We start from the raw sequence: 112,653 nt of genomic DNA, 5'->3' as shown, positions 1-112,653 counted from the left end.
GAATGAAGATCGGAACACCAAAAGAGATATTTGAGGGAGAGCGCCGCGTTGCCATGACGCCGGACAGCGCTGCCGCCCTGCAAAAGCTGGGCCATGAGTGTGTGGTCGAGGCTGGCGCGGGTACGCAGGCGGGCTTTGCCGATGCTGATTACAAGGCGGCGGGCGTAGAGGTGGTCAAGACGGCCGCGGCCCTGTGGAAGGCGGCTGATGTGGTGGCCAAGGTGCGTGTCCCTGACGCGACAGAGATGAAGCGGTTGCGCGAGGATCAGACGCTGATCTCGTTCTTCAGCCCGGTTGCGGATGAGGACAAGATGCAGGCGGCCGCCAAGAAGGGTGCCACCGTCATCGCGATGGAGATGATCCCGCGGATCAGCCGCGCCCAGAAGATGGATGCGCTGTCGTCGATGGCGAACATCGCGGGCTACCGGGCCGTGATCGAGGCAGGCAACAACTTTGGCCGCTTCTTTACCGGTCAGATCACCGCTGCGGGCAAGGTCCCGCCCGCCAAGGTTCTGGTTGTGGGCGCGGGTGTGGCCGGTTTGGCCGCCATCGGGACATCGACGTCCCTGGGTGCGATCACATACGCCTTTGACGTGCGCCCGGAAGTGGCGGAGCAGGTTGAATCGATGGGGGCCGAGTTCGTCTATCTGGACTTCGAAGAAGAACAGCAGGATGGGTCGTCGTCGGGCGGATATGCGTCGGTGTCGAGCCCTGAGTTCCGCGAGGCGCAGTTGGCCAAGTTCCGCGAGCTGGCGCCGGAGATGGATATCGTTATCACCACTGCTCTGATCCCGAACCGTGAGGCACCTGAACTGTGGACCGAGGACATGGTGAAGGCCATGAAGCCCGGTTCGGTTATCGTCGACCTGGCCGCGGAAAAGGGCGGCAACTGCAAACTGACCGTGGCCGATGAGAAGATTGTGACCGACAATGGCGTGACCATCATCGGTTACACCGACTTCCCCAGCCGCATGGCGACGCAATCGTCCAGCCTGTATGCCACGAACATCCGTCACCTGATGACGGACCTGACGCCGGAAAAAGACGGCGTTATCAACCACGATATGGAAGATGACGTGATCCGCGGGGCGACCATCGCCCACGGGCAAGAGGTCACCTTCCCGCCACCGCCGCCCAAGGTGGCCGCCATTGCGGCGGCGCCGAAAAAGGAAGCGCCCAAGGAGCTGACAGCGGAAGAGAAGCGGGCGGCAGAAACGGCCGCTTTCAAGGCGCAGACCAAGAGCCAAGTCACGCTTTTGGCCATTGGTGGCGCGCTGATCCTGCTGGCGGGGCTTTATACTCCGGCGAGCTTTATGCAGCATTTTATCGTGTTCGTGCTGTCCGTCTTCATCGGCTTCCAGGTGATCTGGGGCGTGGCGCACAGCCTGCACACACCGCTGATGGCCGTGACGAACGCCATCTCGTCCATCGTGATCCTTGGCGCACTCATCCAGATCGGATCGACATCCGGGATCATCACGTTCCTGTCGATATTCGGGGTCTTCATGGCGGCCATCAACATTTTCGGCGGCTTCCTCGTGACACGGCGCATGCTCGCCATGTTCCAGAAATCGTAATTAGGGACAGGACTTATGGAACTCGGATTTACCACTGCCGCCTATGTCGTTGCGGCTGTTCTTTTCATCCTGTCGCTGGGCGGTCTGTCTGGTCAGGAAAGCGCCAAGCGGGCCGTCTGGTACGGCATCGTGGGTATGTTCATCGCCGTTGTGGCCACGTTGATCGGGCCAGGTTCTGGCCTGTGGCTGTTGTCGCTGGTGCTGATCGCAGGCGGTGCCGCTGTCGGTTATCAGCTGGCGACCAAGGTCGAGATGACGCAGATGCCCGAGCTTGTGGCCGGGATGCATGCGCTTGTCGGTCTGGCGGCCGTCTTCATCGGCTTCAACGCGCATATCATGATTGGCTATGTCGACAATCACCTTGCCGAGAACGGTGCCGTTCTGGGCGGCGCGCTGGTCGATGGCCAGTGGGTGCAATCGGTCGAGAAGGCGGTGCTTGAGCCGCTGTCGGCCTTTGGTCAACTGATCGCCAAGAAAACCACGGTCGAGATCGTCATCCTGAAGATTGAACTGGTGCTGGGCATCTGGATCGGTGCGGTCACGTTTACAGGGTCTTATGTGGCCTGGGGCAAGCTGTCGGGCAAGGTCGATAGCTCGGCCACCAAGCTGCCGGGCGGGCACATCCTGAACGCCGCAGCCGCCGGTGCGTCCCTGGTGCTGGCGATCATCTATTTCGCCAATGGCGGTCTGATCCCCTTGATCCTCCTGACGCTGCTGGCGCTCTTCATCGGCTGGCACCTGATCATGGGCATCGGCGGCGCTGACATGCCCGTCGTTGTGTCGATGCTGAACAGCTATTCCGGTTGGGCGGCGGCGGCCATCGGCTTCTCGCTTGGCAACGACCTGCTGATCGTTGTGGGTGCGCTTGTGGGCTCGTCCGGTGCGATCCTGTCCTACATCATGTGCAAGGCAATGAACCGGTCCTTTGTGTCGGTCATTCTGGGTGGCTTTGGTGGCCCAGCGGGCGAGCAGATGGCTGTTGAGGGGGAGCAGATCGCGATTGAGGCCGATGGCGTGGCTACGGCCTTGAATGAGGCAGACAGCGTCATCATCATCCCCGGCTACGGCATGGCTGTGGCGCAGGCCCAACAGGGCGTGGCCGAGTTGACGCGGAAGCTGCGTGCGGCGGGCAAGGAAGTCCGTTTCGCCATCCACCCGGTGGCCGGTCGTCTGCCCGGGCACATGAACGTTCTGCTGGCTGAGGCGAAAGTGCCCTATGACATCGTGCTGGAGATGGACGAGATCAATGACGATTTCCCGGACACGGATGTGGCCATCGTCATTGGATCGAACGATATCGTGAACCCTGCGGCGCAGGACGATCCGAACAGCCCCATCGCTGGGATGCCGGTGCTGGAGTGCTGGAAGGCCAAGCAGGTGTTTGTGTCCAAGCGCGGGCAGGGCACAGGGTATTCGGGTATCGAGAACCCGCTGTTCTTTAAGGAGAACACGCGCATGTTCTATGGTGATGCGAAGGCGTCGATCGACAAGCTGTTGCCGATGATTGACTGATCTTGGTCGAGGGGGATCAGGATTCACCTTACTGGACGGGGAAAAGGCGGGGGGTGTCCCCGCCTTTTCCATTTTCGGCCCCATTGATTTTTGCGGGTGTTTCGGCACGAAATACCCGCATGAAACTGGAAAAGAGACATCGCGAGGCGGGGGCGCTGGCCGAGCGCGAAGGCTTCTGCCATGTGATGCGCCGCCATGCGGCGATGTTCTTTGATCGTGGGCCTGCGCGCCTGGTCGTGACCTTTGACAATCTGGTCAGCCCCAATGCGCCCCTTCCGCACTACCCGTGGGCCTATTCCTTCGTGGAGCGCATGGGCGCGTCGCATCTGGGGCTGATCATGTCGGGGCCGGAGGATTGGTTCCGGCACGAGGATGTGCTGGATTTCTTTGATATCCTGCAGGATGACGGGTTCTTTTCCCGCTTTGGCGAGGTGGTTTTCTACGGCAGTTCCATGGGCGGCTATGGTGCGTTGACCTTTGCGCGGGCGGCGCCGGGCTGCAGGGTTGTGGCCTTTGTCCCCCAGACGCAGCTTGATCCGGTCGTTGTCCCGTTCGAGACGCGCTATCGGCAAGAACACGCACGGGGGCAGTGGTGGGGTCGATATCTGGACGGGGTGGATGGGGCGCGGGCCGCCGCGGCCGTCTATGTTCTGTACGATCCCTATTTCGCGCCGGACGCGCAGCATGTGGCGCGGCTTGATCCGGCAAACATGGTGCCCATGCGTTTGCCCTGGTCCACCCATCAGGCCGGTCCGGTCTTACGCCGCAGCGGGCAGCTGGCGCACGTGCTGGAAAGCGCGTTTTCGGGACGTTTGGACGCGCAAGGGTTTCGCCGCGCCGTGCGTGGGGCAGGGCGGTCGGGCATGGGTGCCCGCCTGATCTTGCGTGCCGGGTTGGAACGGGGGCATCCGGCCCTGGTGCAGCAGGTTCTGCAGGGCTTGCGCGCAAGCCATCCAGACTGGGATTTTCCGATGCTGCGCCAAGCGGCGCGCCATGCCCTGTACGCTGACGAGAGCGCAAACCGCTGAAAAGGCGAGGCTTTCCAGCCTCGATTTTAGCAGGAATGCGCGCTGCCGTATACCATTGCATTCTGTTAACACACTGAAAAACAAGAGAAATGCGTTTGCATTGACCACATTTCGCGTTACATGAGCAACAAAGACGACGCCGGAGCAGATATGGCCCCCATCGAAGACCACCCCTTGCGCTACAAGCTGGCGAATGAGCTGCACGCGCGCCCTTTTCCGTCAATGCGCGCACCCTGCGCGGCGGCCTATGTGGCGTTCAAGCAGCCCGAGATGGCAGCAAATCGCGACCGGTCGCTGGATCTGGAGCATTTGCAGGCGCTTCTGGACCGTCATGGTGCGCCGCATCCGCAGCCGGGCGCCACGCACTACTACGGACAAATCGGACGCCACTGGCTGAAATGGGAACAACATACCGAGTTCGTGACCTACACGATCTTCTCTGAAGGGGTGGAGGACCGCCCGTTTGATCCCCGCGCCTTCGATCCCTTTCCGCAGGAGTGGCTGGAAGCGGCCCCGGGGCAGCGTGTGACATCCATCCTGATCCGGGTGGAGCAGCGCCGGAAAGATGAAGAGATACGTGCGTGCCTGTCTGATTGGTTTGTGCCGGAAAGCCTGGCCGTGAGCTCGGTTCTGGACGACGCCGCCGTGATGGCAGGGGATTTTAGGATCGACCAGAACGGGCACATGCGCTTTGCCGTCTTTGCGTCCGAGGGAACCGGGCAGCGTCGAGTGGGCAGGATCGTGCAGCGTCTGTGCGAGATTGAGACCTATAAATCCATGTCGATGTTGGGCTTTGCTCGTGTCCGTGGGATGGGTGGGCAATTGACGGCGCTGGACACCCGGCTCATTGAACTGGTCGAGACCATGTCAGGCGAGCGGTCGGAGGCTGAGGCGACGCTTAAGGCGCTTTTGGAGATTTCAGCGGAGCTGGAGACGTTGGCGGCGCAGTCCTCCTTCCGGTTTGGTGCGACCTGGGCCTATGAGGCCATTGTGAACGAACGGATCGAGGCGCTGCGCGAGGACCGCTATGAGGGGCGCCAGACCTTTGCCGAGTTCATGATGCGCCGCTACCAACCCGCCATGCGCACCGTGCGGTCCGCCGAAGAGCGCCTGGCCGCGATGTCGAACCGGGGCGTGCGCGCGGCGAACCTGCTGCGGACACGGGTCGATGTGGAGCGGTCCGCGCAGAACCAGGCGCTGCTGGAAAGCATGGACAAGCGGTCGGACCTGCAACTGCGTCTGCAGCGGACGGTCGAGGGGTTGTCGGTTGTCGCCATCAGCTATTACGCGGTGTCGCTGGCTGGATACATCCTTTATCCCCTGGAAGAGCCCACGGGCCTGTCGAAGGGGTTCCTGACCGCGCTGGTGACTGTGCCTGTGGTCTTGTTGGTCTGGGGGTTGATCCGGCGGTTGCGCAGGGCCGTGGAGAGGTAGGCACATATTGCGGCTGCCGTGAGCAGGCTGATATGTTGTGGCATCACCGGGCTGGCCACACGCACAATATGCCATCGCGAAACGATCTTTTAACGCTATGACCGCAACGATCACGACGGTTGTATCGGCGCAAGCGGCACGACGCACATGGAGGGACATTATCGGTCGACATTGGCATCACGACATCGCGTCCTTCTTGCGCGGCCTTGTTCTGACGGCATTGCTGGTGCTTTCGGGGCCGTCTCGCGTATGGGCCGATGACGTCTCTGTGTGGATCTACCACAACTATCCCCCGTTCATCATCGACATCGCAGAGGAGCGCGGGTTGAGTTACGATCTGGCACGGCTTTTGACCGACGCGTCGGACGGCGCCTTTCAGTTCAACGTGATGGTGTTGCCACGGCAAAGACTGAACCAGCGGCTTGGGGCTGGCCAGCCGGGGCTGGTGATGTGGGTGAACCCGGCCTGGTTTGGCGACACGGAGCGGACCGCATTCCGTTGGACAGATTCGATCCTGAGCGACCGGAATGTTGTGATTTCACCCATGGAGGCGCCGTTTGAGTATCATGGCCCGCGCTCATTGACCGGTATGACTTTGGTTGGCGTGCGCGGTCACCGGTATCAGGATGTCGACGGGTTGGTCGGTGACGGACTGGTCGAAAGGGTCGACTTGCGATCCGAGCGAAATCTGGTTCAGTTCATCGCCAGCAACAGGGGGCGCGTCGCGATTGTTGCGGACTCTGCTGTGCAATACTTTGTTCAAGATCTTGCATTGGGCGACGCTGTCCATGTCGCCGAACAGCCGCACTCGCAGTATCAGCGTTACATTCTGGTGCAACCGCAACTGTCGGCGGCGCACGATTTTCTGGAAGAGGCGGTGCCGGTCATCATGGCATCGCCCGCGTGGGCCGATGTAGTCGAGCGCTACGGCCTCACTGTGTTTGCCGCGCCGTAGTTGTTGCTCTGTCTTAAGGCCTTAGCGCCCGCGAATGCGCGGATCCAGCGCGTCGCGTAGGCCATCGCCCAGGTAGTTCACGCTCAGCACAGTCAGCGAGATCATGACGCCTGGCAGCATGACCCGTTCGGGATAATCCTGCATTCTTGGCACCGCGTCAGACAGGAGCTTGCCCCAGGTCGGGAAATCGGACGGGAAGCCTACGCCCAGGAAGGACAGCGCACTTTCAGTGATGATCGCCGTGGCGAGCCCCAGCGTGGCTGACACGACGACGGGTGAGATCACGTTGGGCAGCAGGTGGCGCCGGATGATCGCGCCCGACGACGTGCCGATAGAGCGCGCGGCCAGGATGAACTCCCGCTCTTTCAGCGCGAGGATGTCGCCGCGCACGATCCGGGCGGTCGGCATCCAGTTGGTCAGGCCGATGACCCCCACGATCAGCACGAACATGCCCGCTTCGGGTCCGCCGAAGGTGCTGGTCAGTGGCTGTCGGAACAATGTCACGGCCAGCAGAACCAGCGGCAGGATCGGCAGCGACAGGACCAGATCGGTAAAGCGCATGAGCCAGAAGTCGAGCCGGCGGAAATAGCCGGACAGAACCCCGACCAGCGTGCCGATCACAAGGGCGAGCAGCATCGCGGCCCAGCCCACGGCCATGGACACCCGCCCGCCCGCGATAATCGTCGCGAGGATGTCGCGCCCGAGGTTGTCAGTGCCCAGCGGGCGGTGCCACCCCGTCTTGGCCGTGCTGTCCCAAAGCGCAACCCAGATGGGCCGCATGTCCCGGTTGCGGATATCAAGCGCCTGGGCGTCAATCGTCCAGATGTAAGGGCCGAACAGAACGCCCAGGGTGACGAACATCAGGAACGCACCGCCGAACATGGCGCCCTTGTGGCGGCGGAACTGGTGCCAGACATCGCGCCACTGGCTGGATGGGGCCGTGCTGACCACCTTGTCTTGCAGAGCGGTGATGAATTCGGCGTCGGCCTCGGGACCGGAGGGGACAGGGTCAGTCATAGCGGATCCTCGGGTCGAGCACGCCGTAAAGCACATCAGCGATCAGGTTGAACAGGACGATCAGGATGGCGAAGATGAAGGTCAGCGTCATCACACCGGGCAGGTCATTTGCATAGAGCCAGGTCAGCAGGAGCTGACCGATGCCGTTCACCTTGAACACGTTTTCCGTGATGATCGCGCCACCGAAGATGGCGGGCACGCCAAGGGCGATCACTGTGACCACGGGGATCATCGAGTTGCGCACCACGTGGACTATGACCACGACACTTTCCTTCAGCCCCTTGGCCCGCGCTGTGCGCACATAGTCCTGGTTGAGGTTGTCGAGCATTGCGCCGCGCATGTAGCGCGAGATTTGTGCCGTGGTCTGAAGGGCAAGCACCATGACCGGCATGATCATTTGCTGGAACTGGATTTTGAAGCTGGCCCAGTCGTTGACGACATGGGTGGTGTCATAGATCGAGGGCAGCCAGCCCAGATACACCGAAAAGATCACGATCAGCAGCGGGCCGGTAAAGAAGGGCGGGATCGAAAAGCCGATCATCGTGACGAACGTGCCGGTTTGATCGAAGATCGAATAGTGTCGGTAGGCCGAATAGATGCCGATGGGCAGGGCAATGAGGATGCCGACCACATAGGCCAGCCCCACGACCCATAGCGTCTGTGGCAGCCGCTGCACAACGATGTCCATAACGGGTGACCGGGTCTGCCATGAAATCACGCGCTGTTTACCTTCGGAGAAGGATGTGCCGAACCAATGGTCGATCAGCACCTGCGGTTCGATCCAGAAGAACTGGACCAGCCATTTCCAGTACTGGATGTACCATGCCTCGCCCAGACCCAGGGCCTGGCGCATCTTTTCCTTGACCTCGGGGGGGACGGTCAGGGGCACCTGTGCCATGGGATCGCCCGGCGCAAGTTGCAACAACCCGAAGATGACGAAGCTGATGAAGAGCAGCGTCGGGATCGACAAGAGCAGTCTGCGGATGGAGTAGGTCAGCATGACTCACGGGCCTCTTTTCGGGGTCTTGTTTTTGTGTCGGGGCTAGGGTGGGCAAAAGTGCCCACCCTATGGTTCTGGGTCACTCGGTGCGGTGCCAATCGGCGATATTCCACAGCTCGCTGTCCCACGAGTTCATGCGCACACCACCAAGTGTGTTGGAACGTGCCGAGATGTCGCCGCGGTGCGTCAGCGGGATCATGGCCCCGTTGGTCACTGCCATGTCGTTCAACTCACGACCGATGCGCGCCCGTTCCTCAAGGTCCGAGGTTTGAGCAAGCGTATTCCAAAGGGCGTCATATTCTTCCATGCAGAACCTCGAGATATTCTCACCTTGCCACTGCGATGCCGGACTGGGCGCCTTGTCGCAGAGCATGTTGGCCAGATACGCTTGCGGGTCTGTGCCCGAGAAGGTGTTGGTGTACATCTCGACATCGGCATAGAAGCGTTGGAACGTGTCTGGGCTGCCCGCGTCGCCACCGAAGAACACAGACGCGTCGATGTTGCGCAGCTCGGTTTCGATACCGATCTGGCTCCACCAGTCCTTGATGAGCGCCTGATAGTCCTGGCGGATCGAGTTGGTCGAGGTCTGATAAAGGATCGACAGCGGCACGCCGTCTTTCTCGCGGATGCCATCGCCGTTGGTGTCGACGATGCCTGCTTCGTCCAGCATGGCGTTTGCGGCGTCGATATCCTGCGTGTCGCAGGTCAGCGTGTCGGAGTTGTAGGCCGCCGGAGCAGGGATCCAGTTGCAGGTTACCTGACCACCCGCGCCATAGCCGATTTCGGCCAGCAGAACGCGGTCAATGGCCAACGACATAGCATTGTACACGACCGGATCAGACAGGAACGGGTGTGGACGGATGACGGCGCGCTCGTCTGGGCCCAACGCCGGGTCAGGGTTGGTGTTGTTCAGCATAATCCGCTCGACCGAGGGGCCAAAGCTGGTCATCAACTCGCCGTTGCCCACACTTTCCATCGTGGCCAAGACGTCCGGCGCGACCTGCAGGTTCCAGGCGTAGTCGAACTCGCCTGTCTCAAGCACGGTACGTGCCGCGCCCACGGCATCGCCGCCGCCCTTGAAGTTGATCTTTGCAAAGGCGGGCTTGGCCGGATCACGGTAGTTCGGATTGGCAGACAATGTAATCACGTCGTTGGGGCGGAATTCGTCAACAACAAACGGACCAGTGCCGACAGGGTTGAAGTTCTGTTCGGTGCAGGTGGGGGCGGCGGCGCCCATGCACTGCTCGAACTGCGCTTTCTGGATGACCGGGCTTTCCGCGCCGCCGAATGCTGCGAACGGGTAGGGCGTCGGGCTGGCAAAGTTGATGACAACTGTTTGCGCGTCGGGCGTCTCGATGCTCTCGATGCCCTCGAATTTGGTGATCTGCGCACAGCCGCCTTCGGGGTGGGTGCAATATTCATATGTGAATTTCACATCCTCGGATGTGAGCGGCGTGCCGTCAGACCACAAGATACCCTCGGTGAGCGTCCATGTTATGGTCTTCAGGTCTTCGGAGATGCCGCCATTTGCGACGCTGGGAATTTCGGTGACGAGCCAGGGCTGGATTTCTCCGTTTTCGTCAAAACGGATCAGCGGTTCGATCACCATGGAAGACGCTTCGACTTCCTTTGTGCCGCCGGACAGGAACACGTTCATTGTGGACGGCGCTTGCCAGTAGATGATGTTCACCTGTCCGTCCGAGCCGCGCTCGGCAAAGGCGGCAGGGGCCAGCGCAGTGGTGGCCACAGCACCCATCAGAAGGGATTTCAGGGACATGTCATACTCCTTGTTGGACCGCAGGTTTGCCCCGCGCGTCAGTTTCATACCACGTGGCACGCGGTACAGTTTCAGCCTGGGGAGTGGAAGACATACGCGTTAACCCACGGTTTCCCCGTGATTTTTACTCTTGGCCCCCCAAGCATATACAATCATCGAAACAGCTTTTGGCGAAAATGCAAGCGTTGCGTGCGGTCAGCGAACAATTTCGTAGGTCAATGTTTGACAGTGCCTGCCCCTTCGCCCACTGTTGAGAAAATTCGAGCCACACAGGCTCAATCGCGGGGATAGAAATGCTCGATCAGACCGATACGGCGCCGATTGCGAACATACAAAATCTGCGGGTTGAATTTCAGACCAAAGACGGACCGGTTGTTGGGGTGGAGGATGTGTCCTTTGTCGTCCATGCGGGAGAAACCGTTTGCGTCGTGGGCGAGTCCGGTTCGGGCAAATCGGTGTCGTCCCTGTCATTGATGCGCCTGGTCGAGTTTGGCGGCGGTGAAATTGCGGGAGGCCGCCTGGTGTTTGATCGCAAAGAGGCCGACGCCGTCGATCTTGCCACCACCGATCAGGAATTGATGCGCACCATTCGTGGCAACGAAATTGGCATGATTTTCCAAGAGCCGATGACGGCGCTGAACCCGGTCTTTACGGTGGGTCGCCAATTGACCGAAGGACTGCGGCTGCACAAGAAGCTGAGCAAGCGGCAGGCCGAAGAGCGCGCACTGTCACTGCTGCAGCAGGTGCGTATCCCTGAGCCGCAGCGCCGTATGAAGCAATATCCGCACGAACTGTCCGGCGGCATGCGGCAGCGTGTGGTGATTGCCATGGCGCTGGCGTGCGAGCCACGCCTTTTGATCGCAGATGAGCCAACCACCGCCCTGGATGTGACCATCCAGGCCGAGATCCTTGCACTGATGGACCGGCTGAAACGCGAAACGGGTACGGCGGTGATGTTCATCACCCATGACATGGCCGTTGTTGCGCAGATGGCAGACCGCGTTGTCGTGATGTTCCGCGGCAACAAGGTCGAGGAAGGCCCCGTTGCCCAGATTTTCGAGAACCCGCAGCATCCCTATACCAAGGCACTATTGGCGGCTGTCCCCAAACTGGGAGAGATGCGCGGCAAGGCCTGCCCTGAGCCCATGAAGCTTCTGGGCCGCGATCAGGCCGAGATTGCCCCTATTCCCGGCACCGAAGATACGTTGCTGGAAGTGCGCAATCTGACCACGCGCTTTGCGGTCAAGGGCGGGTTTTTTCGGAGAACAATTGCAAACGTCCACGCGGTCGAGGATGTGTCCTTCACGATCAACAAAGGTCAGACGCTCAGCCTGGTGGGCGAGTCCGGCTGCGGAAAATCATCTGCCGGGCGGTCCATCTTGCGTTTGGTCGAGCCGCAATCGGGCGAGATCGTTCTGGATGGCCGCGACATCGTGGCGCTGAACGAGCGTGACCTGCGCGATGCGCGTCAGGATATGCAGATGATATTTCAGGACCCGTTCGCATCCCTGAATCCGCAGATGCAGTTGGTCGACCAGGTGGCGGAACCGATGCAGAATTACGGGATGTTCAAGGGAGCGGAAGGGCAGAAACGCGTCGAGATGCTGTTTGACCGGGTGGAGCTGCCCCGCAGCTTCATGCGCCGTTATCCGCATGAGTTATCCGGCGGGCAGCGTCAAAGGGTCGCCATCGCCCGTGCGCTTGCCCTGAACCCCAAACTGATCATCGCGGATGAGGCGGTGTCGGCCCTGGATGTATCTGTGCAGGCGCAGGTTTTGAACCTGATGATGGAATTGCAGTCCGAGCTGGGCCTGTCTTTCCTCTTCATTTCCCATGACATGGCCGTGGTCGAACGGGTCAGTCACTACGTCGGCGTCATGTATCTGGGCCGTATCGTCGAAATGGGGCCGCGAGCGCGCGTGTTCGAGAACCCGCAACATCCCTATACCCAAGCGCTGATGAAAGCTGTGCCCATTGCAGACCCGCGCAGGCGCAAAGCCGAAAAAGATCTGAACTTCAAGCCCATCCCGTCGCCGATTCATCCTGTGGATTACGAACCGGCACCATCGGAATACACGGAAGTGGAGCCGGGCCATCTGGTGCTGACCACCGACAGCGGCTACTGATCCCCGCGCAGCCTTGCGGCGTCCGCATCAAGGTCGGCACGCTCTCGCATTGGCACAGCATCATGCGCGATCCGGAACCCGGTATCCGTGCGCACGATATGCTTGGCTGAGACGATGTCACCGCTGTCCCGCAGGGGCACAACGTTCAGATGTGCATGCGGCACGCCAAACCCGTGCACCACGTAACCCACCCGCTTCGGGGCATAGACCTGCATCATCCGGCGTCCGAGCCGCTGGCCGACAACCATGATATGTGCCGCCAGATCGTCGGGCATATCGGTGAAATGGTCGATATGCACAAGCGGGATCACCATGAACTCGCCCGCATGAAGGGGACGCAGGTTCATAAAGGCAATACATCTGTCGTCGTGGTGCACGATGCTTGCTGGTGCATCGCCCGCGATGATCGCGCAGAACACGCAATGGGCGCTATCATGCTTCATACTGCCACGCCGTTGCTTGCCCTGTGTTTTCGACTGGAGGTGGGGTATCACTATGCCTAAGCTGAACGGGCTTCAAATGGGATCCATATGACACGCAAGATGACGCCGCTTGAGCTGATGACAAAGCTTGTCAGCTTTCCCACTGTGAGCAGGGATACGAACTTGCCGCTGGTGGATTGGATTGAGAATTACCTGAACGACCACGGCATCACAGCGCATCGCTACCGTCATCCCGATCAGCCCAAGGCAGCGCTGTTTGCGCATGTTGGCCCTGAGGTGGAAGGAGCGGTTGTTCTGTCGGGCCATACGGATGTGGTGCCGGTGGATGGCCAGCCCTGGGACACGGACCCTTTTACGGTGACCGAGAAAGAGGGCAGGTATTTCGGGCGCGGCACCTGCGACATGAAGGGCTTTGATGCCCTGGCCATCTGGGCGCTGGTCGAGGCGCATTATGCGGCCAAACCCATGCAGCTAGCGCTGAGCTTTGACGAGGAAATCGGCTGCCTCGGTGCCCCGCCGATGATTGCCGCCATGCAAGGTCTGGTGCCAAAAGGCGGTCCGGTCATCGTTGGTGAACCGTCGATGATGAAGGCGGTGACAGGCCACAAGGGCGGGCAGGGCTTTGACACGCATGTTGTCGGATTTGAGGTCCATTCGTCTTTGCTGCCGCAAGGCGTAAGTGCGATCCTCGAAGGCGCAAAAATCATTGATTTTGCCAACCAGCGGAATGCCGAAAACATGGCCGCGCAGCCCTCGGCGCTGGCCGCGATGTTCGATCCGCCCTTTACCACCTGGCATGTGGGGCAAGTGGTTGGTGGAACGGCGCAAAACATCACCGCCAAGGATTGCAGGTTTGCCATGGATTTCAGGGCTGTGCCCGGCGATGACATCGTCGCGTTGAAAGAGGCGTATCTTGCCCATGTCGCGGATGTCGAGCGTGGAATGCAAGCTGTTCACCCCGACACGCGGGTGGATATAGACATCCGCTTTGAGGTGCCGCCACTGACCCCAGAAGAAGACGGGGCTGCCGAACGCATCGTGCGTGCCATTACGGGCGATAATGGTACACACGTGGTCAGCTATGGGACGGAAGCCGGGCAGTTTCAGGCGGCGGGCTACTCTGCCGTCGTGTGCGGACCCGGTGATATCGGCCAAGCGCACCAACCCAATGAATTCATCACCGTGGCTCAGTTCGAGGCGGGCCATGCGTTCATGCGTGATCTGGTGGCCCGTGTTGCATAGGGCTGCGTTTTGCACCGCGCAGCCCGCGTCGACATGGGCGCGTTTTTTGGTTCAGCAGTTCTTTCTGCGTCAGAAAGCTGCCGCAAACCGCGTCGGTTTGAGGTGACCCGTTTTCCCATCCACGGTGCCACGCCCGTGACGTGGCCCGGACCGCCACCCGATGCCGCCGATGTGGTTGTCATCGGCGGCGGGGTCATCGGGGTCTGCACAGCGCTTTATCTGGCCGAGGCAGGGAAATCCGTCGCTCTGCTGGAAAAGGGACGGGTTGCGGGTGAGCAGTCCAGCCGCAATTGGGGCTGGATCCGGCAGCAGGGGCGGGATCCCGACGAGTTGCCGATCATGGCCGAAGCCAATGCGCTCTGGCGCGATCTGGCGCAGCGCACAAATGTGGACATCGGGTTGATCCAGGGCGGCGTCACCTACCTTGCGAAGACACAGGACGACCTTGCCCGTTACGCGGCATGGTTATCGCACGCACAGGTGCATGATGTGGACAGTCGTCTTTTGAGCCAGGCAGAGATTGCGGACCTGATCCCCGGCATGGCGCGTCCCTATGCGGGCGCTCTTTATACAGCATCGGACATGCGCGCCGAACCGTGGGTGGCGGTCCCGGCACTCGCCGGTGTGGCCGCACGGGCCGGCGCCAACGTGATCGAAAACTGCGCTGTCCGCGCCCTCGACATCGAAGGGGGGCGCGTGGCCGGTGTGATCACCGAAGCCGGGCGGATCAGGACCTCGGAAGTTGTCCTAGCCGGTGGTGCGTGGTCCTCTCTCCTTCTGCGCCGCCATGGTATCGCGCTGCCGCAATTGTCCGTTCGTGCGACAGTGGCGGCGACGGGGCCAATGCCGATGGTCTATCCCGGTGGGGCAGCCGATGATCGCATCGCCTTCCGTCCGCGCAAAGACGGCGGTTATTCCCTTGCGGCCGGAGGATTTCATGAACTGTTCATTGGCCCGGATGCCTTCCGCGCCTTGTCCAAGTATCTCACCCAATTGCGGGCCGACCCTTTCGGAACGCGCTTCATGCTAAAGGCGCCTAAGGGGTATCCCGACGCCTGGTCCACGCCTCGCAAGTGGGATGCGGATGGGCCAAGTCCTTTTGAGGCCATGCGCATTCTCAATCCGGCCCCTAACAGGCGGAAGGTTGATCAGTTGACCCGTGACTTTCACGAGGTGCTACCGGGCCTCGGGCCGGTGCGGATCAAGACGGCCTGGGCCGGGATGATAGATACGATGCCGGATGTTGTACCCGTCGTGGACCGGGTTGCAGCATTGCCTGGCCTGACCATCGGCACGGGCATGAGCGGTCACGGTTTCGGCATCGGGCCGGGCATGGGAAAAGTCCTTGCTGCTCTGGTCATGGGCGACGATCCGGGTCATGTTCTGAAAAGGTTCCGCCTGAGCCGCTTTTCCGACGGCAGCAAGATGCGCCTCGGCCCCTCTGTCTGACAGGATCTGCCCCATGCCCATCAAGAACCGCCTTGCCGAAACCCACGCCGAGATCACCGGCTGGCGCCGTCACCTGCATGCGCATCCCGAACTGGACTATGACGTGCACGAAACCGCTGCTTTCGTGGTCGATCGACTACGTGAGTTTGGTGTGGACGACATCACGACGGGCATCGGTAAGACCGGTGTGGTGGCCGTGATCAAGGGCAAGACGGACACCAAAGGTCGTGTCGTTGGACTGCGCGCCGACATGGATGCGTTGCCGATCGAAGAGGCGACGGGCCTTGATTACGCGTCAAAGCATCCGGGCAAGATGCACGCCTGCGGCCATGACGGCCATACGTCGATCTTGCTGGGGGCGGCGCAGTACCTCGCCGAGACGCGCAATTTCGATGGCACTGCCGTGCTGGCGTTTCAACCCGCAGAAGAGGGCGGCGGTGGGGGCCGAGAGATGGTCAATGACGGGCTGATCGACCGCTGGGGCATTCAAGAGGTCTACGGCCTGCACAACTTGCCGGGACTGCCCACTGGGCAGTTTGCCATCCGTCCCGGTGCGCTTTTGGCGGCTGCTGATGAATTCACTGTTACTGTGACGGGCAAAGGGGGGCATGCCGCTGCGCCGCATCAGGCCGTTGATCCGAACGTGGCGGCGGCTCACATCATCCTCGGCCTCCAAAGCATTGCCAGCCGGAACGTGGACCCGCTGGCATCTGCCGTGGTGTCCGTCTGCGCCCTGCATTCCGACATCGACACACACAATATCATCCCGCAGGTCACGCGCATGACCGGCACGGTCCGGGCCCTGGACCCCGAAGTGCGTGATTTTGTGGAAGCGCGTGTGAAAGAGATCGCAACCGGCACCGGGCAGGCCCATCAATGCGACGTGCAGGTGGATTATACCATCGGCTATCCGGTCACGATCAACCACGATGCGCACACCGAATATGCCGCCGCCGCTGCACGCGCTGTTGCCGGGGATGTCATCACCGATTTTCCGCCGATCATGGCGGCCGAGGACTTCTCGTTCATGTTGAATGCCTGCCCAGGGGCCTACATTATGCTGGGCAACGGGGACGGGCCAATGGTCCACCACCCGGAATACCAGTTCGATGACGAGGCGATCCCGGCCGGGGCAAGCTGGTTTGTCGAGCTGGTGGAACAGCGGATGCCCGCGCAGTAGTCACAGGATTAACGAATGCCCATCAAGAACCGTTTTGCCGAAATGCATGCCGACATCGCCGCTTGGCGTCGTGACATCCACCAGCATCCCGAAATCCTGTTCGAAACCCATCGCACAAGCGCGCTGGTCGCCGAAAAGCTGCGCGCCTTTGGCTGTGACGACGTGGTCGAAGGCATCGGGCGGACCGGTGTCGTGGGCGTCATCAAGGGCAAGGCGGACGGCTCGGGCAAGGTAATCGGCCTGCGCGCCGACATGGATGCGCTGCCGATCCACGAACAGACGGGCGTGGAATACGCCTCGAAAACGCCGGGTGCCATGCATGCTTGCGGGCATGACGGACACACCGCCATGTTGCTTGGCGCAGCGCAATACCTGTCCGAGACGCGGAATTTCGACGGTACCGTTGTCGTGATCTTTCAGCCCGCCGAAGAGGGTGGGGGCGGCGGTCGCGAGATGTGCAACGATGGCATGATGGATCGCTGGGGCATTCACGAAGTCTATGGCATGCACAATTGGCCGGGGCGGCCCGTGGGAGAGTTCGCCATTCGGCCAGGTCCGTTCTTTGCCGCGACCGATCTTCTTGAGATCGAGTTCGAGGGGTTGGGTGGACATGCCGCCAAGCCGCAGGAGACCATCGACACGACCCTGATGGCGTCGCACGCGGTGACGATGCTGCAATCCATCGTGAGCCGGAATGCCGATCCGATCGACCGCATCGTGGTGTCGATCACGTCGTTCGAGACATCGTCGAAGGCCTTCAACGTGATCCCGCAGAAGGTGCAGATCATGGGAACCGTGCGCACCATGAGCCCCGAGGCGCGCGATCTGGCCGAAAAGCGTGTGGTTGAGATTTGCGAAGGTGTGGCAAGCACCTTCGGCGGTGTCGCGCGGGTCAATTACAACCGCAACTACCCGGTCATGGTAAACCACGACGCGCAAACGGAATTCGCCGCCGATGTGGCGCGCTCAGTCTCCGGTCAGTGTGATGAGGCACCGCTGGTGATGGGGGGCGAGGATTTCGCCTTTATGCTCGAAGAGCGGCCTGGTGCCTACATCCTTGTGGGCAACGGCGACACGGCGATGGTTCACCATCCCGAATACAACTTCAATGACGAGGCGATTCCGGCGGGCTGTTCCTGGTGGGCGGAGATTGTGGAGCAGCGGCTTCCCCTGGCGTCGTGACGGACGGGTGACGCTCCTGCCGGGGCAGATCGCCCCACCCACCGTCCCGTCAGTCGTTCAGGAGTTTCTTGTAGATCGCGATGATCGCGTCCGCTTCCTGTTGTAGCTGGAAGTGCTGGACCATATGCGCGCGGGCGCACTCGGACCATTTGGCTAGTTTGGGTGGGTCCGACAGAACCGCTTGCGTCGCCGCAACCATCTCGTCGACGTCGCCTGCGTCAATCAAAGTGCCGGTCTTTCCATCTAACACCAACTCATCGAACGCCCCGACGCGGGTTGCGATGGCCGGCGCGCCGCAGGCCATTGCCTCAAGCGGGGTCAGGCCGAACCCTTCCCAGCGCTGGGGCGCGACGTAGATGTCGAGCGCCTGGTAAAATCGGGGCGTCTCCCAGACAGGAACCTCCGGTAAAAACAACAGGCGGTCGGTCAGCCCCGCATCTTGCACCTGTGCCTTGAGGTCGTCGAGAAATGTCTGATCCTTGTCCACGGCCCGGCCCATGACGATGGCGGCGGCGTCTGGGTGATCGCCAAGCACGCGGATCATCGCGTCCACAAACACATCCGTGCCCTTTTGCGCGCGGATCCTGCCAAAGCACCCCATGAGCGGGCCGGTTGGCAGACCCAGTTCCGCCCGCAGCGCGGCCTTGTCTGGGTGGGGGGCAAACGTGTCGGTGTCTATGCCGTGGTGGATTACCGTGGCCGGGCATTCGAGATACCCGGCTGTCTTGTCCGACGTGGCGATGACTGCGTCCATGCGCCGGATCAGCGCCTTAGTCAGACCCGTATGGTGCCGCTGGCTGGCCGAGGTGAACAGCAGCTTGATCCGTTTGCCCAACAGTCCACGCAGGGCAAGACCAGCAATCATCTCCACGTTGCGGCGGGCATGCCAGACGCGCGGGCCAGAGGGGCCGCCGCGCGACATGGTCAGCAGCCTGGACCAATGCACATTCGGAACCTCATCCGGCATCTCGGGCGCGCAGGCGGTGATTGCGATGGACTGCGCCTGCAAAGGCACAAGTCGTGCCACCGTTGCTGTGACGCCCGACAGGCGCCGTTTGAAACTGGGCGCAATGACATCAATTTGGGCAAGGTCACGCATGCGGCCCCATAGCGTGGTCGTCCATCAGTGAAAAGAGCCGACCTGCAATCTGGTCCAGCGCCTCGGTGCCTGTGGGGGCGAGGGGGCGGGCGTTGCTCGCAAGCTGTGCAGCACGGCTGGGGTGGGTCAGGAGCGCCTCGACCTCGGTGGCCAGGACCGCGCCGTCGCGGACCTCTACACTCGCGTCCTTCATCAGGAATGCGGCATAGGCTTCGGCAAAATTGGCATAGTTCGGTCCATGCAGGATGGCCGTATGCGCGGCGGCAGGTTCAAAAGGCGTATGACCGCCGACATCGGAAAACGACCCGCCCAGAAACACGATGGGGCTCAGCGCGTACCACAGGTCCGTCTCGCCCATTGTGTCGGCCAGATAGACTTCGGCACCGTGGTCCAAATCACCGCGCGCACTGCGCTGTGCGACGCTCAGCCCTGCCTTTTCGATGAGGGCCAGAATGTCATCAGCCCGTTCGGGGTGGCGCGGCACAAGGATCAGGCACAGGTTCGGATATGCGCGCAGCAACGTCTTATGCGCGGCGAGCACCTGTTCTTCCTCGCCGGGATGGGTGGAGGCGGCGACCCAAACAGGGCGACCCGCCAGCCTGTTATGGGCCGCGTCCAGCGCCTGCGGTGTCACGCGCGGCGCGCCGAGAATGGATTTCAGGTTTGTACCTTGCTCTGCCGCATCCAGCCCCATGTCGCGCAGGTGATCCCGGCTGCGGCGGTCCTGGCAATGGGCCCAGGCGATGCCGCGCAGCACGTACGCTGCGGTGCCGGGATACTTCTTCCATCCGGCGGCACTGCGGTCCGAGAGGCGAGCGTTGAGAAGTGCGACCGGCAGGTGCCGCTCAGCGCAAAGGTTCAAAAGGTTCGGCCATAGCTCGGATTCCACCAGAACGCATAGGTCCGGACGCCAGTGCCCCAGAAAACGGGTGAGAGGACCAACCCCGTCAAGGGGGCTGAACTGATGCATGGCGCCATCGGGCAACCGGGTGGCAATCGCCTCGGCCGAGGTTGCAGTGCCCGAGGTCAGCAGGATCTGCGTGCCAGAGGCCACATCGCGGATGCGGGCAATCAGCGGTAGGACCGACTTCGCCTCGCCCACTGACGCGCCATGAAACCAGATCAGCGGGCCAAGCGGGCGCTCAAGCGTGGCATGGCCCAGCCGTTCATGGGCGCGGTGCACCGGCACCCCCGCGCGACGCAGCTTGCCGACCGCAGAGCGCGCGGCAAAGGGCAGGGCGACCGCGCTCAGCGCGCGGTAGAGCCGATAAAGGGCCGCTGGCCGCATTGTGGGGTTAGCCGCCTGTGTGGCTCATGTGGCGTGGCATCTGCCCGTCCAGCCGTTGGCGGGAATAGTCGAAATCATGCCCTTTGGGCTTGAGTGCGATGGCGGCGCGAATGGCCTCTTCCAGTGCCCGGTCATCATTGGGGAAATCCCGTAAAGGCGCGCGCAGATCTGCCATGTCTTCCTGGCCCAGGCACATGTAAATCTCCCCCGTGCAGGTGATGCGCACGCGGTTGCAACTTTCGCAGAAATTGTGGCTGAGCGGGGTGATAAAGCCGATCTTCTGACCGGTCTCCTCCAGCCGCACATAGCGGGCCGGGCCGCCAGTCCGTTCGGCCAGATCTGTGACGGTGTAGTGCTCGGCATAGCGTGCGCGCACGTCCTTGAGCGACCAGTACTGGCCCAAGCGGTCCTCATTGCCGATGTCACCCATGGGCATGACCTCGATCCAGGTCAGGTCCATGTCCCGTTCGGCGCACCATCGTGTGATCGTGGGCAACTCGTCTTCGTTGAACTCTTTGAGCGCCACGGCGTTCAATTTGATCCGCAGCCCTGCAGCCTGCGCCGCATCAATGCCGCGCAATACCTGAGGCAGGCGGCCCCAACGGGTGATATCCGCGAATTTCGCCTCGTCCAGCGTGTCCAGCGACACGTTCACCCGGCGCACACCGGCGGCATAGAGATCCTTGGCAAAGCGTTCGAGCTGGCTGCCGTTCGTGGTCAGCGTCAACTCTTTGAGCGTGCCCGCATCAAGATGGCGGCCCATGCCGTTGAAGAATGTCATGATGTCCCGGCGCACCAGCGGTTCACCGCCTGTGATCCGCAGCTTTTCAACACCAAGGCCCACAAAGGTCGAACACATGCGATCAAGCTCTTCGAGCGTCAGAAGCTCTTTTTTTGGCAAGAACGTCATGTTTTCCGACATGCAATAGACGCAGCGGAAATCGCACCGGTCGGTGACGGAAACGCGCAGGTAAGTAATCGCGCGCTGGAAGGGGTCGATCAATGGGGCAGTCATACGATAGTGGTAGGCATGGCGCGGCCCTCTCGCAAGGGGGGATCGCGGAATAAGGGACCAAAGTCGAGGTGTAAGCAATGCGGTGGATGATGTTCGGGGTTTGTGGTTTGGCCCTCTCGGCGTGTGACGTCGTCCCTCAATGGGCAGGCGGGACGCGGCCCGCGGCAGTGGTGGCTGAAGGCGATGAGCCTGTCGCGCCAGATGTTGCTGCCAAGCCGGAGGACGAGACGGTGATCGGAGCAGACGATGTCCTGGGGCCGGAGGGCGAAGTATCTATCGGAACGCTGGGCCGTACGGTTGCGTCTCTTGGCAATGCGGCAGAGCCGGGCCTTTGGCTTAAGACCCCTCTGGTCTCGGTCGAGCAGCCTGGCCGCGTTTACTATGACGCAACCAATACGACAGTTGATGTGACATTGATCCCGATTGATGGACCGGCGACGGCTGGCAGCCGCCTGTCATTGGCGGCGATGCAAGCGCTTGGCGCACCGCTGACCGGGTTGCCGGAGGTGGATGTCTTCGGTGGGTGACGTTCCTTGTCGCGCAAAATCAGTCGAATCCGGCGCCGTTTCGATCACTTGGCAAAGCTGTCCGCATCGGAAAGCCGATCGAGTTCGCATCAAACCTCGGCTACAGGTACTTCCGCGCCTCTTTCAGAGCGAACGGTTTCATCGCGTCGCCATGCTTGGCCAGGAATGCCGTCGCGCGCTGCTCGTCGTGCTTTGAAAGTTCGCGCAACCACCATGAGATGGCTTTCTGAATGAACCAGGTGTGATCCGGTACATACGTTGCCGCCCAACCCAGAACGCGACCCCTGACTTCGATATCCTGAGGCTTGGGATTGTTCCGCTTGGTCCATGGCAGGGTGATGACCAACGCCGCGCGGCGCGTCCACATGTGATCGGATACCGTCCACCCCTCGACATGATCCAGCCGGCTGGGGTCCGCGACCAGACGTTTTTGACCGGCCATGCAAGCATGATCGGCAATGGCCCAGCTGTCGAAATCGGGCACCCAGGACGCGATCAGATCCCATGCTTCCGCATCCGGCCGTATCCGTGCCTGCGTCAGCAGCTTGGCAGCGGCAACGCGCGCCTCGTAAATGTCCGTGCACCAAAGCCCATCTGCCAGAGTGACGCGCGCAGGCACATCCAGGCTCTGGCGCCACGATTTGGTCAGATCGTTCAGCACCGGGTTCGGCACGCCCAAATGCAGCCGGTCCGACTTGTGATATGCCCTGGCCCCCTTGGCGCGCTCCGCATCGGCATGGGCTTCGATCTCGGCCAGAGCGGCTTCGGGCGTCATTCCACTGTCACGGATTTGGCCAGGTTGCGCGGCTGGTCCACATCCGTGCCCTTGGCTACAGCCGTGTGATAAGCCAAAAGCTGCGCGGGCAGGGCATAGAGGATGGGGGCCACGATGTCCGGGCAATCCGGCATCGCAATCTTTTCCCAGACCCCATCGCCAGCTTCCGCGATCCCTGCGGCGTTCGACACCAGCACCACCTTGCCCTTGCGCGCCATGACCTCCTGCATGTTCGACACCGTCTTGTCGAAAAGCCCGTCCTTGGGTGCCATAACAACGACCGGAACATGCTTGTCGATCAGCGCGATAGGGCCGTGTTTCAGCTCGCCTGATGCATAAGCTTCGGCGTGTATATAGCTGATTTCCTTGAGTTTCAGAGCGCCTTCCAGGGCCAGCGGGTACATGACGCCGCGGCCCAGGAACAGGATGTCACGTGCCTCAGCCAGTTTGCGGGCTGTCGCCTGCATCACGGCACTGCGGTCAATGCCGTGCGTCATCAACGCGGGCAGACCGCGCAAGGCCGACACGTGATCCGCAAATACATCAGCGTCAATCGCGCCCCGGTCACGGGCAGCCCGCAGTGCCAGCATGAGCAGCACGGTCAATTGGCAGGTGAACGCCTTGGTCGAGGCGACGCCGACCTCGACCCCGGCATGGATCGGAAGGGCCAGATCGCTTTCCCGCGCGATCGAGCTTTCGGGCACGTTGATGACTGATACGATCTTGTCCGCCTTCCCCTCGCAGTAGCGCAGCGCAGCAAGCGTATCCGCCGTTTCGCCCGATTGGCTGACGAACAGAGCCAATGTGCGCCCCGGAATGGGCGGTTCGCGGTAGCGGAATTCGGATGCCACATCGACCTCGACCGGCAGGCGGGCCACCTGCTCGAACCAGTATTTGGCGGTTAGGCACGCGTAGTACGCGGTGCCGCAGGCCACCATGGTCAAACGGTCGATGGCGGTAAAGTCGATGCCGGGGTCGGGCAGAGTGATCTCGCCGTCAGTGCCAAGGTAGTTGACCAGCGTCGTGTTCAACACGCCCGGCTGTTCCGCGATTTCCTTGGCCATGAAATGCTTGTGCCCGGCCTTGTCGACGCGGGCCGCATCAATCTGGATTTGCCGCACGGCGCGGTTGGCAAGGCTGCCGTTGGCGTCGCGGATCTCGACCCCTTGGCGTGTGACGACGGCGCGGTCACCCTCTTCCAGATAGGTGATGCGGTCGGTCAGGGGCGCAAGGGCGATGGCGTCGGAGCCGACGAACATTTCGCCGTCGCCGTGTCCGATGGCGAGGGGTGAGCCCTTGCGCGCAGCGACAATCAGGTCGTCCTGCCCGTCAAAGAGAAAGGCGAGGGCAAAAGCCCCTTCGAGCCTGTCGATGGTCTTGTACGCCGCCTCGACCGGAGCCATCCCTTGCTGCATGTGGTGATGGGTCAGCAGGGCGACGGTTTCGGTGTCCGTCTCTGTCTCAAACCCGATGCCAGCCTCCGCCAGCTCGCCTCGCAATTCGCGGAAGTTCTCGACAATGCCGTTGTGGACGACGGCAACCGGACCAGCGCGGTGCGGGTGTGCGTTCCCCTCTGACGGACCACCATGCGTCGCCCAGCGGGTGTGGCCAATCCCGGCCTTTCCGGCCAGCGGTTCATGCACCAGCTTGTCGCTCAGGTTGACCAGCTTGCCCACCGCGCGGCGGCGGTCGAGCGCACCGCCATTGACCGTTGCGATGCCCGCACTGTCATAGCCGCGATACTCCAGGCGCTTGAGCGCTTCGACCAGGATGGGCGCGACCTCGTGGTTGCCCAGAACGCCTACAATTCCGCACATCTAGCTGCCTCTGCTCTGACGGGCCTTTTTGGCCTTCAATAGTTCAAAGAGTTTGCGGGCCATGCCCGGTTTTTCGACCTGCGGCGCACGGGCGATCGCCAATGCCCCGTCATCTACGTCAGAGGTTATGACCGACCCTGAGCCGGTCATCGCCTCATCTCCCACCGACACAGGCGCGACCAGCATCGTGTTCGACCCAATAAAGGCGCGTGCGCCAATCTCGGTTCGGTGCTTCATCACGCCGTCGTAGTTGCAGGTGATGGTGCCCGCGCCGATGTTGCTGGCTGCGCCCACCGACGCGTCGCCAATATAGGAAAGGTGATTGACCTTGGCGCCTTCGGCCAGCGTGGCATTCTTGATTTCGACGAAATTACCCACGCGCACGTCCTCGGCCAATTCGGCGCCGGGGCGCAGGCGGGCATATGGGCCGACTATGGCGCCGCGCGACACATGGCACCCTTCCAGATGCGAAAACGCGCGGATCGTGGCTCCGCTTTCGACAGTCACGGCGGGACCGAACACCACATTGGGTTCAATCAGTGCATCGCGACCGATCACAGTGTCAAAGGATAGATAGACCGTGTCGGGCGCCATCATGGTAACACCACTGTCCAGCAACTCCGCCCGCGCTCGCGCCTGAAAAATCGCGTCTGCCCCGGCAAGGTCGGTGCGGCTGTCTATGCCTAGCGTCTCGGCCTCGTCACATTTGATGGCGGTGACCTTCAGGCCCTTGGCGTTCGCCAGTTCGGGCACGGCGGTCAGGTAGTATTCGCCTGAGGCATTGTTGTTCGTGACCTCTGACAGCAGGGCAAACAGTGTCTTGGCTTCGCAGGCAATCAAACCGCTGTTGGTGAAGCGGATCCCACGTTCATCCTCGGTCGCGTCCTTGTATTCGACGATCTTGACCAGTCGGTCGCCGTCCATGACCAGGCGGCCATAGCGCGGCTGCACCGCGGCGATGTCAAAGCCGAGCACCACGACGTCATGCGTGCGCCGCGCCTGGACCATACGCGTAAGTGTCTCGGGCTGCAGAAAGGGCGTATCGCCGAACAACACCACAACGTCGCCCTCAAAGCCATCTAGCGCCGCGCGCACCTGATCGACGGCATGGCCGGTGCCAAGCTGCTCTTCCTGTATCACCACCTCGACAGCGGGGTCATGGGCGAGGGCGGCTGCCTGCACTTGATCCGCGCCATGACCCGCGACCACAATCGTTCGGGCCGGGTCAAGTGCCGCGCCGGTCTGCATAGCGTGGTGCAGCATGGGCGCACCGGCAATGGGGTGAAGAACCTTGGGAAGGTCCGATTTCATCCGTGTGCCCTTGCCCGCGGCCAGGATGATGAGTGCAACGCTCATGGGTTTCTCTTTGTCTTTTTGTTTGGCCCTGTTTATCCGCTGGGGGCAAAGGCGCAAGCGGCCCGGTCATCAAACATGGTTTCGGCTTGCAACAGGAACAGGCGGGCATCCGCCAGAAAGGCGGGTATGGCAGCTGTTATTTTTGACCTCGACGGGACCTTGGCGGACACGAGCGGCGATCTCCTTGCCGCGGCCAACTACTGTTTTCGCGACATGGGGTTGGGTGATGTCCTGGGACCTGAGGATGCAGGCGTTGCTCTGCGCGGCGGGCGGATGATGCTGCGCACGGGACTGACCCGAATGGACCGGATGGATGACGCCATGGTGGATCGGTACTATCCTGTTCTGCTGGACGCTTACGCCGCCGATATCTCCAGTCGCACAACGCTCTATCCCGGTGTCATGGCCAGCATCGCGGTTCTGCAAGATCACGGCTATGCCATCGGCATCTGCACCAACAAACCCGAAGGATTGGCCGAGCAACTGATGCAGGACCTCGGCGTGCGCGATGCGTTCGGCAGCTTGGTGGGGGCCGATACGCTCCCCGTTCGCAAACCAGACCCCGAACCGTTGTTCGAGGCGACGCGCCGCCTTGGTGTCGATCCGCACGCATGCGTTCTGGTCGGCGACAGCGACACCGACCGCAACACGGCGCGTGCCGCAGGTGTGCCGTCGATCTTAGTCACATTCGGCCCGTCGGCGGAGGATATGGCGGCGCTCGAACCGGAAGCCCTATTGGATAACTTCGCGGCGCTCCCTGCGGTCGTCGCAGCGCTCCGCCCGCTGGGATAATCGTCAGTTGGTGTTTCAGTTTCCGAAATCGGGCGCCGGCATCTTGACGGGTCTCGCGCCGCATTTCACAAACAGCCCATGACAGAGCGTTTCAACGGAAGTTTCACCCAGCAAGAGCCCATCCCCGAAGCGGGGATCGAGGCCGCCATTGCAGTCATGCGGCACGGGCGCCTGCACCGCTACAACACTGCTGCTGGTGAACACTCCGAAACCGCGCTGCTCGAGCAGGAGTTTGCGGCTTCGGTCGGATCACAATACTGCCTGGCAGTCGCCTCGGGTGGCTATGCGATGGCGACTGCCTTGCGCGCCGTCGGAGTTACGCCGGGCGACACGGTGCTGTCGAACGCCTTCACCCTTGCACCGGTGCCCGGAGCCATCGCATCGCTTGGTGCGATCCCCGTTTTCGTTGGCGTCACCGAAAGCCTGACCATCGACCTTGATGATCTTGAAGCCAAGCTGGGCGAGGCACGTGTTCTGCTCCTCAGCCACATGCGCGGGCATATTTGCGACATGGACCGGCTCATGGCCATGTGCGACGCGGCTGGCGTGACCGTGATCGAGGATTGCGCCCATACCATGGGTGCTGCCTGGAACGGCACGCCTTCAGGGCGGCACGGGGCCATCGGGTGCTATTCGTGCCAGACCTACAAACACGTCAACGCGGGCGAGGGCGGTTTTCTCGTCACAGACGACCCGCATCTCGCGGCCAAGGCGGTCATGCTGTCGGGCAGCTATATGCTCTATGAACGCCACCTCGCCGCTCCGCCGAAAGAGGCGTTTGACGACATCAAGTACCACATACCCAACATATCGGGCCGCATGGACAACCTGCGCGCGGCGATCCTGCGCCCGCAAGTGGCCGATCTGGCAACGCAATGCCGGCGCTGGAATGACCGCTACTATGCGCTCGAAGAGGGTCTGCGCGATACGCCCGGCCTCACCGTGATTGAACGACCAGACGAGGAAACAATCGTCGGCTCGTCCTTCCAGTTCCTGCTGCTTGACTGGGCCGCCTCGGCTGTGCGTGACGTGGTGGCCAAATGCGCTGCCCGTGGGGTCGAATTGAAGTGGTTCGGGGCTGCTGAACCCGTCGCCTTCACCAGCCGCTATGACAGCTGGCGCTATGCGCCGTCGAAACCCATGGCGGCCAGCGACCGCGTGCTGGCGGGAATCGTCGACCTGCGCGTGCCGCTCACCTTCAGTCTGGACGATTGCGCGTTGATTGCGCGCATCATCCGGGATGAGGTCTCGCGCGCCCACAATCGCGGCATGGCCTGAACCGACGCATTTCCGCCTAAAACACATGTCCGGACACGAAATCGCGTGCGTCCCGGCATGGTGATGGTAGCATCTGGTATACCACATGTGACCTGTTGCAGGCAGCACGTTATCCCATCAAGCAATCGACCATGCGCCAAGAAAAGAAATCCGAAACGCTCGAAGTTCGGGTGAGCCTAAGTGAGAAATCCGCCTTTGCCGCCCGCGCGGCGGCGCGCGGAGAATCCATGAGTGCTGCCTTGCGCCGATTGATTGCCGAAGATGCCGTGCCTCGACTTGTAACCAAGGAGGCCCCCATGTGGAGCAAAACAATGTTTGCCGGTGCGCCGGTCGCCGTAACCGTGTTCGTTCTCGTATCCGTGTCGCTCGCAGGTGCCGAGGCCAGGACCGACTTCAAAGGCAATTTCCGCGCGCTTGATGCGAACCGTGACGGTATCGTTAACTACGACGAGCTTGTGACGGACATGACCCACCGTATCGCGAAAGCCGATGTGCCGCCTGCCTGCGAAGGCACACAATGGCAAGAGCGCTGGGACGCGACGCCAGAGATGCTGGCGGATGGGCATATGGAATTCTATGATTCCGATCTGGACGGTGTCGTCACGCTCAAGGAATACGTCGCGTCCTATGAACGCCAGCGCGCCAGCGATTTTGTAGAGGCTGATGCCGACGGCAACGGCTTTGTGACCGAGGCAGAGCTTGCCGCCGCCTACCGCGTGGACGAGGCAAAGATCAGCGCAGAATGCCGTGCCGCTATCGGCATGCAGAGTTCTGCCAAGGTGCCCGAAATCATCGAGTTCGTGGATGCCGATGGCGATGGTCGCGTCAGCATGCGCGAGTTCATGGACCACTAAACTCCGCTGACGGGTCCGGGCCGGGACTCGACATGTTAACCCTTCCCCGCTATTTATGAACAACCGTTCAATTTACGGGTGAATATCGGGGGAGGGCCCATGTTCCACGCATCCATGGCATTCGATCTGGGCGAAGACATCGGCGCGCTGCGCGAAATGGTGCATCGCTGGGCGCAGGACCGTGTCAAACCGATGGCCGCCAAGATCGACAGTGATAACAACTTTCCGTCGGAGCTTTGGCCCGAGATGGGCGAATTGGGCCTTCTGGGCATCACCGTAAACGAAGAGGACGGTGGGGCCGGCATGGGTTATCTCGCCCACACCGTCACCATCGAAGAGATTGCGCGCGCCAGCGCCTCGGTCTCGCTCAGCTACGGCGCGCACTCCAACCTCTGCGTCAACCAGATCAAGCTGAACGCCACGCCCGAGCAAAAGGCGCACTATCTGCCCGGTCTCGTCAGCGGCCAGCATGTTGGCGCGCTGGCCATGTCCGAGGCGGGCGCCGGTTCCGACGTGGTGTCGATGAAGTTGAAGGCCGAAAAGCGGAATGATCGCTTTATACTCAACGGTACGAAATACTGGATCACCAATGGCCCCGACGCCGACACGCTGGTGGTTTATGCCAAGACGGATCCTCAGGCTGGCCCCCGGGGCATGACCGCATTTCTGATTGAAAAAGAGATGAAGGGTTTTTCCACTTCGCCCCATTTTGACAAGCTCGGCATGCGTGGTTCAAATACGGGCGAGTTGATCTTTGAAGATGTGGAAGTCCCGTTCGAGAATATTCTGGGTGAAGAAGGGCGCGGTGTTGCCGTTCTCATGTCTGGTCTCGACTACGAACGCGTGGTGCTGGCGGGGATTGGCCTTGGCATAATGGCCGCCTGTCTGGACGAGGTCATGCCCTATGTCAGCGAGCGCAAGCAGTTTGGCCAGCCTATCGGGAACTTTCAGCTGATGCAGGGAAAGATCGCGGATATGTATGCCGCGATGAACTCTGCCCGCGCTTATGTCTACGAAGTGGCCAAGGCCTGCGACCGGGGCGAGGTCACGCGCCAGGACGCGGCGGCCTGCTGCCTTTACGCTTCCGAAGAGGCCATGAAACAGGCGCATCAGGCCGTGCAGGCCATGGGCGGCGCCGGGTTCCTGAACGACGCGCCCGTCGCCCGCATCTTCCGCGACGCCAAGCTGATGGAGATCGGCGCGGGCACGTCGGAGATCCGGCGCATGCTGGTGGGCCGTGAACTGGTCTCGGCGATGATGTGATGCCGCGGCAGGTCATTATCACCACGGCTGTACTTATTGTTCTGGCGGCCCTTGGCGGGTTCTGGCTGGGGCAGCGGCAGGTGACCCTGGATGCCAGTGGTGTGATCGAATCTGTTGCCGACGCGCATGTGGCCCAACATGGCGGCGATCGTAGCCAATGTGTCGGTTGGCCAGGCGAGGACGGCGCCGTCTTCTACGTGCGCTGTGCCGGGATCCTCTATGCGGTCGACCGGTGGGGCAGCCTGTCTGTTGTCGATCTGGAGGGCGGCATATGAACATGGCATTTCAGTGCCTAGATCACCGGCGCGAGCAGGTCGCGATCATCGACTTTGGCGCAGGTCACCGCCAGGACGTGAGGTTCGGCCAGTTGTCCGAGATGGTCGATGGGTTGGCCCGCGCCTTGCAATTACATGTGAATGCCGGCGACCGGGTCGGTGTCCTTCTGTCACAAACGCCATGGTGTGCTGCGGCACATCTCGCGATCTGGAAAGCAGGCGCGATTTCAGTGCCCTTGTTCAAGTTGTTCAGGCAAGATGCCCTGCGCACCCGCATCGAGGACGCAGGCGCAGCACTCGTGCTGACAGACGCCGAGGGCGCGTCCCTGGTGGGGGAGCTTGCAACCTGCTGGATGGCAGATACAGCCGGTATTCCCGGTGATCCGGTTCCGTTTGCGCCAGCGACGGCTGAAACGCCTGCCGTCCTGATCTACACATCGGGCACCACAGGCGCGCCCAAGGGCGCACTGCATGGACATGGCGTGCTGGACGGGCATCTGCCGGGGGTGCGTCTCAGCCATGACGATCTGGGCCAACCCGGTGACTGCATTTGGACACCCGCTGATTGGGCCTGGATCGGGGGGCTCTTCGATGTGCTGATGCCCGGCCTTGTCATGGGCGTACCAGTGGTTGCGTCCCGTATGCGTCGATTCGAGGTTGATGAGTGCATCAATATCATCGCACATGCTGCTGTGAAAAATGTGTTTTTCCCGCCAACTGCGCTGCGGATGCTCAAGGCTGAAGGGGCCCGTATCACCGGCCTGCGCTCGGTCGCCAGCGGCGGCGAACCGCTGGGCGCGGAAATGCTGTCGTGGGGGCACGATGCGCTCGGCGTCACGATCAACGAGTTCTACGGGCAGACCGAATGCAACATGGTGGTGACGTCCTGTACCGCCCGCTACGACACCAAACCGGGGTGTATGGGCCGCGCCGTGCCGGGCTTTGACGTCGCGGTGATTGATGCGGACGGCAACATAACGGACGAAGAGGGCGATATTGCGGTAAAGCGCGGCGCACCGTCAATGATGCTGGAATACTGGCAACGGCCCGTTGCTACCGCGGCGAAATTCCGGGGTGACTGGATGCTGATCGGAGATCGCGGCCAACAAGACGGAGAGGACATCCGTTTTGTCGGACGGGACGATGATGTGATCACGTCCGCCGGATACCGCATCGGCCCGTCAGAGATCGAAGATTGCCTGCTGACCCACCCGGATGTTGCCACTGTCGGGGTGGTGGGCAAACCCGATCCCCTAAGGACAGAGATTGTAAAGGCATACGTCGTGCCAAAACAAGGGCGCAGCCCATCCGGCATAGCCTTGCAGGATCACGTCAAAGAACGGCTTGCAAGCTATTCGTATCCAAGGGAAATTGAATTTGTGGATGCCTTGCCCATGACGGTCACGGGCAAGGTCATTCGCAAGGAACTCAGGGCGCGCGCCGCACGCGAGGCGCAGGCATGACGCGCCCCTCCCGGTCAGAACTTCCGCACATAAGCGAAGTTGAGCACGATGGGATCAATCTCCGCCGTGCCGATCTGAGCCCCATCCAGGGTCACGTCGCTGTCGATGTCGATCCAGCGGATGTTGGCCCGGAACGCGTCCTTGTCGCTGAACGCGTAGTCCACGCCGGCCTGCACCGCAACACCCCAGCTGTTGTCCAGCTCCAGATTCCCAAGCGGAGATTCCTCGTCAAAGAAGGTGGTGTAGTTCACACCGATACCCAGATAGGGCTTCCATGCAGTGTCCGTGGGAAAGTGGTAGTTGACCGACAGGGTGGGCGGCAGGTGATTGATCGAGCCTGCGAAACCGATACCTGCCAGGTCGATATCATGCTCGAACGGGGTCGCCGCGAGCAACTCAATGCCCACATTGTCCCAGATGAAATATTCGCCTGTGATGGTCAGGGCATAACCATCGTCGATGTCGGCCTCTGCCCCAGCGAGGGTGCCATTGCCGGACGTCGGGAAAACGCCGCCAAGCCCAACGCCAAGGGTAAAGTCGCCCTGGTTCTGCGCAAAGGCGCCGGTGCTCAGGGCGGCAAGGGTCAGGGCGGCGGTGGTGATGCGGAGTGTGTGTTTCATGTTCTTGTCCAATCACGTCATTATGTAAGGCCAAGTGTTTCAGATCTTTGGATGATCCGCGTTGACACAGGTCAAGCGCCGGGCATGAAACGTCACGTTGAAGCGTCCAGATCAAGACTGTCAGCAGGAGACGCACAATGCGCCTGACTTCCGCCGCCCTGCCGGGGTCCGAACAGTTCCGCGCCAACCGGGAAGCTCATCTTGCAGCACTCCAGGACATACGCGCCGCCGCCGAACATGCGGCTGCGGGCGGCGGACAGAAATCGCGCGACCGCCATGTCAGCCGGGGCAAAATGCTGCCGCGTGACCGGGTCGCAAATCTGCTCGATCCCGGCTCGCCCTTCCTTGAGGTCGGCGCGACGGCAGCCCACGGGCTGTACAAAGGGGCCGCGCCCTGCGCGGGTGTGATCGCGGGCATCGGCCGGGTCATGGGGCATGAGGTGATGGTCGTCTGCAACGACGCCACGGTGAAGGGCGGCACCTACTACCCGATGACCGTCAAAAAGCACCTGCGCGCGCAGGAGATCGCCGAGCAGAACCATCTGCCCTGCATCTATCTGGTCGACAGCGGCGGCGCGAACCTGCCCAACCAGGATGAGGTTTTCCCCGACCGCGACCATTTCGGGCGCATCTTTTTCAATCAGGCGCAGATGAGCGCCAAGGGCATTCCGCAGATCGCCGTGGTGATGGGGTCCTGCACCGCCGGGGGCGCCTATGTGCCCGCAATGTCCGACGTGACGATCATCGTGAAGGAACAGGGGACCATCTTTCTGGCGGGGCCGCCGCTGGTCAAGGCGGCCACGGGCGAGGTGGTCAGCGCAGAAGATCTGGGTGGGGGTGACGTCCATACGCGCCTGTCTGGCGTCGCCGATTATCTGGCCGAGGATGACTCCCACGCCCTCGCACTTGCCCGCCGCGCCATCGGCAATCTGAACCTGCGCAAGCCTGACACGATCGTCCTGCAAAGCAGCGAAGACCCCGCCTACGACCCCGAAGAAATCCTGGGCGTCGTGCCCGCCGACCTGCGCACGCCCTATGACATCAATGAGGTCATCGCCCGCATCGTCGATGGCTCGCGCTTTGATCCGTTCAAGGCGCGGTTCGGCGAGACGCTCGTCTGCGGTTTCGCTCATATCAAGGGCTTGCCGGTAGGCATCATCGCCAACAACGGCGTGCTGTTTTCGGAGGCGGCGCAGAAGGGTGCGCATTTCGTTGAACTCTGCTCCCAGCGAAAAATCCCGCTGGTGTTCCTGCAAAACATCACCGGGTTCATGGTGGGCCAAAAATACGAGAACGAAGGCATCGCAAGGCACGGGGCCAAGATGGTGACGGCGGTGGCCACCACATCCGTGCCCAAGATCACGATGCTGGTCGGTGGCTCGTTTGGCGCGGGCAATTACGGCATGGCAGGCCGCGCTTATTCCCCCCGGTTTCTGTGGTCCTGGCCCAATTCCCGCATCTCCGTCATGGGCGGCGCGCAGGCCGCAGGGGTGCTCGCCACGGTCAAGCGCGATGGGATCGAGCGGGCGGGTGGCAAATGGTCGGCAGAAGAAGAAGCCGCTTTCAAACAGCCCACCATCGACATGTTCGAGGAACAGGCGCACCCGCTCTATGCCAGTGCCCGGCTGTGGGACGATGGCGTGATCGACCCGCGCAAGGCGCGTGACGTGCTGTATTTGAGCCTGAGTGCCGCCCTGAACGCGCCCATCGAGGAGACACGCTTTGGCGTGTTCCGGATGTGATGTTGCGTTGCCACGTGTTGCGACTAACGGAGCAAGGGGCCAACTCCTCGCGCTCCCCGAAGTATTTTTGGCCAGAAGAAGCACAGAAGGGCCATGATGTTTGACACAATCCTGATTGCCAACCGGGGCGAGATTGCCTGCCGGATCATGGAAACCGCTCAAGCGATGGGCGTGCGGTGTGTGGCGGTCTATTCCGACGCGGATGCCTGCGCCAAACATGTGCAAATGGCGGACATGGCCCTGCATATCGGCGGTCCGGCCCCTGCCGAAAGCTACCTGCGCGGCGACGTCATCATTCAGGCGGCGCTGGACACCGGTGCGGACGCGATCCACCCGGGCTATGGCTTTTTGTCGGAAAACCCCAACTTCGTGGATGCGGTCGAGGCGGCGGGCGTCACCTTCATTGGCCCCTCGGCATCCGCGATCCGCGCCATGGGCCTCAAGGACGCGGCGAAGGCGTTGATGGTCAAGGCGGGCGTGCCTGTGGTTCCAGGCTATCACGGGACGGATCAGGACGATGATCTGCTTGCCGCTGAGGCGGACAAGATCGGCTATCCCGTTCTGATCAAGGCCGTCGCTGGGGGCGGGGGCAAGGGCATGCGCCTTGTCGAAGGCCCCGGCGATTTTGCCAATGCGCTGGCCAGCGCGCGCAGTGAGGCGCAGACCGCCTTTGGCAACCCGGATGTGCTGGTTGAGAAATTTGTCACCCACCCGCGCCATATCGAGGTGCAGGTGTTTGGGGATGGCACACATGCCGTGCATCTGTTTGAGCGCGATTGTTCCCTGCAACGCCGCCACCAAAAGGTGATCGAAGAGGCCCCCGCACCGGGCATGACCACTGACATGCGCAATGCTATGGGCGACGCTGCCGTGCGTGCGGCTGAGGCCATCGGCTACAAGGGCGCAGGCACGGTCGAGTTCATCGTGGACGGCTCCGGCCCGCTGCGCCCCGACGGCTTCTTTTTCATGGAGATGAACACGCGTCTGCAGGTCGAACACCCTGTGACCGAGGCCATCACCGGCGTCGATCTGGTCGAATGGCAGCTGCGCGTCGCATCTGGTGAGCCACTGCCCAAAATGCAGAATGAACTGACCATCACCGGACACGCGTTTGAGGCGCGGCTGTACGCCGAGGATGTGCCCGCTGGCTTCCTGCCGGCCACAGGCACTCTCACGCACCTGCAATTCCCCGATGACGCAAGGGCCGACAGCGGTGTGCGCGCAGGCGACGAGATCAGCCCGTATTATGACCCGATGATTGCCAAGGTCATCGTGCACGGGCCAACGCGCGCCGTTGCTCTCAAGCGGCTCGCGCGGGCGCTTGAAAGCACGCAAGTGGGCGGAACTGTCACCAACCTCGCCTTTCTGGGCGCTTTGGCCACACATGATGGATTCGCTGCAGGTGAGGTCGATACGGGCCTCATTGCGCGCGACATCGATACGCTGGTGGCGCCTCCGATCGTCGAACGACGTCACGCGGTTGCTGCGGCCATGGCGGTCTCGGGCCTCGATTCCGCCGGGCCTGACACCGGGTTCTCGCTCTGGCAGCCATTGCGCCGCACCATCCCGTTAAAGCACAATGACGACGCGCTGACCTGCAGCGTCGAAGTGCTGAACGCCGACAGGCTGCAGTGGGATATCGACGGCACACCTAGTACGGCGCTGCGCAAACAAAACCGCTGGATCATTGACGGATATCCCATGCCGGACGTCCATGTGGCAGGCGACACTGCAACCGTCTTTGACGCATACGTTATCCCCTTCCAGATCGTCGATCCGCTCGATGTAGCTGCGAGCGCTGCGGGCGATGGCAACGTGGTCGAAGCGCCCATGCCGGGTCTTGTCAAAGCGGTCTTTGCGATGCCGGGCGCGGCCGTGGCTAAGGGGGACAGGCTCGCCATCCTCGAAGCGATGAAGATGGAACACGTCCTCTTGGCCGCACGCGACGGCACCGTGGCCGAAGTGCTCGCCGCCGAAGGGGATCAGGTCGTCGCAGGCGCAGCGCTCGTTCGGCTGGACGAAGAGACACCTACATGAGTGCGACACGCCTCACCGGCTACCGCTACAGCGTCTATAGCCGGGCGGCGCGGATGGGACTGCATCTGGCGGGCATCGACCACGCGTACCAAGAGGCCAATCCGTTTGAGGCGGATGTAGCATCGCAGATACGGCACCCCATGGGCCGGGTGCCTCTGCTGCAAGTCGGAGCAGAGACCTTGTATGAAACCGCCGCCATCCTGACCTGGTGCGACGCCATGCGCGATTGGCAGGCACCGCCGATGGTGCAGGCTCGGGCGGTGCAAGTGGGCGGCATCGTCGATGCCTACGGCTATTGGCCGCTTGTGCGGCAGGTCTATTCCCATGGATGGTTCCGCCCCGCCATCGGCGCGCCATCGGATCCGGACCAATTGGCAGCAGGGCTGAAAGCATCGGAACAGGTGCTCGACATGCTCGAGGACCTCGCGCAATCGGGCGCGGTCCTGACAGGCAGCACGCTGACCCGCGCCGATTGCCACCTCGCCCCCATGATCGACGCGTTCCAACATGTGCCCGAAGGCGCGCAGGCGCTTGCCAAGAGACGCGCTTTGTCGCGATGGTTCGACGCGATCCAAACCACCCCCGCCTTTGCCGAGACAGCAGTGGGCACATTCCCGGAGCCCCGATGATCACACTCCACCATTGCCCGCAAACCCGATCCATGCGCACGCTCTGGCTGCTGCACGAGCTGGATGTGCCGTTCCAAGTGCAAATCCACCCGTTCGACAAATCCCTGCGTACGCCGGAGTTCCTGAGCCTCAGCCCAGCAGGCCGCGTGCCCGCGCTCGAGATCGACGGGGAGCGGATGTTCGAAACGGGTGCGATCACCGAATATCTCTGCGACCGGTTCAGCCCCGACCGTCTGGGCCGCAGCCCCGGCAGCCCGGACCGGATGGCGTGGCTTGTCTGGGTGCATTTCGCCGAAACCGTCAGCCAACACGCAGCAGCCCTGACGCAGCAACACATCGCGCTCTACGATGACGCGATGCGCAGCCCAACGGTGATGAAGCTGGAAGCGGCGCGCCTTGGCAAATGCTATGACGCGATTGAGGCGCGGCTGTCCACGCCGGTCGAAAACCGGGATTACCTGCTGACATCGGGCTTTTCCGCCGCGGACATCTCCGTCGGGCAGGCGGTTTACATGGCGCGGCACTTTCGCGGGTTCGAAGATCATCCCGAAACCGCGCGTTGGTTCGCGCGCATCAGCGAAAGGCCCGCGTTTCAGGCCAGTTTGCCCGATCCTGCCATGCGGCTCTATGATCAGGACTTCTATCCGGCATGGGAGGCGTAGATGGATACGGTTGAGATCTACGAGGTGGGCCCGCGTGACGGCCTCCAGAACGAGGCGCGCGAGAGCCCAGTCGCCGAAAAGGTGGCGCTGGTCGACACGCTCAGCACCGCAGGCTTTCGTCGGATCGAATGCGCAAGTTTCGTCAGCCCCAAATGGGTGCCACAGATGGCGGGAAGTGCCGAGGTTCTGGCCGGTATCACGCGCGCACCGAGCATCCGCTATGCGGCCTTGACCCCGAACATGCGCGGTTTCGAGGATGCGCGCGCCGCAGGCGCAGATGAGGTCGCCGTCTTCGGCTCTGCCAGCGAAGGATTCTCACGTGCCAATGTCAACGCCAGCATTGATGAGGCACTGGAACGGTTCGCGCCGGTGGTCGAGGCGGCCCGCGCCATTGACCTGCCGGTGCGCGGCTACGTGTCCTGCGTGGTTGAGTGCCCTTATGACGGTGCCGTGTCGCCGGACGCCGTCGCGCGCGTCGCGGATCGCCTCTTTGCAATGGGCTGCTACGAGATCAGCCTGGGCGACACGATCGGGCAGGGCACGCCGGATGCCGTGGCCCGCATGCTGCTTGCGGTGCGCGAGGTGGTGCCTGTCGGACGGCTCGCGGGCCATTTCCACGATACAAACGGGCGGGCGCTGGACAATATCGACGCAGCGCTGGCGCTGGGCCTGCGCGTGTTTGATGCGGCGGTCGGTGGCCTTGGCGGCTGTCCCTATGCGCCCGGTGCGGCGGGCAACGTTGCGACCGAAGCAGTGGCCGCGCATCTCGCAAGGTTGGGTTACAACACTGGCCTCGATCTCGATGTGATTTCAAAAGCGGCGGATATGGCACGTGCCATGCGCGGCGCAGACAAGGATTAACGCGCGTGACCGATACCATCTCTATCACCACTGACGCGCGCGGTGTGGCCACGCTGATGCTGGACCGGGCGGACAAGCACAACGCCATGAACGCGCAGATGATTGCGGAGTTGCACAACGCGGCGCTGGCGCTGGGTGCCGATGATGCCGTGCGGGTCGTCGTGCTGGCGGCGGCGGGCAAGACGTTCTGTGCGGGCGGCGATCTGGGCTGGATGCGCGACCAGATGCAGGCGGATGCCGAGACGCGGGCGTCCGAGGCGGGCAAGCTTGCGCACATGCTGCACGCGCTGAACACGATGCCCAAGCCGCTCATCGGTGCGCTGCATGGCAACGCGTTTGGCGGCGGGGTCGGGATGGCGTCCGTCTGCGATGTCGCCATCGGCGCCGATCACATCAAGATGGGCCTGACGGAAACCCGTCTGGGGATCATCCCGGCAACCATTGGACCCTACGTCGTGGCCCGCATGGGCGAGGGGCGGGCGCGCCGCGTCTTCATGTCCTCGCGCCTGTTTGATGCCGCCGAAGCGGTTGATCTGGGTCTTCTTGCGCGCCCCGTCCGGGCGGATGATCTGCCAGCAGCGGTCGAAGCGGAGGTCGCACCATACCTAAACTGCGCCCCCGGCGCCGTTGCCGCAGCCAAGGCGCTTGCGCGCAGTTTTGGCACGCGCATCGACGAGGACACGATTGCAACCTCCATCGCCGCTTTGAAAGCGCGCTGGGAAACCGAAGAGGCGGCGGAGGGCATCGACGCCTTCTTTGCTAAGCGCAAGGCGGCGTGGGTGCAGGGGTAGGGGCGTTACACCTGGACAGCGGGCTTCGGCCCGCCACCGTTTCAATGCAAAACCGCATCCTACATCCACGAAAACGGCAATCTCCAAAGCGCCTCGTGCGCAATCCGCCCGAACACGGTCCCCTTGCGTCATGCGCCAAACCGTCCCACGCTGCGGCGAAATCACCCGGAGATTTCCACCACTTCCGTCCCCGCCCTTTATTGACCCTGCCGGGCGGCAGGCGTACATCAAGTATCAGTCAACTTCGCCACTTGACCTGGCGCGGCACATATCGCGCCAAGAAAAGGAGCCCAACGTGGAAGAGATGTTGCGGGAGTACCTCCCCATTCTCGTGTTTCTGGCCGTCGCCATTGGCCTCGGTCTTGTCCTGATCCTTGCCGCTGTCGTTTTGGCCGTCCGCAACCCCGACCCCGAAAAGGTGTCAGCCTACGAATGCGGGTTCAACGCTTTCGATGACGCGCGGATGAAGTTCGATGTGCGGTTCTACCTCGTGTCGATCCTGTTCATCATCTTCGACCTCGAGATTGCATTCCTCTTCCCCTGGGCCGTGGCCTTCCAGGACATCAGCATGGTCGGCTTCTGGTCGATGATGGTCTTCCTGGGCGTCCTGACCATCGGCTTTGCCTATGAGTGGAAAAAGGGAGCATTGGAATGGCAGTAACAGACGCAGGATCCTTCGGCCCCGCCTATGCGGGCGGCGACAAGGATCACGGAACGCAGGCCCTCAATGCAGAATTGCAGGACAAGGGCTTCCTGCTCACCTCTACCGATGACATCATCAACTGGGCGCGCACCGGCTCGCTGCACTGGATGACGTTCGGCCTTGCCTGCTGCGCGGTCGAGATGATGCACACGTCCATGCCCCGCTACGACCTTGAACGCTTCGGCACGGCCCCGCGCGCGTCCCCGCGCCAGTCCGACCTGATGATCGTGGCGGGTACGCTCACGAACAAGATGGCCCCCGCGCTCCGCAAGGTCTACGACCAGATGCCCGAACCGCGCTATGTCATCTCCATGGGCTCCTGCGCCAATGGCGGCGGCTACTACCACTACAGCTATTCCGTGGTGCGCGGCTGCGACCGCATCGTGCCGGTCGACGTCTACGTCCCCGGTTGCCCGCCCACGGCCGAAGCACTGCTCTACGGCATCCTACAGCTGCAACGCAAAATCCGCCGCACCGGCACCATCGTCCGCTAAGGGGTAGATTATGTCCGAAGCAATGACCGAACTTGGCACCTATCTCGAAGCCAAGCGCCCCGATTGCGTGCTGGCCTGGGACGTGACCCATGGTGAGCTGAACATCGACGTGGCGCCGTCCAGCGTGACCGGCTTTGTCGAGTTCCTGACCAACGACAGCACCTGCCGGTTCTCCACCCTCGTGGACATCACGGGCGTCGACTATCCGGGCCGGGCCAAACGGTTCGACGTCGTCTACCACTTCCTGTCGATGTACCAGAACCACCGCATCCGCTTGCGCGTGTCGATCCGCGAGGACCAGATCGTGCCGTCACTGGTGGACATCCACCCGTCCGCCAACTGGTTCGAACGCGAGGTGTTCGACATGTTCGGCATCCTGTTCTCCGGCCACCCGGACCTGCGCCGCATCCTGACCGACTACGGCTTTCGCGGCTATCCGCTGCGCAAGGACTTCCCGACGACCGGCTACACCGAAGTGCGCTATGACGAGGCGGAAAAGCGGGTGGTCTACGAACCCGTCAGCCTTGTTCAGGAATACCGCCAATTCGACTTCATGTCGCCCTGGGAAGGGGCCGAATACATCCTTCCGGGAGATGAAAAAGAGGCGGAGGCGAAGTAGTGGAGATGATCTGGTGGCTTCTGATCGCAGCGGCAAGCATCATCCCGATGTTCAAGCTGCTGCCCCATTTCGGGATCAACCAGTACTGGGCGGCGTTCTGCATCCTGCCCGTGGGCACCATTGTGCTGCTGTGGATCATGGCGATGAAGCTGCAAGAGCTGGAGAAGCGGTGATGTGGTTTGAACTGATCAACACTGCGATTGCGGCTGCTGGCTTGGGTTTGGCGTCTATGCCCCTTTTTAAAAAAATACTGTGTGCTCAGATTTCTGAGTCACATCAGACTGTTAGCGGAGAAGCGACATGATGGACGGCTCCAAATTCGACGACGCCCTCACGGGCGAACAGAAAATCCGCAACTTCAACATCAACTTCGGCCCGCAACACCCCGCGGCACACGGGGTGCTCCGTCTCGTCCTCGAACTCGACGGCGAAGTGGTCGAACGCTGTGACCCGCATATCGGCCTGCTGCACCGCGGCACCGAAAAGCTGATGGAGAGCAGGACCTACCTGCAAAACCTGCCTTACTTCGACCGGCTCGACTACGTCGCACCGATGAACCAGGAACACGCCTGGTGCCTGGCCATCGAAAAGCTGACAGGCGTCGAAGTGCCCCGCCGGGCCAGCCTGATCCGCGTCCTGTTCTGCGAGATTGGCCGCGTGCTGAACCACCTGCTCAACATCACCACCCAAGCGCTCGACGTGGGCGCGCTCACACCCCCGCTCTGGGGGTTTGAAGAGCGTGAACAGTTGATGATCTTCTACGAACGGGCCTGCGGCGCGCGTCTGCACGCGGCCTACTTCCGTCCCGGCGGTGTCCACCAGGATCTGCCGCCTGAACTGCTCGACGATATGGAGGCGTGGTCCGAGAAATTCATGTCCGGCTTCATGGAGGATATCGACGGCCTGCTGACCGAAAACCGTATCTTCAAACAGCGCAACGCCGACATCGGCATCGTGACCGAGGATGACATCCTGAAATATGGCTTCTCCGGCGTCATGGTGCGCGGCAGCGGCTTTGCCTGGGACCTGCGCCGCGCGCAGCCCTATGAATGCTACGACGAATTCGACTTCCAGATCCCCGTGGGAAAAAACGGCGACTGCTACGACCGGTATCTTGTCCGCATGGAAGAGATGCGCCAGTCCATCGCGATCATTCAGCAGGCCATTGCCAAGCTGCGCGACTGCCCCGGCGACATACTGGCGCGCGGCAAGATCACACCGCCCTCGCGCACCGACATGAAGACGTCGATGGAAGCGCTGATCCACCACTTCAAACTTTACACCGAAGGGTTCCACGTCCCCGAGGGCGAGGTTTACTGCGCGGTCGAGGCGCCGAAGGGCGAGTTCGGCGTCTACCTGGTCGCTGACGGGTCCAACAAGCCCTACCGCGCCAAGCTGCGCGCGCCGGGGTTCCTGCACTTGCAGGCGATGGACTATATCTCCAAAGGGCACCAGTTGGCCGACGTCGCCGCCATCATCGGCACCATGGACGTGGTGTTCGGGGAAATCGACCGGTGATCCGCCGCAGGGCATCGGCGCAAAAGGTATCACTCATCCCAGCGCCAATCCCTCTTCATTTCGCCAAGTAAACCGCCGCCGGAGGCGCCCGTAGCCTCCACCAGCACAACGGGACCGTTTTAATGCTCCGCCGTCTCCACCCAGACCAACCCGACACTTTCGCCTTCACGCCCGACAACCAGGCCTGGGCCGAAGCGCAGATCACCAAATATCCCGAAGGCCGTCAGGCCAGCGCCATCATCCCGCTCCTGTGGCGCGCGCAGGAACAGGAGGGCTGGCTTACCCGGCCCGCGATCGAAGCGGTCGCGGACATGCTCGACCTCGCCTACATCCGCGCACTCGAAGTGGCCTCCTTCTACTTCATGTTTCAGCTGCAACCCGTTGGTTCCGTTGCGCATATTCAGGTCTGCGGCACCACATCCTGCATGATCTGCGGGGCAGAAGACCTTGTCGCCGTCTGCAAGGACAAGATCGCGTCCAAAGCGCACCAGCTGTCCGCCGATGGCAAATTCAGCTGGGAAGAGGTCGAATGCCTCGGTTCCTGCGCGAACGCACCCATGGCCCAGATTGGCAAGGACTATTACGAGGACCTGACCGCCGCCCGGATGGGCGAGATCATTGACGAGTTGGCCGCAGGCGAGGTGCCCACGCCGGGTCCGCAGAACGGGCGCTATGCCGCTGAGCCGTTGAGCGGTCTGACCAGTCTCAAGGATTTCGACAGCGGTCACACCAAATACAACGCCTCGGTCCAACTGGCGACGGACATTGGCGACACGATCAAACGCATCGACGGCACCGAAGTGCCGCTGCTGGCGCCCTGGGGCAAGGCCAACGATAACGTGGCCCCAAGCGGCGATATGATGCCCCCCGATGGCCCGGACGGGAAACAAGGCGGGCGCACCAAGGCCGAGGCACCGGCCCCCCGCGCCCGCGGTGCCGCATCCGACGGCAAGTCCGAAGCGCCGGGCCAGGCACCACAGGCCGAGGCTGCCGCAAAACCCAAACTGGACGCTGCGGTAACGGAAAGTAAATCGGAGCAAAAACAAGCAGATAAGGCTGTCCCCGCGGGGACAAAGCCTGCGCTTCTGCCCGAAGCGCGCGACGGCGGCGCTGATGATCTGAAGTTGATCAAGGGCGTCGGACCGGGCCTCGAAAAAGAGTTGAACGCCGCGGGCGTTTACCATTTCGACCAGATCGCGGCTTGGACCGATGACGAAGTGGCATGGGCCGATCAACACCTCGTGCGCTTCAAGGGCCGGGTCAGCCGCGACGATTGGGTCACGCAGGCGAAAGCTCTCTCACGGGGAGAGCAAACAGAATTTTCCCAACGCGCGAAAAAAGACGGTATCTATAAGGAATAATGTCTGCAAACGGGGGAGATATCTTTATGGACAAGAACGAGGGAATGATCAGCTGCACCATCGGCTGCTGGCTTGTGGCGCTGCTGGGGGGCGCGCTCGCCGCCGTGCTGTTGATGGTTTTGGGTAGCTGGGGCTTCATGCAGGGCGCGTTCATGGGCCTCGTGGTGGCCGCCGTCGCTGGCGCGCTGCTCAGCTGGATCATCTGCAAACCGCTGCCGGCGATTGGTGACGTTGCAGTCGAGGCGACCGCAGCTGACCCGGCGCCTGCGCCCGAAGCGAAAGCGCCTGCGCCCGAGGCGAAAGCGGCTGCGCCAGCTTCGGCGGCGGCAGATGCAACGGCGGCAGCCGACATCAAACCTTCGACAGTTTTGCCGGGGGAAGAGGATCTGGCCGCGCGGAAGGGTGAGTGGAAATACGAGGCGGAACCGAAGGCTGAGGAAAAGCCAAAGGCCAAGCCCGCTGCCAAGAAAAAGGCCGCGTCGAAGGCTGAGGCGCCTGCGGCGGCGGGTGAGGGCACGAAGCCCGAGACGTTGGCCGCTGCGCGCGACGGTGGGCCCGACAACCTAAAGGAAATCAAGGGCGTAGGGCCGAAACTTGAAGCGCTCTTGCACACCATGGGCTTCTACCACTTCGATCAGGTCGCAGGATGGGGCCCCGACGAGGTGGCGTGGGTTGACCAGAACCTCGAAGGGTTCAAGGGCCGTGTGACCCGCGACGATTGGGTGGCCCAGGCCAAGATCCTGGCCGATGGTGGTGAGACCGAGTTTTCCAAAAAGGTCGACAAGGGCGGCGTTTACTGACGCATGTCCGCACCGCTTGATCCGAAGCTGGCCCGTCAGGGCCGTATCGCGGCCCTTGTGATTGCAGGGGCCGCTTTGCTGTCCGTCTTTGCGCCGGTCATCGTGAGCGGCCTTGGACTGCCGCAACGCTACGAAATCCTGATTCTGCTCTTTGCCCTGGCTGCGTTCATTTGGTCACTGGTGGTCGCCGTCAGGATTTGGCAAAAGAGCCGGGACAACTAGGCCCTGCGCGCGAGGGCCACAGGCAAAGGATCGCGCGCTGCACCGCGCGTAACACAAGGACGTACCCATGCTCGCTGACAAGGATCGTATCTTTACCAACCTTTACGGGATGCACGACCGCACGCTGAAGGGCGCGCAGGCCCGTGGTCACTGGGACGGGACGGACAAGCTGATCCAGAAGGGCCGTGACTGGGTTGTGCAGGAGATGAAGGACAGCGGGCTGCGCGGTCGCGGTGGCGCCGGGTTCCCAACGGGCCTCAAGTGGTCGTTCATGCCGAAAGAATCGGACGGGCGCCCCGCGTACCTTGTCGTAAACGCAGACGAATCCGAGCCTGGCACCTGCAAGGACCGCGAGATCATGCGCCACGATCCGCACACTCTGATCGAAGGGTGCCTGATCGCTAGCTTCGCGATGAATGCGCACGCCTGCTACATCTATATCCGTGGTGAATACATCCGCGAGAAGGAAGCGCTTCAGGCGGCGATTGACGAAGCTTACGACGCCGGGCTGGTCGGGCCAAACGCGGCGGGCTCGGGTTGGGATTTCGACATCTACCTGCACCACGGGGCAGGGGCCTATATCTGCGGTGAAGAAACCGCGTTGTTGGAGTCGCTCGAAGGCAAGAAGGGCATGCCGCGCATGAAGCCGCCGTTCCCGGCGGGTGCGGGTCTCTATGGCTGCCCGACCACCGTGAACAACGTCGAATCCATCGCTGTTGTGCCCACGATCCTGCGGCGCGGTGGGACATGGTTTGCTGGATTTGGCCGTCCAAACAATGCGGGTACGAAGCTGTTTGCCATCTCGGGCCATGTGAACAACCCGTGCGTTGTAGAAGAGGAAATGTCGATCAGCTTTGAGGAGTTGATCGAAAAGCACTCCGGCGGCATTCGCGGCGGTTGGGACAACCTCAAGGCCGTGATCCCCGGTGGGTCGTCCGTTCCCTGCGTGCGCGGCGAGAAGATGAAAGACGCCATCATGGACTTCGACTATCTGCGGAATGATTTGCAGTCGGGTCTGGGCACGGCGGCGGTGATCGTGATGGATCAGAGCACGGACATCATCAAGGCGATCTGGCGGCTGTCCAAGTTTTACAAACACGAATCCTGTGGTCAGTGCACGCCCTGCCGCGAAGGCACGGGCTGGATGATGCGCGTGATGGAGCGCTTGGTGCACGGCGAGGCAGAGGTTGAAGAGATCGACATGCTGCTCGACGTGACCAAGCAGGTCGAAGGGCACACGATCTGTGCGCTTGGCGATGCGGCGGCGTGGCCGATCCAGGGGCTGATCCGGAACTTCCGGGATGAGATTGAGGACCGGATTGCCGGCAAGCGAATTGCGGCTGAGTAGACTTCCCTATCCGTTGGAAAGTCGGCCAAATGGCGGCTTGTGCGACGTCTGTGGATATCAGAACGAGGCAACGTTCGGGACAACGCGGTGCACGCAGTGCGGATCGGATGTCGAACCGAGCTTGCATCCGACGCATGGACTGAAACCACATCGTAATAGTGCTCCGAGCGGAGATATCCGTATCCCCATCATTTTCGGATTGTTTTTGGTGCTGGCATTCGTTGTGTTTTTTACAGTGTTTTGAAAGATGCACCTCGCTGAATTCAACATCGGCACATTGAAATACGACTGGGAAGACCCGCGCGTGGCGGACTTCCTGAACAACCTCGACCGTGTCTATGACATCGCGCGCCGGTCGCCGGGCTACATCTGGCACTTGGAAGGCGAGGATATGGAAGCAGCACAGCTTGATCCCGATGGTCCGCTGGGGGGCAATCCCCGCACCGCAAGCACGCTATCCGTCTGGAAAGACATCGAAAGCCTGCACGCCTTTACTTTCAACACCGTTCACAAGCAGTTCTATGACCGCAAGGGCGAGTGGTACGATCCGGATCAAGGCTTGCGCTTTGTAATGTGGTGGGTGGCGCCAGGCCATATACCCACGATTGAAGAGGCAATCGACCGCTTCCATCATCTTGAAAACCATGGCAATACGGACCACGCCTTTGGCTGGGATCACGCCGCCTGAGGCCCGAGACCGGGGTGGAGGAGACTGCAGTGACCAAGACGAAGACCCGTGCATTGACCGACATGCGCCCGGCCATGTGGACCGCCCTGTTGCTGATTGCCGTGCTGCTGTTGACCGCCTGTAACGGGCGGCGGTCGGAACGTGTGGCCTTTGACGGCCAGTTTTTCCGGGCGAACGCAAGCAAGGTCGACCGCCGCCAGCGCGAACAGTTCGAGGTGACGGTGTCGCCCGTGTCCGCATCGCTTGATGGCGCACGCGAGGCAGGGCGCTACGAGGCTATTCGCTACTGCATCCAGGAGTACGGATCGTCCGATATCGAATGGGCTGAAGGGCCCGATGCAGAGGACGGGACGCTTCGGATTTCCAACGACAGGCTGCTGTTGCGCGGCACCTGCACGCCTGCGTGATCACAAGCACCGCTTAAGGCGACATTTTGCGCTCTGACGGGTTGTGTCGGCCCGTGATATTGCATAGCACGAACCTGCTTTCCCACATGGCATCAATGTGATGCACAAGGTGGAGAGAAACGATGCGCGCAATGACCATGGCCCTGATCCTTAGCCTGACTGCCGGGATAGCCTCGGCGAAGCCTCATCTACGGGATGTGCCCGAGATTGATGGCACCATTCTGGCTGTCGGTATTGCGGACGAGATTCGCAAGAACTGCCCCGACATTTCGGCCCGCATGTTGCGGGCGATGTCGGTCGTCAACGGGCTGAAGGGCCGGGCGCGGGCGCTTGGCTATACGGATGCAGAGATTGATGCTTACCGCAAATCGGATGCCGAAAAGGCGCGGCTGAAGGCCAAAGGTGCCGCTTACCTGAAACAAGCGGGCGTGTCGCCGGGTGAGCCGGCCACCTATTGCGCGTTGGGCCAGGCTGAAATTGAAAGAGGCGGCCAGATCGGCGCCCTATTGAGGATGAACTGACGCATGAGCGACCTTCGCAAGATCATCATCGACGGACAGGAAGTTGAGGTGGACGGGGCGATGACCCTGATCCAGGCCTGTGAGGAAGCGGGGATCGAAATCCCCCGTTTCTGCTACCACGAGCGTCTGTCGATCGCGGGCAACTGCCGGATGTGTCTTGTCGAAGTGGTGGGTGGCCCGCCTAAGCCCGCAGCGTCCTGCGCCATGCAGGTGAAGGATTTGCGTCCCGGGCCAGAGGGCCAGCCGCCCGTGGTCAAGACGAACTCGCCCATGGTCAAGAAGGCCCGTGAGGGCGTGATGGAGTTCCTGCTCATCAACCACCCGCTCGATTGCCCGATCTGTGACCAGGGCGGCGAATGCGATCTACAGGACCAGGCAATGGCTTATGGCGTGGATTTTTCCCGATTCAGGGAGCCGAAGCGCGCCGTGGACGATTTGGATCTGGGTCCGCTGGTCGAGACGCACATGACCCGCTGCATTTCCTGTACTCGCTGTGTGCGCTTCACGACCGAGGTCGCGGGGATCACGCAGATGGGCCAGACGGGCCGGGGTGAGGACAGTGAGATCACGTCCTATCTGGGCGAGACCCTCGATTCGAACCTGCAGGGCAACATCATTGACCTGTGCCCGGTGGGCGCTCTGGTGTCGAAGCCATATGCGTTCACCGCGCGGCCCTGGGAACTGACCAAGACCGAGAGCGTGGATGTGATGGATGCGCTTGGCTCCTCCATTCGCGTCGATACCAAGGGGCGTGAGGTCATGCGGTTCCTGCCGTTGAACCATGATGGCACGAACGAGGAATGGATTTCGGACAAGACACGCTTTGTCTGGGACGGGCTGCGTCGGCAGCGGCTCGACAAGCCATATGTTCGCGAGAACGGCAAGCTGCGTGCCGCGACCTGGGGTGAGGCGCTTGGCAAGGCGGCTGAGGCGATCAAGGGTGCGTCTTCGCTGGCGGGATTGGTCGGTGATCTGGCACCGGTTGAAGCTGCGTACGCTTTGAAAGAGTTGATTGAAGGGCAGGGCGGTATCGTCGAGTGCCGCACTGATGGGGCCAAACTGCCGTCGGGCAACCGTGCCGCTTACGTTGGCACGGCCAGCATCGAAGACATCGACACCGCCGAGGCGATCATGCTGATCGGCACCAACCCGCGCTTGGAAGCGCCCGTCCTGAACGCGCGCATCCGCAAGGCTTGGAGCCAGGGCGCGAATGTGGGTGTGATCGGCGAGATGCCGGACCTGACCTATGACGCCGCGCATATCGGCTCCGACGCCACAATTATCAACGAATTGCTCGAGCGCGATCATTCTGGCGTTCAAGAAAAACCGTCGGTCATCATCGTCGGTATGGGAGCACTGACCCGGGGTGACGGGGCTGCGATCCTTGCAGGCGCGCAGGCGCTGGCGGAAAGCACCAAGTCGGGCCTGATGATCCTGCACACCGCGGCGGCGCGTGTCGGTGCGATGGACGTAGGGGCCACCAACCCGGATGCGATGGCTGCCGTCGAGAAGGCCGATGTGATCTATAACCTGGGCGCTGACGAGATCGAGATATCCGACGGCGCATTCGTCATCTACCAGGGCAGCCACGGCGACCGCGGTGCGCACCGCGCCGACGTGATCCTGCCGGGGGCGGCCTACACCGAAGAGGGCGGGTTGTTTGTGAACACCGAAGGGCGGCCTCAATTGGCGCAACGCGCGAGCTTTGCGCCGGGAGAGGCCAAGGAAAACTGGGCCATCCTGCGCGCGCTGTCGGGCGAGATGGAGGCTGTGCTGCCTTATGACAGCTTGGCCGCGCTGCGCCAAAAGCTGGTCAAGGATCATCCGCATCTGGGTGATGTCGATGTCGTGGCCGAGAACACCGGCGACGCGCTGGAGCAGGGCACAATCGAAGGTGGGGCGCTCGCCTCGACAGTCACGGATTTCTACCTGACCAACCCGATTGCGCGGGCGAGCCAGTTGATGGCGGAACTCAGTGCCAACGCGAAAGCACGTAAATCGCAGGCCCTGGCCGCTGAATGAAAGCGGCCTGGATCATAACGGCCCTGCCGCTTGCGGCCTGTGACCCTGTGCCGACGGCAGAGCAGTTCATCCCCGACTACCGGGGTATCGAAACGCAGCTTTTGGCCGATGATCTGGTGCAGTTCGACGTTGAAATGACCAACGCGATCACCATGCGCGACGTCGAGGATTACGCTGAATGCGCCGCTGCCGGATACACGTTGATCCGGGGCTGGGGCTTTGCGCGTCATTTGCGCACAAATGTATACGAAGAGGCTGGCGTGTGGAAAGCAGATGCTGTTTACACCATTTCGCCAGCCCTGCCGCGGGGCATACGGACCATCGACGCCGAAGTCGTGGCCGCCGCCTGCGCGGAGAGGGGAATACCGACGGTGTGAGGACTGATGGCTGATTTCTTTACCACTCCTGGCGGCATCGCCGTCCTTGTTCTGGCACAGGTGCTGGCGGTTGTGGCTTTTGTCATGATCTCGCTCCTGTTTCTGGTCTATGGCGACCGGAAAATCTGGGCCGCCGTCCAGATGCGTCGGGGTCCCAATGTCGTGGGCGCTTACGGCCTGCTCCAGACCGTTGCCGATGCGCTGAAATATGTCGTGAAAGAGGTCGTCGTGCCTGCGGGCGCCGACAAGACCCTGTTCATGCTCGCGCCGATGACCAGCTTTGTGCTGGCGATGGTGGCCTGGGCGGTGATCCCGTTCAACGACGGTTGGGTGCTGTCGGACATCAATGTTGCGATCCTCTATGTTTTCGCCATTTCGTCGCTTGAGGTCTATGGCGTGATCATCGGCGGCTGGGCATCGAACTCGAAATACCCGTTCCTGGGCTCGCTGCGGTCGGCGGCGCAGATGATTTCCTATGAGGTCAGCATCGGTCTGATCATCATCGGTGTGATCCTGTCCACAGGCTCGCTGAACTTTGGCGCTATCGTGAACGCGCAGGACACCGGATACGGCTTCTTTGGCTGGTACTGGTTGCCGCATTTGCCGATGGTGTTCTTGTTCTTTATCAGCGCCTTGGCTGAAACGAACCGCCCGCCCTTTGACCTTCCGGAAGCGGAATCCGAATTGGTCGCTGGCTACCAGGTCGAGTACTCCTCGACCCCGTTCCTGCTGTTCATGGCGGGCGAATACATCGCCATTTTCCTGATGTGCGCGCTGATGAGCCTGCTGTTCTTTGGTGGCTGGCTGTCGCCCATCCCCGGCCTGCCGGACGGCGTGCTGTGGATGGTGGCGAAGATGGCGTTCTTCTTCTTCCTCTTCGCAATGGTGAAGGCGATCACACCCCGCTACCGCTATGACCAGCTGATGCGCCTGGGTTGGAAAGTGTTCCTGCCGTTCAGCCTGGTGTGGGTCGTGTTCGTGGCCTTTGCCGCCAAGTTCGACTGGTTCTGGGGCATCTATGCCCGCTGGGCCGTGGGGGGCTGACATGGGATTGGCCGCCGCCATCAACGAAGCGCCCGAACGGCATCTGGACGATCTGGTGTCCTACCTGTCCTCGGAGTTTGCCATTGGCACGCTGGACAGCGAACGCACATTCGAACAGGCCGATCAGGGCGAGGTCGTCTCGGCCCTCAAGGCCTGGGCGTACATGCATCTTAACGACGTAACACAGGGAGACTAGCAATGACGCAGATCGATTACGGCCGCGCCGCCAAATACTTCCTGCTTCAGGATTTCTGGGTCGGCATGAAGCTGGGCCTGAAGTACTTCTTTGCCCCCAAGGCGACCCTGAACTACCCGCACGAAAAGGGGCCGCTTTCCCCGCGTTTCCGCGGTGAACATGCGCTGCGCCGCTATCCAAATGGCGAAGAGCGTTGCATCGCCTGCAAGCTGTGCGAGGCCATCTGCCCCGCCCAGGCCATCACCATCGACGCAGAGCCGCGCGAGGATGGCAGCCGCCGTACGACCCGTTATGACATCGACATGACCAAGTGCATCTATTGCGGCTTCTGTCAGGAAGCATGTCCGGTGGATGCCATTGTCGAGGGTCCGAATTTCGAGTTCAGCACCGAGACGCGCGAAGAGCTGTACTACGACAAGGAAAAGCTCTTGGAGAACGGCGAGCGCTGGGAAGCCGAGATTGCGCGCAATCTTGAGCTGGATGCGCCCTACCGATGAGCCTTGATACCGCATATGAGCGCGGCAAGGCGCTGTCTGAGCAGGTGAACCCGGGGATGGAAGATGCCCTGGCCGCCCGCTATGACACGCTGGTGCCGGGCTTGTCCCGCATGGTGGTGGAGGTGCCGTATGGTACGTTCTACAGCCGCGGGGTGCTGGATGAGAAGACGCGGCTCTTGGCCACGATTGCCGCCTTGGCCGCGATGGGTGGGCAGACGCGTCCGCAGCTCAAGGTTAATATCGCCAGTGCCCGCGCCGTAGGTGCCAGCCGCGAGGAAGTATGCGAGATCATCTACCAGATGACCCTTTATGGCGGGTTTCCGGCCATGATCAACGCGATGAACGCGGCCATCGAGGTGTTCGAGGCCGAAGATGAGTGACGAAAAAAACCCCTTTGCCGCGATGCTGGCCCAGATGCAGGAGATGACCAAGGCGTTTCCTCAGATGGCGGCCTTTGATCCGTCGAAGGGGTTTGACCCCAAGATGTTCGAGACGCTGTGGCCCACCATGCCCAAGGACATGATGGAGGCGTGGTTCGGCAATACCGTGAACAAGGATGGGCTCGATGCAAAGACCCGCCTGCTGCTCACCCTTGCCGGCCTGACCATGCAAGGCGCGCAGGCCGACACCGCCATCCGCCAGACCGTGCGCCACGCCCGCGAGGCGGGCGCCACCGATCAACAGATATCCGAGACCCTGGGCATGATGGCGATGTTCGCTGGGGTGCCTGCCATGACCCGCGCCCTTGCTCTGGCGCAAGAGGTCATGGGTGACGACGAGGACGAAACATGACTGTATTTGCCTTCTACCTTTTCGCGGTCAGCGTGATCGCCGGGGGCCTTTTCACCGTGATCAGTCGTAACCCCGTGCATTCGGTTCTGTGGCTGATCCTGTCGTTTTTGTCGGCGGCGGGGTTGTTCGTGCTGCTGGGGGCCGAGTTCGTGGCGATGCTGTTGATCATCGTCTACGTGGGCGCGGTGGCCGTGCTGTTCCTGTTCGTGGTGATGATGCTGGACGTGGATTTTGCCGAACTGAAGGCGGAGATGGCGAAATACATGCCGCTGGCGCTGCTGATCGCCGTGGTGATCCTGATGCAATTCGTGATGGCCTTTGGCGTGTGGGAATCCAATGCCGCCGCCGAAGGGCTGCGCGCGCAGGTGACACCTGTGGATCGACACAACACCGAGGCGCTGGGTATGATCCTTTACGATCAGTATTTCCTGCTGTTCCAGCTGTCGGGTCTGATCCTGCTGGTGGCTATGGTCGGCGCCATTGTGCTGACCCTGCGCCACCGGTCTGATGTAAAGCGCCAGGATGTGGTCGCCCAGATGATGCGCGACCCTGCGACGGCGATGGAGTTGAAGGACGTCAAACCGGGGCAGGGCCTCTGATGGCGTTTTCCTTCAAAGAGAACGGACCGGAACTGTTCAAAAATTCCGTGTACGGCACTGTGGTGGCGTTGGTTTTGGCTGCGCCTGCGTCGGCCGTGACTCTGACTGAATGCGACCGCACCACACACATTTCCCATGGTGGCGAAACTGCGCATGTTGACCTTGGCATGGGCCGGGTGATGTGGCGCGACTGGTGGAGCCAGGAGGGGACGGCGACGTCGTTTACCCTCGTGGACTGCGCGCCGGGCGTTGCGCTGAGCTTCCGCACGCAGGAAGAGAACATGGGCAATGCCATGCCGTTTGACCGGACGGAAAAGGCGCTGGCCGTGATCAAGCGCCACGAAAACGGCGCCCGCGCCTTTGCCACGTTCGACCGCATGGCCGCCGATCTGGACGGGATCGCGCGAAACATCGAGATCATCACGCTGGATGCAGAGCCTTGCGCATGCGCCGCACTCTACCCCGAGGCTCGGGGAGAGAAGGTAGAATTCATGCTGGGCTGACCCCGGCAACACAGGACAAGCGGGGACACGACCCCGGAGGGACGACATGATAGGACTTGAGCATTACTTGACCGTTGCCGCGACGCTGTTCGTTATCGGCATCTTCGGGCTTTTCCTGAACCGCAAGAACGTGATCATCCTGCTGATGAGCATCGAATTGATGCTGCTGGCGGTGAACATCAACCTTGTGGCGTTCTCGTCCTTCCTCGATGACCTTGTGGGGCAGGTGTTCACCCTGTTTGTGCTGACCGTCGCTGCGGCGGAGGCGGCCATCGGTCTTGCCATCCTGGTCTGTTTCTTCCGCAACCGCGGCACCATCGCCGTCGAAGACGTCAACGTGATGAAGGGCTAAGTCACAATGGAAACCATTATCCTTTTTGCCCCTCTGGTTGGCGCGCTTTTGTGCGGGTTTGGCTGGCGCGTCTTTGGCGAGGCGGCAGCCTGCTGGATCGCCACCGGCCTGCTGTTCCTGAGTGCCATCCTGTCGTGGATCGTGTTCATCACCTTTGACGGCACGACCGAGCAGATCCAGATCCTGCGCTTTATCGAAAGCGGCAGCCTCAGCACGGATTGGTCCATCCGTCTGGACCGTCTGACGGCGATCATGCTTATCGTGATCACGACCGTGTCCAGCCTCGTGCACCTCTATTCCTTCGGTTACATGGACCACGATCCGCAGTGGAAAGAGGGCGAAAGCTACAAGCCGCGCTTCTTTGCGTACCTGTCCTTCTTCACCTTCGCGATGCTGATGCTTGTGACGGCGGACAACCTGGTGCAGATGTTCTTTGGCTGGGAAGGCGTGGGCGTTGCGTCCTATCTGCTCATCGGCTTTTACTATCGCAAGCCATCCGCCAACGCTGCGGCCATCAAGGCATTCGTGGTGAACCGCGTGGGCGACTTTGGCTTTGCGCTCGGTATCTTCGCGCTGTTCTTCCTGACGGACTCGATCAGGTTCGACGATATCTTTGCCGCCGCACCCGAACTGGCGCAAACGCAGCTGACCTTCCTGTGGTCCGAGTGGAACGCGGCGAACCTCGTGGCCTTCCTGCTGTTCATCGGCGCGATGGGCAAGTCGGCGCAACTGATCCTGCACACGTGGTTGCCCGACGCGATGGAGGGGCCGACGCCGGTGTCGGCCCTGATCCACGCGGCGACCATGGTGACCGCGGGTGTGTTCCTAGTGTGCCGCATGTCACCGCTGATGGAGTTTGCGCCCGAAGCGATGGCTTTTGTCACTATGTTAGGCGCTGCGACGGCGTTCTTTGCCGCGACCGTGGGGCTGGTTCAGACCGATATCAAGCGTGTCATCGCCTATTCGACCTGCTCGCAGCTTGGCTACATGTTCGTGGCGGCGGGCGTGGGCGTGTATTCCGTCGCTATGTTCCACCTGTTCACGCACGCCTTCTTCAAGGCGATGCTGTTCCTGGGCGCAGGGTCGGTCATCCATGCGATGCACCACGAGCAGGACATGATGAACTATGGTGGCCTGCGGAAGAAAATTCCCTACACCTTCTGGGCGATGATGATCGGCACGCTGGCCATCACTGGCGTTGGTATTCCGCTGACCGGTTGGATCGGCTTTGCAGGTTTTGCGTCCAAGGACGCGGTGATCGAGAGCGCCTTTGCATCCGGCAACGGTTTCGCCTTCTGGGCGCTGGTGATCGCGGCGCTGTTCACGTCGTTCTATTCCTGGCGGCTGATGTTCCTGACCTTCTACGGGACGCCTCGCGGCGACAAGCACACGCATGAGCACGCGCATGAAAGCCCGATGGTCATGTTGATCCCGCTGGGCGTGCTGTCGCTTGGCGCGATCTTTGCAGGGGCGATCTGGTATTCGTCCTTCTTCGGCAAGACCAACGAAGTGATCTCGTTCTTTGGTGGTCAGTACGAGGCGCCGGCGGACGAGTTGAAAGACGCCGTGGCCGAGCGCAGCCCCAAAGCGTCCGAACTGAAATACGTGATGGAGAGCGCGCCGGGTGAGGCAGGGATCTATATCGCGCCCGAGAACACGATCCTGCACGAAGCGCATTACGTGCCGACCTGGGTGAAACTGTCTCCCTTCGTCGCGATGCTGATCGGTTTCGTCGTCGCGTTCTGGTTCTACATCAAGAACCCCGCGCTGCCCGGTCGCCTGGCCGAGAACCAGCGCCCGCTGTACCTGTTCCTCAAGAACAAATGGTATTTTGACGAGCTTTACGACTTCATCTTTGTCCAGCCCGCCATGTGGATCGGCAAGAAGCTGTGGAAGCGCGGCGACGGCGATGTGATTGACGGAACCATCAACGGGGTGAGCATGGGCTTTGTGCCCTTCATCACGCGCCTCGCAGGTCGTGCGCAGTCTGGCTACATCTTTACCTATGCCTTCGCCATGGTGATCGGGATTGCGGTCCTCATCACCTGGATGACGCTCAGCGGAGGGGCAAACTGATGGACAATATCCTTTCCATCACCACCTTCATGCCCGCACTGGCGGCCTTGATCCTGGCCGTGTTCCTGCGGGGCGAGGATGAGGCGGCGCAGCGCAACGCCAAGTGGGTGGCCATGGCCACGACGGTGATCACCTTCATCGCGTCGCTGTTCATCCTGTTCGAGTTTGACCGTGGCGACACCGGCTTCCAGATGGTGGAGCAGGGCGAGTGGATCATGGGCCTGACCTACAAGATGGGGGTCGATGGCATTTCCGTTCTGTTCGTGATGCTGACGACTTTCATGATGCCGCTGGTGATTGCCGCGTCGTGGTCCGTCACTGACCGGGTCAAGGAATACATGATCGCCTTCCTCCTGCTGGAAACGCTCATGCTGGGTGTGTTCATGGCGCTGGACCTGGTCCTGTTCTATCTGTTCTTCGAAGCGGGCCTGATCCCGATGTTCCTGATCATCGGGATCTGGGGCGGCGCGAACCGCATCTATGCGAGCTTCAAGTTCTTCCTCTACACCTTCCTTGGCTCGGTGCTGATGCTGGTGGCCATGGTTGCCATGTATTCCGATGCGGGCACGACGGATATTGAGGCGCTGCTGAACCACCAATTCGGGAGCGAGACGTTCAGCCTGCTCGGCATCCAGATCGTGGGCGGGATGCAGACGCTGCTGTTCCTCGCCTTCTTTGCGAGCTTTGCGGTGAAGATGCCGATGTGGCCGGTGCACACCTGGCTGCCTGATGCGCACGTGCAGGCGCCGACGGCGGGGTCGGTTGTGCTGGCGGCGATCCTGTTGAAGCTGGGTGGCTACGGGTTCATCCGGTTCTCGTTCTCCATGTTCCCGGTGGGGTCTGACGTCATGGCGCCGCTGGTGCTGTGGATGTCGGCGATCGCGATTGTCTACACGTCGCTCGTGGCGCTGGTGCAGGACGATATGAAGAAGCTGATCGCCTATTCGTCGGTTGCCCATATGGGTTTCGTAACGATGGGGATCTTTGCGGCGAACCAGCAGGGGCTGGATGGTGCGATCTTCCAGATGCTGAGCCACGGCTTTATCTCGGGCGCGTTGTTCCTGTGTGTCGGTGTGATCTATGACCGGATGCACACGCGCGAGATTGATGCCTATGGCGGGCTGGTGAACCGGATGCCTGCCTATGCGCTGATTTTCATGCTGTTCACCATGGCCAATGTCGGCCTGCCGGGCACCTCAGGCTTTGTCGGTGAATTCCTGACGCTGATGGCCGTATTCCAGGTCAACACCTGGGTCGCGGCGGTGGCGACCACCGGTGTGATCTTCTCCGCCGCCTATGCGCTTTGGCTCTATCGCCGGGTCGTCATGGGTGACCTGATCAAGGAAAGCCTGAAGTCGATCACCGACATGACACGCCGGGAAAAGGCGATCTTTGCCCCGCTCGTGGTGATGACGCTGCTGCTCGGTATGTATCCGGCGCTGATTCTCGACATCATCGGGCCGTCGGTGGCGGCACTGGTAAACAACTACGATACGGCGCTCGCCGCGGCTGAGGCTGCGACGATGATCGCCGAGAACTAAGGAGCGAAGGGCTTATGTCCTATCGCTGCGCTACTTGAGGACGACGACATGTCTGCTGATCTGACCATCATCCTGCCCGAGATCCTGCTGGCCGTCTTTGCCATGCTGGGTCTGATCGGTGCGGTCTATACGTCCAAGGATGAGCTTGCCTCGCCGCTCTTGTGGGCCACATCTGCCGTCTTCCTTGCGGTTGCGGCCTGGATTGGGCTGACGGGCGAAGGGACAAACGTGGCTTTCGGGGGCATGTTCGTCGACGACGGGTTTTCGCGCTTTGCCAAGGTCACCATCCTTGTCTCTGCCGCTGCTGTTCTGTTGATGAGCGAAGGGTACATGTCGCAGCGCGGTCTGTTGCGCTTCGAGTACCCGATGCTGGTCGCGCTGGCCGCCGTGGGCATGATGACCATGGTGTCGGCGGGCGATCTGATGGCGCTTTATATGGGGCTCGAGCTGCAATCGCTGGCGCTTTACGTGGTGGCCTCTCTGCGGCGCGATTCTGTCAAATCGACCGAGGCGGGCCTGAAATATTTCGTTCTGGGCGCGCTGTCGTCCGGCCTGCTGCTCTACGGCGCATCACTGGTCTATGGCTATGCGGGCACAACGCTGTTCTCCGGCATCGTGCAGGTCGCGGAAGAAGGCGTATCGCTTGGCCTGCTCTTTGGCCTCGTGTTCCTGATGGCGGGCTTTGCGTTCAAGGTCTCTGCAGTGCCGTTCCACATGTGGACGCCGGACGTCTATGAAGGGTCGCCCACGCCGGTCACAGCCTTTTTCGCCACCGCACCCAAGGTCGCGGCCATGGCGCTCTTTGCGCGCGTGATGCATGATGCCTTTGGTGGTGCGATTGCAGACTGGCAGCAGGTCATGGCGCTTTTGTCGGTGCTGTCGATGTTTCTGGGGGCGTTCGCGGCCATTGGGCAGACCAATATCAAACGCCTGATGGCGTTTTCGTCGATCGCGCATATGGGCTATGCTTTGATGGGACTAGCGGCGGGTACAGTACTCGGCGTCGAGGCGATGCTGGTCTACATGGCGATCTACGTCACGATGAATGTCGGCACCTTTGCCTTTATCCTGATGATGGAAAAGGACGGCCAACCCGTGGTCGAGATCACGTCGCTCAAGATGTATTCGAAACGGGAACCCGGCAAGGCATTTGCCATGCTGGTCTTGCTGTTCTCTCTGGCCGGTGTGCCGCCCTTGTTGGGCTTTTTCGGCAAGCTCTATGTCCTGCGTGCCGCCTATGAGGGTGGTCTTGTCTGGCTGGCCATCGCCGGTGTGATCGCATCGGTCATCGGCGCCTATTATTACCTGCGCATCGTCTATTACATGTATTTCGGCGAGACACAGGATGAGGGGTTGAATGGCGGCCGGTCACCGATCCTTTGGGCGATGCTGATGGGGTCGGCGGGCGTGATGGTCTTTGGGATCATCAACATGTTCGGCGTAGACGGAGCTGCGGCGGCTGCGGCGCTGACATTGGTGAACTAGGCGCTTGGCGGCAAATCGGCCCTCCGGGGGGGGGTTTTTGGAACCAGAGAAGTCATGAGCGCGTGGCCTTCAGGCTACGGGCGCCGCGTTTTGCCGGTTGTGGATTCGACTTTGAGCGAGGCGGCGCGGATTGCGTCCGACCTGGCTGGGCCTGAATGGATACTGGCCTTGGCGCAGACCGCGGCGCGTGGGCGACGGGGCCGGGCTTGGTCGATGCCCGAGGGTAACTTTGCCGGTACGCTGGTTTTGCCCGTGGATGAGGCGCCGGGTCAGGCGGCCTTGCGCTCTTTTGTCATGTCGCTTGCGTTGCGGGATGCGTTTGTCGCAGCAACGGGGCGCGAAGATGCGTTTGCGCTCAAGTGGCCCAATGACGTGCTTTTGCGCGGCGGCAAGGTTGCCGGGATCCTGCTGGAGAGCATTGGGTCTGGCGCGCGCATCACGCATCTGGCCATTGGGATTGGGGTCAATCTTGCCGCCGCGCCGGATGTGAGCGAGGTGGAGGAGGGGGCCGTGCCGCCGGTCGCGTTAAAACACGCCTTCGGCACCCTCATCTCGCCCGAAGACTTTCTTGATCTGTTGGCCGTGGCCTATGCCAGATACGAAGATCAGTTTCGGACCTACGGCTTTGCCCCGATCCGCACCGCTTGGCTGACCCACGCGGCGCGTTTGGGGGAGCCGATCAAGGCCCGCACGACCCGCGACGCCCATGTCGGCACCTTCGTGGACGTGGACGCCGACGGCCAACTTGTTCTAGAGACCGCCAAAGGCCGGATGACCATTCCGGCAGGCGACGTTTATTTCTGAGGGGGCAGGCCATGCTTCTGACCATCGACTGCGGCAACACGAACACCGTGTTTTCGATATGGGACGGCACCGCGTTCCTGGCCACCTGGCGCACTTCGACCGAGTGGCAGCGGACGGCTGATCAATACTATGTCTGGCTGTCGACGCTGATGGAGTTCCAGAAGCTGGATGTGGAGATCACGGATGTGATTATTTCGTCCACCGTGCCGCGCGTCGTGTTCAACTTGCGGGTTCTGTGTGACCGCTATTTCAACTGCCGTCCGTACGTGGTGGGCAAGGCGGACTGTATGCTGCCCGCGCCGCCGCGCGTGGACGAGGGGACGCAGATCGGCCCCGACCGGCTGGTTAACACAGCGGGCGCTTATGACCGCTGCGGTGGGGACCTGATCGTGGTGGATTTCGGCACGGCGACGACTTTTGACGTGGTGGACACCGACGGGGCCTATGTCGGGGGGGTGATCGCGCCGGGCGTGAACCTGAGCCTTGAGGCGCTGCACTCTGCCGCCGCGGCCCTGCCGCATGTGGACATCACCAAACCGCAGGCCGTTGTGGGCACCAACACGGTGGCGTGCATGCAGTCCGGTGTCTTTTGGGGTTACGTGGGCCTTGTCCGTGAGATATGTGCGCGAATTAAAGCGGAGCGCGCCCGCGACATGCGCGTGATCTCGACGGGGGGGCTCGCCCCTCTGTTTCAACAGACTGAAAAGCTGTTTGACGACTTTCAAGACGATTTGACGATGCATGGCCTGACGGTCATCCATCGCTTTAACAAGGAAAATAACTGAAGCAATGAGCAGTGAACGTTTGATCTACCTGCCCCTTGGGGGGGCGGGTGAAATTGGTATGAATGCCTATGTGTATGGCTATGGGGCGCAGGATGCCGAGCGTCTGATCGTGGTCGATCTGGGCGTGGCCTTTCCGGATATGGACGGCACGCCGGGCGTGGACCTGATCCTGCCGGACATCGCGTGGCTGGTTGAGCGGAAGGACCGGATCGACGGGATTTTCATCACCCACGCGCATGAGGACCACGTGGGCGCGGTTGCCCACACCTATGACCAGCTTGGCGCGCCGATCTATGCGCGTCCCTTCACCGCCAACATCGCGCGGCGCAAGATGGACGAACATGGGCATCCGGATGATGCCGTGCGGGTCGTGGCCGGGTGGCCCGATCAGGTTCAGGCGGGGCCGTTCAAGGTTGGCTTTCTGCCCATGTCCCATTCGATCCCCGAAAGTGCGGGCCTGATCATCGACAGCCCCGAGGGGCGCGTGATCCATTCGGGTGACTTCAAGCTGGACCCGACGCCGATTGTTGGCGAACCCTTTGATCCTGACCTGTGGGCCGACGTCAGCAAGGATGGGGTCAAGGCGCTGATCTGCGACAGCACCAATGTGTTTTCGCAGCATCCGGGCCGGTCCGAAGTGTCGGTGGGCCCTGAGATCGAGAAGCTGGTGCGTGGCCATACAGCCGGCATGGTCGTGGCGACCACCTTTGCGTCGAACGTTGCGCGGGTGAAGACGTTGGCCGAGGCGGGTGTGGCGGCAGGCCGGTCCATCGTTCTGCTTGGCCGCGCGATGCGTCGCATGATCGAGGCCGCCATTGAAACCGGGGTACTGACCGATTTCCCAACCGTTGTCAGCCCCGAGGATGCCAAGAGCATTCCGCGCGAGAACCTGATGTTGCTCGTCACCGGATCGCAAGGCGAACGGCGCGCTGCTTCGGCTCAACTCGCCAATGGCAAGTATATGGGGCTGGAGCTGAAAGAGGGCGATCTGTTCCTGTTTTCCTCCAAGACCATTCCGGGCAACGAAAAGGGTGTGATCCGCATCATCAACCAGTTGTCGGAAAAGGGCGTGGATGTTGTTGACGATTCGTCCGGCCTGTACCACGTGTCGGGCCACGCGAACCGGCCGGATCTGGAGCGGTTGCAGGACATCGTGAACCCGCAGATCGTGGTGCCCATGCACGGGGAACACCGTCACCTGCGCGAGCATGTGAAGCTGTCCGAGGGCAGGGGGCGCACCGGTGTGCTGGCCGTAAACGGGATGATGATTGACCTGAGCGGCAATGCCCCGACCGTAGCGGAATACATCGAAACCGGGCGGACCTATCTGGACGGTGCCGTGCAGATCGGCGCACTTGATGGCGTCGTCCGCGACCGTATCCGCATGGCGCTGAACGGGCATGTGCTGGTGACGCTGATCCTGGATGAAGAGGACGAGCCGCTGGGCGAGCCATGGTGCGAGCTGATGGGGCTGGCCGAGACCGGGCGCAGCAAAGCCGCGCTGGTCGACGTACTGGAAGAGGACCTGGGCCAGTTCCTAGGCCGGGCGGATGCCAAGACCCTGCGCGATGATGACAACCTGACCGAGGCGCTGCGGCGGATCGTGCGCAAATCGGCCCAGGACGAGATCGGGAAAAAGCCGGAAGTCACGGTTGTGATCAGCCGGATGCACTAAACGACAAAGGCGGGCCATGGCCCGCCTTTTTTATTGAGATAGTTTAGACGTTTAGCTCGCCATACGCTCTTCAAAACTCAGACCGATGAAGCTGGGCGTGTGATCGCCCAGCCCGACCACCTTGTTGCCGCCGCGATCATCGCGGGACGACGTGCGGCTGCGGCTTGAGGAGGACCGGCTGCTGCTGCGCGACTTCGATGATGTGTCTTCGCGCGGCGTTTCTGCCTTGGTCTCTGTGACTGTCTCGGCTGCCGCTTCGGTCTTTGGCTCGGATTTGGAGCGTGACGATCGGCTGCGTGTGGGCTTGGGTTTGTCCTCTGCCACCGGCGTGTCTGTTTCCGCTGATTTGGAGGATTTTACCGGGCTGTCGAGGCGGTTGATTTCTTTCTGGATCAGCTTCTCGACGGCGTCGAACTGCTTTTCATCACGTGGCACACAGATCGTGATCGCCTTGCCCTCGCGACCTGCGCGACCCGTGCGTCCGATGCGGTGCACGTAGTCTTCGGGGTGGCCGGGAACATCGAAGTTGAACACGTGGCTAACCGATGGCACGTCCAGACCACGGGCGGCGACGTCAGAGGCCACAAGAATGCGCAGCTCGCCATTGCGGAAGCCATCGAGCGTGCGTGTGCGTTGGGACTGGTCCAGATCACCATGGATCGGGGCCGCGTCATATTTGTATTTTTTCAAGGACTTGGCGACGATGTCCACATCCGTCTTGCGGTTGCAGAAGATGATCGCGTTGGTCAGCTTCTCTCCCTCTGCGTCGATCAGGCCGCGCAGCACCTTGCGTTTTTCGCTGGCCTCGCGGTCCTTGCGTGAGCCCTTGAACATCACAACGCCCTGGTCGATCGTCTCTGACGCGGTGGCCTGGCGAGCCACTTCGATCCGTTCGGGGTTGGACAGGAAGGTGTTGGTGATCCGCTCGATCTCTGGCGCCATGGTGGCGGAGAAGAACAGGGTCTGGCGGGTGAACGGCGTGAGGCCGAAGATGCGCTCGATGTCGGGGATGAACCCCATGTCGAGCATGCGGTCAGCCTCGTCCACGACCATGACCTTCACGTCATTCAGGATCAGCTTGCCGCGCTCGAAATGGTCGAGCAGGCGGCCGGGCGTGGCGATCAGCACGTCGACACCCTTGTCGATCAGTGTGTCCTGTTCCTTGAAGCTGACGCCGCCAATGAGCAGCGCCTTGGTCAGCTTGACGTGTTTGGCGTAGGTGTCGAAGTTTTCGGCCACCTGGGCCGCCAATTCGCGCGTCGGACACAGGACCAGGCTGCGCGGCATGCGCGCGCGGGCACGGCCACGGGCCAATTGTGTGATCAGCGGCAGAGTGAAGCTGGCTGTCTTGCCCGTCCCGGTCTGGGCGATGCCCAAGACGTCGCGCCCGTCAAGGGCTGCGGGAATCGCGCCTGCCTGGATGGGCGTGGGGTTTTCATAGCCCGCTTCGTCGATGGCTTTCAGGACCTTGGGATTCAGGTTTAGATCAGAGAATTTTGTCATGTATGTCCGTAGGTTGCGGACACTGACTTGGCCCGCTGCGTCTGGTGATGTCGGCCCGATCGGCCCAAGAGGGGGCATCACGCCCCGACATGCTGCGCGTCCATAGCAAAGGTACCGCGTCCCGTCAAACGGGCGCGTTGGGAAAGTGGCGTGCGACTGTGGCATCGAGGTCCAGATTGACCTCGCGCAGTGCGCCATGCGCGTGCAGACGGGCGCGCAGGTCGGCGCTGTCGCCGATCACCTCGTCATAGAAGGCGCGCAGCCCGGCCTCGCCGCGTTGCTCTTCGAGTTGGCGGAAGAGTTGGTGCAGGGACAGGCCGTCTTGCCCGGCTGGTTTGAGGTCGGCGCGGTAGGATCCCTTGGCGATCCGGTAGGTGTAGGCGCGGCGCCACGCGTCCCAGGATGCGGCGTGGCAATGGGCGAGGTCGATGGTCTTCAATTCGGCGGCGTCGGGGAGCATGGCGCCGTTCTGGAACGCGTTGTGGATGCGGATTTCCATATCCGGCAGGCCGGTGCGGACAAAGAGCTTGCCCGCGACATGGCTGAGGAAGCCGCCTTTGAGGTGTTCTCCGAAGGTGGGGTAGATTGCTTTGACGACCTCGTTGCGCCTGCGTCCTGGTGGCAGGAAGGCCTTGAAGGCGGTTTGGGAGCCGCCCAGCAGTTCCATGGGACGGACGCGGGCCGACGTCGTGTCGGAGGGCAGCGCGGCCAGCGTTTCGGTTATGGGCGTGTCTGACAGCAGGAATTCGTCCACGTCCGTGTGGATCAGCCAATCGACCTCTGTTTTGCGGGTATAGGCGTGGGTGGCATTGAGCGTTTGGCGGGCTTGGTGCTTGACCGGGCGCGATACGCTGCGCCGTTTCCAATATGCGGCATCGCATGTTTGAACCCGCACTTTTGGATTTGATTTCAGAGCGTTGAAGGCGGTATCGTTTTCGTCGTCGAGGTAAATGTAGAGCCGGTGCGCGCCGCGTTCGAGGTGGTGTGCGGCAAAGCGCAGGATGTCGGCGGTGGGCGCCAGGATGGTTGCGGACAGTCCCCAGGTGGCCATGCCTCAGTCCTCCAGCTTGCCGAAAAAGCGGGCGACCTTGGCGTCGAGGTCCAGCCGTTCGGTGCGCAGCATCTCAAGGGCGGCAAGGAGGTCAAGACGCGCGGGCGTGGGCGCGCACATTTCTGTATGGAAGCGGCGCAGGGCGGTCTGGTCCGGATCGTCCATCAGGGCGCGGATCAGGCGGCCCTTGGGGTTCGTCCGCCCCTCGCGGTCGTGGTAGCTGCCCTTGGCCAGCCGGTAGGTCATGTGGCGCTGGAACGTGGCGAAGTCGGGGGCATGGGCGTGCCCAAGCTCGACGCCGGGCAATGATCCACCACCCGGAACAAAGTCGCCGAAATGACGCAGGGCATGGATGCCCAAGCGCACGTCCGGGAGGCCGGGGCGGGCGACGATCTTGGGGCTTTCCGTGCTGATAAACCCGCCTTCGATATGCGTCCCGAAGTTGGGGTAGATCGTGGCCAGAAGGTGTTCCGGCGCGAAGCGCTTGAAGTGGCGCGGGTCGGTCGAACAGTTCATCATTTCAACGGGTTGCATCGCAACGAACGGGCAATTCGGATCGACGGCGGCCAGCAGTTCGGTCATCGGTTTGGGCGTCAGGATGAACTCATCCACGTCGAGATGGGCGAGCCAATCCAGCTTGGTGATCCGGTACATGCGCGTGGCGTTGAAGACCTGCCGCATCTGGTGGGTGGAGCGCGCGCGGTTGGGTTTGCCTTGCCAATAGGCGTTGTCGCATTGGGTGAAGCGGACCTTGGGGTGGGCGAGGCGGTCGGCCAGTGCCGCGTCGGGGACGTCAAGGTGGATGTGGATGCGGTGGGCGCCGAGGGCGAGGTGGTAGGCGATGAAGTCGGCCACCTTGCGCAGGGGCGCCTTGACCGTCGAGACGATGCCCCAGCGCAGTTTGGCCGGGTCGGTCTGGACCGGTTGCGGGACCGGCAGGGTCGGTCCGCGCGCCATGCGGTCAGACCATCATTTCCTTGGTCGCGCTGAGCGTCACGTCGGGATAGTCGCGCGCCACGCGGTCGATGTCCCATTGCAGGCGGGTCAGGTAGACGATGTCGCCGTCATGGTCGTGGCTGATGTGTTGTTTGTTACTTTCCGTAAATTTATCAACAGCTTGCTTGTCACCGCTCACCCAGCGGGCAGAGGTGAATTGCGATTGTTCGAACCGCACGGGCAGCCCGTATTCCAGTTCGATCCGGCTGGCGAGCACTTCGAATTGCAGCGCACCCACGACACCCACGATAAATCCCGACCCGATGGACGGCTTGAACACTTTTGCAGCACCTTCCTCGGCAAACTGCATGAGCGCCTTTTCCAAATGCTTCGCCTTGAGCGGATCACCGGCGCGCACGCCTTGCAGCAGTTCGGGCGCAAAGCTGGGGATACCTGTAACACGCAAAGCTTCACCTTCGGTTAACGTGTCGCCGATGCGCAGTTGCCCGTGGTTCGGGATGCCGATGATGTCGCCGGCCCAGGCCTCTTCCGCCAGTTCACGGTCGGAGGCGAGGAACATGACCGGGTTGGAGATGGCCATGGGTTTCTTGGACCGCACATGGGTCAGTTTCATGCCCCGTTTGAAGTGCCCCGACGCCATGCGCAGGAACGCGACGCGGTCGCGGTGCTTGGGGTCCATATTGGCCTGCACTTTGAAGACGAAGCCGGAAACCTTTGATTCCTCTGGTGAAATCTGGCGCGGTTCGGCCGATTGTACCTGCGGTTCGGGGCCGTAGTTGGCGATGCCGTCCATCAGTTCCTTGACGCCGAAGGAGTTGATGGCGGAGCCGAACCAGATGGGGGTGAGCGTGCCCTGTAGCATGGCTTCGGCATCCAGCGGGGGCAGCAGCTCGCGGGCCATTTCCAGTTCTTCGCGCAGCTGGGTCAGTTGCGCTTCTGGCACGTGCTCGGCCAGTTTCGGATCGTCCAAGCCGTTGATTTCAATGCTTTCCGCGACCTTGTTGCGGTCGGCGCGGTCCATCAGTTCGAGCCGGTCGCGCAAGATGTCGTAGCAGCCGATGAAGTCGCGGCCGATGCCGATGGGCCATGATGCAGGGGTGACGTCGATGGCCAGGTTTTCCTGGATTTCGTCAATGATCTCAAAGACGTCGCGGCTTTCGCGGTCCATCTTGTTGCAAAACGTGAGGATCGGCAGATCGCGCAGGCGGCAGACCTCGAACAGCTTTTGGGTCTGGCTTTCGACCCCTTTGGCGCCGTCGATGACCATGATGGCGGCATCCACCGCGGTGAGCGTGCGATAGGTGTCTTCGGAGAAGTCGGAGTGACCCGGCGTGTCCACAAGATTGAACCGGAAGGTATTGTTCTGATTGGAAAAATCAAATGACATGGCCGAAGCGGAGACCGAGATTCCGCGGTCTTTTTCCATGGCCATGAAGTCGGAGCGGGTGCGCCGCGCCTCGCCCTTGGCGCGGACCTGTCCGGCCATTTGAATCGCACCGCCGAACAGCAGGAACTTTTCGGTCAGCGTCGTCTTGCCCGCATCGGGGTGCGAGATGATCGCGAAGGTCCGGCGGCGGGCGATTTCGGGGGGCAATTCAGGGCGGTTGTCTAGCATGAGCGCCGTATATCGGGGCCGTTGCGGCGGGGCAAGAAGGGTGAAAACCGGTATGCACCATGCGTGCACAATCTGTGCACAGAGCGTGCACCGATCCGGTGCACGCAGGGATTGCTGCCAGAAACTGTCAGGGGCCGGACGTAGGGTAAGGGTATCACCAAACGAAAGGACACCCCATGTCACTGAACGATATCGCCAAGGAACTGGTTGCAGGTTGCCGCGAGGGCCGCGAGACCGAGAACCTGGACAAGATCTATGCCGCCGATGCGGTGTCGGTCGAGGCCATGGATATGGGGCAGGGGCGCGAATGCCACGGCCTTGAAGGGATCAAGGGCAAGCACGCCTGGTGGGACAGCACCTTTGAGGTGATCGAGGCGGATGTGTCCGACCCGATGCCCCATGGCGACGACCGTTTCGCCGTGACCTTTGCCGTGAAGGCCAAGAACAAGGAAACCGGCGAGGTCACCGACATGAACGAGGTGGCCGTGTATCACGTGGCAGGTGGTAAGATCACCCGCGAGGAGTTTTTCTACGGCACCTAGGCGCCGTTACGGCCGCGCGATCAGCACGTCACAGGGCGGATCGCGCATCAGGTCCGTGGCCAGCGATCCCAGCAGGCTGCGGGCCGATCCGACCCGTCCGTGTGCGCCGACGGCCACGAGGTCGATATCGCCCAGTTCGATTTTGCTGCGCAGGATTGCCAGAGGCGAGCCGGGCAGGATTTCAAGGTCGGACATCTTGGATGTGGGCAGGGTTTCTGAGGCGAGCCAGTTGCGGGCGGACACCTCTGCCTCCTTGCGGAAGGACGCTTCGATCGCGTCACCTGCGGCTTGGGTGCGCGAGAGGCGGCCCGCATAGGGCACGTTGAGGGCGTGTAAGGGGTGGATCTGTGCCTCGGGTGCGATGGCGTGGGCGATGCGGATGGCGCCGCTGCTGGCCGGAGAGAAGTCGCAGGCCGCACTCACGTTTGCATAGTGGTGGTCGGCGCGGTCCGTGACCAGCAGCACCGGCGTTGACGTGTGCCGCACGATGCGCTGCATCGTGGTTTCGCGCAAGAGGTCGAGGAAGGGCCGCACGCGGTGCGTGCCCATGACCAGCAGGTTCGTGCCGTCCGCACAGGCATGGAGGATGTCGGTGGTCGGATCGCCCGGCTCTGCCTTGATCGTGACATTGACGCCGACACAGACCGAGCCCACGAACCGTTCAAGCGCCGAACGTGTCTTGGCGTGGAGCGTGTCGATCACCTCGGCCGGCATCGCGTCGTCCATCACCGTCAGCACCGTCAGGGCCGCGCCATGTGCGCGGGCGATGTGCGCGGCGCGGCGCACGGCCCGGTCCGAGCGCGTGGACAGGTCGGTGGCAACCAGGATCGAGGTCAGCTTGGTCATCGAAGTCTCCGTTCCAGATGGGTGAATCCGGTATGGAGCACGGGCCGCGCCGGCGGCTTGATCTGCGTCAAACGGTCAGGTTTTTCAGCGGGTGGAGGCGCGCCGCAGGATTTCCGCCGCGTCGGGCCGGTCGAGCAGGTTTTCGGTCACGTCGAGGCCGGAGAGCCCCGAGGCCATATGCGCCGTGAGCCGGGCCGACACGTCGTCCGGGAGGGCGGGTTTGGTGCGGGTGTCGATCAGCATGGATTCCGCGGCGATGCCTTCGGCATAGATGATCTGGTGGGTGTCGAAGAGCAGTTCGAAATAGTCGACAAAGCCGCCGTCCTGCACTGTGACGCTGTCGCCGTTCACCAGGTGCCGCGCCTTGACCAGCAGTTCGGAGCGGCCTGCGCCCAGCCGGTCCTTGCGCTGGTAGATGAAGAGGCGGTGGTCGGGCGACACGATCAGGTCTCGGTCGTTGTTGAGCGTGCCTGCGCGGATGCGGATGGGGGCGAAGTCGCCCGTGGCCCGCACGGTGGATTGGCCGACCCAGCGCACCTCTTGCACGCCGTCGTTGCGGGTCAGGACGCGGTCGCCGACCTCAAGCGCGTCGATGGGTTTCTGGGCGCCGGAGGCCATGGTGATGTGGGTGCCGCGGGTGAAGCGGGCGCAGGCGAGGTGGGCGAACTTGGTCCGCGCCTCGGTCCGGTCGATGCCCACGAGGTTGTAGGGCGTGCGCGGGGTGAGACCGGCGAGCGGCAGCAGGTAGATTTCGGCGATGTTGCCATCGTTGTCCACCTCGACCAGCACGATGGCGTCGGTGATCTGCCCGTCGGGCGACATGAGCGTCAGCGCGCAATCCAGATGGATGGCGGCACCGGGCGTGCCGCAATCGCTGCCCTCTGCCACGATCATGTGCGTGGTGTCGCTGGCGTGCAGCGCAAGGCGCAAGGGCTGCACGCGCGGTGACAGCGTGTAGACATCGTCGAGCATCAGATCGTCCGCGCAGGCGAGCGCGTCGCCGAGGTTGGCACCCTCGCTGACCACAAAGCCTGCGGCCGGGTAGACGGGCATGCTTTGCGCAGGCGTGAGGGCGGTGTCGTTCATATGGAGGCTCTGCATAACGTCTGTGGTCTTAAGGTAGATTTGTGACCGGTATCAGTCAACGGCCCGGCCTTTTGCTGGCGCATTGGTGAGCGGGTCGTTACCTGTTGGCACCAGAAGCGAATGGGAGAGCGATCATGGATCTGGGAATTGCGGGCAAGCGGGCGGTTGTGTGTGCGTCGTCCAAGGGGTTGGGCCTGGGCTGTGCGGAGGCGTTGGCGCAGGCGGGTGTGCATCTGGTGATGAATGCGCGGGGGGCCGAGGCGCTGGAGGCGTCGGCCGAGGCCATTCGCACCGCATACGGCGTCGAGGTGCAGACCGTGGCCGCCGACGTGACCACCGAAGCGGGGCAGGCGGCGCTGATCGCGGCGGCAGGTGATGCGGATATTCTGGTCAACAATGCGGGCGGCCCGCCCCCCGGCATGTGGCATGACTGGGACCGCGACGATTTCATCAAGGCCCTGGATGCGAACATGCTGGCCCCCATCGCGCTGATCAAGGCGCTGGTGCCCGGCATGATGGACCGCGGCTGGGGCCGAGTGGTCAACATCACCTCGCAATCGGTGAAGGCGCCCATTCCGGTGCTGGGCCTGTCCAATTCGGCGCGTGCGGGTTTGACCGGGTACGTCGCTGGCACCTCGCGTCAGGTGGCCAACAAATGCGTGACGATCAACAATCTGTTGCCGGGTATTCATGCGACCGACCGGGCCGACGCGCTGGATGGCGGTGTGGTCGCGGCCAAGGGCATCACGCTGGACGAGGCGCGTGCGGAGCGTGCGGCGACCATTCCGGCGGGCCGGTACGGGACACGGGAAGAGTTTGGCGCGGCCTGCGCGTTCCTGTGCTCTCAGCATGCCGGGTTTATTGTGGGGCAGAACCTGCTGCTGGATGGGGGCGCGACGGTGGCGACCATATAGGTCGCGACGCGCTGGCAGTTTCTACTGACAAAAGTTGGCAGCCGGGCGGTGCATTGGGGATGCGTAGACCAACAACTTTGGATTGGGGAATGGCAAGATGGCCAAGGCACCGCCAACGTTTTCGTTGAAGGATCAGCTTTTCAACGCGGAGTCCTTGGGTGAACTGGCCGATGAGTTTGCGGCGGGTGTTGCGGGGTTTGACCGCGATGCCTTTCATGCCGCGGCCCTGTCGGGCATTGCCGCCCGGTCGTTGATGGACTGTCTGGACTGGTTTGCCGATTGTCTGGAGCCGTATTTGGCCACGGACTTTCCGACAATGGCAGACCAGCTGGAGGCGGCGATGCCTCAGCGGTTGGATCCGTCCTTGCGCGATGATGATTTCGGCCGGTTTATCCATGCCGTGCCCGGTGTGCTGGCCGTGCGGCGTGGGCTTGAGAACCATCGGGATCGGGCTTTGGATCTGCTTTATGAAGCGACGCAGCGGTTTTCGATGGAGTTCTATATTCGCGCGTTTCTGAACCGCTGGCCCGTCGAGACGTTGGCGCGGCTGGAGGCGTGGGCCGGGGACGAGAATTATCATGTGCGCCGCCTGGTGAGTGAGGGCACGCGGCCCAAGCTGCCCTGGGCACGGAAGGTGGAGCTGACCCTGGACCAGACCTTGCCCCTGCTGGACCGCTTGCAGGCGGACGGGACGCGCTTTGTGACGCGGTCGGTGGCCAATCATCTCAATGACGTGGCGAAGACGGACCCGGAGGCTGTGTTGGGCCGACTGGCGGCTTGGGAGGCGGATGGGACGCAGCACGCGAAGGAGCGGGCGTGGATGCAGCGCCATGCCTTGCGCACCTTGGTCAAGGACGGGCACCCCGGCGCGATGGCGATGCTGGGCTATCGCGGGGATGCGGATGTGGATGTGTCACTGGACGTATCGACACCGCAGGTGGCCTTGGGCGACGCGCTGGAGTTTTCGGTGACGTTGGAGGCTGCGGAGACGCTGCCGGTTCTGGTGGATTACCGCATCCGCTTTGCGCGTCCGGGCGGGAAGAGCGGGGAGAAGGTGTTCAAGTTGAAAGTGGCGGAGGTGAAGGCGGGCAAGCCGCTGGTGCTGAAAAAGGTGCACAAGCTGAAGGCCGATGCGACCACGTTCGAGCTGCATCCCGGCGCGCATGGGCTGGTCGTGCAGGTGAACGGGGTGGAGCGGGCGGAGGCGTCGTTCGAGATTGTGTGAGGTCGGCGGGTGCTCTGTTTTGCGCTGGCGCACAAAAGGCGCCCACCCACCGACCCGTTAGTCCGTGCGCGTGGGGAGGAAGACTTCGAGTGCCGCGACGGCCATCACCGCCACGTCGCCAGCGACCGGCACGTCGAGCCCGCCTTTTTCTGCGATGACCTCAACCTGGCCGTAGGGCAGGAGGGCCGCAATCGCATCCGTGTCCACCGTTTCGGGGCGCGGTGTGGCGATGTGCACGACGATCCGCATGGCGTTGCGGTCCACATCCAGCGTGCCGAAGATCGGCAACGAGGCGCCTTGCAGCGCCTGTTCGACCGCGCGGCGTGCAGCCTTTGTGTCGTCGCGCCCGTGCAGGTCCACGCCTTGCGCCATTTCGATGATGAGCCGTTGTTCAGGCATGCGGCACCTCGACCGAGACGATCAGGGCGGCCTGCGCCATCACTGTCGGGTTGCCGGTGCCTTCGGGGCGGGCGACGTCAAGGCCCCCTTCGCTGACCGTGAAGGATGTTTTGCCGTAGGGGAACACCTCGGCCAGCACGGAGGTGTCCACGCGGTCGGGACGGGCGCAGCCGATATGGACGTCGATCACCATGTCCTCTTTGCCGACGCCCATATATTCGGCGAGGTTGATGGAGTTGCGCCAGAGGGCGGCGCGCACGGCGCGCGCCGCCGCCTCGGTGTAGCTGCCGCGGCGCAGGGAGGTGCCGAGGCCAAATTCAACGATCATCGGTCCGCTCATTCCGCGACCTCCTGTCTGGGGAATACATAGCATTTGTCGCGGCGCACGCGCAGCCACATCACCGTTTGCGGTTGCGGCAGGAAGACGCCGGGCACGGTGGATTTGATGAGCGCGCCGCTGTCATCGAGCCGGAATTCCACGAGGCTTTCATTGCCCATGAAGCGCGCGCGGATCACTTGCGCCCGCGCGGCGGTGCCTTCGATGGCGGTGGGGGCGGGGCCGACGCCTGCGCGGTCAAAGTCGATTTTGACGTGCTGGGGGCGGAACACGATGTCAACGAGGGTGCCATCGGCGACGCCGGGGGCGAGGAAGGGGCCGAAGGGGGTGACGGCGAGCGCGCCATCGACCACGGCGCCGAAGCGGTTGGCATCCGAGAAGAACGCGACCGAGGCGCGATCGACGGGCCGTGTGTAGACGTTGTAGGGCGCGCCTTGCTGCACGATCCTGCCGTTCCGCATCAGCGCGATTTCGTCGGCCATGCGCATCGCTTCTTCGGGCTCGTGGGTGACAAGCAGGACGCCGGTGTCTTCTTCCTTGAGGATGGCCAGCGTCTCGTCCCGGATACCGTCGCGCAGGCGGTTGTCGAGGCCCGAGAACGGCTCGTCCATCAGCATGATGCGGGGGCGGGGGGCGAGCGCGCGGGCCAGCGCGATGCGTTGCTGTTCGCCGCCCGACAGCTGGTGCGGAAACATGTCGATGAAGCGGGACATGCGCACGCGGTCCAGCATCTCTTCGACCCGGGCGCGTTTTTCATCGCGGTTGCCGGAGAGGCCATAGGCGACGTTGCCCTCGACACTCAGGTGCGGAAAGAGGGCGAAGTCCTGGAACATCAGCCCGATCTCGCGCCGTTCGGGGGGGACGCGGAAGCGGGTGTCGCAGATCAGCGATCCGTCCACGTGGATTTCGCCGGAATCCTGCATTTCGACCCCGGCGATGATGCGCAATGTCGTCGACTTGCCGCAGCCCGAGGGGCCCAGAAGGCACGTCACCTGGCCCGGTTGGATCGACAGGCTGACCCCATCCACCACACGCCGGCCGCCAAAGCTGCGCACAAGGTTGCGAATTTCCAGCCGAGGCGCTGTCACGGCATCCCCATTCCCGATCAAAACAGTCGGGAGGTATCAGGCCCGGCGCGCGCCCGCAAGCACCGCAGAGAAGCCTGCGACAAGAACGAACACGCAGATGATCAGGAACTGTTCTTATTTGTGCCCCTCGGGGAGGATGGACGCGAAGATGGGCCATGCGCGCCCGAAATAGGCGGTCGCGCCGAGCATGGCGGCGGCGAAGGCCACGAGGTAGGACCATGTCGGGATGCGCCGCCCCATGACCAGACCGACGATCAGGACGGGGGCGAGGAACATCGACGCCGTGCCGCTAACCGCGACGGCGTCGAAAAGTGTTGCGTTGCCCCAGAGCGTCAGCGCCGTTCCGAGGACCATGAAGGCCAGCATCACGATGCGTCCGCCGGTGAGCGTGCGGGGGGCGAGCCTCAGTTCCTCGACCACCAGCCGGGCGGAGGAGGAGAGGGCGGAATCGAGCGTCGAGAGGGCCGAGACAAGCAGCGACAGCATCAGGAGGGCAAAGACCCAGGGCGGGAACATGCCCGCCCATGTGGTGATCAGCTCGCCCTCATATGCGGCGCCGATCAGGCTGGCCTGGATGCCGAAGAAGCCGAAGCCGATGATGCAGAGGACCGACAGCCAGAAGGCATGCAGGAAGGAGCGGCGGGTTGTGTCCTGGTCCGCGATGAAACCGCGGTCCATCATGACCGGGTCGTGGGCGGGGTAGGAGAAGACCTGAAGTGCTGCGACCGCCAGCAGGACCCAGCCGTTCCATGCGCCTGACGTGCCGGGGGCGGTCAGGACGGCGGCGAGTGAAAAGCCGGGGCTGAGGATCAGGAAGACGAAGGCGACGCCGAACACGACAAGGAAGACCAGCATTTGTACGACGTCGGTGCGCAGCGCAGCGCTGAGCCCGCCCCATGCGGAATAGGCAAGGCCGACGACGGCGACGATCAGGATGGCTGTGGTGCCGCTGCCCTCGATCACGGCGCTGGCGATCAGGCCGACGACGAGGAGGTTGGCGAAGACCTCTGACAAGAGGCGCAGGGCGATGACGAGGTTGTAGGCGGTGGTGCCTGTGCTGCCGAAGCGGTCCGACAGCCAGTCCTGCACCGAGCCTGCCCCCTGCGCCCGGAGGCGGGCCACGATGAAACCGCCAGTGAGGAAGCTGCCATAGTACGCGGCGTAGGCCAGCGTGCCCGCGATGCCGTAGAAATAGCCGAGGATGGCGGCGTTCATAAGCGAGCGGGCGAAGATCCAGGTGGTGACCTGGCTGAGCACCAGCACCCAGAGCCCCGGGGACTGCCCGGCGATGTGGCCGGCATAGAACCCTTCGATCGTGGCGCGGCGGGGGGCTGCGAGCACGCTTGCCCCGATCAAAACGACAAACAAGGCGATCAAGGCGGCAGGGGTCATGGCGGGCCTTTCGGTTCGGGTTTTCGAAGGGCTAGCAGGCGGTTGAGACCGGGGCTATCCCGCCTGACGGCTTTGTGAACCGGGTGGTTCCTTACGTGAGGTCAAAGGTTAGGATGGTAGTCCGACAGCCGCTTGCCAGGTTCGTCCACGAACATTTCCGGCAGCGCCTCGGCGCTTTGGATCAGGTCGACGCGGAAGACGCGGAAGTCGTTGCGCAACTCGCACCACGAGGTGAGCGTCCAGACGCGGCCCCAGTATTCCATATGCAGGGGGCGGATGGTGCGGGTGGTGATTCGGTCGCCCTTGGAATGGTAGGTGAGGTGCAGCTTTTGCCTGGCCCGGATTGCGGCGCGCAGGGTGGGCATCTGGGCAAAGCCGCGCACCGCGTCGGCAAAGGGGTAGACCGCGAATTTCCACTTGTCCGCCTCGGCCACGGTGCGTTCGGGCAGGACAGCGTCGATCTTGTCTGCCAGCGTGCGGGCGGCGGATTTGAGCGTGTCGTCTGCTGCCTCGGCCACGATGGCCATGCCGAGGTTGAGCGCCTCCAGTTCCTCGGTCGTGAGGGTGAGGGGCGGTAAGCTGATCGCTTCGGTGATCATGTATCCCACGCCGCGCTCGCCCTGCACGGGCACGCCGGAGGCCACCAGCGTGTCCATGTCCCGGTAGATGGTGCGCACCGACACCTCGCACGTCTCCGCAATGTCCTGCGCTTTGTGCAGCTTGCCGTCGCGCAGGATCTGGATGATGTCGAAAAGGCGGTCGGTGCGGCGCATGTTACTCCTGTTGGAGATGGACCTGGGCGTGGCGCATCTGCGCGCTGGGCCCGTCGATCATCGCCATGCAGGGCTGTGCGGCGGGGTGCTCCATGACCGATGCGGCCGCCTTTTTTGCTGCCTCCGGCGAGGTCCACAGGATGTGGTCGGTCCAGAGCCCATCCTCGTCCACGCTCAAGTGGCGGCAGATCATGCCGCCTGTCTCTTGAAGGAACGGTTCCATGTCGGCGGCGGCCTTGGCGAAGGCTGTGGCGTCTGCGCCGGGCAGCAAGCGGAAGGTGACGATTTCGGCGGTTGTGGTCATTGGTTTCAATCTCCATCGGGTTGCGATGGGGTGGGTATTGCAAGGATCAACTGACATTAACCTGTCAGTTGGATGCGTGCCATTGGAATTTTTCCGAAAAAGTACCGGCCTCGTGATCGCGATGGGCTTCCGCGCCCTTTTCGCAGCCGCAGCACGGTCATAGAACGGATAGCGACAGGCGGCACTCCGTCGCCAGAGACATGGGAGAGACCAATGGGAATTGGAAATATCGGACTTCCGGGCCTGCTGCTGATCGCTGTTGTGGTGCTGGTGCTGTTTGGGCGCGGCAAGATTTCGAGCCTGATGGGTGAGGTCGGCAAGGGCATCACCAGCTTCAAGAAGGGCATCAACGAGGGCAAGGACGAGCTGGAAGCGGCCAAGGCAGACGAGGCCAAGGACGTGACGCCCGAGGCCGACAAAGACAAGGTGTAAACCATGTTTGACCTTGGCCTGGCCGAGCTGCTGATCATCGGGATCGTGGCGCTGATCGTCATTGGCCCCAAGGAGTTGCCCGTTGTGTTCCGCAATGTGGGCCGTTTCGTGGGCAAGGCCCGCGGCATGGCGCGCGAGTTTTCGACGGCCATGAACCAGGCGGCGGATGAGGCGGGCGTCAAGGACATCCAGCGCACCATCAACACGGCCACCAACCCGGTCAAAAGCGCGATGGACGGGGTGAAGGATGCCACCAAAGACATGACGTCATCGTTGACCAATGTCGATCCCGAGAGCGAGACAGGCAAGTTGGTCGCCGAGAAAGCGGAACGCGCTGAAAATGCGCGCAAAATCCAAGCGGCGACCGCGCGTGCGCAGGCCGAGCGCAAGGCCAAGGAGGCCGCGGATGCGCTGGCACGGGCCGAAGAATTGGAAGCCCAGGCCCCTGCGGCGCCGAAAGAGAGCTAGATGAGCCAGACAGACGACCTTGACGACAGCACGGCACCGCTGATCGAACACCTGGCCGAGCTGCGCACGCGGCTGATCCGGTCGGTGATTGCGTTCATCATCGCGATCACCGTGTTCTTTATCCCCATTCAGGGCGAGTTCATTGCCGTTCACGTGCTGAACTTCCTGATGGAGCCCATCGTCGACACGCTGCGCGATCTGGGTGATCCGTCGCCCACGCTGCAATACACCAGCCCGCAGGAATATCTGTTCACGCTCTTCCGCATCTCGATGGTGTTCGGGTTTGCCCTGGCGTTCCCGGTGATCGGGTTCCAGATGTGGCGGTTCGTGGCGCCCGGCCTTTACAAGCAAGAAAAGAACGCGTTTCTGCCGTTTCTGGTCGCGTCGCCGGTGATGTTTTTGCTGGGCGCGAGCTTTGCGCAGTTTGTGGTGACGCCGCTGGCCATGGCGTTTTTCCTGGGCTTCGCCGACGTGTCGTCGGTGTTGGCGATTGTGTTTGGCGATGCCAATACGTTGCCGGACGGGGCAGTGATCACGCCTGATGTCGCCCCCAGCGATGCGCCGACGATCACCTTCTTTGGCAAGGTGAACGAAAGCCTTGATATCACTCTGAAATTTATCATGGCCTTTGGCCTGTGCTTTCAGCTTCCCGTGCTGCTGACCCTGATGGGCAAGGCCGGGCTGGTGAGTGCCGAGGGGCTTGGCAATGTGCGCAAATACGCGATGGTGGGCATTCTGGTGCTGGCTGCCGTGGTGACGCCGCCCGATGTCATCACGCAGCTGATTCTGTTTACCGTGGTTTACGGGCTCTACGAGGTGTCGATCTGGCTGGTGCGCCGTGTGGAAAACAAGCGCGAGGCCAAGCTGCGCGCCGAAGGCTACTATGACGACGAGGATGACCTTGGCGACCTGCCCGAGGGTGACGCCAAGTGATAGACGACCCCATGGACCGCATTGCGGCGGCGCTGGAGCGTATGGCGCCCGCGCCGCTGGAGGCACCGGATTTTGCCGCCGCCTCAGCCTTTGTCTGGCAGACCGGGCCGGACCGGTTGGAGCCTGTGGCGCAGGTTGCCCGTGTGCCGCTGGATTTGTTGCTGGGCGTGGACCGGTCGCGCGATACGCTGCTGGCCAACACGCGGCAGTTTGCCCAAGGCTTGCCTGCGAACAACGCGCTGCTTTGGGGTGCGCGGGGCATGGGGAAATCCAGTCTGGTCAAGGCGATACATGGCGCACTTGAGGTAGAGCACAAGGCGCTGAAGATCGTCGAGCTGCACCGCGAGGACTTGCCATCGGTTGGCCGCTTGCTGGCGGTGCTGCGTCAGGCGCCGGATGCGCGGTTCATCCTGTTCTGCGACGATCTGAGTTTCAGCCACGATGATCAGCACTACAAATCGCTCAAGGCGGTGCTCGATGGCGGGATCGAGGGGCGACCGGACAATGTGATCCTGTACGCCACGTCGAATCGCCGCCACCTGATGCCGCGCGATATGATCGAGAACGAGCGGGGCAGTGCCATCAACCCGTCCGAGGCGGTCGAGGAAAAGGTGAGCCTGTCGGACCGGTTCGGCCTGTGGCTGGGCTTTCATGCCTGCGATCAGGATCAGTATCTTGCCATGATCCGGGGCTATTGCGCGGCCTATGGTGTCGAGATCGACGACGACACGCTGTGGGCCGAGGCCATTGAATGGCAGGCCACGCGCGGGTCGCGGTCAGGCCGGGTGGCGTGGCAATATTTCTGTGATCTGGCGGGGCGTCGCGGCGTCGCGCTCTAGGCCGCCAGCAGCTGCGCCTCGTACCCTTTGAGGCAGAGCGCGCACATGGGCCCGTATCCGTTCAGATCGGGAAAGAGGCGGGCAATCTCGTCCCGCGCGGCGTCGCCGACTGCACCCATGGCCACCGATCCGGGGTAGAGCGTTTCGCTCCAGATGCCGTGGGACCGCACGACGTTGTGGGTGTCGAGCAAGATGTGATGGTAAGTCACGCGCCCGCCGCTCTTGCGGTATACACCGTCCATGCACAGCAGGTCCTTGGCGCGGATCAGGACCTCTTCCTGACCGAACAGAATCTCCGCACGCCAATCGCTGAGCAGGATCGCGTGCTGCGGCGACACGACCAGATCGGCTTCGTTGCCGAGGGTGCCTGCCGTGATGACGATGGGGGCGAGGTCGTCCATCGCGACAACGGTGGTATGCCCCGTCCACTGGATCGGTTGTGGACCGGTATCGGCCGTCAGCACCAGATCGCCGGCCTCCAGCGTTTCGATGGCGCGAGGGCCTTGGGGCGTGTCGATCAGCATGCCGGAGGCAAAGCACACAACCGTGCCGCCGAGGCTGGTGTGGGGCACCAGCTCTCCGTTGTCGGTGATGCCGCCGATGGTCAGATCGGTGTCGGCAGGGGGGAACCCATCCGGGAAGACCAGGAAATACCCGTCCTCGTCCGTGGCGGAGGCATCGGCGCCGTCGTTCAGATCGTTGTCGTTGTTCAGGTCAACGTCGATGACGGCCACCTGCCAGGTGGTGGTGCCGTCGGTGACGGTAAAGGTGTAGTCCCAGATCAGCTGCCGGTCGGTCCCGTCGATGGTGACGGTCTGTTCGCCGATCTGGCCGATGCGTTCCTGGGTCTGCACCGTTTCGTTGTTGGCGCCGTCGCCGTTGAAATTGGTCGCGCCGTCGTTTTCGTTCACGACGAAATAGGTTGTTTCGCCCGTGTAGCGCCAGGTGCCCGACGGGGCGAAAGCATAGTTGTTCGCGCTGCCGTTGACCGTTGTCTGAGTGCCAAGTAGTGCGCTGTAGCCATAGAAAACGGGCATATTTTCGAACCAATCCAAGTCAGTGTGTTGGACTGTTTCTGAATCTGAAACGTGGCAATCTTGCGGCGATTTCCGCCGAATTTAGGCAAAATTAAGGCAAACATGCGGCAATTGTGGCGCCGCACGCGCGGCTCTGGATGTCGCCGCGGTGAGGGTGGATGGTCTTACTCGAAGAACGGGTTGGGGTTCACGCTGTCGAACCCGTCGCGCACCTCGAAATGCAAGTATGCGGTGTCGGCGGTGTCGCGCAGCTTTGCAATGGATTGCCCGCGCGAGACGCTGTCGCCCTTTGCCACCGTCACGTCCGCGACATTGGCATAGACCGTCAGCAGGTTGTCGGGGTGACGGACCACGATGATCGGAACGCCTTCGGCGCTTTGGGTGATGGCGGCGACGGTTCCGTCGGCGGCGGCGCTGACGGCGCTGCCGGGTGCGGCCTGGATGTCGATGCCTTCATTCCGACCCTTGGCGTAGTCGCGGATGATGGTTCCCTGAAGCGGCAGTGCCATGTCCGAGGGGCGGGCCGCATTGGTGGGCTGGCCGACATCGGCCACCGGTTTTGCAGGGTCCGGCGTCGCCTCTGGCGTGGTCGCCGTGTCGTCCTCGGGCAGCGGCTGGGCCGCGCTGGGGGGCAGCGGCGTGGGTGTGCCGCTGCCGGGTGCTGTTGTGCTGCTATCGTCAACCCGGCTTGGCGCTGCGGCGCGCGCCACGGGGATCAGCAGGAACTGACCTTCGCGTATGGCAAAGTCCGCGCCGAGGCCGTTCCATTCAGCCAGCGACTTGACCGGCACCTGGTAGAGCCGCGCGATGGTAAAGGCCGTCTCGCCCCGTTCGACCTTGTGCCGGACGGGTTCCTGGCCGGTTTGTGGCTGGGTCGTGCCGGGGGACTGGGCCACCGGCGTGGGCGCCGCGTTGTCGATGGCGTTGCCCGCCAGCGTTGTGACGTCCACAGCGCCCGGCTGAATGGGGCCGGTGCCGATGGCGCCCGTGGCGGGGGAGGGTTCGGACACACGGCGGGGCAGGGCGACAACTTCGCCCGCGCGCAGGGGGACGTCCGCGCCGACACCGTTGAAGCGGGCCAGTTCCTCTGGCGTCAGACCGACGCGCGCGGCGACGTCCGCCAGCGTATCACCCCGCTCGGCCACCGCGACCTGGTAGTTGGGATAGGAGATCACGCCCCGATCATCCGGTTGCGGGCGATCCGCCGTCACGTTCTGCACCGCGGGTGCGGTTGAAAACCCGCCGCCCAGGCCGCGCAGGTCGAAATCAAGCGGCTCGTCACAGGCGGCGAGCACCAGCAAGCCACATGTTGCCATCATCAGGGGCGCACGGCGGCGCTGTTTTGTCGGGATCATCTGCGTCGTCCTCTGCCGGACCCCTCGTGGGTGGGGGCCTTGTCGGTTCAGCGTTATTTTACACCAGTTTCAGTCTTTGCCCAAGCCCTCGAGCAAAGGAACAAAGCGCACATCGCGCAATTCGTCATATTCGAGGCCGTTTGCTGTCTTGTGCACGCGGATCAGGCTTTGCACTGCGTCGGATTGGCCGACGGGCAGGACCATGATGCCGCCCTCCTTGAGTTGGGCAAGCAGAGGGCCCGGCGGGTCCTCGGCGGCGGCGGTCACAAGGATGCGGTCAAAGGGCGCCTGATCCTCCAACCCGTGCGAGCCGTCGCCGGTGATGGCCGTGATCGTGTGCAGGTTCAGTTCGTCAAAGATATCGCGCGCCTCGCGCACGAGCCGCCGGTGCCGGTCGATGGTGTAGACCCGGCGCGCCAGCTTGGCGAGGATGGCGGCCTGGTACCCCGAGCCGGTCCCGATCTCGAGCACCTTGTCCCGTGGGGTGATTTGCAGTGCCTGCGTCATCAGCCCCACCACCGACGGCTGGCTGATCGTCTGCCCGCAGGCGATCGGCAGCGGCATATCCTCGTAGGCGCGTTCGGCAAAAAGCCCACGGACAAAGGGGCCGCGGTCAATCTCTTCCATCGCGCCCAGCACGCGCTTGTCCGTCACGCCCTTGGACCGCAGGGCATACAGGAACTGCATCTTGCGCGTGGCGAGATCGTCGTCGGTCATGTGGCGATGGGTCCAAGATGGTCCAGCATGTCATGCGCCGTGAGGTCCGCGCGCATGGGCGTGACCGAGATATAACCATCGAGGTTCACCGCCGCGTCCGTGCCGGGTGCTGTGGGCACCTGCTGGTCGCCGCCCCGGATCCAAAGAAAGTTGCGCCCGTTCGGCGATTGCGTCTGTTCGGTGTGAAAGCCGACGCCGGGGCGCAGCCCTTGGGGGACGATCCGCGTGCCCTTGACGGACGCGGCAGCCACTGGGGGGATATTCACGTTGTAAAAGAGCTGGTAGCCCGGCTGCACCTGCGGGGTGGCGGCGACAATCCGCTCAATCAGGTCCTTGCAGTGGGCGGCGGAGGCCTCGAACGGGTCGTCGAGCGCGCGGTTCTCCGGCCCGAAATACTGCGACAGCGCGATGGAGAGCACGCCTTGCAGCGCCCCTTCGATGGCCGCACCAAGGGTGCCGGAGTAGAGCGCGTTTTCGGCGGAGTTGTTGCCCCGGTTGACCCCCGACAGGATCAGGTCGGGCTGTCCGTCGAGCACCTGGTGCAGGCCTGCCAGCACGCAGTCCGCTGGTGACCCTTCGACCGTGAAGCGGTTGGGGCCGATCTGCTGGAACATGAAGGGACGGGCGTAGTTGATGCAGTGGGCCACGCCTGATTGCTCGAACGCGGGTGCTACCGTGGTGATATGCCCGTCCGGCCCTGCCACTTCGGCTGCGATCCGTTCCAGCACCGCAAGCCCCGGGGCCGAGATACCGTCGTCATTTGTGATGAGAATGCGCATGTGAGGCCCCTTTGAGCCTTACTATGGGGCCGCGCCGCATTGGGCAACTGCGCGAGCGCGCCGCGCGGAGTTTTTTGAAACAGAGCATGGGGATCGTCGCGGAAAGGCCGCAGTGGGGTGGTCCGTCAGGGGCGTCGTGCAATGTAGCCGTGCGACACACGCGAGGGCGGGCCATGGGTAAAGGGGTGCAGCGCGATGTCTGTGAACCCTGCGACCGCGAGCATGGTCCGCGCGTGTTCGGGCGTGTAGGCCGCATTGCCCCAACGCCACCGCACCAGGGCCGTGCACCAATGCGGGCGCGACAGGGCGAGGATGAGTATCCCGCCCGGCGCCACCCGCTCAAAGAGCCAGGTCAGGGACGCGTTTGGATCATCCAGATGCTCAATCACATGGGCGCACAGCACAACGTCCTGCGGGGGCAGGTCGTCGGGCGTCTTGCCCACCGAGGCGACAATGGTCCTCGCCTGTGGCAAGCGCGCGGATGCCGTGTCGAGCATGGCCGGAGAGATATCCGTCAGCGTCAAACACGCGGGTGTGCCGTGCGCATCCACCCATGCACCGGCAAACGCGCCGGTGCCGGTCCCAACGTCAAGCACGCGCGGCTGGGAGGGTGGCGCATGTGCGGCTTGCATCAGATCGGCATAGGCCGCCAGAAACCCCAGTTTTGAAATGCCGTCCTGCCATCCGGTTGCGGCGGCATCGTAGATGGTTTGCAATGCGCCACCGCGCGCGGGTGGGCGCGGGCGGTCAAAGGGGATGAGGCGGCTCAGCATGTCCGCATTGGGCCATGACGGCGGCCGCCGATCAAGCGCGCAGTTCGGACAGGATGCGCGCCGCTTCTGCCGCGGGATCACTCAAGGCGCTGCGGTCTTCGCCCGGGTGAAAGCGCGCGCGCGTCGCGGTGGGCATCGGGTTTGGCGTTGCGATGTGGACCTTTGGGCCCGTCTTGGCGGTTTCGGCCTGCCAGCTGCGCGCGAGTGCAATTTGAGCAGCCTTTGTCGCGCCATATGCGCCGTGAAATGCCTGTCCGCTGACGGGATCGTCAAAGAACAGGGCCTGGCCCTTTTCGCCCAGAAGCGGCGCGATATAGGTGATCAGCGTGGCGGTTGCGGCCATATTGCCCGCGATGGATTTGGCCATGTCCTTGGTGCCGATCATGTTGGCGGGGGCCAGGGGTGCGGCGTGAACCGCACAGTGCACCCACATATCCACACTGCCCCACCGGTCGTGAATGCCGCGGCACAGGGTCTGCATGGCAGCGTCGTTGGCGATGTCCATCGGGGCGAGCGTCGCAGCACCCCCCGCCGCCTTGATCCGGTCGTCCAACTCTTCCAGCGCGCCCGTGGTCTTGGCCACGGCCACGATGTGGTGGGTGGGGGCGAGCGCCAGTGCCATGGCGGCCCCGAGGCCGCGCGACGCGCCTGTGATGAGGGCTGTTTGTGTCATGGCCCGCTCTTGCCTTGCGCGGGCGCCACCGTCAAGCGGCGCTCTCTGCCAGGTCGGGCAGGGTGAGCGTGCGTTGGCCCATGCCGCCGTTCAAGACGATCCGATCTTCGCCAATGGCAATGACGGTGCCCTGGCGCAGGCTGTCGCCGACCTGAACCGTGCGGGTTTGGCCACCTGCCGTGCGCAGCAGTGCCCGGCGATTGTTGTCAGCCCCCGCGATGCCCAGCAGTTGCATATTGTGCAGGGGCAGTGCCCCGCGTTGGGTCGCGAGGTCGGCTGTGATGTCGTTGGTTTCTTCGCTCATGATAGGGTCCTGCCCTCCTTTCGAAGGGCGCCGCTATCATGGGGTCGTGCAGGGGTGAACGGGGTGCGAAAGGGATGCGCAGGCCTTTGCCCATTGACGTTTGGGAAAGCAGCGGTGCCGTGCTGATCAGCGTCCCCGTTTCGACCTGTGATAGGTCAGTGTCAGACGCGCCAGCTGCCAAACCGCATCTTTGTCCAGCGGGTGCGTGGTATCGAACCCAAGCGCGCGTCGTCCGTCATTGTGGAACTGCCCGGGAAAGCGATGGTCCATCTGCGCAGCCAGATCCGTCTTGCAGTCGACAAAGGCCAGCAATCGGTCCGGGGTGGCCGGGGACCAATCCAGTCGCAGCGTGGATCCGGTGCGTGCCCGCTTGGGCCGCCACGACGGCTGGCCCCATTTCAGGCTTTCGTCGAGCGGTCCGACGTCTTCGGATGTCGCGACATCGTGCACCAGTGTTCGGGTGCGCAGAAAGTGGCTCTGGGCGGACTGCGGCCAGCTTTCGACGCGGGTGAGGATATCAGAGGGCAACATGTCCATGGCCTCACCTTGGACCAGGTCCGTGTCAGGATGTGGCAGGAGGTTGCTATTCTGCCGCCTTCATCTCGAAACCCTTTTCGATCATGTCGGCAGGCTCGACCGGGTATTCGCCGGAGAAACAGGCGTCGCAATATTGCGGGCTGGAGGCATCGCGTCCGTTGCCCTCGCCCACGGCGCGGTAAAGACCGTCGAGCGAGATGAACTTGAGGCTGTCCACACCCAGATGCTCGCGCATCTCCTCCTCGCTCATCGTCGCGGCCAGCAGCTTTTCGCGCTGCGGTGTGTCGACGCCGTAGAAACAGGGCCAGGCTGTCGGGGGCGAGGCGATGCGGAAATGCACTTCCGCAGCACCTGCATCGAGGATCATCTCCTTGATCTTGCGCGAGGTCGTGCCGCGCACCACGCTGTCATCCACCAGGATCACGCGCTTGTCACGGATCAGGGCGCGGTTCACGTTCAGCTTCAGGCGCACGCCCATGTTGCGGATCTGTTCGGTCGGTTCGATGAAGGTGCGGCCCATATACTGGTTGCGGATGATGCCCATGGCGTAGGGGATGCCGGATTCCAGCGAATAGCCGATGGCAGCAGGCGTGCCGCTGTCGGGCACCGGGCAGACGAGGTCGGCGTCCACCGGCGCTTCCTTGGCCAGTTCACGTCCGATATTCTCACGGGTTTCATAGACTGAGCGGCCCCCGAGGATGCTGTCGGGGCGGCTGAAATAGACATGTTCGAAGATGCAGAAGCGGGACTTTTGCGGGCGGAAGGGGAAGCGGCTGTCCACGCCCTGGTCGGTGATGACCACCATTTCGCCCGCTTCGATCTCGCGCACGAATTCAGCGCCGATGATGTCGAGCGCGCACGTCTCCGAACTCAGCACATAGCCGGTGTCGAGCTTGCCCAGCACCAGCGGGCGCACACCCAGTGCGTCGCGCACGCCGATCAGCTTGGTGCGGGTCATGGCGACGACGGAAAAGGCACCTTCGACCCGGCGCAGCGCATCCTCCATCCTTTCGGGGATGTTGCGTTGCAGGGACCGGGCCATCAGGTGGATGATGCATTCGCTGTCCGAGGACGACTGGAAGATCGAGCCGCGCTCGATCAGCTCGCGCCGAAGGGCGTCGGCATTGGTGATGTTGCCGTTATGGGCGATGGCCGCACCCCCCATGGCAAACTCGCCAAAGAAGGGTTGTACGTCGCGGATCGCGGTCTGCCCTTTGGACCCGGCGGTGGAGTAGCGCACGTGGCCGATGGCGAGCGAACCCGGCAGCGTCTCCATCACATCCTGGCTGGTGAAGGTGTCGCGCACATAGCCGAAGCGCCGGGCCGAATTGAAGCCGTGGTCCGGGTGGTGGGCGACGATCCCGCCCGCCTCTTGCCCCCGGTGTTGCAGGGCGTGCAAGCCCAGGGCCACGAAGTTGGCCGCATCCTTGGTCCCGAGGACCCCGAAAATCCCGCACTCTTCCTTGAGTTTGTCATCGTCAAAGGGGTGGGCTGGCGGCATCTGCACTGGCGCGGCGAGGTCGGACAAGAGGCAGCTCCGAATCCGTGGATGGGGTATGGGCGCGGTGTACCAAGCCGGGGTGTCCCTGTCACGAAAGGATCACAAACTGCGACGCTTTACGCAGCGGCGCTGTCGGGTTGGCCCATTTTGCCAGCTGATGCGGCCAGCATTGCACGGGCATCACCATAGCCGAGGCGTGGGAAAAAGCTGTCACCGGTGTTGGGGGCGGCGTGGATGAGCAGGCCCGATTGGGCATAGATCATCTCTTCGTGCTCGAAATGCAGTTCGGCCAGATCAGGGCCGTGGAACAGGGTGGGGCGCACACCGCGCCAGCCGCTCAGCGCCTTGACGGGGATCGATACGACGGGTGCGTCGCTCCAGCCTGCCGGTGTGTGCAGGGCGACATGGGCGTCGGCGGGCAGCGAGATATCGGAACAGGCCGACAAAACACCGCCGGGAATGTGCACAAGCGGGGCCGCGCGGTCGGGTTTGGTGATCGCCGTGATCTCGGCAAAACCACCGTCAAGCGTGGCCACTGCGGCACCTGCTTGCAACGCGTCAACCGTGCGCCATCCGGCTTCGGTTTCCAGAAGCGTGTGCGCGGTCAGCATGGCGCTGATGCGACGCGTGGCAACGGGTGTGATGTCGGCAAAGGCGGTGTCGTGATTCAGAAACATGGTGTGTCCTCCGGGTCAGGAAAATGTGTGTTTGTTCTGCGGACCAGAACGCTCCACAAATCTGCCGCTTTTTGGTCACAACCACGGCCAAAGCCGGGCGCTGTTTCGCCACAGTCACCAGTGGGTGCCGCCGCCAAGCCACTCTCCGCGTGAGAGCGACGCGATTTACCGATAGTTAACCACGATAGGGCATGGACCGAGCCAGACGCGCCTTCGAAATGTCTGATTCTTTGATCGAACGGCCCGTTTATTCGCCGCACACACCAACAAGGCTTTCGTATTGGCGTGTGATCCAGCCAAGCGCCTCTTCGGGGTTCTGTTCCTCGATCTGGCCGGTGAAGCGGCCGAACACGGCGGCCGAGCGGCTTTCATCCACGATGGTGAACTCTTGGCCGGTAATGACCGTGTCGTAGACAAAGAACGCGATGGCCACGAGCAGGATGCCGCGCGCCACGCCAAAGAGAAAGCCAAGCCCCTGATCCAGACCGCCAAGGGCGGAGCGTTGGATCAAGGACGAAAAGAGCGGGGTGAACAGCGACACGACGATCAAGGCCACGGCAAAAACCAAGGCAAAGGCGCCGATGATGCTCAACTCGCAACTGTCGGCGATGAATTCGCCGACGACGGGGATCTCGCGCATCAGCGGTTCGACCCGCGGGGCGAACAGGAATGCCAGGATGGCCGCAGCGATCCAACCGGCAATTGCCATGGCTTCGCGCACGAACCCGCGCCCATAGGCCAGAAGGGCCGACAGGATGATGACCACGGCGACAACGCCGTCAATGATGGTGAACCCTTCCATGGTCCTGCCCCTTTATACTGCCCCGTTTGCGCTTACCCTGCGCCGAACACGTCACCTACAAATCCGGTCAACTCGCTGAAGCGCTTCAGCGTCATTCCGGGTGCGCCCTGGGCTTTGCCGCCCTTGGGTGCAATGGCGGATGAAAAACCAAGTTTTTGGGCTTCTTTCAACCTGTTTTCCGTCTGAGGCGCGGGCCGCAGCGCACCGGACAGGCTGATTTCGCCGAAAACCACTGTATCGGCGGGCAATGCAGCGTCCTCGCGTGCTGACAAAAGTGCAGCAGCCACAGCAAGGTCGGCGGCGGGTTCGCTGATCTTCATCCCGCCCGCGACGTTCAGATAGACGTCGAGGCCCGCAAACGGGATGCCGCACCGCGCTTCCAGCACCGCCAAAATCATGGCGAGGCGCCCGCCGTCCCAGCCCACGACCGTGCGCCGTGCCTGGGAATGGGGGGAGGGGGCGACAAGCGCCTGCATCTCGCACAGAACCGGCCGGGTGCCCTCGATGCCCGCGAAAACGACGGATCCGGGCGACGGCTCGCCACGCTCTGACAGAAACAGCGCCGAGGGGTTGGTGACTTCGGCCAGTCCCTTGCCCGTCATTTCGAACACGCCAATCTCGTCCGCGGGGCCAAAGCGGTTCTTGACCGCGCGCAGGATGCGGAACTGGTGACCACGCTCGCCTTCAAAGTAAAGCACCGTGTCGACCATATGTTCGACCACGCGGGGGCCGGCGATCTGGCCTTCCTTGGTGACGTGGCCAACCAGGATGACGCTGATGCCCTTGCGCTTGGCAAAGGTGGTTAACTCATGGGCAGCGGACCGGACCTGACTGACTGAACCGGGCGCGCTGTCCACCGTATCGAGCCACATGGTCTGGATCGAATCGATGATGGCAAGGCCGGGCGCCTCGGCTTCGAGCGTGGTCAGGATGTTGCGCAGGTTGGTGTCGGCGGCCAGTTGCACCGGCGCATCCGCCAGCCCGAGACGTTGGGCCCGCATGCGGACCTGCGCGCTGGCTTCCTCACCACTGACATAGATCGTCTTCAGCCCCTTGCGGGCAAAGCGTGCGGCGGCTTGCAGCAGAAGCGTGGATTTCCCGATGCCCGGATCGCCCCCAACAAGGATGGCGGAGGCAGGCACCAGCCCGCCGCCCAGCACACGGTCCAGTTCTGCGACCTTGCTTTCGGTGCGCGGCGGCGGTGCTTCTTCGGTGCTCAGGTCGGTCAGCGCGACCGTCTTGCCGCGTTGCGCGCCCAGGCCCTTGCTCGACGGACCTGCCGACAGGCCGGTGTCTTCGGAAATCGTGTTCCACTCACCGCACGCGTCACAGCGGCCCGACCATTTGGAAAAGGATGCGCCGCAGGCTGAGCAGGAGTAGGTAACGTTGGATTTCGCCATGCGCGACGGTCTGCCAGCGGGGGCAGGGGCGGGCAAGCCCTATTCGACGCGCATGGGCAGTTGGGTGACCTTGGATGGTTTGGCGGGCTGGTTCAGTTCGGGCAGCAGCCGCTCCATCTCGTCCAGCAGCCGTTCAAGCTGCGCGCGGGCCACGTTTTCTTCCAGATCAAGGCGGTTGATCCAGGTGGAAAACTCGCCATGGATGGCCTTGGCCTGCTCCAGCCGGTCGTTGAATTGCGCGATCTCGAACTGCCGCTGCGTCAGGAAGGAGCGGGCCCGCTCGACCTTTTCGGTGGAATAGGTCTCGGCCAGATCACGGCTGATATGGGACATCTTTGCCGCCAGTTCGAGAAGCTCGGGTTCGAGCGTCCCCAGATCGGGATGATCGCGCAGATGGGCCAACCTGTCGCGCGTGCTTTCGAACGCATCGCCAAGGGTGAACACCCCGTCCCGATCTGCGTGATGCGCGGCATGATACGCCCGCGTGATGTCATCAACCCCGACGCTGAACTGCCGATGCGAGTTCTCAAGCTGCAAGATGCGCGCATTTGTCGGCAGGAAGAAGCATAAGGAGACAGCAAAGATCGTCAGCCCGATCTGCGTCAGCATCCCGGCCTGTGCCACATGCACGCCATCCCACATCACCGGCAGATCAATCCACGGCCAGACCCCCGCGATGGCCAGCCCGGTCGCAACCACCAAAACCAGCGCCAGCCCTGCAAACAGGATCAACGCCAAACGCCGCATCATTTCCGCAAAAACGCGCGCGGCAAAAACCAATTCCTTCACCAGCCTTCCCCCCAGAAGACACACTACGCAGGGATCATACCCCTAAGCTGCGGAAAATACAGTCTGAACGTCTTGGCAAATGCGCGGACTGGACATGTATTGTTTCCAAATGCGCAGCAATACAGTCCCAGATAGCATATAGTGCGCAGTTAGAAACGCGCGCCTAGCGGACGGTTTCAATCGGTCCCTCGGCCCGCCCGTTGATGAACTGATCAACGTAAGGATCATGGGCGGCGTCGATGTCGGCCACCGGACCCGTCCACCGGATCTTGCCCCCGTGCAGCATTGCCACGTTGTCCGCAATGGTGCGCACGGACGTCATGTCATGAGTGATCGTCATCGTGGTCGCGCCCATCTCGGTCACGATCTCTCGGATCAGGTCGTTGATCACACCCGCCATGATCGGATCGAGGCCTGTGGTCGGCTCATCGAAAAAGATGATCTCGGGATCGGCGGCAATCGCGCGCGCGAGGCCCACGCGCTTCTGCATCCCGCCCGACAGCTCTGCGGGCAAGCGGTCCGCCACGTCCGGGGTCAGTCCCACGCGGCGCAGTTTTTCAATGGCGATCTCACGCGCCTCGTCCCTGGGCCGTTTCAGGCTGCCGCGCATCAGGCGAAAGGCGACGTTCTGCCAGACAGGCAGTGAGTCAAACAGGGCCGCCGCCTGAAACAGCATACCGAAGCGCGCCAGGAACGCGTCACGGTCGCCCGTCTTCGTCACGTCCTGCCCATCCACGGTAATCGTACCACGCTCCGGCGTGACAAGGCCCAGCACGGTCTTGATGCAGATCGACTTGCCCGTGCCCGAGCCCCCGATGATCACGGTCGAGGTGCCGCGCGGCACATGCAGGTCGACGCCGCGGAGGACGTGGTTGTCGCCAAAGGATTTGTGGACGTCCGACAGCGTTATCATATTGAAAAGAACACCCCCGTCAGCACGAAGTTGGCCGCAAGGATCAGGACTGCCGCCGCCTCGACCGACCCTTTGGTGGCGCGGCCCACGCCCTGCGCCCCACGGCCGGAGTTCATGCCGAAATAACAGCCCATCAGGGCCGCCAGACAGCCAAAGACCGCACCCTTGACCAGCGAAGACACGACATCGCGTATCTCAAGGAAGTCCACCGTGTTCTGGATGTAGGCAGCGGCGTTGAAACCCAATGTGCCGGTCGCCACGGCATAGCCGCCAAAGATGCCAATGATGTCCCCCACACCCACCAGCAGCGGCACGGCCAACGTGGCGGCCAGCACGCGCGGCACGGCCAGGTACTTCATCGGATGGGTCGACAGGGTAACAAGCGCATCAATCTGCTCGGTCACCTTCATCGTCGCAATCTCTGCCGCGATGGAGGAGGTGACGCGCGCGGCAATCATCAGACCGACCAACACCGGCCCCAACTCGCGCACCATGCCGATGGCGACGATCTGCGGCACCACGGCCTCGGCGTTGAAACGCGCACCACCGGCGTAAATCTGAAGCGCCAGCGCACCGCCGGTGAAGATTGCGGTCAGGCCCACAACAGGCAACGACAACCAGCCGATATTGAGCAGCGCCAGCGCAAATTCGCGCAGGTAAAACGGCGGGCGCACCAGATGCGTGACCGTGGCGCCGAAAAACATCGCCACACGCCCAATGGCGGCAAGAAAGCCAAGCGTGATCGCCCCGATCCCGGCCAGCAGCCTCATTGGACGTGCGTCCGGTGATAGCGCTGGCCCAGCGAGGTGAGGATTTCGTAGCCGATGGTGCCTGCCGCCTCTGCGACCGTGTCCACGGATTGATGGCGGCCCAGCAATTGCAACTCGGTCGGGTCGCCGCCCAAATCCGTGACATCGGCGGTGATCAGGTCCATGGACACGCGGCCCACGACGGGGCAGGGCACGTCGCCTGCATAGAGCGTCGCATTCGGTCCCATCGCGCGGATCAGCCCGTCGGCATAGCCGCCCGACACCGTGGCGACGCGCGTATCGCGGGGGGCAATCCATGTGTTGCCATAGCCGACAGTCTCGCCCTGCATCACGTCCCGGACCTGAATGACAGGCAGGTCCAGCGTGACCACTGGCGCCGCATCCACAAAGGGCAGACCGCCATAAAGCCCGATACCGGGGCGGGTCATGTCGAAGTGATATTCCGGGCCCAGGATCGTGCCTCCGGTTGCGGCCAGAGACCGGGGCACGTCCATCCCATCGGTCATGGCGCGAAACTCCGCCAATTGATGAGCATTCATCGGGTGGCTCGGCTCGTCCGCGCAGGCCAGGTGCGACATGATCATCGCAGGACCCTGCGCCAAGGCGATGTCGCGCACGGCGGACCATTCACCAGGCTCCATGCCCAGCCGGTTCATGCCGCTGTCGAGTTGTATGCCGAAGGGGGCACCGGGCAGCGCTTCCACATGGCGCAGCATCTGGTCGACCGAGTTCAACAGCGGGGTCAACGCGGCCTTGTCGATGGCCGTGGTGTCACCGGTCATGTGTCCGGAAAACACATAGATGGCAGGCCCTTGGCCGATAGCGTCGCGCAGCGTGTTGCCTTCGGCCGCCGTGGCGACAAAGAAACTGCGCACGCCCGCACGCAACAGCGCCCGGCCCACGACCGGCGCGCCCAGGCCGTATCCATCGGCCTTGACCACGGCGCCGGTCTCGCACGTGCTCATGGCATCAAGCGCCTGCCAGTTGCGCACAAGCGCGCCAAGGTCGATAGAGAGGGTCGCGGACGTCATGAGCGCCTGTTTGGCAGGACCGCGCGGATTGGTGAAGGGGGAAAACGCGCAGCCTTCAGGGCAGGGCAAAGATATCGCGGTTCCGCTCCCAGATCTCCTCGCCGATCAGGCAATTATAGGGCGCGGTTGAGCGGACCTGTGCCTGCCACAGCCGTGCCGGTTGACCGGCGATCTCAAGCACCAGCTTGCGCCGCACCGCATCTTCAAACTCCGACCAGTCGGTGACTGGAACGACAAAGGCACCTGCGCCGCCGATGACGCAGGCGGTGTAATAGGCATCCAGATCAGCGATGTTCCATCGCGCCATGATCCCGTTGTCCTGCGTCATCAGGGGAAGGCCGTTTATGGTGATGCCGCGCGCCAGCACTGCATCACGGGCGCGGGTGACGGGGATGCCCACATTGTTCGGCCCGTCGCCGGACACGTCAATCACCCGGCGCAACCCGTCGAATGCGTTGGTCTCGATACTCTCTGCCGCGTAGGTCAATGCGCTCGAGATTGACGTGCGGCGCATGGCCTGATCGAAATGGGCGGTGATCCGCGCCGCAACCTCGGCCGAGTCCTCAGCTGTCGCCAGAAGCGTCCACGGTACAATCTCGCGCTGATGATACGCACCGGCCCATTCGACGTAAGTGACAGCGATGCGTCCCAGAAATCCGTCTGCGATGGCATCCTGCACTTCGGGCGACTTCAACGCAGCCGCATAGCCGCGCCGTTGGATTTCCAGCTCATAGGGCTGCATGGAGCGGCTGACATCCACGGCCAGAAACAGCTCGACGTCAACTTCGATACGGTCTTCGGCGTGAACCGCAGTCGCGAGCCATGCCAGCAAGAGCAAGAAAAGGCGCATGGTTCAACCGTGCCTTGCACAGACGACTCTGTCCAATCAAAAGCCGTTTCGACACTTATTCTGGCTGAAAATACCTCAGGGGCGCCGAAGTCGGGGGCAGAGCCCCCTCAAAAAATGGCGTCGCGGCACGCGTCCTTTGGATCAGAACCCTGTCTCGCCGCCACCGCCCTGCTGCCAAGGCTGGATAAGGTTGCCAAAGCGTGTGAACCGCCCTTCAAAGCTCAGGTCGACCGTACCAATGGGGCCGTGACGCTGCTTGCCGATGATCACCTCGGCGCGGCCATGCAGGCGCTCCATCTCTTCCTGCCACTTCGCCATGGCCTCCAGATCATGATCGCCGGGTTTCTCGCGTTCCTTGTAATATTCCTCGCGGAACACGAACATGACGACGTCCGCATCCTGCTCGATCGAGCCCGATTCCCGCAGGTCCGACAACTGGGGTCGCTTGTCTTCGCGGCTTTCCACCTGGCGCGACAGCTGCGACAGGGCGACGACGGGGATGTTCAATTCCTTAGCGATGGCCTTCAGGCCCATGGAAATCTCGGCAATCTCCTGCACCCGGTTGTCGGCGCCGCCGCGCACCAGTTGCAGATAATCCACGATCAGCACATCCAGCCCATGCGTCCGCTTCAGCCGCCGGGCGCGCGCCGCAAGCTGAGCAATCGGGATTGCGGGCGTGTCGTCGATGAAGAGCGGGCACGCCTCAAGCTGCTTGGCCGCGTCGACAAAGCGGCGGAACTCGGCCTCGGTCATGTCGCCGCGCCGGATGTTTTCTGACGGCACCTCGGCTGCTTCGGACAGGATCCGGGCGGCCAACTGCTCGGCGCTCATCTCCAGCGAATAAAAACCGACCACGCCCCCTTCGATGGCCCCTTCGGCGCCGTCGGGCTTGAGGCCCTTCTTGTAGGCCTTGGCGATGTTGAAGGCGATGTTGGTGGCGAGCGATGTTTTCCCCATCGACGGACGCCCCGCAAGGATCAGCAGGTCGGACGGATGCAGGCCGCCCAGCTTCTTGTCCATGTCAATCAGCCCGGTGGAAATACCGGCAAGGCCGCCTTCCCGCTGGTAGGCGGCATTGGCGACGTTCACCGCATCGGTGACCGCCTTGAGAAAACTCTGAAATCCACCCTCGGACGAGCCCTGCTCGGCCAGCTTGTAAAGCGCCTGTTCCGCCTCGACGATCTGTTCCTTGGGTTCGGAGGCTACATCGACCTTGGCCGCCTTGGCGCTGATGTCCCGGCCCAACTGGATCAGGTCGCGCCGCACGGCGAGGTCATAGATCATCTGGGCATAGTCGCGCACGGCAAAGGCGCTGATGGCGGCCCCGGCAAGGCGGGCGAGGTAAGCAGGTCCGCCCAGTTCCTTCAGCCCCTCGTCATCCTCCATGAACGCCTTGAGCGTCACGGGTGAGGCCAGGTTGTTCTTGGCGATGCGCGCGGCGGAAATCTCGAAGATGCGGGCATGGACCGGGTCGTAGAAATGGGTCGGATTGATGATCGCTGCGACGCGGTCGTAGATGTCGTTGTTGGTCAGGATCGCGCCCAGCAACTGCTGCTCTGCCTCGATCGAGTGGGGCATGGTCTCGGCGTCCTGAACCGCCACCCCGGTCGGATTGATTGCTGCAATCTCGTTCATCGCCCCACTCTCTGCTCGTTGTCTTTTTATGTCCCGTGACGGCCCTCTTGCCACAAGCGCAACCACAATGAAAACCGGGAGCAAGTCTGTGGAAAACCCGGTGGACGCTGCCAAAAAGTGGTTTACACATTGGCGTATTTGGTGGCCGTGTTGGTAAACGCTACCACATCTGCGAGGGACAAGGCAAAAGAATCACGGTTGTGCACAGCCATCCACAGACGTTATTGCCGCAGAAAATGACGTTACGGCACCGTATCGGGCGACATTCGCCTACGTACGGGCGGCCTGCCACCCGCGTGGGTCACCCAGGAACGCCTCCACGCCGCCCAAGGTTGTCGGGTCGAACGCGCCACTGGCCCTGGCCTCTGCCAGAACGTCCCACCACGTGCACAGATGGTGCAAGCGCACGCCATGGTCGCCCAGCGTCTTTTCGGTCTCTGGAAAGATGTCGTAGTAGAAGATCACCGCTGTGTCTGTGCAGGTCGCGCCCGTGTCGCGGATCGCGTCCACAAAGCTCAGCTTCGATCCCCCATCGGTGGTCAGATCCTCGACCAGCAGAACCCGCTGGCCTTCGGTCATCACGCCCTCGATGCGGGCGTTCTTCCCGTAGCCCTTGGGCTTTTTGCGCACATAGGTCATGGGCAGGGCCATGCGTTCGGCCACCAGCGCGCCAAAGGGCATGCCAGCCGTCTCTCCGCCCGCGATGTTGTCAAACGCCTCGAACCCCGCGTTGCGCATCACGGTCACCGTCAGGAAATCCATGAGCGTGCTGCGGATGCGCGGAAAGGAAATCAGCTTGCGGCAGTCGATATAGGTGGGCGAGGGCAGGCCAGAGGACAGTGTGAACGGCTCGGCCGCATTGAAATGCACCGCCTCGATTTCCAGCAGCATGCGGGCGGTCAGGCGCGCCATTTCTTCGGCTGTGGGGAAGCTGGTTGGGATCATGGTGCATGCCTTTCGGAGTGTTGCGCCGGTTGCGACTGCGGAAGCCTCCGGCGGCCGTATTTGGCAAAGAGAAGAAGATCAGGACACCGACCATGTCAGATCGAAGCCAGGATCGAACACGGTGACGGGGCCATCATCGGTGTCGATGTGACCGGGCAGGTCGGGTGCTGTCTTGGTCAGCGTGAGTGTCTGGGTGTTCACCGGCAGGCCATAGAATGCGGGGCCGTGTTTGGATGTAAAGCCTTCGAGCCGGTCAAGCGCGCCCTCGTCCTCAAACACCTGCGCCAGGATCGGCAGCGTGTTGGGCGCCGTGAAGCAGCCCGCGCAGCCGCAGGGCAAAAACTTGTTGGCATCCGTGTGCGGCGCGCTGTCGGTGCCCAGGAAAAAGCGCGCTTCACCGGATGTTGCGGCAGCGCGCAGGGCAAGCCGATGCTCTTCGCGTTTTGCGACGGGCAGGCAGTAATAATGCGGCTTGATCCCGCCGGCCAGGATGTGGTTGCGGTTGATGACCATGTGGTGCGTCGTGATCGTGGCGCCCAAGGTATCGTCCTGCGCGCGCGCGTAGTCTACCGCGTCGGACGTCGTGATGTGTTCCATCACCACGCGCAGGCCCGGCGTCGCCCGACGGATCGGATCGAGAATGCGGTCGATGAACACCGCCTCGCGGTCGAAGATGTCGATGTCGTGGTCCGTGACCTCGCCATGCACGCATAGGGGCAGGCCGATCTCGGCCATCCGCTCCAGCACCGGTCGGACGGCGTCGAAATTCGTGACGCCCGAGGCGGAGTTGGTTGTGGCACCGGCAGGATAGAGCTTGACCGCCTTGACCAGGCCGCTGGTATGGGCCGCGGCGACGTCATCGGCATCCGTATCCTCGGTCAGATACAGCGTCATCAGCGGCTCGAACGTCATGCCGTCAGGCAAGGCGGCGAGGATGCGGTCGCGATAGGCCGCCGCCTGCGCACCGGTCACCACGGGGGGGACCAGGTTGGGCATGATGATCGCGCGGGCAAAATCGCGCGCGGTCCAAGGCAGCACGGCGCGCATCATCGCGCCGTCGCGCAGGTGCAGGTGCCAGTCGTCAGGTCGGGCAATGGTCAGCGTGGTCATGATCGGGCGTTACCACGGGCACGCCGTGGGTTTCTAGCCCTCGTCGTGCACCTCTGCGCCGGTGCGCCGGGCTTCCAGTTCGGCCAGACGCCGCTGAAACCGGGGCGCCTTCTTCATGCGCGATACGACGTTGCGCGCCATCATATAGCTCAGATGGGTGCGCTCATCGCGGTCGAGTGCCGCCAGCACCCGGCGCAGGTAACCCCGATAGGTGCGCCGCGCGCGGTAGATTTTGGCGAATTGCAGCGCGTCCAGGGCACCTTCGGCGGCCATTTCCATCAGGTCGGGCAATACGTTCATCTCAACCAGATCACTCTGGATCGTGTCGCCCATATTGCGCAGCCGGTACTGCGTGACGCCTGCGCGGGTAAAGAGGGCCGCGTGCATGGCATCGAGCGTCTCTACCGGATCGTAGAGGATATAGGCCTGTGCACAGGCGTCCAGCATGTCGGGGGCATAGCCATAGCGGGACGTGAAGTCTGTGCGCCGCATTTCGACAAAGCGGTCATCCCACGCGGTGACGCGCGGGTCCAGCGTTGCCTGCGGCTGGATCATGAGGATCTGCGCGCCGGGGGCGGCCACGGAATAGGCTGCCGCAGCATAGCCGCAAGGTCCCGCACCGTAGAACAGAACGGTCTCGTATGCGTCGAAAAAGCCGTCGTCGGTCAGGTCATCGAACAGTTCCATGACCTGCCGGTCGCGGAACCAGGTGTCGCCGTCCGATGCAATGCAAAGATGCGACCAATCATTGTCACGCACCATCGACCATCCCAGTGGCTCTGCGCGCTCGGTCAGGGCACGCATGCCCTGCACCGATTCGAACGTCACGATCAGAGTGTCGGTTCGCTGGATATGTGCGGCAAAGTGCTTGCGCCCCAATGGTTTGAAAAACCCATGCGTTTCAGCGGTCTGGGCAAGCCGTGTCAGCCATTCGGCCTTGGGTAGATCGGCCATGTCCGGCTCAAACGGGGGTGCGTCGTCCTGCATCACTTTATCCTCACGTCCCGCCCTTGGTCGCGGGTTGCGCACGGGATACGCGTGGAATGCGGCAAAATTTGGGAAAATTCGAGCGGCTAGTGTTGCGATGGGCGCGCCCGGTTGGCGTAGCCGATCATGAATTGCGCGGCCTTTGGCGGCACGGGGCGCGTGGGCGGCGTCATCAGCAGCCGCCCAAAGAGCGCGCGAAAGGGCTCTTGCTGCATCAGCGCATCGAAGCGCGTTCTGCGCCAGGCGACGGCCTCATGGTGCAAACGGGCGAGCGTTTCGTCTCCCTTCAGTTGCGCAAGATGCCGGCCGCGCGCACCGCGGTAGCGCCCGATGCTGGTGTCCTCATCCGTCGAAAAGTTACGCTCGACCCAGTAATCCACGCCCAGCATGTCATCGGAATGCACGGCACGACCCCGGTCGGCCTTCAGGACATAGCTCTCCATCGCGCCCAGCGGGTAGTGGTTGAGCTGCGCAAGGCCGTAGTTCTGACGCCCGTAGCTGGAAAAGATGCGCCGCGTCTTGAATTGGTCGTCCAATGGGCGGCCGTGGCTGTCGAACCAGCGGGCTTGCGGCAGTTTCTCCTCTTGCACATCGCGCGGGCGATGCACCCCCGGTTTGCGATAGGTGCCGTCGTTCCGGTAGAGCGTCTTGAACATTGATGCGCGCCAGGGCCAGTGCAGGACCTCTGGTGCTGCCATGGTAAAGGTTTCGGTCACCGGCTGGTCCACGTACCGCACCTGCCCGTTGTTGCCGAAGAGGCGCCAGGTCAGCGTGATGGCGGTCGCGTCGGGCAGGGCGGCATGCAGGTCGGCCAGGGTGCCACCGCCCACATGGATGTTCACGAACTCATCGACATCCAGCGGCAGGATCCAGTCCGCCGCCTTGACCTGATCCATCTTGGCCGCGGCCTTCAGCGCCGTGAACTGGATGCCCCCCTTGTCATAGGGGCCATCATTGCGCATATGCGTCAGCCAGCCAAGATCGGCCAGCCGGTCCAGCATCGTGTCGGTGCCATCGTCGCAATCATTTGAAAACACGACGAACGCGTCAAAGCCGACGGCCCGGTGATGGGCGAGCCATTCCAGAAGGAACGCCGCCTCGTTCCGGACGGTCAGAAGGGCCAGACGGGTCACTTCAGCGGCCAGGCCCGGCGGAATGTCACGACTTTCCTCGTGGACAATTTCGGGTAATAGGCCAGGCCCGCGCCCATCATCGCGCCAAAGACGGCATTCACACCCTCGGGTCCGATCCACTGCGGGTGCAACTCGACCACGGCGGCGCGCAGGCTGCTCAGGTCCATGTCGGGTAGCAAGTCCGCCTCGCCCCCTTCGATGTCACAGACGAGCACATCGGGCTTGATCGCCCTGGTCTGCTGACCGACATTCACCACATCCACCGTTTCGGTGCGCTGCACGGCATCGCCATGCGCGTCGTCGGTGGAGGAGGCCAGCATGTTGCCCCTCACATGAAACTCTCTGGTGCCCTTGCGCTTTCCCAGCATCGCGTGGTGAACGGTGGCATTCTCGACCCCGTTGGCGACATGCACGCGGCGGATGTAGTCGGCCAACGCACTGTTCGCCTCGTACACATGGACATGCGCCGCGTCGCTTTTCTTCGCGACAAGGGTCGAGATGTAACCAAGCCCGCCGCCCAGTTCGAGAACGACGTCACCCGGCTGCACAACGCGCAGCACTGCGTCGCCTTCCTTGGTCTCGTAGATGCCGCGCCGCAAGCTGCCCGCGATCCGCGGCTTCAGCACCTCCATGTCGCGTGGAAACAGCAGGCCGCGCGGCGTCTTGATCATGGGCGTGTCCACCGGCGATCCGTCCATCTTAGCTCTCCATGTCGAGGGCGAGGGCGTAAGCCACCCGCTCGGTCTCGGTCAATTTGACCTTGAGGGCCTGGTCGAACAGGTCCTGAAATTCCGGATTGGCATGCAGTTCCTTCGCCTTGGCGCGGTGCCATGCGAGGCCCTTTTCGTGCCAGTTGCCCAACGTGGCATCGGCCATCAGCGTGTCGTATTCGGCGCGCAGGCGCGGCAGGTTGCGCTTGATCGTAATGTCGCGGAAGTCGGACCAGTCCATGCGGATCCAGTAATTGATCCCGATGGACCGATCTACATGCAGCGCGCGACCGCGCTGGCGCTTGATCAAAAAGCTCTCCGCCGACCGCAACGCGTAGTGGTTCAGCTGAAGCAGGTCATAGCCAATTGACTTTTTCGAACTTCTCCACCCGTTTTCGGCGGCTTCTTTGGTCATATCCTTGCCGGATCCATTCACCCAGCGCACGGCAGACTTCTTCCCGGGCTTCAGCTTGTTCGGGCGGTGGCAGCTGATCTTTTCATAGGCGCCGATGTTCTTGAACATGGTCTTAAAGCCCCAGACGGTATGCGGTTTGGGGCAGTATTTCGGGGCGCAGCGATCAAACTGGTCGATGACGAAATCGTCGCTCAACCGGATCACGTCGTTATGACCGAACAGGCGCCACGTCATGGCGATATTCGTCGCATCGGGCACCGCGGCAAACAGATCCTGCAATGTCCCGTTGCCGGTGCGCACATTCATGAACTCATCCACGTCGATATGGATGATCCAGTCGGCGTTCTTGATCACGGGTTCCTTCAGCGATTGGTTCAGCGCGTGTTGCTGGGGCGAGTTGCCCTTCCAATCCTCGTTGCTCCGATGCTGCACGATCCCCATATCTTGCAGGCGATCCAGGATTTCGGTCGTGCCGTCTTCGCACCCGTTGGTGTAGATCAGGAAATTGTCGACGCCGATGGCGCGGTGATAGGCGACCCATTCGACGATATACGGCGCCTCGTTCTTCATGCAGCCGACGATGACGTTGCCGGTTGACCCCTTTGGCAGCTTTCGGGGTTCAATGGGGGCAAAGGCAGCAGCCAACTCCTCCTCGTTGACCGCGCCCAGCCTGTTATGCGGCGCAAAGGGTGATGTGCGCAGCTTCCGGAAATTTTGCACGGCCAGCGGCGGCAACAGCGCGCGGGCCGTATCGGTCAGACCGTCCGCAGGGGACGAAGCGGACGTAGCAGCGGGTACGCTGCCGTTCAGACGCGCCAGATCGGCGGCCTTGGTCTTGCGCTCGTCCTGCGTGGCCTTGTCGATACGCCACATGAATCCCAGCAGGTATTGCGAGGCGCGAAAGCCCCGTGTCGGGTCCGCCTCCATCCAAGCCTTCTTGGCCCGCGGTGCCTTGAAGAGGGATGCGGGCAGCCCGTGCGCCTTCGCGATGGCCTTGTTCTGGTCGGCAAAGGTTTTCGAAATGGCAGACAGCGAGGCCGGATCAATTGGATCGCCCTCAACCCGGATGTCTCCGATGAAAGACCGCCACAATTGCCGGGGCAGAATGCGCTTTTCCTTGGCCAACACCTGTAAAATCAGATCGTTCAACTGTCGCCCGCGTGCAAGCCAGGCGGCGGAAGGCTCGGGCGGCACCGGCGCTTTCGCAGCCTTCCCAATCGCAGTGTCAATCTGGAACGCCGCGCGCAACTCGTCCGTCACCGTCTCAGCTGCAAATCCTTCCGCATCATAAGCTCTGAAGGTCAACGCGCCGTTCCCGAACACGGCATTCCAGTGCCGTTCAAGGGCCGCATAGTCCAGCCAACAGGGCGCCGCCTGATTTTCGATGAACACACCCGCCTGCGGATTGATCCGCGGCGCGGCAGTCAGGGCGTCGGCCCACCAGGTCCCGGTGCCTGCAAGCGCAAGTTCCTGCGCCAGCGACGTGCCGCGCCCTTCCATGATCTGCTCGGCATAGTGGCGCGCCAACAGTTTCGCCGGTTCATCAATATGGGCCACGATGCGGATGTTTTCCGACACCGGCGTCAGCAGCGCCTTCAACCGCTCAAGCTCGGACCGGGTCACAAGGCTGACACCCAGTTGCGAGGCCGACAGGATCAGGTGATCCGGCGAAAACTGCGCCACCTCCTTGGCCAGATCCGCGCCGACGGCGTCATGCAGCACCTTCTGCTTGTCGGCAGTGATGTAGCCGCGGTTGTAGCGCAGCGGGTCGATATGCGCGGCCTCCGTCACCGCCATGTACAGCCGCGTGTGGTTCTTGTTGCCCAAGGCGCGCGAATACAGCACACCTTTGTCGATCAACTGATCACGCTTGGCCGCCAGCACATTTTGCAGACGATCGGCGCCCACCTGTTCCAGACCGATATGCAGGTGGATGTGCATCACGCAACCTCGTTCAACTTGTTCACATTGGTACGACCCCACCAGTGGATCGGCATCTCCAGGAACCCTCCGATCAGGTCGCGCGCCGCAGGGTCGGCCACGTCATATTCCAGGAAATCGTCATCACCGCGAAAGATGGCGCGTAGATGGGCATAATGCGCCTCGATCCACTGCATCCGCTCGACGCTGGTCTCGCCGAACCCTTCGGGCAGGCCGGGGATGTTGCCTGCAGGCAGGCGCGCGGTACCCAGATCGGACCACGCCAGCATGCTTTGCGACATGTTGAAAGGGTCGCGGTTCGAGGCAAGGAATTTGACGCCGGGATTGTGTTTGCGGAGCGCCATGATCAGGCCAAAATCCATCTGCGGCCACAGCGACCGTCCCTCGCGCAGCACGCTCATCTCGGAAATGGCGTCGAAGCCGTCGAAATAGAAACCTGGATCGCCCGTCTGAAAATATCCGCGATAGAGCAGATCGGCGACAAAGGCGTCATGCAGCTGCGCATTTTCGGTCTGGCGGGGCCTGATCCGATGGTCCGCCACATGCAGCCCCGCCCGCCGCAGCGCCCGCGCCAGCGTCGTGGTGCCCGTCTTGGGCAGGCCAAGGTTCACCACCTTCAACGTCATATCACAGACCCCACCAGCCCCAGCTCGATCAACATCGCTTCTTCCTGCGGCGGCAGGGTCGAGGCCGCGCGCAACTGCGCCTGCATCGCTTGGTATTCGGGCTGTGTCATCAATTCATCCCGCTTGGCGATGTGCAGGCGAACGCAGTGGTCATGCAGCGCCTTGATCTCCTTGTCTTTCTTCAGCTCCGCCAGCGCCTTTTTCAGGTCCGGCAGATAGCGCTGAATGCTCTTGTCCTCCCACGCCGGATCGTTCCGCTCGCGCCAATAGGTGTCGTCAAAGGCCCGGTTCTCCCGGTTCACGTCGCCCCGATCATTCTTGACCAGATAGCTGTCGAGCGACCGCAGCGCATAGTGATTGAGCGTCGCCATCTCCCGTGCCCCCTGCGCCGGAAAGCGCCTGATACGTCGCGGGTTTGCCGCCACCAAAAACCTGTGCGGCACCTTGCGCCCGGACCCATCGGTCCAGTCCGGCCGCGCCTTGCCTTTCTGAAAGGGCCGGTGCGCGCCGTAATACTGCAGCGGGAAATCATTCCGCACCAACGACTTCACCTCAATCGCCGCCTCCCCACACCACAGATCGGGATTGTGCGACCGGTTAAACTGTTCGATCACCGGCTTATCGACAAACTCATCGACCCCATCATTGGCAAAGAATTGAAAACTCACCGAAATCGCCTGCGGATCGCCGCAGGCCTCGATCAAGGCCGGGATGGTGTGATCGCCCACATGGATGTTCAGAAACTCATCCACATCCGCAACCCAGACCCAGTCGGCCCCGGTCACGATGTCCTGACGGCGCGCATCCTTCAGCGCCTCCATCTGGTAATTGCGCCCCTCGGCGGGGTTGGGCAGATGCTGGCAAAAGCCACGCGCGGCCAGCGCATCCAGCAACGCATCGGTCCCGTCTGTGCAATCATTGGAATAAAACAGATGGTCGGTCACACCAATCAAACGGTTGAAGGCGATCCACTCCAACAGGAACGGCCCCTCGTTCTTCACGCAAGTCACCGCCGTTACGCGCATGTCACGCCCGCCTTGTCTGATGGGTCCATCGCCCGCCGCCCCTGTGCCCGTGGGTCCACGTGGCTTATGCCGCAAACCTCTTTTTCATTGCGTTAACACCATGCCATTTCAAGCGAATCGCGTCAACGCGCACGACTTTAGCAGCCCTTGACGACAGACCCAGAGGATGCAGGTTGGAGCGAAGGGAAGGACCACGCCATGCACACACCCACCTCCATCGACGCCGTCCAATCCATGCTGGCGGAGCAGGGCTATGTCTGCGACCGCAGCCTCGGCACGGTCGTCTTCCTGAGCCTGTCGCTGGGCCGACCGCTATTCCTCGAAGGCGAAGCAGGCGTCGGCAAGACCGAGATCGCCAAGGCCCTTGCCGCCTCGCTGAACCGCCGCCTGATCCGGCTGCAATGCTACGAGGGGCTCGATGCGTCCTCGGCCGTCTATGAGTGGAACTTCCCCGCCCAAATGGTGGCCATCCGCACGGCCGAAGCGGCAGGTGGCGCCGACCGCAAAGCCCTGCAAGCGGAGCTCTTCTCCGACGACTACCTGATCGAACGCCCGCTGCTCGACGCCATGCGCCCAGACGAACACGGCGCTCCCGTCCTGCTGATCGACGAATTGGACCGGACGGACGAACCGTTCGAAGCCTTCCTGCTCGAAGCCCTCAGCGACTTCCAAGTCACAATCCCGGAACTCGGAACGATCAAAGCGCCGGAGCCGCCCATCGTCATCCTCACCTCCAACCGCACGCGCGAGGTACATGACGCGCTCAAGCGCCGCTGCCTCTACCACTGGGTCGACTATCCCAACTTCGACCGCGAAATGGAAATCCTCCAGGCCCGCGCCCCCGAAGCCGCCGCCGAACTCAGCCGCGAGGTGGTGGCCTTCGTCCAACGCCTGCGGACCGAAGACCTGTTCAAAAAGCCAGGCGTCGCCGAAACCATCGACTGGGCCAAATGCCTGCTGGCCCTCGACGTCATCACGCTCAGCCCAGAGGTTATTGCCGACACGCTCGGCGCAATCCTCAAATACCAGGACGACATACAGAAACTTCAAGGGTCCGAAGCCAAACGCCTTCTGGACGAGGCCAAAGCCTCGCTCGAACCGGCCTGATGTTTCTTCTGACCAAAAATACCACGGGGGTCCGGGGGCTGGCCCCCGGTCCAACACATGCCTGAATACGCCCCGCTCGAACTTCCCGAAAACCCCAAACTCGCGGGGAACATCACCCATTTCGCCCGCGCCCTCCGCCGCGCGGGCCTGCCCATCGGCACGGGCCGGGTCATGGATGCGATCACGGCAGTGACCAAGGCGGGCTTCACCGAAAAGCGCGACTTCTACTGGACCCTTCACGCCTGTTTCGTCTCGAAACCCGAACACCGTGCGGTCTTTGCACAGATCTTCCGGCTTTACTGGCGCGACCCGCGCTACCTCGAACATATGATGGCCGCCATGCTTCCGGCGGTGCGCGGCGTACAGGAAGACCGCAGCGCGCAAGCCGCTGAAAAGCGCGCGGCAGAGGCGCTGCTCGACGGTGCAGGCGACGACATCGACCTGCCGGAGATGGAAGAGGGCGGGACCGAGATCGAAATCGACGCCTCCCTGACGATGAGCGCCGAGGAACAGCTCAAGACACTCGATTTCGAGCAGATGAGCACGGATGAAATGGCGCAGGCCAAGGCCATGCTTTCCCGTATGGCCTTGCCCGTCGACCCGATGCCGACCCGCCGCACGCGCGCCGCAGGCATGGGCCGCGTCGATCCCGCCCGCACCCTGCGGGCCGCCATGCGGCAGGGTGGGGACATGCGCGACCTGAAATGGAAAACGCCCCGGGCCCGCTACCCCAACCTTGTCGCTCTCTGCGACATCTCCGGCTCCATGAGCCAATACTCCCGCGTCGTACTGCACTTCCTCCATGCGGTGGCGAATGCAAAGGGGGCGGGCTGGGCACGTGTCCACGCCTTCACCTTTGGCACCCGCCTCACCAACATCACGCGCCATCTCGACCACCGCGACGTCGACGCGGCCCTGAAAGCGGCGGGCGCCGAGGCGCAGGATTGGGAGGGTGGCACACGCATCGGGTCCTGCCTGGAAGCCTTCAACAAGCAATGGTCCCGCCGCGTCTTGGGGCAGGGCGCCGTGGTCCTGCTCATCACAGACGGCCTCGACCGCGACGACCCCGATGCGCTGGCCAGGCAGATGGAACGCTTGCACCTCTCCGCCAGCCGCGTGATCTGGATCAACCCCTTGTTACGTTGGGAAGATTTCGCCCCCCGCGCCCGAGGCATCGCGGCAATGCTGCCGCATGTCGACAGTTTCCGCGCCGGTCATTCCATCGCCTCCATCGAAGAGCTGGCCCAGGTGATTTCCCGTCGCGACGACGTCGGCGACCGGGACCGGCTGTTGGGGATGTTGTAAAAACGCGCGCCTTACGGCGGCATGCCCCGCGCCCATGTCGACGGTGGCGGAAGGCGATTTTTCCATAGAAAAATCTGTGGCGCCACAGTCCCGAAAAACCGGGTGCTGGACTTCAGGTGTTTTGCTGGCAAAAACGTTCCGTCCCCCCAGGTCGTATGCATGCAGACGGCCTGGGGGGCTCCGAAACCAAGGTTCAGGCAAAAGTGTCGGCGAAAGCGGAGCGGTAGATGTCGCGCAGTTCGGCAAGCGGAGCGGAGGAGTTGCCCATCCAGACTGTGTCCCCCATGAACTTACCAACCGACACAATGGGCACGCCAGCGCGACCCGCCGCGATCATCAGTGCCTCGGCCTTGTCGAACGAACAGGCCACCAGATAGCGGGCCTGATCCTCGCCAAAGAAGCTGCCCATTTCGCTCGCATCAATCCATACGCCAACGTCTGCCGCTTCGGCCAGTTCAAAGGCTGCAAGCGCCAGACCACCATCGCTGAGATCGGTGCAGGCATTGATCAAGTGCCTGTTATCACGAATGAATTCCCCGTTCCGCTTCTCAGCGTCCAAGTCGACATGCGGCGCGTCCCCGTCGGTACGCCCAAACACTTCCGAAAGGATCGCCGACTGTCCAAGATGCCCGCCGCACTGGCCGATCAAAAGGGCCACATGGCCGTCGCGCACCTCGCCGCCAATAATGTTGTCCGGGTGGTCGATCAGGCCCACAGCGCCGATGGTCGGTGTTGGCAGGATGCCCGCACCGTCGGTCTCGTTATAGAGCGACACGTTGCCCGACACGATGGGCATATCGAGCGCGGAACAGGCCTGTCCGATACCATCAAGCGCGCCGACGAATTGGCCCATGATTTCAGGCTTTTCAGGGTTGCCGAAGTTCAGATTGTCCGTCGTTGCCAAAGGTTTGGCGCCCACGGCGGTGAGATTTCGATAGGCTTCCGCCACCGCCTGCTTGCCCCCCTCGACCGGGTTGGCCTTTACGTAGCGCGGCGTGACGTCCGAGGTGAAAGCCAGCGACTTGTCCGTGCCGTGCACCCGCATAATCCCGGCGCCGAGGCCCGGTGTGCGCGCGCTGTCGGCCATGACCATGGTGTCGTATTGCTCATGCACCCATTGTTTTGCGGCGTAGTTCGGGCTGGCGAGCAGTGCCTTGAGCCCGTCGATGGGGTCGATGGCAGGGATGTCCCCGAGGGGACCGGCCTCGGGCGTGGGCACCCAGGGGCGGTCGTATTCGGGGGCTTCGGAGGCGAGTTTTGACAGGGGCAGGTCGGCTTTGATCTGGCCGTCATGTTCAATCAGGAAGCGGTCTTCGGGAAGCGTCTCGCCCACGATGGCGAAGTCGAGGTCCCATTTGTCGAAGACTGCCTTTGCCTCGGCCTCAAGCTCCGGCTTGAGAACCATAAGCATGCGTTCCTGAGACTCGCTGAGCATCATTTCGTAGGCGGTCATGTTCTCTTCGCGCACGGGCACGTCGTTGAGGTTCAGCTTGACGCCGAGCCCCCCCTTGTCACCCATCTCGACCGCGGAACATGTCAGGCCAGCCGCGCCCATGTCCTGGATCGAGATGACGGCGCCGGTCTGCATCAGCTCAAGCGTGGCTTCCATCAGGCGCTTTTCGGTGAAGGGATCGCCGACCTGAACGGTGGGGCGTTTTTCTTCGATCGTGTCGTCGAACTCGGCCGAGGCCATGGTCGCGCCGCCGACCCCGTCGCGGCCGGTTTTGGCGCCCAGGTAGACGACGGGCATGCCGACGCCGGAGGCGGCGGAGTAGAAGATTTTGTCGGCGTCGGCGAGACCTGCGGCAAAGGCGTTGACGAGACAGTTGCCGTTATAGGCCGGATCAAAGCGGACCTCGCCGCCTGCGCAGGGCACGCCGAAGGCATTGCCGTAGCCGCCGATGCCTTCGACCACGCCGTGGACCAGCTGGCGGGTCTTGGGGTGGTCGGGTTCGCCGAAGGACAGGGCGTTCATGGAGGCGATTGGGCGGGCGCCCATGGTGAAGACGTCGCGCAGGATGCCACCCACACCTGTCGCGGCACCCTGGTAGGGTTCGATATAGCTGGGGTGGTTGTGGCTTTCCATTTTGAAGACGACCGCCTGGCCATCGCCGATGTCCACAACGCCTGCATTCTCACCGGGGCCGCAGATCACCTGGGGGCCGGTTGTGGGCAGTTTCTTGAGGTGGATTTTGGAGGATTTGTACGAGCAGTGTTCGTTCCACATGGCAGAAAAAATGCCGAGTTCCGTGAACGTGGGCTCGCGTCCGATGATCTCGAGGATGCGGTCGTATTCGTCGGGTTTGAGCCCGTGACTGGCGATCAGATCTTCGGTGATTTTCGGCTCTTGCATGTGTCGTCCCCCGGCTTTGGCACGCTCTTTAGAGCAGGGACGGGCGGGGGGAAAGGGTTTGTCCCCGCGGGGACAAGGCGTGCGGGCTGTTTGCGCCGTTTTAACCGCCATGTGATCGTCCTTTGGACACAATGGCTTGGCGATGCGGGCGGTGCGTTTCGCAAAACTTAACCAAATCTGCGGAGACTGACCCACGATCCGGTGCGGTCGCGCCTCATTGGCGGGTTTATCATTCCGGTCGAGGCGGATCCAGCGCGCGTGTTCGCGCATGATCAGTGCGCAGCGCCGGACACGATCAGGTCAAAAGCAGGATGGTCAGTGCGCCATCTTGATCGGAGGCCGGGTTTTGCGCCTTGATCCGCAACCGCAAACTATCTGCATCCAGCACAAGATCATTGCCCCGCCGCGTCATCAGGTCGGTTTTTGTCGTGATGATCACGTCGCGTCCCCTGAGACGAAAGATCGAGCCCGAACGCGGCAAAAGAAAGAGACGCGCGCGCTCTCCACTCAGACGCAACCCGTTTGTCACACCAACGAAATCGCCATCTGCGGAGTAGACGCGGATACCACTCTTGCCGTCGAGGGTCTGGATGTCGTCCGCCGTGAGTGCGGCGTTGCTGACGGTGGCGGCAAAGCTGGCAACAGCGACGGCGGCAAGAGTTTTCAGTGTCGTTTTGAAACGGGGCATGATCCATCCTTTCGGTCTGTGTTGCGCATGAAGTGGGCACGCGCACCGGATGCTCAAAGCCCGCGTCGCGCGCACGTGATAATTGCGTCAGCAAGAGCGTGGAAGCGTTGCTGGATGGCACCGTCTTCGCCTGCGTTGACACGAAAAAAGCCGCTCTGCGCGGGGCAGAGCGGCTTGATCAATGCGCAATCAACCTGATTGCGAGATCTTTGCTTACTTGAAGTCGATCTCAAGCGCGCCAGCGGAGTTCTGACCCCCTTGGCCGATAGCAGCAAACAGCTCGTCATTGGTCGGCTCGACGGCCACACCACCGTTGGCCACAGTCACGTGCTCGGGGTCGATCATCAGCAGCATGGTGTCGCCATCGTAGCGCAGTCCCGCCTCGACGTCGATCTGGACCACGGCGCGGTCTTGGTCATTGATCGAAAATTCTTCGATCTGACCCAGCAGAACGCCGTCGGATGTCACCACGTTGCCACCTTCGATGGCAGAAATCGTGCTCACACGATCCTCTTGGCCGGCCAGCGTGTTGGTCGGGTCAAATGAGATGGTGGCGTTTTCTGCCAGCAATGGTGCGGCGGACAGGGCCAGTGCGGTCGAAGCGATCAGTGCGATCTTGCGTGTCATTGTCAGTCTCCTTTTCTAATGTCTGACTTCGTGAACACAACCAAACGATGGCGTAGATCGTTCCAAAAAACTTGCCAAAAAAAGCCATAAAAACAGAGGAACCTAAGGCGTACTTCGGCGTTTGGGGGAGTCGGGCCGGACGTTCGGGCATGGCGCTTCGTGGCGAGGCAAGGCTGCGGTGGTGCGGACGCAAAAAAGCCTCCGGCGCGGTACGCTCCGGAGGCTGACTATTTCGCTGGCCGCTTGGGCAATCAGATGCGAGGAAGGGTCACCGTGACCTGATCGTCATCTTCTTTCTGCACGAAGGCTTTGGTCCGGACGCGCTGTGCGTCTGCGTTCAGGATGATCTGGGTGCCGCGCAGGGACAGTTCGGAGGTGTTGGTGCGGATGATGATGTCCTTGCCGCGCTGGCGGAGGACGTCGCCGCTGCCCGGTGTGAGGAACAAAGCGGCGCGGTCGCCGCTGATGGACGCCCCTTCGATCAGGCCGACGAGTGCGCCGTCCGAGGAAAAGACCCCCGTGCCACGCAGTTTTTCGACCTGTGCCGCTTCGCTGGCGGTGAGGTCGGCCTGGGCTGTTGCGGCGGCAAGGCTGAGGGTAAGGGCGACGAGGCTGCGTTTGGCGACTGTTGCGAGAGATGTCATGTCTGGGGTCCTTTTGATTGCGTTCTGCACTGATAACGCATGGGCCGTCCGGTTTATTCGGTTCGGGTTCATGGGCCGATCAAGAGGATGGTGATGGGCGAGCTGTCGTCGGTGAAGGATTTGTTGGCCTTGATCCGCACCCGCTGTGCGTCGGCGTCCATTATCAGATCGCTGCCTTGACGGGTGAGTTGCCCCTGGGTGGTTGTGACCACGATATCCTTGCCGCCGGTGCGTCGGAAGATGTTGCCGCCGCGGGTCAGCACGAAGAGTTTCGCGCGGTCACCCGAGAAGTTGAGCCCGTCGATGGTCCCCAGAACGGCGCCATCCGACGCGAGCACGCGTCCCTTGGACCCGTTTGACAGGGCAGTGATGTCGGCGGCGGACAGATCGGCCTGTGCGGTGCCGGGCAAGGTCATGGCGGCGGCGATCATCAGGGCAGCGCTGCGTTTTGTGAGGTGCATGGTCGTCTCCCTTTGGTGATGACGGGAAAGGTGGCGCGCTTTTGTGCGAAGGCAAAGCGGGTCACATCATTGTGTCGGCTATGCTTGCCCCTGCGTCAGTCGCCCGGCTTGCCAGCGCCCGGTGCCGCCTCGACCATCTCTTGCGCGGCTTCGGTTGCGGCTGCTGCGATGGCGGCCTTGTCCGCCTCGTCAAGCTTGTCGTGGTCGTCAAGGCCGGGGATCGCCACGCGCACCTCGCGCCGGGCGAAGTCGATGCCGTTTTCCTCGAACTGTTTGTTCACGCGCGTCAGCAGTTCCTTGCGGATGGTGAATTGCGTGCCGGGCTTGGCCATGAACTTGCCCCGCATCACGATGCCCACGTCATCGAATTCCAGAACGCCCTGGGATTTGAACGGTTGCAGGAAGTCATCCTGGAACAGCGGATCCTCCATCATCTCGGCGCCGATGGTCTTGAAGATCTTCTTGACCTTGTTGGGGTCGGTGCCGAAGGGGACGGTGAAGCGTAGTTTCATAATGACCCAGTCGCGGGAATAGTTCGTGATCTTGGGGATCTCTCCGTAGGGGAGCGTGTGGACGGGGCCACGGTGGTGGCGCAGCTGCATGGACCGGATCGAGATCTTCTCGACTGTGCCCATGGTGCTATCGACCGCGACATACTCGCCGGTGCGGAAGGCGTCGTCGATCAGGAAGAAGATGCCCGACACCACGTCCGTGACGAGTTTCTGGGCGCCGAAGCCGATGGCGAGGCCGACGATACCGGCACCGGCCAGAAGCGGTGTGGTGTCGACCCCTGCGTTGCTGAGCCCGAGCAGGAGGAACAGCACGATGATGGCG

Annotated in this window: 114 protein-coding genes and 1 pseudogene (1 of these 115 running past the window's edge); 60 read left to right on the top strand and 55 right to left on the bottom strand. The window is 62.4% G+C overall.

The genetic code is table 11. The features are described from left to right. Positions 1-2: 2 nt before the first annotated feature. From BWR18_RS09000 to BWR18_RS08980, 5 genes are all read left to right on the top strand, one after another. On the top strand, positions 3-1,577 hold the full coding sequence (locus BWR18_RS09000; protein ID WP_076627659.1) for a Re/Si-specific NAD(P)(+) transhydrogenase subunit alpha: 1,575 nt from the start codon (positions 3-5) through the stop codon (positions 1,575-1,577). A gap of 15 nt (positions 1,578-1,592) precedes the next feature. Beyond that, positions 1,593-3,089, top strand: coding sequence for an NAD(P)(+) transhydrogenase (Re/Si-specific) subunit beta (locus tag BWR18_RS08995; RefSeq protein WP_076627658.1), 1,497 nt, complete (start codon positions 1,593-1,595; stop codon positions 3,087-3,089). A 119-nt stretch (positions 3,090-3,208) separates the two neighbouring features. Then, positions 3,209-4,117 (top strand): hypothetical protein, encoded by a 909-nt coding sequence (locus BWR18_RS08990; RefSeq protein WP_076627657.1) that lies wholly within the window; start codon positions 3,209-3,211, stop codon positions 4,115-4,117. 150 nt (positions 4,118-4,267) lie between these two features. Then, positions 4,268-5,551 carry a DUF3422 family protein gene (locus BWR18_RS08985; protein ID WP_076630216.1) on the top strand — a complete coding sequence of 428 codons (1,284 nt, stop codon included), beginning with the start codon at positions 4,268-4,270 and terminating at the stop codon, positions 5,549-5,551. Between the two features lie 97 nt (positions 5,552-5,648). After that, positions 5,649-6,506 (top strand): transporter substrate-binding domain-containing protein, encoded by an 858-nt coding sequence (locus tag BWR18_RS08980; RefSeq protein WP_076627656.1) that lies wholly within the window; start codon positions 5,649-5,651, stop codon positions 6,504-6,506. 21 nt (positions 6,507-6,527) lie between these two features. Here BWR18_RS08980 and BWR18_RS08975 read toward each other — a convergent pair whose 3' ends face one another. The 3 genes from BWR18_RS08975 to BWR18_RS08965 all read right to left on the bottom strand — a co-directional run bounded on the left by BWR18_RS08975 (position 6,528) and on the right by BWR18_RS08965 (position 10,300). Further along, positions 6,528-7,523: an ABC transporter permease gene (locus tag BWR18_RS08975; RefSeq protein ID WP_076627655.1), complete on the bottom strand. Its 996-nt coding sequence runs from the start codon at positions 7,521-7,523 to the stop codon at positions 6,528-6,530. Then, complete coding sequence (locus tag BWR18_RS08970; RefSeq protein ID WP_076627654.1) at positions 7,516-8,523, bottom strand: ABC transporter permease; 1,008 nt, start codon at positions 8,521-8,523, stop codon at positions 7,516-7,518. Before BWR18_RS08970 ends, BWR18_RS08975 begins: the two co-directional genes overlap by 8 nt. Positions 8,524-8,602: 79 nt before the next feature. Further along, positions 8,603-10,300, bottom strand: coding sequence for a peptide ABC transporter substrate-binding protein (locus BWR18_RS08965; protein WP_076630215.1), 1,698 nt, complete (start codon positions 10,298-10,300; stop codon positions 8,603-8,605). Positions 10,301-10,593: 293 nt separating this feature from the next. Here BWR18_RS08965 and BWR18_RS08960 point away from each other — a divergent pair, with 293 nt between their 5' ends. Next, entirely contained in the window at positions 10,594-12,426 is a 1,833-nt protein-coding gene (locus BWR18_RS08960) for an ABC transporter ATP-binding protein (RefSeq protein ID WP_076627653.1), read from the top strand. On the opposite strand, the gene BWR18_RS08955 is transcribed toward BWR18_RS08960, so the two are convergent. After that, a complete protein-coding gene (locus BWR18_RS08955; RefSeq protein ID WP_076627652.1) occupies positions 12,420-12,869 on the bottom strand; it encodes an HIT family protein in 450 nt (149 codons plus the stop codon). The genes BWR18_RS08960 and BWR18_RS08955 overlap by 7 nt on opposite strands. Before the next feature lie 87 nt (positions 12,870-12,956). On the opposite strand from BWR18_RS08955, the gene argE reads away from it, so the two are divergent. The 4 genes from argE (at position 12,957) to BWR18_RS08935 (ending at position 17,922) form a co-directional block, all read left to right on the top strand. After that, on the top strand, positions 12,957-14,111 hold the full coding sequence (argE, locus tag BWR18_RS08950; protein WP_076627651.1) for an acetylornithine deacetylase: 1,155 nt from the start codon (positions 12,957-12,959) through the stop codon (positions 14,109-14,111). Between the two features lie 102 nt (positions 14,112-14,213). Continuing rightward, a complete protein-coding gene (locus tag BWR18_RS08945) occupies positions 14,214-15,560 on the top strand; it encodes an NAD(P)/FAD-dependent oxidoreductase (RefSeq protein WP_076630214.1) in 1,347 nt (448 codons plus the stop codon). 13 nt (positions 15,561-15,573) lie between these two features. Continuing rightward, positions 15,574-16,740: a M20 aminoacylase family protein gene (locus BWR18_RS08940; protein ID WP_076627650.1), complete on the top strand. Its 1,167-nt coding sequence runs from the start codon at positions 15,574-15,576 to the stop codon at positions 16,738-16,740. Between the two features lie 15 nt (positions 16,741-16,755). After that, a complete protein-coding gene (locus BWR18_RS08935; protein WP_076627649.1) occupies positions 16,756-17,922 on the top strand; it encodes a M20 aminoacylase family protein in 1,167 nt (388 codons plus the stop codon). 49 nt (positions 17,923-17,971) lie between these two features. Here the strand turns inward: BWR18_RS08935 and BWR18_RS08930 are convergent, their stop codons facing one another. The 3 genes from BWR18_RS08930 to moaA are packed head-to-tail and all read right to left on the bottom strand — an operon-like array spanning position 17,972 to position 21,324. Continuing rightward, a complete protein-coding gene (locus BWR18_RS08930; protein ID WP_076627648.1) occupies positions 17,972-19,021 on the bottom strand; it encodes a glycosyltransferase family 4 protein in 1,050 nt (349 codons plus the stop codon). Beyond that, positions 19,014-20,309 carry a 3-deoxy-D-manno-octulosonic acid transferase gene (locus BWR18_RS08925; RefSeq protein WP_076627647.1) on the bottom strand — a complete coding sequence of 432 codons (1,296 nt, stop codon included), beginning with the start codon at positions 20,307-20,309 and terminating at the stop codon, positions 19,014-19,016. Before BWR18_RS08925 ends, BWR18_RS08930 begins: the two co-directional genes overlap by 8 nt. A 7-nt stretch (positions 20,310-20,316) precedes the next feature. Then, on the bottom strand, positions 20,317-21,324 hold the full coding sequence (moaA, locus tag BWR18_RS08920; RefSeq protein WP_076627646.1) for a GTP 3',8-cyclase MoaA: 1,008 nt from the start codon (positions 21,322-21,324) through the stop codon (positions 20,317-20,319). Positions 21,325-21,401: 77 nt separating this feature from the next. Between moaA and BWR18_RS08915 the strand changes: the two genes are divergently transcribed. Then, positions 21,402-21,851 (top strand): hypothetical protein, encoded by a 450-nt coding sequence (locus BWR18_RS08915; RefSeq protein WP_076627645.1) that lies wholly within the window; start codon positions 21,402-21,404, stop codon positions 21,849-21,851. Between the two features lie 100 nt (positions 21,852-21,951). Here the strand turns inward: BWR18_RS08915 and BWR18_RS08910 are convergent, their stop codons facing one another. From BWR18_RS08910 to glmU, 3 genes are read right to left on the bottom strand one after another with little or no spacing between them, the layout of a single operon-like run. Further along, on the bottom strand, positions 21,952-22,626 hold the full coding sequence (locus tag BWR18_RS08910) for a DNA alkylation repair protein (protein ID WP_076627644.1): 675 nt from the start codon (positions 22,624-22,626) through the stop codon (positions 21,952-21,954). Next, on the bottom strand, positions 22,623-24,443 hold the full coding sequence (gene glmS / locus BWR18_RS08905) for a glutamine--fructose-6-phosphate transaminase (isomerizing) (protein WP_076627643.1): 1,821 nt from the start codon (positions 24,441-24,443) through the stop codon (positions 22,623-22,625). The genes BWR18_RS08910 and glmS overlap by 4 nt, the downstream gene beginning before the upstream one ends. After that, positions 24,444-25,799 (bottom strand): bifunctional UDP-N-acetylglucosamine diphosphorylase/glucosamine-1-phosphate N-acetyltransferase GlmU, encoded by a 1,356-nt coding sequence (gene glmU, locus BWR18_RS08900; RefSeq protein ID WP_076627642.1) that lies wholly within the window; start codon positions 25,797-25,799, stop codon positions 24,444-24,446. Between the two features lie 126 nt (positions 25,800-25,925). Between glmU and BWR18_RS08895 the strand changes: the two genes are divergently transcribed. From BWR18_RS08895 to BWR18_RS08870, 6 genes are all read left to right on the top strand, one after another. Further along, complete coding sequence (locus tag BWR18_RS08895; protein ID WP_076627641.1) at positions 25,926-26,591, top strand: HAD-IA family hydrolase; 666 nt, start codon at positions 25,926-25,928, stop codon at positions 26,589-26,591. A 78-nt stretch (positions 26,592-26,669) separates the two neighbouring features. Continuing rightward, complete coding sequence (locus BWR18_RS08890) at positions 26,670-27,869, top strand: DegT/DnrJ/EryC1/StrS family aminotransferase (protein ID WP_076627640.1); 1,200 nt, start codon at positions 26,670-26,672, stop codon at positions 27,867-27,869. Between the two features lie 131 nt (positions 27,870-28,000). Then, entirely contained in the window at positions 28,001-28,723 is a 723-nt protein-coding gene (locus BWR18_RS08885; protein WP_076627639.1) for an EF-hand domain-containing protein, read from the top strand. 99 nt (positions 28,724-28,822) lie between these two features. Continuing rightward, entirely contained in the window at positions 28,823-29,986 is a 1,164-nt protein-coding gene (locus BWR18_RS08880; RefSeq protein ID WP_076627638.1) for an isovaleryl-CoA dehydrogenase, read from the top strand. Then, a complete protein-coding gene (locus tag BWR18_RS08875; protein WP_076627637.1) occupies positions 29,986-30,261 on the top strand; it encodes a hypothetical protein in 276 nt (91 codons plus the stop codon). The genes BWR18_RS08880 and BWR18_RS08875 overlap by 1 nt, the downstream gene beginning before the upstream one ends. Next, entirely contained in the window at positions 30,258-31,724 is a 1,467-nt protein-coding gene (locus BWR18_RS08870; RefSeq protein ID WP_076627636.1) for an AMP-binding protein, read from the top strand. The genes BWR18_RS08875 and BWR18_RS08870 overlap by 4 nt, the downstream gene beginning before the upstream one ends. A gap of 14 nt (positions 31,725-31,738) precedes the next feature. Here BWR18_RS08870 and BWR18_RS08865 read toward each other — a convergent pair whose 3' ends face one another. After that, a complete protein-coding gene (locus BWR18_RS08865) occupies positions 31,739-32,344 on the bottom strand; it encodes an OmpW/AlkL family protein (protein WP_076627635.1) in 606 nt (201 codons plus the stop codon). A 137-nt stretch (positions 32,345-32,481) separates the two neighbouring features. Between BWR18_RS08865 and BWR18_RS08860 the strand changes: the two genes are divergently transcribed. The 34 genes from BWR18_RS08860 (at position 32,482) to BWR18_RS08700 (ending at position 62,495) form a co-directional block, all read left to right on the top strand. Beyond that, positions 32,482-34,086, top strand: a complete 1,605-nt coding sequence (locus BWR18_RS08860) for a carboxyl transferase domain-containing protein (protein ID WP_076627634.1) — start codon at positions 32,482-32,484, stop codon at positions 34,084-34,086. Between the two features lie 96 nt (positions 34,087-34,182). After that, positions 34,183-36,123, top strand: coding sequence for an acetyl/propionyl/methylcrotonyl-CoA carboxylase subunit alpha (locus BWR18_RS08855; RefSeq protein ID WP_076630213.1), 1,941 nt, complete (start codon positions 34,183-34,185; stop codon positions 36,121-36,123). Continuing rightward, positions 36,120-36,752: a glutathione S-transferase family protein gene (locus BWR18_RS08850; protein WP_076627633.1), complete on the top strand. Its 633-nt coding sequence runs from the start codon at positions 36,120-36,122 to the stop codon at positions 36,750-36,752. The genes BWR18_RS08855 and BWR18_RS08850 overlap by 4 nt, the downstream gene beginning before the upstream one ends. Further along, entirely contained in the window at positions 36,749-37,414 is a 666-nt protein-coding gene (locus BWR18_RS08845) for a glutathione S-transferase family protein (protein ID WP_076627632.1), read from the top strand. Before BWR18_RS08850 ends, BWR18_RS08845 begins: the two co-directional genes overlap by 4 nt. Next, positions 37,415-38,275, top strand: a complete 861-nt coding sequence (locus BWR18_RS08840) for a hydroxymethylglutaryl-CoA lyase (RefSeq protein WP_076627631.1) — start codon at positions 37,415-37,417, stop codon at positions 38,273-38,275. A 5-nt stretch (positions 38,276-38,280) separates the two neighbouring features. Continuing rightward, positions 38,281-39,066 carry a crotonase/enoyl-CoA hydratase family protein gene (locus BWR18_RS08835; protein ID WP_076627630.1) on the top strand — a complete coding sequence of 262 codons (786 nt, stop codon included), beginning with the start codon at positions 38,281-38,283 and terminating at the stop codon, positions 39,064-39,066. Between the two features lie 295 nt (positions 39,067-39,361). Next, positions 39,362-39,727: an NADH-quinone oxidoreductase subunit A gene (locus BWR18_RS08830; protein WP_076630212.1), complete on the top strand. Its 366-nt coding sequence runs from the start codon at positions 39,362-39,364 to the stop codon at positions 39,725-39,727. Continuing rightward, entirely contained in the window at positions 39,718-40,263 is a 546-nt protein-coding gene (locus BWR18_RS08825) for a NuoB/complex I 20 kDa subunit family protein (protein ID WP_076627629.1), read from the top strand. Before BWR18_RS08830 ends, BWR18_RS08825 begins: the two co-directional genes overlap by 10 nt. A gap of 10 nt (positions 40,264-40,273) precedes the next feature. Continuing rightward, on the top strand, positions 40,274-40,882 hold the full coding sequence (locus BWR18_RS08820) for an NADH-quinone oxidoreductase subunit C (protein WP_076627628.1): 609 nt from the start codon (positions 40,274-40,276) through the stop codon (positions 40,880-40,882). A 5-nt stretch (positions 40,883-40,887) separates the two neighbouring features. Further along, positions 40,888-41,055: a hypothetical protein gene (locus BWR18_RS21880; RefSeq protein ID WP_172839330.1), complete on the top strand. Its 168-nt coding sequence runs from the start codon at positions 40,888-40,890 to the stop codon at positions 41,053-41,055. A 130-nt stretch (positions 41,056-41,185) separates the two neighbouring features. Then, positions 41,186-42,400 (top strand): NADH-quinone oxidoreductase subunit D, encoded by a 1,215-nt coding sequence (locus BWR18_RS08815; protein ID WP_076630211.1) that lies wholly within the window; start codon positions 41,186-41,188, stop codon positions 42,398-42,400. A gap of 122 nt (positions 42,401-42,522) precedes the next feature. Further along, positions 42,523-43,761, top strand: a complete 1,239-nt coding sequence (locus tag BWR18_RS08810; RefSeq protein WP_076627627.1) for an NADH-quinone oxidoreductase subunit E — start codon at positions 42,523-42,525, stop codon at positions 43,759-43,761. Between the two features lie 26 nt (positions 43,762-43,787). Continuing rightward, positions 43,788-44,561: a hypothetical protein gene (locus BWR18_RS08805; protein WP_076627626.1), complete on the top strand. Its 774-nt coding sequence runs from the start codon at positions 43,788-43,790 to the stop codon at positions 44,559-44,561. A 3-nt stretch (positions 44,562-44,564) separates the two neighbouring features. Next, complete coding sequence (locus BWR18_RS08800) at positions 44,565-44,783, top strand: DUF5337 domain-containing protein (RefSeq protein ID WP_076627625.1); 219 nt, start codon at positions 44,565-44,567, stop codon at positions 44,781-44,783. Positions 44,784-44,850: 67 nt separating this feature from the next. Next, complete coding sequence (nuoF, locus tag BWR18_RS08795; protein ID WP_076627624.1) at positions 44,851-46,131, top strand: NADH-quinone oxidoreductase subunit NuoF; 1,281 nt, start codon at positions 44,851-44,853, stop codon at positions 46,129-46,131. A gap of 247 nt (positions 46,132-46,378) precedes the next feature. After that, on the top strand, positions 46,379-46,819 hold the full coding sequence (locus BWR18_RS08790; protein ID WP_076627623.1) for a DUF3291 domain-containing protein: 441 nt from the start codon (positions 46,379-46,381) through the stop codon (positions 46,817-46,819). Positions 46,820-46,848: 29 nt separating this feature from the next. Then, positions 46,849-47,226: a hypothetical protein gene (locus tag BWR18_RS08785; protein ID WP_368073646.1), complete on the top strand. Its 378-nt coding sequence runs from the start codon at positions 46,849-46,851 to the stop codon at positions 47,224-47,226. 137 nt (positions 47,227-47,363) lie between these two features. Further along, positions 47,364-47,747 (top strand): DUF5333 domain-containing protein, encoded by a 384-nt coding sequence (locus tag BWR18_RS08780; RefSeq protein ID WP_254684957.1) that lies wholly within the window; start codon positions 47,364-47,366, stop codon positions 47,745-47,747. Between the two features lie 3 nt (positions 47,748-47,750). After that, a complete protein-coding gene (nuoG, locus tag BWR18_RS08775; RefSeq protein WP_076627621.1) occupies positions 47,751-49,769 on the top strand; it encodes an NADH-quinone oxidoreductase subunit NuoG in 2,019 nt (672 codons plus the stop codon). Beyond that, a complete protein-coding gene (locus BWR18_RS08770; RefSeq protein ID WP_076627620.1) occupies positions 49,766-50,146 on the top strand; it encodes a hypothetical protein in 381 nt (126 codons plus the stop codon). Before nuoG ends, BWR18_RS08770 begins: the two co-directional genes overlap by 4 nt. Before the next feature lie 6 nt (positions 50,147-50,152). Next, entirely contained in the window at positions 50,153-51,190 is a 1,038-nt protein-coding gene (gene nuoH, locus BWR18_RS08765; RefSeq protein WP_076627619.1) for an NADH-quinone oxidoreductase subunit NuoH, read from the top strand. A 1-nt stretch (position 51,191) separates the two neighbouring features. Then, complete coding sequence (locus tag BWR18_RS08760) at positions 51,192-51,386, top strand: hypothetical protein (protein WP_076627618.1); 195 nt, start codon at positions 51,192-51,194, stop codon at positions 51,384-51,386. 2 nt (positions 51,387-51,388) lie between these two features. After that, complete coding sequence (gene nuoI / locus BWR18_RS08755) at positions 51,389-51,883, top strand: NADH-quinone oxidoreductase subunit NuoI (RefSeq protein WP_076627617.1); 495 nt, start codon at positions 51,389-51,391, stop codon at positions 51,881-51,883. Next, entirely contained in the window at positions 51,880-52,263 is a 384-nt protein-coding gene (locus BWR18_RS08750) for a carboxymuconolactone decarboxylase family protein (RefSeq protein WP_076627616.1), read from the top strand. Before nuoI ends, BWR18_RS08750 begins: the two co-directional genes overlap by 4 nt. Continuing rightward, on the top strand, positions 52,256-52,675 hold the full coding sequence (locus tag BWR18_RS08745; RefSeq protein WP_076627615.1) for a carboxymuconolactone decarboxylase family protein: 420 nt from the start codon (positions 52,256-52,258) through the stop codon (positions 52,673-52,675). Before BWR18_RS08750 ends, BWR18_RS08745 begins: the two co-directional genes overlap by 8 nt. Next, positions 52,672-53,274 (top strand): NADH-quinone oxidoreductase subunit J, encoded by a 603-nt coding sequence (locus BWR18_RS08740; protein WP_076627614.1) that lies wholly within the window; start codon positions 52,672-52,674, stop codon positions 53,272-53,274. Before BWR18_RS08745 ends, BWR18_RS08740 begins: the two co-directional genes overlap by 4 nt. Further along, positions 53,274-53,777 (top strand): hypothetical protein, encoded by a 504-nt coding sequence (locus BWR18_RS08735; protein WP_254684956.1) that lies wholly within the window; start codon positions 53,274-53,276, stop codon positions 53,775-53,777. The genes BWR18_RS08740 and BWR18_RS08735 overlap by 1 nt, the downstream gene beginning before the upstream one ends. A 46-nt stretch (positions 53,778-53,823) precedes the next feature. Then, on the top strand, positions 53,824-54,129 hold the full coding sequence (gene nuoK, locus BWR18_RS08730) for an NADH-quinone oxidoreductase subunit NuoK (protein ID WP_039686350.1): 306 nt from the start codon (positions 53,824-53,826) through the stop codon (positions 54,127-54,129). Positions 54,130-54,135: 6 nt separating this feature from the next. Beyond that, on the top strand, positions 54,136-56,205 hold the full coding sequence (nuoL, locus tag BWR18_RS08725) for an NADH-quinone oxidoreductase subunit L (protein WP_076627613.1): 2,070 nt from the start codon (positions 54,136-54,138) through the stop codon (positions 56,203-56,205). Next, positions 56,205-57,746 (top strand): NADH-quinone oxidoreductase subunit M, encoded by a 1,542-nt coding sequence (locus BWR18_RS08720; RefSeq protein WP_076627612.1) that lies wholly within the window; start codon positions 56,205-56,207, stop codon positions 57,744-57,746. Before nuoL ends, BWR18_RS08720 begins: the two co-directional genes overlap by 1 nt. A gap of 48 nt (positions 57,747-57,794) precedes the next feature. After that, positions 57,795-59,231, top strand: coding sequence for an NADH-quinone oxidoreductase subunit NuoN (nuoN, locus tag BWR18_RS08715; RefSeq protein ID WP_076627611.1), 1,437 nt, complete (start codon positions 57,795-57,797; stop codon positions 59,229-59,231). Positions 59,232-59,285: 54 nt separating this feature from the next. Then, the gene (locus BWR18_RS08710) at positions 59,286-60,035 is read left to right on the top strand and encodes a biotin--[acetyl-CoA-carboxylase] ligase (RefSeq protein ID WP_076627610.1); all 750 of its coding nucleotides are present in this window, start codon (positions 59,286-59,288) and stop codon (positions 60,033-60,035) included. An 11-nt stretch (positions 60,036-60,046) separates the two neighbouring features. Then, positions 60,047-60,820: a type III pantothenate kinase gene (locus BWR18_RS08705; protein ID WP_076627609.1), complete on the top strand. Its 774-nt coding sequence runs from the start codon at positions 60,047-60,049 to the stop codon at positions 60,818-60,820. A 4-nt stretch (positions 60,821-60,824) separates the two neighbouring features. Beyond that, complete coding sequence (locus BWR18_RS08700) at positions 60,825-62,495, top strand: ribonuclease J (RefSeq protein ID WP_076627608.1); 1,671 nt, start codon at positions 60,825-60,827, stop codon at positions 62,493-62,495. 51 nt (positions 62,496-62,546) lie between these two features. Here BWR18_RS08700 and BWR18_RS08695 read toward each other — a convergent pair whose 3' ends face one another. The 4 genes from BWR18_RS08695 to BWR18_RS08680 all read right to left on the bottom strand — a co-directional run bounded on the left by BWR18_RS08695 (position 62,547) and on the right by BWR18_RS08680 (position 67,621). Continuing rightward, positions 62,547-63,998: a DEAD/DEAH box helicase gene (locus tag BWR18_RS08695; protein WP_076627607.1), complete on the bottom strand. Its 1,452-nt coding sequence runs from the start codon at positions 63,996-63,998 to the stop codon at positions 62,547-62,549. A gap of 124 nt (positions 63,999-64,122) precedes the next feature. Continuing rightward, positions 64,123-65,049, bottom strand: a complete 927-nt coding sequence (locus BWR18_RS08690) for a glycosyltransferase family 2 protein (protein WP_076627606.1) — start codon at positions 65,047-65,049, stop codon at positions 64,123-64,125. A gap of 3 nt (positions 65,050-65,052) precedes the next feature. Further along, a complete protein-coding gene (locus BWR18_RS08685) occupies positions 65,053-66,006 on the bottom strand; it encodes a glycosyltransferase family 2 protein (RefSeq protein ID WP_076627605.1) in 954 nt (317 codons plus the stop codon). A 4-nt stretch (positions 66,007-66,010) separates the two neighbouring features. After that, positions 66,011-67,621: a peptide chain release factor 3 gene (locus tag BWR18_RS08680; protein ID WP_076627604.1), complete on the bottom strand. Its 1,611-nt coding sequence runs from the start codon at positions 67,619-67,621 to the stop codon at positions 66,011-66,013. A gap of 176 nt (positions 67,622-67,797) precedes the next feature. On the opposite strand from BWR18_RS08680, the gene BWR18_RS08675 reads away from it, so the two are divergent. Further along, entirely contained in the window at positions 67,798-68,163 is a 366-nt protein-coding gene (locus BWR18_RS08675; protein WP_076627603.1) for a nuclear transport factor 2 family protein, read from the top strand. 6 nt (positions 68,164-68,169) lie between these two features. Here BWR18_RS08675 and BWR18_RS08670 read toward each other — a convergent pair whose 3' ends face one another. Together BWR18_RS08670 and BWR18_RS08665 are read right to left on the bottom strand one after the other, a co-directional pair. Then, a complete protein-coding gene (locus BWR18_RS08670; RefSeq protein WP_076627602.1) occupies positions 68,170-69,009 on the bottom strand; it encodes a universal stress protein in 840 nt (279 codons plus the stop codon). An 84-nt stretch (positions 69,010-69,093) separates the two neighbouring features. Beyond that, entirely contained in the window at positions 69,094-70,095 is a 1,002-nt protein-coding gene (locus BWR18_RS08665) for a Hint domain-containing protein (protein ID WP_076627601.1), read from the bottom strand. Between the two features lie 134 nt (positions 70,096-70,229). On the opposite strand from BWR18_RS08665, the gene BWR18_RS08660 reads away from it, so the two are divergent. Continuing rightward, positions 70,230-71,009 (top strand): SDR family oxidoreductase, encoded by a 780-nt coding sequence (locus tag BWR18_RS08660; RefSeq protein WP_076627600.1) that lies wholly within the window; start codon positions 70,230-70,232, stop codon positions 71,007-71,009. A gap of 97 nt (positions 71,010-71,106) precedes the next feature. After that, on the top strand, positions 71,107-72,234 hold the full coding sequence (locus BWR18_RS08655) for a DNA alkylation repair protein (RefSeq protein ID WP_076627599.1): 1,128 nt from the start codon (positions 71,107-71,109) through the stop codon (positions 72,232-72,234). 57 nt (positions 72,235-72,291) lie between these two features. Here BWR18_RS08655 and BWR18_RS08650 read toward each other — a convergent pair whose 3' ends face one another. From BWR18_RS08650 to BWR18_RS08625, 6 genes and pseudogenes are all read right to left on the bottom strand, one after another. Beyond that, positions 72,292-72,633 carry a Lin0512 family protein gene (locus BWR18_RS08650; RefSeq protein ID WP_076627598.1) on the bottom strand — a complete coding sequence of 114 codons (342 nt, stop codon included), beginning with the start codon at positions 72,631-72,633 and terminating at the stop codon, positions 72,292-72,294. Then, entirely contained in the window at positions 72,626-72,973 is a 348-nt protein-coding gene (locus BWR18_RS08645; protein ID WP_083957668.1) for a Lin0512 family protein, read from the bottom strand. Before BWR18_RS08645 ends, BWR18_RS08650 begins: the two co-directional genes overlap by 8 nt. After that, positions 72,970-74,058: an ABC transporter ATP-binding protein gene (locus tag BWR18_RS08640; protein ID WP_254684955.1), complete on the bottom strand. Its 1,089-nt coding sequence runs from the start codon at positions 74,056-74,058 to the stop codon at positions 72,970-72,972. The genes BWR18_RS08645 and BWR18_RS08640 overlap by 4 nt, the downstream gene beginning before the upstream one ends. Positions 74,059-74,094: 36 nt before the next feature. Next, a pseudogene (locus BWR18_RS08635) lies at positions 74,095-75,450 on the bottom strand (sodium:proline symporter). Positions 75,451-75,551: 101 nt separating this feature from the next. Then, positions 75,552-76,223, bottom strand: a complete 672-nt coding sequence (locus tag BWR18_RS08630) for a helix-turn-helix transcriptional regulator (RefSeq protein ID WP_076627597.1) — start codon at positions 76,221-76,223, stop codon at positions 75,552-75,554. 1 nt (position 76,224) lies between these two features. Further along, positions 76,225-76,527, bottom strand: a complete 303-nt coding sequence (locus BWR18_RS08625) for a hypothetical protein (protein WP_076627596.1) — start codon at positions 76,525-76,527, stop codon at positions 76,225-76,227. A gap of 213 nt (positions 76,528-76,740) precedes the next feature. Here BWR18_RS08625 and BWR18_RS08620 point away from each other — a divergent pair, with 213 nt between their 5' ends. From BWR18_RS08620 to BWR18_RS08605, 4 genes are read left to right on the top strand one after another with little or no spacing between them, the layout of a single operon-like run. Further along, positions 76,741-76,959: a twin-arginine translocase TatA/TatE family subunit gene (locus BWR18_RS08620; protein WP_076627595.1), complete on the top strand. Its 219-nt coding sequence runs from the start codon at positions 76,741-76,743 to the stop codon at positions 76,957-76,959. Between the two features lie 3 nt (positions 76,960-76,962). After that, positions 76,963-77,427 (top strand): Sec-independent protein translocase protein TatB, encoded by a 465-nt coding sequence (gene tatB, locus BWR18_RS08615; protein ID WP_076627594.1) that lies wholly within the window; start codon positions 76,963-76,965, stop codon positions 77,425-77,427. Next, positions 77,428-78,360: a twin-arginine translocase subunit TatC gene (gene tatC / locus BWR18_RS08610; RefSeq protein ID WP_076627593.1), complete on the top strand. Its 933-nt coding sequence runs from the start codon at positions 77,428-77,430 to the stop codon at positions 78,358-78,360. 11 nt (positions 78,361-78,371) lie between these two features. Further along, complete coding sequence (locus BWR18_RS08605; RefSeq protein WP_083957667.1) at positions 78,372-79,199, top strand: ATP-binding protein; 828 nt, start codon at positions 78,372-78,374, stop codon at positions 79,197-79,199. Here BWR18_RS08605 and BWR18_RS08600 read toward each other — a convergent pair. The 26 genes from BWR18_RS08600 to BWR18_RS08475 all read right to left on the bottom strand — a co-directional run bounded on the left by BWR18_RS08600 (position 79,196) and on the right by BWR18_RS08475 (position 104,634). Then, entirely contained in the window at positions 79,196-80,236 is a 1,041-nt protein-coding gene (locus BWR18_RS08600; RefSeq protein ID WP_076630205.1) for a Hint domain-containing protein, read from the bottom strand. The two genes, BWR18_RS08605 and BWR18_RS08600, sit on opposite strands and share 4 nt — an antisense overlap. 164 nt (positions 80,237-80,400) lie before the next feature. Then, positions 80,401-81,591 (bottom strand): LysM peptidoglycan-binding domain-containing M23 family metallopeptidase, encoded by a 1,191-nt coding sequence (locus BWR18_RS08595; protein WP_076627592.1) that lies wholly within the window; start codon positions 81,589-81,591, stop codon positions 80,401-80,403. A 69-nt stretch (positions 81,592-81,660) separates the two neighbouring features. Beyond that, a complete protein-coding gene (locus BWR18_RS08590; RefSeq protein WP_076627591.1) occupies positions 81,661-82,308 on the bottom strand; it encodes a protein-L-isoaspartate(D-aspartate) O-methyltransferase in 648 nt (215 codons plus the stop codon). After that, entirely contained in the window at positions 82,305-83,087 is a 783-nt protein-coding gene (gene surE, locus BWR18_RS08585) for a 5'/3'-nucleotidase SurE (protein ID WP_076627590.1), read from the bottom strand. The genes BWR18_RS08590 and surE overlap by 4 nt, the downstream gene beginning before the upstream one ends. A 125-nt stretch (positions 83,088-83,212) precedes the next feature. Next, positions 83,213-83,860: a class I SAM-dependent DNA methyltransferase gene (locus tag BWR18_RS08580; protein ID WP_076627589.1), complete on the bottom strand. Its 648-nt coding sequence runs from the start codon at positions 83,858-83,860 to the stop codon at positions 83,213-83,215. Positions 83,861-83,891: 31 nt separating this feature from the next. After that, the gene (locus tag BWR18_RS08575; protein WP_076627588.1) at positions 83,892-84,533 is read right to left on the bottom strand and encodes an SDR family NAD(P)-dependent oxidoreductase; all 642 of its coding nucleotides are present in this window, start codon (positions 84,531-84,533) and stop codon (positions 83,892-83,894) included. Between the two features lie 31 nt (positions 84,534-84,564). Continuing rightward, on the bottom strand, positions 84,565-84,837 hold the full coding sequence (locus tag BWR18_RS08570; protein WP_076627587.1) for a hypothetical protein: 273 nt from the start codon (positions 84,835-84,837) through the stop codon (positions 84,565-84,567). A gap of 126 nt (positions 84,838-84,963) precedes the next feature. Further along, positions 84,964-85,374, bottom strand: coding sequence for a hypothetical protein (locus tag BWR18_RS08565; RefSeq protein ID WP_076627586.1), 411 nt, complete (start codon positions 85,372-85,374; stop codon positions 84,964-84,966). Between the two features lie 46 nt (positions 85,375-85,420). Next, complete coding sequence (purF, locus tag BWR18_RS08560; protein WP_076627585.1) at positions 85,421-86,875, bottom strand: amidophosphoribosyltransferase; 1,455 nt, start codon at positions 86,873-86,875, stop codon at positions 85,421-85,423. Positions 86,876-86,991: 116 nt separating this feature from the next. Beyond that, positions 86,992-87,552, bottom strand: a complete 561-nt coding sequence (locus BWR18_RS08555) for a hypothetical protein (protein ID WP_076627584.1) — start codon at positions 87,550-87,552, stop codon at positions 86,992-86,994. A 247-nt stretch (positions 87,553-87,799) separates the two neighbouring features. After that, the gene (locus BWR18_RS08550; protein ID WP_076627583.1) at positions 87,800-88,354 is read right to left on the bottom strand and encodes a CvpA family protein; all 555 of its coding nucleotides are present in this window, start codon (positions 88,352-88,354) and stop codon (positions 87,800-87,802) included. 32 nt (positions 88,355-88,386) lie between these two features. Continuing rightward, positions 88,387-89,754, bottom strand: a complete 1,368-nt coding sequence (radA, locus tag BWR18_RS08545; RefSeq protein WP_076627582.1) for a DNA repair protein RadA — start codon at positions 89,752-89,754, stop codon at positions 88,387-88,389. Between the two features lie 39 nt (positions 89,755-89,793). Then, positions 89,794-90,504, bottom strand: a complete 711-nt coding sequence (locus tag BWR18_RS08540; RefSeq protein WP_076630204.1) for a DNA repair protein — start codon at positions 90,502-90,504, stop codon at positions 89,794-89,796. 202 nt (positions 90,505-90,706) lie between these two features. Then, on the bottom strand, positions 90,707-91,456 hold the full coding sequence (locus tag BWR18_RS08535; protein ID WP_076627581.1) for an ABC transporter ATP-binding protein: 750 nt from the start codon (positions 91,454-91,456) through the stop codon (positions 90,707-90,709). Next, complete coding sequence (locus BWR18_RS08530) at positions 91,453-92,226, bottom strand: MlaE family ABC transporter permease (protein ID WP_076627580.1); 774 nt, start codon at positions 92,224-92,226, stop codon at positions 91,453-91,455. Before BWR18_RS08530 ends, BWR18_RS08535 begins: the two co-directional genes overlap by 4 nt. Then, the gene (gene alr / locus BWR18_RS08525) at positions 92,223-93,257 is read right to left on the bottom strand and encodes an alanine racemase (protein ID WP_076627579.1); all 1,035 of its coding nucleotides are present in this window, start codon (positions 93,255-93,257) and stop codon (positions 92,223-92,225) included. Before alr ends, BWR18_RS08530 begins: the two co-directional genes overlap by 4 nt. 55 nt (positions 93,258-93,312) lie before the next feature. Then, a complete protein-coding gene (locus BWR18_RS08520) occupies positions 93,313-94,107 on the bottom strand; it encodes a DUF1194 domain-containing protein (protein WP_076627578.1) in 795 nt (264 codons plus the stop codon). Positions 94,108-94,248: 141 nt separating this feature from the next. Continuing rightward, positions 94,249-95,742, bottom strand: coding sequence for a replicative DNA helicase (locus BWR18_RS08515; RefSeq protein WP_076627577.1), 1,494 nt, complete (start codon positions 95,740-95,742; stop codon positions 94,249-94,251). Between the two features lie 270 nt (positions 95,743-96,012). Beyond that, positions 96,013-96,687 carry an orotate phosphoribosyltransferase gene (locus BWR18_RS08510; RefSeq protein WP_076627576.1) on the bottom strand — a complete coding sequence of 225 codons (675 nt, stop codon included), beginning with the start codon at positions 96,685-96,687 and terminating at the stop codon, positions 96,013-96,015. Positions 96,688-96,765: 78 nt separating this feature from the next. Further along, positions 96,766-97,800 carry a dihydroorotase gene (pyrC, locus tag BWR18_RS08505; RefSeq protein ID WP_157598679.1) on the bottom strand — a complete coding sequence of 345 codons (1,035 nt, stop codon included), beginning with the start codon at positions 97,798-97,800 and terminating at the stop codon, positions 96,766-96,768. Positions 97,801-97,830: 30 nt separating this feature from the next. Continuing rightward, the gene (locus tag BWR18_RS08500; RefSeq protein ID WP_076627574.1) at positions 97,831-98,784 is read right to left on the bottom strand and encodes a phosphoadenosine phosphosulfate reductase; all 954 of its coding nucleotides are present in this window, start codon (positions 98,782-98,784) and stop codon (positions 97,831-97,833) included. A gap of 86 nt (positions 98,785-98,870) precedes the next feature. After that, positions 98,871-99,917: a glycosyltransferase family 2 protein gene (locus BWR18_RS08495; protein WP_076627573.1), complete on the bottom strand. Its 1,047-nt coding sequence runs from the start codon at positions 99,915-99,917 to the stop codon at positions 98,871-98,873. Further along, a complete protein-coding gene (locus BWR18_RS08490) occupies positions 99,914-100,615 on the bottom strand; it encodes an FkbM family methyltransferase (RefSeq protein ID WP_076627572.1) in 702 nt (233 codons plus the stop codon). Before BWR18_RS08490 ends, BWR18_RS08495 begins: the two co-directional genes overlap by 4 nt. Before the next feature lies 1 nt (position 100,616). Then, the gene (locus tag BWR18_RS08485; RefSeq protein WP_076627571.1) at positions 100,617-102,983 is read right to left on the bottom strand and encodes a glycosyltransferase family 2 protein; all 2,367 of its coding nucleotides are present in this window, start codon (positions 102,981-102,983) and stop codon (positions 100,617-100,619) included. Beyond that, positions 102,983-103,609, bottom strand: coding sequence for a sulfotransferase (locus tag BWR18_RS08480; protein WP_076627570.1), 627 nt, complete (start codon positions 103,607-103,609; stop codon positions 102,983-102,985). The genes BWR18_RS08485 and BWR18_RS08480 overlap by 1 nt, the downstream gene beginning before the upstream one ends. Then, positions 103,606-104,634 carry a glycosyltransferase family 2 protein gene (locus tag BWR18_RS08475; RefSeq protein ID WP_076627569.1) on the bottom strand — a complete coding sequence of 343 codons (1,029 nt, stop codon included), beginning with the start codon at positions 104,632-104,634 and terminating at the stop codon, positions 103,606-103,608. Before BWR18_RS08475 ends, BWR18_RS08480 begins: the two co-directional genes overlap by 4 nt. Positions 104,635-104,832: 198 nt before the next feature. On the opposite strand from BWR18_RS08475, the gene BWR18_RS08470 reads away from it, so the two are divergent. Then, entirely contained in the window at positions 104,833-105,741 is a 909-nt protein-coding gene (locus BWR18_RS08470; RefSeq protein ID WP_076627568.1) for an AAA family ATPase, read from the top strand. A 57-nt stretch (positions 105,742-105,798) separates the two neighbouring features. Further along, a complete protein-coding gene (locus BWR18_RS08465) occupies positions 105,799-107,046 on the top strand; it encodes a vWA domain-containing protein (RefSeq protein ID WP_076627567.1) in 1,248 nt (415 codons plus the stop codon). Between the two features lie 193 nt (positions 107,047-107,239). On the opposite strand, the gene purL is transcribed toward BWR18_RS08465, so the two are convergent. The 6 genes from purL to BWR18_RS08435 all read right to left on the bottom strand — a co-directional run. Beyond that, on the bottom strand, positions 107,240-109,399 hold the full coding sequence (gene purL / locus BWR18_RS08460; RefSeq protein ID WP_076627566.1) for a phosphoribosylformylglycinamidine synthase subunit PurL: 2,160 nt from the start codon (positions 109,397-109,399) through the stop codon (positions 107,240-107,242). 295 nt (positions 109,400-109,694) lie between these two features. After that, the gene (locus BWR18_RS08455; RefSeq protein WP_076627565.1) at positions 109,695-110,087 is read right to left on the bottom strand and encodes a hypothetical protein; all 393 of its coding nucleotides are present in this window, start codon (positions 110,085-110,087) and stop codon (positions 109,695-109,697) included. A 213-nt stretch (positions 110,088-110,300) separates the two neighbouring features. Next, entirely contained in the window at positions 110,301-110,714 is a 414-nt protein-coding gene (locus BWR18_RS08450) for a hypothetical protein (protein ID WP_076627564.1), read from the bottom strand. A 251-nt stretch (positions 110,715-110,965) separates the two neighbouring features. Continuing rightward, positions 110,966-111,358: a hypothetical protein gene (locus BWR18_RS08445; RefSeq protein WP_076627563.1), complete on the bottom strand. Its 393-nt coding sequence runs from the start codon at positions 111,356-111,358 to the stop codon at positions 110,966-110,968. 68 nt (positions 111,359-111,426) lie between these two features. Next, on the bottom strand, positions 111,427-111,819 hold the full coding sequence (locus tag BWR18_RS08440) for a hypothetical protein (RefSeq protein ID WP_076627562.1): 393 nt from the start codon (positions 111,817-111,819) through the stop codon (positions 111,427-111,429). Between the two features lie 95 nt (positions 111,820-111,914). Then, a protein-coding gene (locus BWR18_RS08435; protein ID WP_076627561.1) for a mechanosensitive ion channel family protein crosses the window boundary here: on the bottom strand, positions 111,915-112,653 show its 3' end. 1,565 nt of this gene lie beyond the right edge of the window; only the last 739 of its 2,304 coding nucleotides appear in the window; its start codon lies off the right edge, out of view; its stop codon occupies positions 111,915-111,917.

The organism is Tateyamaria omphalii (assembly GCF_001969365.1).
Classification (GTDB): domain Bacteria; phylum Pseudomonadota; class Alphaproteobacteria; order Rhodobacterales; family Rhodobacteraceae; genus Tateyamaria; species Tateyamaria omphalii_A.
The sequence above is the reverse complement of the archived record's forward strand: the minus strand, read 5'-3'. Positions and strand labels throughout refer to the sequence as shown.

Coding starts and splice junctions, on each gene's coding strand:
- BWR18_RS09000 (WP_076627659.1), top strand. CDS start 3: ATGAAGATCGGAACACCAAAAGAGATATTTGAGGGAGAGCGCCGCGTT.
- BWR18_RS08995 (WP_076627658.1), top strand. CDS start 1,593: ATGGAACTCGGATTTACCACTGCCGCCTATGTCGTTGCGGCTGTTCTT.
- BWR18_RS08990 (WP_076627657.1), top strand. CDS start 3,209: ATGAAACTGGAAAAGAGACATCGCGAGGCGGGGGCGCTGGCCGAGCGC.
- BWR18_RS08985 (WP_076630216.1), top strand. CDS start 4,268: ATGGCCCCCATCGAAGACCACCCCTTGCGCTACAAGCTGGCGAATGAG.
- BWR18_RS08980 (WP_076627656.1), top strand. CDS start 5,649: ATGACCGCAACGATCACGACGGTTGTATCGGCGCAAGCGGCACGACGC.
- BWR18_RS08975 (WP_076627655.1), bottom strand. CDS start 7,523: ATGACTGACCCTGTCCCCTCCGGTCCCGAGGCCGACGCCGAATTCATC.
- BWR18_RS08970 (WP_076627654.1), bottom strand. CDS start 8,523: ATGCTGACCTACTCCATCCGCAGACTGCTCTTGTCGATCCCGACGCTG.
- BWR18_RS08965 (WP_076630215.1), bottom strand. CDS start 10,300: ATGTCCCTGAAATCCCTTCTGATGGGTGCTGTGGCCACCACTGCGCTG.
- BWR18_RS08960 (WP_076627653.1), top strand. CDS start 10,594: ATGCTCGATCAGACCGATACGGCGCCGATTGCGAACATACAAAATCTG.
- BWR18_RS08955 (WP_076627652.1), bottom strand. CDS start 12,869: ATGAAGCATGATAGCGCCCATTGCGTGTTCTGCGCGATCATCGCGGGC.
- argE (WP_076627651.1), top strand. CDS start 12,957: ATGACACGCAAGATGACGCCGCTTGAGCTGATGACAAAGCTTGTCAGC.
- BWR18_RS08940 (WP_076627650.1), top strand. CDS start 15,574: ATGCCCATCAAGAACCGCCTTGCCGAAACCCACGCCGAGATCACCGGC.
- BWR18_RS08935 (WP_076627649.1), top strand. CDS start 16,756: ATGCCCATCAAGAACCGTTTTGCCGAAATGCATGCCGACATCGCCGCT.
- BWR18_RS08930 (WP_076627648.1), bottom strand. CDS start 19,021: ATGCGTGACCTTGCCCAAATTGATGTCATTGCGCCCAGTTTCAAACGG.
- BWR18_RS08925 (WP_076627647.1), bottom strand. CDS start 20,309: ATGCGGCCAGCGGCCCTTTATCGGCTCTACCGCGCGCTGAGCGCGGTC.
- moaA (WP_076627646.1), bottom strand. CDS start 21,324: ATGACTGCCCCATTGATCGACCCCTTCCAGCGCGCGATTACTTACCTG.
- BWR18_RS08915 (WP_076627645.1), top strand. CDS start 21,402: ATGCGGTGGATGATGTTCGGGGTTTGTGGTTTGGCCCTCTCGGCGTGT.
- BWR18_RS08910 (WP_076627644.1), bottom strand. CDS start 22,626: ATGACGCCCGAAGCCGCTCTGGCCGAGATCGAAGCCCATGCCGATGCG.
- glmS (WP_076627643.1), bottom strand. CDS start 24,443: ATGTGCGGAATTGTAGGCGTTCTGGGCAACCACGAGGTCGCGCCCATC.
- glmU (WP_076627642.1), bottom strand. CDS start 25,799: ATGAGCGTTGCACTCATCATCCTGGCCGCGGGCAAGGGCACACGGATG.
- BWR18_RS08895 (WP_076627641.1), top strand. CDS start 25,926: ATGGCAGCTGTTATTTTTGACCTCGACGGGACCTTGGCGGACACGAGC.
- BWR18_RS08890 (WP_076627640.1), top strand. CDS start 26,670: ATGACAGAGCGTTTCAACGGAAGTTTCACCCAGCAAGAGCCCATCCCC.
- BWR18_RS08885 (WP_076627639.1), top strand. CDS start 28,001: ATGCGCCAAGAAAAGAAATCCGAAACGCTCGAAGTTCGGGTGAGCCTA.
- BWR18_RS08880 (WP_076627638.1), top strand. CDS start 28,823: ATGTTCCACGCATCCATGGCATTCGATCTGGGCGAAGACATCGGCGCG.
- BWR18_RS08875 (WP_076627637.1), top strand. CDS start 29,986: ATGCCGCGGCAGGTCATTATCACCACGGCTGTACTTATTGTTCTGGCG.
- BWR18_RS08870 (WP_076627636.1), top strand. CDS start 30,258: ATGAACATGGCATTTCAGTGCCTAGATCACCGGCGCGAGCAGGTCGCG.
- BWR18_RS08865 (WP_076627635.1), bottom strand. CDS start 32,344: ATGAAACACACACTCCGCATCACCACCGCCGCCCTGACCCTTGCCGCC.
- BWR18_RS08860 (WP_076627634.1), top strand. CDS start 32,482: ATGCGCCTGACTTCCGCCGCCCTGCCGGGGTCCGAACAGTTCCGCGCC.
- BWR18_RS08855 (WP_076630213.1), top strand. CDS start 34,183: ATGTTTGACACAATCCTGATTGCCAACCGGGGCGAGATTGCCTGCCGG.
- BWR18_RS08850 (WP_076627633.1), top strand. CDS start 36,120: ATGAGTGCGACACGCCTCACCGGCTACCGCTACAGCGTCTATAGCCGG.
- BWR18_RS08845 (WP_076627632.1), top strand. CDS start 36,749: ATGATCACACTCCACCATTGCCCGCAAACCCGATCCATGCGCACGCTC.
- BWR18_RS08840 (WP_076627631.1), top strand. CDS start 37,415: ATGGATACGGTTGAGATCTACGAGGTGGGCCCGCGTGACGGCCTCCAG.
- BWR18_RS08825 (WP_076627629.1), top strand. CDS start 39,718: ATGGCAGTAACAGACGCAGGATCCTTCGGCCCCGCCTATGCGGGCGGC.
- BWR18_RS08820 (WP_076627628.1), top strand. CDS start 40,274: ATGTCCGAAGCAATGACCGAACTTGGCACCTATCTCGAAGCCAAGCGC.
- BWR18_RS21880 (WP_172839330.1), top strand. CDS start 40,888: ATGATCTGGTGGCTTCTGATCGCAGCGGCAAGCATCATCCCGATGTTC.
- BWR18_RS08815 (WP_076630211.1), top strand. CDS start 41,186: ATGGACGGCTCCAAATTCGACGACGCCCTCACGGGCGAACAGAAAATC.
- BWR18_RS08810 (WP_076627627.1), top strand. CDS start 42,523: ATGCTCCGCCGTCTCCACCCAGACCAACCCGACACTTTCGCCTTCACG.
- BWR18_RS08805 (WP_076627626.1), top strand. CDS start 43,788: ATGGACAAGAACGAGGGAATGATCAGCTGCACCATCGGCTGCTGGCTT.
- BWR18_RS08800 (WP_076627625.1), top strand. CDS start 44,565: ATGTCCGCACCGCTTGATCCGAAGCTGGCCCGTCAGGGCCGTATCGCG.
- nuoF (WP_076627624.1), top strand. CDS start 44,851: ATGCTCGCTGACAAGGATCGTATCTTTACCAACCTTTACGGGATGCAC.
- BWR18_RS08790 (WP_076627623.1), top strand. CDS start 46,379: ATGCACCTCGCTGAATTCAACATCGGCACATTGAAATACGACTGGGAA.
- BWR18_RS08780 (WP_254684957.1), top strand. CDS start 47,364: ATGGCCCTGATCCTTAGCCTGACTGCCGGGATAGCCTCGGCGAAGCCT.
- nuoG (WP_076627621.1), top strand. CDS start 47,751: ATGAGCGACCTTCGCAAGATCATCATCGACGGACAGGAAGTTGAGGTG.
- BWR18_RS08770 (WP_076627620.1), top strand. CDS start 49,766: ATGAAAGCGGCCTGGATCATAACGGCCCTGCCGCTTGCGGCCTGTGAC.
- nuoH (WP_076627619.1), top strand. CDS start 50,153: ATGGCTGATTTCTTTACCACTCCTGGCGGCATCGCCGTCCTTGTTCTG.
- BWR18_RS08760 (WP_076627618.1), top strand. CDS start 51,192: ATGGGATTGGCCGCCGCCATCAACGAAGCGCCCGAACGGCATCTGGAC.
- nuoI (WP_076627617.1), top strand. CDS start 51,389: ATGACGCAGATCGATTACGGCCGCGCCGCCAAATACTTCCTGCTTCAG.
- BWR18_RS08750 (WP_076627616.1), top strand. CDS start 51,880: ATGAGCCTTGATACCGCATATGAGCGCGGCAAGGCGCTGTCTGAGCAG.
- BWR18_RS08745 (WP_076627615.1), top strand. CDS start 52,256: ATGAGTGACGAAAAAAACCCCTTTGCCGCGATGCTGGCCCAGATGCAG.
- BWR18_RS08740 (WP_076627614.1), top strand. CDS start 52,672: ATGACTGTATTTGCCTTCTACCTTTTCGCGGTCAGCGTGATCGCCGGG.
- BWR18_RS08735 (WP_254684956.1), top strand. CDS start 53,274: ATGGCGTTTTCCTTCAAAGAGAACGGACCGGAACTGTTCAAAAATTCC.
- nuoK (WP_039686350.1), top strand. CDS start 53,824: ATGATAGGACTTGAGCATTACTTGACCGTTGCCGCGACGCTGTTCGTT.
- nuoL (WP_076627613.1), top strand. CDS start 54,136: ATGGAAACCATTATCCTTTTTGCCCCTCTGGTTGGCGCGCTTTTGTGC.
- BWR18_RS08720 (WP_076627612.1), top strand. CDS start 56,205: ATGGACAATATCCTTTCCATCACCACCTTCATGCCCGCACTGGCGGCC.
- nuoN (WP_076627611.1), top strand. CDS start 57,795: ATGTCTGCTGATCTGACCATCATCCTGCCCGAGATCCTGCTGGCCGTC.
- BWR18_RS08710 (WP_076627610.1), top strand. CDS start 59,286: ATGAGCGCGTGGCCTTCAGGCTACGGGCGCCGCGTTTTGCCGGTTGTG.
- BWR18_RS08705 (WP_076627609.1), top strand. CDS start 60,047: ATGCTTCTGACCATCGACTGCGGCAACACGAACACCGTGTTTTCGATA.
- BWR18_RS08700 (WP_076627608.1), top strand. CDS start 60,825: ATGAGCAGTGAACGTTTGATCTACCTGCCCCTTGGGGGGGCGGGTGAA.
- BWR18_RS08695 (WP_076627607.1), bottom strand. CDS start 63,998: ATGACAAAATTCTCTGATCTAAACCTGAATCCCAAGGTCCTGAAAGCC.
- BWR18_RS08690 (WP_076627606.1), bottom strand. CDS start 65,049: ATGGCCACCTGGGGACTGTCCGCAACCATCCTGGCGCCCACCGCCGAC.
- BWR18_RS08685 (WP_076627605.1), bottom strand. CDS start 66,006: ATGGCGCGCGGACCGACCCTGCCGGTCCCGCAACCGGTCCAGACCGAC.
- BWR18_RS08680 (WP_076627604.1), bottom strand. CDS start 67,621: ATGCTAGACAACCGCCCTGAATTGCCCCCCGAAATCGCCCGCCGCCGG.
- BWR18_RS08675 (WP_076627603.1), top strand. CDS start 67,798: ATGTCACTGAACGATATCGCCAAGGAACTGGTTGCAGGTTGCCGCGAG.
- BWR18_RS08670 (WP_076627602.1), bottom strand. CDS start 69,009: ATGACCAAGCTGACCTCGATCCTGGTTGCCACCGACCTGTCCACGCGC.
- BWR18_RS08665 (WP_076627601.1), bottom strand. CDS start 70,095: ATGAACGACACCGCCCTCACGCCTGCGCAAAGCATGCCCGTCTACCCG.
- BWR18_RS08660 (WP_076627600.1), top strand. CDS start 70,230: ATGGATCTGGGAATTGCGGGCAAGCGGGCGGTTGTGTGTGCGTCGTCC.
- BWR18_RS08655 (WP_076627599.1), top strand. CDS start 71,107: ATGGCCAAGGCACCGCCAACGTTTTCGTTGAAGGATCAGCTTTTCAAC.
- BWR18_RS08650 (WP_076627598.1), bottom strand. CDS start 72,633: ATGCCTGAACAACGGCTCATCATCGAAATGGCGCAAGGCGTGGACCTG.
- BWR18_RS08645 (WP_083957668.1), bottom strand. CDS start 72,973: ATGAGCGGACCGATGATCGTTGAATTTGGCCTCGGCACCTCCCTGCGC.
- BWR18_RS08630 (WP_076627597.1), bottom strand. CDS start 76,223: ATGCGCCGCACCGACCGCCTTTTCGACATCATCCAGATCCTGCGCGAC.
- BWR18_RS08625 (WP_076627596.1), bottom strand. CDS start 76,527: ATGACCACAACCGCCGAAATCGTCACCTTCCGCTTGCTGCCCGGCGCA.
- BWR18_RS08620 (WP_076627595.1), top strand. CDS start 76,741: ATGGGAATTGGAAATATCGGACTTCCGGGCCTGCTGCTGATCGCTGTT.
- tatB (WP_076627594.1), top strand. CDS start 76,963: ATGTTTGACCTTGGCCTGGCCGAGCTGCTGATCATCGGGATCGTGGCG.
- tatC (WP_076627593.1), top strand. CDS start 77,428: ATGAGCCAGACAGACGACCTTGACGACAGCACGGCACCGCTGATCGAA.
- BWR18_RS08605 (WP_083957667.1), top strand. CDS start 78,372: ATGGACCGCATTGCGGCGGCGCTGGAGCGTATGGCGCCCGCGCCGCTG.
- BWR18_RS08600 (WP_076630205.1), bottom strand. CDS start 80,236: ATGCCCGTTTTCTATGGCTACAGCGCACTACTTGGCACTCAGACAACG.
- BWR18_RS08595 (WP_076627592.1), bottom strand. CDS start 81,591: ATGATCCCGACAAAACAGCGCCGCCGTGCGCCCCTGATGATGGCAACA.
- BWR18_RS08590 (WP_076627591.1), bottom strand. CDS start 82,308: ATGACCGACGACGATCTCGCCACGCGCAAGATGCAGTTCCTGTATGCC.
- surE (WP_076627590.1), bottom strand. CDS start 83,087: ATGCGCATTCTCATCACAAATGACGACGGTATCTCGGCCCCGGGGCTT.
- BWR18_RS08580 (WP_076627589.1), bottom strand. CDS start 83,860: ATGCTGAGCCGCCTCATCCCCTTTGACCGCCCGCGCCCACCCGCGCGC.
- BWR18_RS08575 (WP_076627588.1), bottom strand. CDS start 84,533: ATGACACAAACAGCCCTCATCACAGGCGCGTCGCGCGGCCTCGGGGCC.
- BWR18_RS08570 (WP_076627587.1), bottom strand. CDS start 84,837: ATGAGCGAAGAAACCAACGACATCACAGCCGACCTCGCGACCCAACGC.
- BWR18_RS08565 (WP_076627586.1), bottom strand. CDS start 85,374: ATGGACATGTTGCCCTCTGATATCCTCACCCGCGTCGAAAGCTGGCCG.
- purF (WP_076627585.1), bottom strand. CDS start 86,875: ATGCCGCCAGCCCACCCCTTTGACGATGACAAACTCAAGGAAGAGTGC.
- BWR18_RS08555 (WP_076627584.1), bottom strand. CDS start 87,552: ATGTTTCTGAATCACGACACCGCCTTTGCCGACATCACACCCGTTGCC.
- BWR18_RS08550 (WP_076627583.1), bottom strand. CDS start 88,354: ATGGAAGGGTTCACCATCATTGACGGCGTTGTCGCCGTGGTCATCATC.
- radA (WP_076627582.1), bottom strand. CDS start 89,754: ATGGCGAAATCCAACGTTACCTACTCCTGCTCAGCCTGCGGCGCATCC.
- BWR18_RS08540 (WP_076630204.1), bottom strand. CDS start 90,504: ATGATGCGGCGTTTGGCGTTGATCCTGTTTGCAGGGCTGGCGCTGGTT.
- BWR18_RS08535 (WP_076627581.1), bottom strand. CDS start 91,456: ATGATAACGCTGTCGGACGTCCACAAATCCTTTGGCGACAACCACGTC.
- BWR18_RS08530 (WP_076627580.1), bottom strand. CDS start 92,226: ATGAGGCTGCTGGCCGGGATCGGGGCGATCACGCTTGGCTTTCTTGCC.
- alr (WP_076627579.1), bottom strand. CDS start 93,257: ATGACGTCCGCGACCCTCTCTATCGACCTTGGCGCGCTTGTGCGCAAC.
- BWR18_RS08520 (WP_076627578.1), bottom strand. CDS start 94,107: ATGCGCCTTTTCTTGCTCTTGCTGGCATGGCTCGCGACTGCGGTTCAC.
- BWR18_RS08515 (WP_076627577.1), bottom strand. CDS start 95,742: ATGAACGAGATTGCAGCAATCAATCCGACCGGGGTGGCGGTTCAGGAC.
- BWR18_RS08510 (WP_076627576.1), bottom strand. CDS start 96,687: ATGATCCCAACCAGCTTCCCCACAGCCGAAGAAATGGCGCGCCTGACC.
- BWR18_RS08500 (WP_076627574.1), bottom strand. CDS start 98,784: ATGCAGGACGACGCACCCCCGTTTGAGCCGGACATGGCCGATCTACCC.
- BWR18_RS08490 (WP_076627572.1), bottom strand. CDS start 100,615: ATGGACGGATCGCCGGTGGACACGCCCATGATCAAGACGCCGCGCGGC.
- BWR18_RS08485 (WP_076627571.1), bottom strand. CDS start 102,983: ATGCACATCCACCTGCATATCGGTCTGGAACAGGTGGGCGCCGATCGT.
- BWR18_RS08480 (WP_076627570.1), bottom strand. CDS start 103,609: ATGACGTTGAAGGTGGTGAACCTTGGCCTGCCCAAGACGGGCACCACG.
- BWR18_RS08475 (WP_076627569.1), bottom strand. CDS start 104,634: ATGCGCGTAACGGCGGTGACTTGCGTGAAGAACGAGGGGCCGTTCCTG.
- BWR18_RS08470 (WP_076627568.1), top strand. CDS start 104,833: ATGCACACACCCACCTCCATCGACGCCGTCCAATCCATGCTGGCGGAG.
- BWR18_RS08465 (WP_076627567.1), top strand. CDS start 105,799: ATGCCTGAATACGCCCCGCTCGAACTTCCCGAAAACCCCAAACTCGCG.
- purL (WP_076627566.1), bottom strand. CDS start 109,399: ATGCAAGAGCCGAAAATCACCGAAGATCTGATCGCCAGTCACGGGCTC.
- BWR18_RS08455 (WP_076627565.1), bottom strand. CDS start 110,087: ATGCCCCGTTTCAAAACGACACTGAAAACTCTTGCCGCCGTCGCTGTT.
- BWR18_RS08450 (WP_076627564.1), bottom strand. CDS start 110,714: ATGACACGCAAGATCGCACTGATCGCTTCGACCGCACTGGCCCTGTCC.
- BWR18_RS08445 (WP_076627563.1), bottom strand. CDS start 111,358: ATGACATCTCTCGCAACAGTCGCCAAACGCAGCCTCGTCGCCCTTACC.
- BWR18_RS08440 (WP_076627562.1), bottom strand. CDS start 111,819: ATGCACCTCACAAAACGCAGCGCTGCCCTGATGATCGCCGCCGCCATG.